We start from the raw sequence: 115,343 nt of genomic DNA, 5'->3' as shown, positions 1-115,343 counted from the left end.
CAGAAACGCCGGGGGCGAGCGTTTTATGCAGAAATATCACCAGCTTGGAGAGCTGGCCCCGAGAGATGTTGTATCCAGGGCTATATTCCAGGAGATGTCCCTTTCAGGGTCAAAAAACGTTTTTCTGGATATTACTTTTAAAGAGAGGGAGTATCTGGAAAATAGATTTCCCAACATATTCAAAACCTGCATGGATTATGGCATCGATATATCCAGAGATTACATTCCGGTTGCTCCGGCAGAGCATTATTGCATGGGGGGCATCAGAACAGATGTGGACGGGCAGACTAACATAGCAGGGTTATACGCCTGCGGTGAAGTAGCCTGTACGGGTATTCACGGGGCAAACAGGCTGGCCAGCAATTCCCTGCTTGAAGGGCTGGTATTTGGCCGGAAGATCGCCGTAAAAATTTCTGAAGGAGTTAACGCTTCAATTCAGGAGGAGGCAGAGGTTCAGATGGAGTTCCCTCTTAATACCCAAAACGATAAAGTATTAAAGGCTATGAAGGAAGAGATTCAGCATACCATGACTAAGTATGTCGGCATCATCAGGAATGAACGGGGGCTTGAAACCGCAAAAAACACAATTAATGGAATATATACCCGGTTTAGTGATTTAACAGGCTTCAGCCTTGTTAAACTTGAGGTAGCGAATATGTTAACTGTCGCAAATCTTGTAATTGAAGCGGCGCTTGAAAGAAAAGAGAGCAGGGGAGCTCATTTCAGATCGGATTTCGACAGGACGGATGATCTCAACTGGAAGATAAATATAGTAAGGGTTTTGCCGGATAAATCAATTTGTGAGCTATAATGAACTTTTATCACAGAATACATTACGGAGGTTGTTATGAAGCTTGATAAATATTATTTGCACGACACTGTTATGAATGCCTTAAAAGAGGACATGCCATTAGGAGATATCACTACCGATAATATAATCAGCGAGGGTGATGTATCAAACGCAGAATTTCTTGCAAAACAGGATGCGGTCATAGCAGGGCTTGAGGTTGCCCGGCATGTTTTTGAAGTCCTTGACAGCAGGGTCAGCTTTACTGCATTGATCAAGGACGGTGACAGCGTCAAAAAGGGAGATATCATCGCAAGAATAAGCGGGCCTGCAAGGGCTTTGCTTAAGGGTGAAAGGACAGCACTGAACTTTTTGCAGCGCCTTTCAGCTATTGCAACAATGACCAGCAGGTATGCCATGAAGGTCAAGGATTTACCTGTTAAAATAACTGATACCAGAAAAACAACTCCAGGGCTGAGGCTCCTGGAGAAATACGCCGTAAATGCCGGCGGAGGGTCAAATCACAGGTTTTCACTGTCGGATGGTGTATTGATCAAGGATAATCACATAGCTGCGGCAGGCGGAATAACCAATGCAATTAACCGGGTAAGAGCCAGCATACCACACACCGTTAAAATAGAGGTCGAGGTGGAATCGCTGGAAGAAGTACAGGAAGCTCTTGACTGCAAAGCAGACATTATCATGCTTGACAACATGTCAAATGAAAAAATGGCGGAGGCTGTTGCACTAATTAACAAGAGAGCGCTGGTGGAGGCATCTGGCAATATGACTGAGGAAACAATATATGATGTTGCCAGGACAGGGGTTGATATTATTTCGGTGGGGAAACTTACCCACTCTGCCAACTCAGTTGATATTAGCATGAATATAGAATAAAAACGGCTTTTTTTGTTGTAAATGAAAACTGTGGATAATTATTTAATTATCCACAGTTTTTTTAAGTTATTCACATATGAGTTTTGTTGAATCAGTGAAAGCCGGGAATACCAATGGTTTGACTGCTGTTGAATAAAAAAGGGTTATCCACACATTGCTCAAAAAATGTGAATAAATAGCTTTCGTTTTTGGATTTAATTGGTAAATGTATGCATTCTACAAAATATTGTTGCATAAAAGATTCAATACCTGCATATATAGTGGTTTGTAAAAATTATGGCAAAAAAAACATGTGTATAATGTGGATAGCGTGAAAACAATTACCTTCTATATTTTTTATGTAAGGTGACAAAATATCAATGTACGCTAAAATAAATCAAAGGCATAAAAGCGTATTATTTTGAGGGAGAAGCAAGGTTTCTTTTGATGAAATTTAATACGCAGTAAAAATGCCTTAAAAAGGAGGCACTAACTATGAGTAGACATAAGAGTATCATGTCAGAAGCCCTTAAAGAGGAAATTGCCAAGGAACTTGGAGTCTACAGCAAAGTTTCAGCTGAGGGCTGGGGATCAGTTTCTTCAAGAGATTGCGGAAGTATGGTTAAGAAGGCAATTGAAATGGCTGAAAGAAGTGTCAACCATTAATGGGTTAGTTTAGCGTCATTTAGGGGCTGGCAGCGGATTATGTCTGACTGCCTCCCCATTACATAGTCTTTCCTGTAACTCAATCAGTTGATTTTCAAGGTAAATTCATTTATTATTAAATGAAGAGATGATTACGGGAGGGAAAGCTTTGAAAAACGCATTGTTTGTATACAATCCTATATCGGGCGGCCGCAAGGTTCCAAACGAGCTGGATTACATACTGAGTACTTTTCAAAAGAAGGGTATTCTTGTTCAGCCGTACAGACTTATAGATGCCAACAATGAATATCTCGTAAGTGCCCTGAAGTCAGGAATTTATGATTTTGTAATTGCCTCGGGCGGGGATGGCACTATAAATTTTGTTGCAAACATCCTTCTGGACAACGATATCAAAATGCCTATCGGTGTAATTCCTTCAGGAACCTGTAATGATTTTGCCAAGTGTCTGGGGATCAACTCCCTGCATGAAAGCCTGAACATTATCCTGCAGGGCAGGACTCTTATGTGCGATGTGGGACATATCAACAATTCACATTATTTTTTGAGTACTTTTGCAGGCGGAAATTTTGTAGATGTATCTTTCAGTACAAACAGTGAACTTAAGAAAAACTTCGGACCCTTTGCATATTATCTCAAGGGTTTGTCCGAAGTTGCAAATATAAAGAGCTTTGATTTGAAAGTTACGGCTGATGAGCATATTATAGAAGGTAAATTCATATTGTTTTTAATTGTTAACGGCAAACAGGCGGCGGGCTTTCCAAACCTGTTGAATGATGCCGATTTTACCGACGGCTATATGGATATCATACTTGTAAAGAAATGTTCGAATATAAACCTGGCCAGTATTTTCTTCAAGGTTCTCAGCAAGGAATCGGTAAATGACAAAAATGTTATCATACTCAAGGCAAAAAAGTGTGAGCTGACAAGCAGGTCGCCCATTGCCCTTACCGTTGATGGAGAAAAATCAGAGCTTTTTCCGGCGGCTATAGAATTTAAACATAAGCTTCTGGAGGTTTTTGTACCGCAGAATATATATGACCTTAATCAATAAAAATAAGATTTGCCATACAAAAATATTGGAAATTCTCTTTGTGTATATATAATAAAACCGGTATCCTGGTATAAAATCCAGGATACCGGTTTTAAAGTCAATACATCTGATGCTTATTGTCCTCATAGGCAACAAGCAGTTGGTTCCGGCCGTTTACAAGAGTTTTCTTTACATAATAGCCATTTTTTGATAATACATCATAGATTTCGTCGGCCTGATGAAAGTAGTTGTTGCCCACGTCCAGAATGAGAGTTTCTCCTGGCTTAAGTCTGTTCCGCACCACTTCAAGTGTATTTTTGTCATTCAGGCTTTCGAAATTTATTATGTTATTTTGAAGCTCCATATCACTGCACCTCTTCATAAGTAATTATTTTAAAATACCAAATTTAATATGCTTTGCAGCAATTGTAAGTTTTACTGTTTGAAGCTTATTATTTGCACAAGTCTCTAAAATTATTTGATAGTAAAAATTTTAATAATGTATTGTATAATTTTTTCATTTAATGGCTAATATAATATTGACCTCACAAAATACATTTTGACCCCCTTTACATGGTTAGTCGATGGCGACTAACCTATTTTTTTATGTTAAAGCCGGGAACCATAATTAAAGCAGTTTTGACCGCGGTATCTTGAAATTTCCTTAATAATTGGTGATAATAAGAAGAGTAAAAGGTTTTTATTTATATAAGTAAGGGATAAATTTTTTAAGTCAGCAGATTATTTAAAATTCAAAAAGCAGGGAATAATGATATGTTCCGTGCGGAAATGGGGATTTGTCATGAATATTGCAGGTTTGATAGATCATACGGCTCTTAAGCCTGAAACTACAAAAGCACAGATTGAAAAGCTTTGCAGTGAAGCGGTGGAGTACGGTTTTGCGTCGGTATGTGTTAATCCTTGTTATGTAGGTTTGTGCAGCCGGCTTTTAAAGGACAGCAAAGTAAAGGTGTGTACCGTAATTGGTTTCCCTTTGGGTGCAACCACTTCTGCCGCAAAAGCTGCTGAGGCCGCAGAAGCTATTCAGAATGGTGCCGCCGAAGTTGATATGGTAATTAATGTGGGTGCCATAAAGTCGGGTGATCTTGATTATGTTAAAAAGGATATAGAAGCCGTAGTGCAGGCAGCAAGGGACAAAGCCCTTGTAAAGGTTATTCTTGAAACCTGTTTGCTGACCGATGAGGAGAAAAGGACCAGCTGCCGGATATGCAAAGAAGCGGGAGCCGACTTTGTAAAGTCATCGACGGGTTTTAGTACAGGCGGAGCAACAGTTGAAGATATAAAGCTCATGAGGGATATGGTAAAGCCTAACCTCGGGGTTAAAGCCTCGGGAGGCATACGGGATTATGAAACGGCTAAGGCCATGATAGAGGCCGGTGCCAGCAGAATAGGAGCAAGCGCCTCGGTGGCAATAGCAAATAAGGAAAAGAGCAACGGCAGCGGATATTAAAAAATTAACACCCTTCAGAATATGCTTTTCCGCACATTTTGAAGGGTGTTTTTCGCTTGAAGTTACTATTTTACTTCACCTTTCCATAAACCATGGATGTTGCAATATGCATAAACTTCAGCATTCTTCTTATCACTTAGAATAGCTTTTGGGTCATCTCCCGGGAACAGGTTTATTATTTCCAGGCCTTCATCGCCAACAACGGCTACCCATTCAATATAGTGAACATCAATCATCGGATGTGCGACCGAGCCTACCTCAACATTGATACTGCCGTTGCTTCTGAGTGAAACAGGGATGTGTTTTTCAACGGCTGCTTCGGTTGTGTTGGCAACAAGTTTCTCCATGGGCTCTCCGCAACAGACAAGAGTTCCGCCGCCGCTTTTTATTAATGCAACCATATTTCCACAATGCTTACAACGGAAAAAAGATACCTCATTCTTCATAATCAAAATCTCCCCTCGTGACTTTATTGGAATCCGTATTGGCTGCGCACAATAAATGCAGCATGCCAAAAAAGATTCATTCTATACTTTTATCCAAACCTGTTATATTTTATACCCTGATTTCCATACCCAAAACACATTAATATTTAATCTCTTGTTAAACCATAGGAAGCGGGGGTATAATTTTCATGTCATTGATTTCATTAACAGCGGAGGCAAGGGTGATTTATAATAATATAAAGACTGCAAGGTTTATTTGCAGGCCAAACAGGTTTATTGCACATATTGAGCTTGATGGAAGGGAAGAGGTATGTCACGTAAAAAATACCGGCAGATGCAGAGAACTGCTGAAACCAGGGGTTACGGTATTTGTACAGGAGTTTGATAAAACCTCCAGAAAAACCAGGTATGATCTTATCGGTGTTATGAAGGGTGACAGGATGATCAATATGGACAGTCAGGTTCCCAACAAGGTTTTCCATGAATGGCTGCTGAAAGGGGGACTTTTGGAGGATATTACCCTGATTAAGCCTGAAGCAAGGTACAAAAATTCCAGATTTGATTTTTATATAGAGACAGAAAAGGAAAAAATATTTATTGAGGTCAAGGGAGTTACTCTGGAGGACAATAACGTTGTCTTATTTCCCGATGCGCCCACCGAAAGAGGGGTCAAGCACATCAAAGAGTTAATGGAGTGCATGGAGGAAGGTTATAAGGCTTACATAGTGTTTGTTATTCAGATGAAAGGGGTGAGCTACTTTACACCCAATTACAGAACACATGAGAAGTTTGCTGAAATTATAAAAATTGCTGAGGCCAGGGGCGTTAACGTTGTGGCCTGTGACTGCAAGGTAGGAGAAAATTGCATTGAAATAGCGGAAAGGGTTGAGGTGAGGCTTTAATGCTTTATGAGTACGGTTTAAAAACTGAAAGACAGAATTTCTACAACATAACCGGCAGGGTAGCGGACGCACTTGCAGAAAGCGGAATAAGGGACGGTGCGGTCCTGGTGTTCTGTCCGCATACTACTGCCGGAATAACCATTAATGAAAATGCTGATCCTGACGTGGTGAGGGATATGCTGCTGGGACTGGACAAAGCGTATCCCGACAGGGCAGAGTTCAGGCATATGGAAGGTAACAGTCATGCACACTTAAAAGCAAGTGCGGTTGGAAGCAGCCAGTATGTTATTGTCGCAAACGGAAAACTCGTCCTGGGGACATGGCAGGGAATATACTTCTGTGAGTTTGATGGACCCAGAAACCGGAAGTTTTATGTAAAGGTATTATAAGTATGAATTTTCACATGCGTTCTTTATCTGCAGCTCCTAAATTTTTCAGACTGAAAATTTTAGGAGCCTCAGTCTTATAGTTAATAGGACGAATTACCCACAAGAAACTGTGCATAACAGGGAGAAACTGTGGATATTATGTTAAAATCATGCGAAGTTATCCACAAATATACTACATTATGTTGATAAAACTGTTGATAAGCCAATAAATATGGGGATTTCTTGTAGATAATCCAATGAGAAAATCCACAGCTTATTTATAAACAAATAAAAGTGAATAATGTGAAAACTCTGTGGATTAAATAATAAGAAATCAATACTTTTTCCACAGAAAGACTATATTTTGTTAATAAAGTTGTGGATATATCTATATGTATGGGGATAGTATGTTGAAATATTTAAGATTTAATCCACAGAACTAATATATCCCCTCTTTAATTATTTTCTGCTGCTATATCCCTTGTTAACCGGATATTTATTAGTGTTTTGGCTCTGGTTCTGGTTCTGATTCTGTATAGCCTGGGCTACAAGATTGGTCAGAGGCTGGCCTATAGCTTCCTTATAATTGAATCCAAGCAGTTTTAATATTTTAAAGGTTTCAGCCGACAATATCTTTTGTATTGTAGAAACAAATTCACTGTCACCGCCGCTAAAAGGCAGAAAAGTTGTTATAATGGGAAGCAATTCCTTGGTTATATACTCAATGTCCTCATCGGATATGTCCTGTGACAGGAACTCCTGTTCGTAACACTTGGTTATTTGAATCAGCTCGTTTTTATCGGTTGTCAGGTCGTTAATTATCTCTTCCAGTACGTTTATGGTCTGTTTGTCATTCTGTATCTGTTTTACAAGGTTAATTTTATTATATATGGCCTCTGCGGTATTTTTAATACTGACTTCCTTTAGTCTGACAGCTAATTCGGTTACCGGACTGTTGGCTGGTTCCATAATATTCACTCCTCGATAATAAACAAAATCATCAATAATTAAATAGTGGTATACATAATTATATGCACATAATGAGAAGGAGGTTAATATAAGGCTGCAATATTTTGTATTTATTCATTATACAACTATTGCCGGCTTTTTTATTTTGATTTTACAGGATATAATATTATATAATTAAGAATAAAATTCAGCTGCAATGTTGCACAATTTGAATATTAATGTATAATATAGATGTACGTACAAGTTGTTTTTCAGGAGAATATGATGCAAAAAAGTGACAACCAGACTAAATACTATAAGCTAATGGAGTATTTAAAGGGAGAAATACTGTTGGGAAGAATCCGGCCCGGAGAGCAGATACCCTCTGAAAACATGCTGGCCGAAAAGCTGTCTTTGAGCAGACACACGGTGAGGAAAGCCATTTCCATGCTTGTTAATGAAGGTTACCTTTATACCGAACACGGCAGGGGAACCTACTGCATGGACAGGAGCAAAAAAAGAAACGATTCCCGGAATATCGGCGTAATTACTACCTATATTTCGGAATACATTTTTCCAAAGGTCATTCAGGGGATTGACAGTGTGCTCTCAGGTAACGGCTACAGCATTATGCTGAAGAACACCAACAACAATACCGAAAAGGAAGCACTTTGTCTGGAGGATGTGCTGCAGAAAAATATTGAAGGACTTATTATAGAACCCACCAAAAGTGCGTTGTTTTCCAACAACCTGCAGTATTATGAGGCTTTGGACAAACATCAGATACCCTATATTTTTATCCACGGTTACTATCAGAAGCTGGAAAGCAAATCCCATGTGCTGCTGGACGATGCAAAGGGAATGTATTCCGCGGTAGAATATCTGACAGGGCTGGGACATAAAAAGATAGTAGGTATATTTAAGGCTGATGATATACAGGGGCTGGAAAGGCACAAGGGGTACGCAAGAGCCATCAGTGAAGCCGGTCTGCCATATAATCCCGATCAGGTAATATGGTTTCACACTGAGGACAGGGAGGTAAAACCCTATAATGTCATCAGACAGATGATAGAGAATAAGAGCGGAGTTGACGCTATAGCCTGCTATAATGACGAAATTGCATTCAGGGTATACGAACTGCTGAACAGCCTGGGTGTCAAAGTACCTGAAGATATTTCAATTACAGGTTTTGATGACTCCTACTTTTCTGCAAACTGTCCGGTCAGGATCACCAGTGTCAGCCACCCTAAAGAGAAGCTGGGAGAGGCGGCAGCCGAACTGCTCCTGGAAATGCTCAAAGATAATGATTATTTGGATAACCCGGTACAGAAGATTATTGTACCCGAGCTCATAATCAAGGAATCCTGCATAAAGAGGTAGGTTGAATATTCAATTTCTGATTTGGCAATAAAAATTAGATCATTTAGATATATAGATAATCATTTATTCAGTTTAAATTTTTTAGAATGACTTGTACGCATGAGCATACTAATATAATACCGCTTTATATTAAATGCCCGCAGCTTAAAATTGATATGTTGATTAAATTGATTACGTTTGAAGTGAAACATAAATAATTTATTAAAAAATTAGGGGGGCTAATTAAATGAATAATATTCCAAAAGTAAAGCTTGGGATTGTTTCGGTAAGCAGAGACTGTTTTCCGGTGGAATTGAGCGTGGAAAGGCGTAAAGCAGTTGTTAAAGTCTGTACTGAAAAAAGCATTGAAATTTTTGAAGCAAACACGGCGGTTGAAAATGAAAAGGATGTACTGAAGGCTTTACAGGAACTGAAGGCTTCAGGAACAAACGCTCTGGTGGTATACCTCGGAAATTTCGGACCTGAAGGACCTGAGACCATACTTGCTCAAAAATTCGGCGGTCCTGTAATGTTTGTGGCTGCGGCTGAAGAAACCGAAAGCAATCTGATCAATGGACGCGGAGATGCGTACTGCGGTATGCTTAATGCCTCATATAACCTGGCTCTCAGAAAATTGAATCCGTATATTCCCGAATATCCGGTTGGAACTCCCGAAGAAATAGCAGATATGGTTGCTGATTTTGAAACTATTGCAAGAATTTTACTGGGGCTTTCCAAATTGAAAATATTTACCTTTGGCCCAAGACCGCACGATTTCCTGGCATGTAATGCACCTATCAAGCCTTTGTTCGACCTGGGGGTTGAGGTGATGGAAAACTCGGAGCTTGACCTTTTTGAGGCTTTTAACAACCACAAGGATGATCCGAGGATTCCTGCAGTAATAAAAGAAATGGAACAAGAACTGGGGGACGGAAACGGTTATCCCGGAATTCTTCCAAAGCTGGCACAATATGAGCTTACATTGAAGGATTGGGCTGAGGACCATAAAGGTGCTTCCGAATATGTAGTTTTTGCAAATAAATGCTGGCCGGCTTTCCAGACACAGTTTGGATTTGTTCCCTGCTACGTGAATTCCAGACTTGCTTCAATAGGGATACCTGTTGCGTGCGAAACAGACATTTACGGCGCATTAAGCGAGTATATAATCACATGTGCCACGCAGCTGCCGGCAACGTTGCTCGATATAAACAATACGGTGCCTAAGGACATGTATGCAAATAATCAGAACAAGTTCGCAGGTTATTCACTTACCGATTTGTTCATGGGTTTCCACTGCGGAAATACACCTTCATGTCATATGAAGGACTGTTCAATGAAGTACCAGCTCATAATGCGCAGGTTGCTTGAACCTGACAAGGAGCCCGATATTTCAAGAGGTACCCTGGAAGGAGCCATCAGACCCGGGGATATCACTTTCTTCAGACTTCAGGGAACAGCGGACAGCCAGCTGAGAAGTTATGTTGCCGAAGGTGAAATAATCGATGTGGATCCTAAATCCTTCGGAGGTATAGGAATATTTGCAATAAAAGAGATGGGCAGATTCTACAGGCACGTACTTATAGCCGGGAGATATCCTCACCACGGGGGAGTAGCCTTCAAACATGTGGGCAAGCTTCTGTTTGCTGCCATGAAGCTTCTGGGTGTAAGTGATGTTGCATTTAATCAGCCTGCAGCCATGCTTTACAAAGATGAGAATCCATTTAAATAAATAAAGCAGGTAAATAAAATAGGGCAGGTAATATTAATCCGGTCAACGGCGAATAAATATAGTAGTTAGCATTGAATAGCATCCTGTTTGTATCAATAAGCAAACTTTGGGGAGGAAAAAAATGAGTTTAGAATTGAAGGATATTAAAAATGCCATTGTCAACGGGCAGACTGCAATCGGGATTGAACTGGGCTCCACACGAATCAAAACGGTTCTTGTGGCTGAGGGTAACAAATCAATTGCTTCGGGCAGTCATGACTGGGAAAACAGTTATCTCAATAATGTCTGGACATACAGTCTGGAGGATATCTGGAAGGGTGTACAGAGCAGCTACAATAAGCTGGCTGAGAGTGTAAAGGAAAAGTACGATGTAACCATTCAAACTACCGGCTCAATCGGTATCAGTGCCATGATGCACGGATATATGGTCTTTGATAAGGAAGAAAAGCTTTTAACGCCATTCCGCACATGGCGCAATACCATAACCGGTCAGGCTTCGGAAGCTCTGACCGGGCTGTTTGGCTATCCGATTCCCCAAAGGTGGAGCATCGCCCATCTTTACCAGGCCATTTTGAATAAGGAAGAGCATGTTTCCAATATAGACTACATCACAACGCTAGCCGGCTATATACATTGGAAACTGACGGGACAGAAGGTTTTGGGAGTCGGCGATGCCTCGGGTATGTTTCCTATTGATGTGGATACCAGGGATTTCAATATGCGAATGATCAAACAGTTTAATCAACTTGTCAGTGCGGACAATATCCCATGGCAGCTGGAAAATATCTTTCCAAAGGTTCTGGTTGCGGGAACCAAAGCAGGAGAACTCACAGCAGATGGAGTAAAGCTGCTGGATGTTACAGGTCAGCTGCAGCCGGGAATTCCGCTTTGTCCGCCAGAGGGTGATGCGGGAACCGGTATGGTGGCTACCAACAGTGTATCGTCCCGTACAGGAAATGTGTCGGCAGGTACATCGGTTTTTGCAATGGTCGTACTTGAGAAGGAACTGTCCAGGGCATATTCGGAGATTGATCTGGTAACAACACCCGATGGCAAGCTGGTGGCCATGGTGCACTCAAATAATTGTACCTCGGATTATGACGCATGGATGGGTTTGTTTGCAGAGGCTGTGAAAGCACTGGGACTGAATGTAGACAAACCCAGGCTCTATGATATCCTGCTTGGCGCGGCGCTCCAGGGTGACCCGGACTGCGGAGGCTTACTGGCCTATGGATACATTTCCGGAGAGCATATTACACATTTTGAAGAGGGTCGTCCCATGTTTGTGCGTTCGGCAAACAGTAACTTCAACCTTGCCAATTTTATGCGTGTAAATTTATACACGGCACTGGGTGCGCTTAAAACAGGTATGAATATCCTTCTGGAAAAAGAAGCGGTTAAGCTGGACGAATTGATGGGACACGGCGGGTTCTTCAAGACAAAGCTGGTGGGACAGAAGATCATGGCAGCAGCTGTTAATGTTCCTGTATCTGTCATGGAAACTGCGGGAGAGGGCGGAGCATGGGGCATTGCCCTGCTTGGTTCATATATGGTCAACCGGAATGAAAATGAATCGCTGGAGGACTTTCTTAAACGTGAGGTTTTTGACGGGGAACAGGGAAATTCCATTGCGCCTGATCCGGCTGAGGTTGCCGGCTTTAATGAATTTTTGAAACGCTATACAAAGGGTCTGGATATTGAAAGAGCTGCCGTTAACAATCTGAGATAAGATTTTATAAACTGGTAATGAATGATTTTGAGGTGAATATATATGTTGGAACAACTGAAACAGGCAGTACTGGAAGCAAACCTGGAGCTCCCCGTACGCGGGCTTGTGACCTATACCTGGGGAAATGCAAGCGGTATTGACAGGGAAAAGGGTCTTATTGCTATCAAGCCCAGCGGCGTTGATTATGATGTAATGAAGGCAGAAGATATGGTGTTGATTGACCTGACAGGCAAGGTTGTAGAGGGGGATTTGAAACCCTCCTCCGATGCTCCCACACATGTGGCGCTGTACAATGCCTTCCCCGATATTGGGGGAGTATGCCATACACATTCAAGATGGGCAACTTCTTTTGCGCAGGCGGGTATGGGAATCCCGGCATATGGAACGACCCATGCAGACTACTTCTATGGTGAAATTCCATGTACGCGTGAAATGACCAGGGCCGAAATAGAGTCTGCGTATGAGGCAAATACAGGAGTAGTAATAATTGAAACCTTTAAAGAGCTGAATCCGAATTATATACCTGCTGTGCTTGTAAAAAACCATGCTCCGTTCACCTGGGGGAAAAATGCTGCCGAAGCAGTACACAATTCTGTTGTGCTGGAAGAGGTGGCTATGATGGCAATCCAGTGTAAACAGCTGAATCCAGCTGTAACTGCCATGCCGCAGGTGCTGCTTGACAAGCATTTTCTGCGCAAGCACGGGGCGGGAGCTTATTATGGACAGAAGAAGTAGCAAGGAAGAGCCGGTTTGGATATAGAGTTTGCTGCTCCGCGATGCATAGAGGCTTTCGGGATACTGATCAGGTTCCCGGAGGCCTCTATTTATGCATTAATAAAAATATATTAGTTAAAATATATTATTGTGTTATAATAACCGATATCGGTATATACATAAGAAAATTCGGATCATATGAGGCACAGGTTATGAAAAGTATCTTCAATACACGTCAGGGAAACAAAAGAGCAGCTATAGGGCTATCCGTATTATTGATAATAATGGTTTTATTTAAAATTACTCTGATTATTCTGTCAAGGAATTATATATATCTGATAACTGCCGATTTTTGCCGGCATATACTCAATCCCGCAATAAATGTCCTTATTCTTCTATTACTGATCATGCTTGAATTGATCTTAATACCGAAGGTATGGCTGATCGTGCTGACTACCATTGTCGGTATATTGGCTTTACTTTTGATCAGCTCCTTTGGTTTAATTGACAGAATAGATTCAAAATATTTTTATTTTAATTCTCCGGATAATTCCAATACCCTTATTGTTGAAGAAAATACCTGGCTTTTGGCAGGCTGGAGTGATTTTTATATTAAAGACAACATGTTTTTTGTAAGAAAAATAAATGCAAAGATACTTACCGACAATGGGTACAGACCCTTCACAAACAAAGATTATATTTTGACATGGATAAATAACAATACGGTGGAGCTTACCTATGGGTTCGGCGGCAACGGTACGGTTGAAAAAGAGATAATCAGACTCCCATAAGCTATATAGCTATAGATAATAAAGTAGCATTCTAATCAAAGCTTCTCAGTACTCCAAGAGGCTCAAAATATATAATGTATTTACCCAAGACCTTATATATTCCATACTTTCCTTTATAATTGCAGATACACTCCTCCAGAAATTCTTCGGTGACATCAAGAAACTGGGATAATTCATAACTGTTCCGGATTCCAATATTGTAAGCTTCAATGAACTTTTCCAGCGGAATAAGCTTTTCATAAGCCCACCTTCGTGCTCTGCTTTCCTGCTGGAGTACTACAATCCTGTCGGTATCCCCGGACAGCAGATTTCCGCATGAGGTGTGATAATGCCCGAGTTCTTCGGCAATTACACAGCAGAGTTCGGATTGGGTATCAATACTTGGATTAAGGGTGATTACCGGTTCTGTTTCACTGTCAGAATAGTATAGACCCTTTACGTTGTCCGGGAGGGTATTGGAAACCACATTTATCCCAAGTTCCTTACATTCATTAAGCAGGGCTTCTTTCTTATCAAGGGTTTTTATCATTTATTGTCCTTCTTCTTATATTTTACCTTAAGATAGTCAATGTAATTTTTTAATTCTTCCTGTGCCTCAGGCGGCAGACCGTCGCCATACCCGTCGGTGCGGTGGGCGGCAACGGTGGCTGAAATATCCCGTCCCAGCAGGTAATCCGTAGTGACATTAAAATAATCGGCAACCTTGGCCAGCCTGTCGCCGGAAGGAATAGCATTAGACCACTTTCTAATACTTCCGTTTGCCAGGCCTGTTTCCTGCTCAAGCCGCGATATTGAAACATCTTTTTCTTCACATAGTATTTTGATCCTATCAAACAAATTCATACATAGACTCCAATCTAAGATATATGGAAATTCTATTGACTTATTAGCTCATAGTCTATATAATGTTTCTATAGCTAAATAAATCGACAAAATTGTATTATAAAAAATAATTAAAATACAGTACCCTTGCAACAAAATTATTGCTGCAAATGGAAAAGGGCATACATCCATCATAGACTATGGTCTAATGATTGTCAATGTTTTTAGCTCTAAAATTAAAATAATGATACCGACCATAAAAATTGGTGTACCGGGGATATATTGCAAACAATATTAGGAGGAAGCTATGACTAAAGAACGGCTCAATGAAATTATAAAATTGAAAAGAGAAGTGGAACAGCTTAGAGAAAAACTCAGGGAATTAAACTACGGAGATAATGAGACAATCGTCACTGACAGGGTCAGGGGAAGTATGGCACAATTTCCATATTTGCCACGATCATTTACCCTTGTCGGCTGTGAACAAATGTCTGAAGAATGTATCAGGAAGAGAGATGCAGTAGGAAAGAAGATCAGTGATAAGTATCATGAACTTTACGGCAGGATCGATGAGGCTATAGATTTCATACAAGGTATCGATGACAGTGATGTAAGACAGATACTTACATACAAATATATAGACGGGCTTATCTGGGAGCAGATAGGGCAGTGTATGAACTATGGAACATCCTCGGTAAGATTGAAGCATGATAAATTTATAAAAAGTATAAATGATTAGCACCCATTAGCACATTAAAAGCTATATAATTGTATTACCAAAAATATATTTTCACACGAAAGCAGCGTATAAATAACATGTTCAGGAGAGTTGAAACATACTCTCCTTTTTGCTGCTCAAAAATTCGAACAATGAATATAACTGTTGAGCCGCAGTGAATAAATGGCAAACCTGCAGAGTTAAATAAACAATTGCAAATGCATCCCCGGCTGAGGATAATAATTCAGCTTTTTAAATATAGAACTGATCAGAAAAGCTTGAGCTCAAAAAATAAAAAGGAGGAGAAAGAAAATCAAAAAAGCCCTGAAAATTAATTAATAATTGAAAGCCGCATAGACCGGGAACGCCATTAAAAGAATTATGTTCTGTTACCGGGGATGAACAATAAGGGAACAAAGAACTAAGCCGCTGGGAGGTGATAAACATGGAATTAGCCAGCAATGCATTAACAACTGCTGCAGCAGTAAAAAATAATCTTAACGGGTGCCTGATTGACATAAACGATGACCTTATAAACCAAAAAATCAACGAGGTTTCACAATTCATTGAAACCTATACGGGAAGAAAGTTCAATAATGAGATCAGGGAAGAAAAGCTTGAGGGAACAGGAAGCGACACTTTGCCGCTCAGGCATTATCCGGCGGGAGAGGTGCATGCATTGGCCTGACAACAATGAATTATCTGAACGGGGATGGCAGAGCGCAGGTCGGGGGACAAACTATACATGGATAGCTTATGAATAAGGAGAGTGATAATTTTAATGGGTAATTATTTAGTGATTTACGATAGTACTGGGAACTGAAAGATATACGCTTTTGGTGAAACTTCCAGTATAAACGCCATAGAAGTGTATGATTCTGAAACAGAAAAATAGGCCCTAAAAGCATCAACTACTCTTATGAATGGTTTTAGTGCGGTGGCTATAAATAATAAAATATATATTAAAGATCTTAACTAAATAAATTATTTTTTAAACCAAAGGACTACTCAGAAGTGGGTAGTCCTTTTATGTATTGCGAAAACATGAAAGGGTGAGACAAATGAAACAAGAAGGCAAATTCATTTTAATGAACCGGGATGAACTCAGGATTTACATTGAAGGGCTAAAGGGAGCCAAGACCTTTAAAACAATTCAGCAGCATCATACGGCCAGCCCGGCATATAAAGACGTTAAAAACAACCATTTTCAGCTAATGAAGGGCATGGAAAACTATCATATTAACACGCTCAAAATGAGTGAAATAGCCCAACACTTCAGTACATTCCCCGATGGAGGCATATGTTTAGGCCGGCCGCTTACAAAAGATGGCGGAGGCTTCCTGAGTCCTCTTAATAAGGATTCAATAACTATTGAGAACGTCGGGAACTTTGATTCGGACATTATGACTGAGGAGCAAAAGCAAAGCATAATATTGCTCAATGCACTTCTCTGTAAAAAGTTTAATATAGTTCCTTACACTTCAACACTTATATATCATTGCTGGGTACAAAACACATCGTGTCCGGGATTAAAATGGTTCGGAGGCAATACCAGGACAGCAGCAGAGAAAAAATTTATACCCCTGATAAAAGCGGCAATGGAAGAACCTTTGACATTTGAGCAAGCATTGGAGATTGTTTCAAAGAAGGTAAATACGGTATACCAATACTGGCTGAAAAGAAAGGACATAGATCCGGCATTTTCCGCACTGATTATAAAAATTGCAAAGTCGTTTGGAGGTGAATGATATGGAAAAGATTAATTCTTTTAAGGCTTCTATTATTGCGCTGTTAACAAGTGTCTCAGCACTGTTGGGTTGGTTCGGCTGGTTGGTCATAACTTTTGTTGTGTGCATGTCTGTGGACTGGATAACAGGATCTATGGCAGCCTGGAAAAGGGGAGAGTGGGAAAGCAAGATTGCACGTGAGGGCATATGGCATAAAACAGGCAGTATCATAGCTGTTTTAGTAACGTTAATACTTGATGCCGTAATTGGCAATATGATAAATAATATACCAAGTGTCTCACTGCCGTTCACTTACACGGTTCTTTTAAGTCCAATAGTTATAGTATGGTACATACTTACCGAACTTGGAAGTATAATTGAAAATGCCGGCAGAATGGGAGCTCCTGTACCGGTTTTTTTACAAAGAGCTATTGCACTTTTAAAAGAGAGTGTCGATGCAGCAGGAGAGAAAACCACAGAAAATAAATAATGGCAAACCTATAGGAAGCAGGCCTAACACAACTTTTTTCCGATAAAGCACCAAAGGCAGTCACCTTGAAAAGATAAAAGAAAAATTAATTATTTGATACAAAATATTAACTTAAGATATCAAATGACTGGTATCCAAACATCTAATTCAAGATTAGTATATTGGATGAATAAAAATGCATTAAATATTAAATTTTATTTAAACTATATATGATTTTTAATACAAATTTGCAAGTTATTTAATTAATTCGGAGGTTTTAACATTGAAAGAGGATAAAACGCTTATATTAGGAATGATCGGGGTATTTTCCACAATCATATCAGAAATAATAACATGGATAGGAAAACTGAGCGGATTGGCAAATTACAGCGATTACGAACTAACCAGCCTTATTATAACATTAAATAGACCAACAGTGCTTTTAGGGTTTGTTATAGAAGGTTCAATTGGTGTGATAATATCAATTGTGCTTTTTAAATTGGTTAAAGAAACCGGAGAGAAGTACATTTTATTGAAATCTGTAATCACCGGTATTGTAGCTTGGATTATAATTGAGATATTAATTACTATGATAGTAGAAGGGAAAACAATACCCTTAAGGGAGTTGGCGGCTTACTATACTCACTTGATAGGGGCTATTGGATTTGGTATAACACAAGGATTGCTATTTAAAAGGTATATATTGAGTAAGTTCCATTCAAAAGAACAGATAGATTGATTATAGGTCTCTAGTATCAATTTATAAAAATTATATAGAAAAATGTTGTAATTTTATGGTGGCGATGTTAGATTGTAGGTATAAATATTAAGGGGGTCAAACTATATGATATGTCCAAATTGCAATATTGATAATCCTGAAGGAGCTGTAAGGTGTAATTGCGGATATGATTTCGGAACATCAACAGTAGTGGATTCTTATTCTGCAGTGGTAGCCGAAAAACCTTCAACGCCATTACTGGTAATAGGCTGGATATGTTCTATCCTCGGGGGATGGTTAGGTATAGTCATTGCATGTATTATTACCTTCAGCAAAAATAAACAAGATAAATCGCAATACAAGTATGATGAATCGTCAAGGAAGCAGGGAAAAATAATGCTGGGCATTGCTATAGCCATGACAGTAATATCTATTATACGTATACTCTAATAAAAATTTTAAAATATTAAGAAAATAAATAATATGAACATAGTAACAGCGCTCCTCTGGGATTGAAAACCAGGGGAGTTTATTTTATAATCATTGCAAAAATTATGTAACCCAAAAAAAGTTGGTGCCATAATTACCCAAAGAATTCTGATTCAAGATACTGCTTACTGCATCTGTACAGACAAGCGGCTTATGGTACACACGACACAACACGATTCAAACGTGCAACCTGTAGTTTAGGAAAGAGATTTACTGCTTTTTGCAACTTCCCACATCATAGCATAATCCCTGAATATTGTCTGTTATATAATTACACCCATTTGTAACTTATTCTTAATTTTGACTATTATTTATAACTTTAGTAGTCAAATAAAATTATAAAAAAACAATCAGTTTGTATTTTTATAACTATCACATAGTGAGTCTTTCTATACTTGTAAATTGTATCATACAGGACATTAATAAGTCACACAGTTCTCTCCGGTTATGCAATCGATAATGTCTAGAGCAATTAAAATCTGCAGTTTTAGCAAAATTAGAAATACTAGGACTGGACGGGGACGGTAAGCCACTTACTCAGGGATAAAAGAGAACTGTAAAAGGTTCTCTTTTATTGTATAACCTTCTAATTATACTATTAGTCTACATAAAATATCAGTCTTATACTTATATGGATATTGAGGTATAATTTAGCAAAATATTATTTTGGAGGTCGATTTGATGAAGAGATTTAATAAGTTATTATGTTTTATGGTAGTTTTTGTTGCAGTTATGGCAGCGCTTTGTACGGTTAGTTTTGCAGCAACAATTGGGCAGCCATTGCTAAGCCCAGAGGCAGGATGGCAGCGGATTGATGATTCTAATAGGTTAATCAAATTTGAAGGAACAAACTGGTTAGAAATTACAAATTCAAATTGGCACGAAAGTACTGTTCATTATATAAATTCAGGAACAGAGGCAAATTATATTACATTCAGTTTCAAGGGGACAAAATTAAGAATTATTGATAATATATATCAAATAGGTCATTCCGAGAAGATAGAGATAACAATAGATGGGCAAACTGAATACTATAGTGAACATCATAACAATGCCTATACTACCATAAGAGGAATTGTTTATGAGAAGTTAGAGCTAGAAAATAAAATACATAAAGTTAAAATAAAAGTCAGCGCAGATGCAAAAGAAAAATACATGTGCTTTGATGCAATTGATATAGATGATACTGGTTACTTAGTTGATATTAATAATCCAGTTGCTCCAACAAGTCTTGTAGCAACTGGTGGTAATTTAAATGTTGATTTATTTTGGGATGCTGTTGAAGGTGCAACAAATTACATGGTAAAACGTTCTATAACTCCAGGTGACTCATATGAAATAATAGCAACAACCTCTGCAATTACATATAATGACACAAATGTTATAAACGGAACTACATATTATTATGTTGTAAGTGCAGTTAATGCTGGCGGTGAAAGTCCAAATTCAAATGAAGCTTCGGCAACTCCAACAGCTCCACAGCCAACCAATCAATTAAAACTGGTTCTTGAGGTAAATCAGCAAAAGCAGTTAAGCGTAAGTGAAGAATTAAGTGATAATACTGAAATGGATTGGGTATCTTCTGAACCTTCAATAGCCACAGTCGATGCAAATGGCAATCTTAAAGCGTTAAAGCCGGGCAATACGGTAATTACCTGCACAAGCAAAGACAAGGCATATACCGAATCAATAAATGTCCTGGTGGTAGATTTGGAATATCAGCTGGCAGTTGATTTAAATATAGGAGGTACCTGCAGATTAACCATTGATGATTTAAAAAATACCACCTTTGTTACATGGACTTCATATGATCCTACGATTGCAACTGTATCCGCCAAGGGTAAAGTTACAGCTGTAAGTGAAGGATTAACATACATAACCGCGACAGATAAAGACGGTAAGGAAATAGGACGGATTTATATAAGAGTAAGGCAGTAAGTAATATAGACTTAATTTAATAAATTTGTTTGAAACAAAGGATTACTCAGAAATGGGTGGTCCTTTTTGTAATGCACAGAATATGCAAGGACCATAAAAAGTTATTGAAAGCTATTTGAAAAGTAAAGTATTAATGGTTATTGGCAGTATTACGCTGTGTTTAAGTGTAGATACGTGGTAATTAGTATAGTTAGCAGTATAGTATGGATTCTATATTTTTTGAAATCTGAAAGAGTTAAAGGAACATTCATTAAGTAGCTAAAGATAAAGGGCCTTCGGGCTCCTTTTTGATTTTATTAGTAACTTTAGTAGTCAAATAGTAATCATAAATAATTTACGTTAACCGATTAAAATATACAACAAAACCGCTGAGTCATATGACTCAGCGGCATATTATGGTACGCCCGACACGATTCGAACGTGCGACCTGCGGTTTAGGAAACCGACGCTCTATCCTACTGAGCTACGGGCGCGTATAATAAACTTTCCGACGTTTTAACATTATATCACGAATGGTGAAAAAGTCAACGGGTTAAGGGATAATTCCTACTTAACAGCAAAGCTTAGAGTCAAATTAACCAGTACAATGCTTTAATTATACCTATCTGCCGGTGTACATACTTATCAGATAATAGCCTAAAACAGTCAAAGCAATAATACCTGCAGTCAGAAAGGCTACTTTCCACGGGGACAACGGAGACTTTCCGTCAACCCTGCCGGTTTGGCCATTGATCATATAGCCATAGTTCTTATCTTTGTATTTAAAGGAGGAGAACCACAGCGGCAGCAGGATATGTTTGTATTTCTTATTGTCATAGGCTGTTTTAAACCGTATATCTCTTACTTCATCAGCATTGATCTGCGCCTCTATTCCTCGAGCAATAAAGCCGGAGAGCCGTTCTTTCGCCGTTTCCCAGCCAGTTTTAAGATCTACAGAATAGCGCTCAGCTTTAAACCCGGAAAGGTATTCGGGCTTGTACGGGGTCAGTTCCTCCATATTATAGGGCAAGATTCGGGCGTACATGGCATCATCAATATGGACTGAGGAGTCCACTACATAATTTCTGAAGTCCTCCACATACTGGCCCGATACGGGATACCAGCGGGTCCGCATTTCCTGGTGCGCCACCTGTTCTGTCTTGCCGTCCCGGACCTCTGTCCTGTACACGGTGACCCAGTAATGTTCTCCGGCCATAGCCGTATAAAAGGAGCTTGTGTCGGCATCAAAGGACCAGCAGGGAACATACATGCCGGTAAGCTGGACATTCTGGCTGTTGACACCCTTCCTGAGTTTTGACGGCGCCAGCCATTTTCCCTTCAGCCACTTTCTGTATAGACCGACGGCAGCTTCATATTTAATTTTGAATGGAATGATACCTTCGGGCATTATGCCTGTGGTAATCACTTCTTCCTGGATGTTGCTGTTGCCGCAGAAAGGGCACCTGTCAGCCACGATGAAGGCATCAAACACCGTTTCGGCACCACAGTTTTTACACTTCACGGCATGGCTTTTTTCACCCCACACCTGCGGCTCCAGTTCACGGTCGTTGTCAAACCCGTAAGCAGTGGGGTGCTGACGGGTATCCTCCATGCTGATTACATGTTTGCAGTATTCACATTTCAGGTTCTGGGACTCCGGGTCAAAGACCATTATCCCTCCGCAGGAGGGGCATTTGAAAGAGGTGGCCGATGTTTGGGGCACACCCTCCTCATTGATTCGTGAGCCGGACTTGCCGGTATTTAGTTCGCTCATATATGTGACCTCGTATTTGTAAGGGCCGGATGCGGTTATTTCTGAAGTCAATTATGTTTGGAAGCTTTCGGCTTTCAAACATAATTGACTTTGGTAACGGATATCATGGATCCGGGAGTATCTGTATTCTACTGCTGCTTCTGACCGCATTCAGGACAGAACTTGCTGCCGCCCGGCAGCTCATTTCCGCAGCCTGCGCATTTAATTACAGAGGGTGGTACCTTGGTTCCGCACTCCAGGCAGAATTTTGCCTGTGCCGTAAGCTGAGCACCGCAGGCAGAGCATTTTACGGTGCCGGGCTCCTGGGTGTGTGCGGCAGCTTTTGGTTCAGCAGGCTTTTGCTGTCCTGCCGAAAAGGCTTCTGCAAACATATTGCCCAGACCCATTCCTGCTCCAAGCCCAACACCTGCACCGGCAGCTCCGCCGGAATTTTGGGCGGCATCCCTTATGGATTCAGCTGCCTGATATTTAGTGTATTGATTCAGACTGTCGCCTATGATCCCCATTGAAGTACGCTTATCAAGTACTTTTTCCACTTCCTCGGGAAGTGAAATGTTTTCAATAACAAGTGACGACAGAGTCAGGCCCAGCTCTGTAAAGCCACTATCCAGCTTATTCCTGGACATTGCAGCTATTTCATCATATTTTGAAGCCAGATCCAGGGCCGGAACAGCCGCCTCGGCCAGCAGATCGGAGATACCTGAAACAATCTTGCTTTTAAGCTGTCCGGTGATCCCTTCGACGGTAAACAAACTTGCAGTTCCAAAAACTTCTCTGAGGAAGACCGATGGGTCAACCACCTTGAAGGAATAAGTGCCGAACATTCTCATACGCAGCATTCCGAATTCCGCATCCCTCATCATTACAGGATTTGTAGTTCCCCATTTGCAATTTGTAAACTGCCTGGTATTAACAAAATATACCTCTGATTTAAAAGGAGAATTGAAACCGTACTTCCAGGACTTAAGCTTGGTCAGTAGGGGCAGGTTCCGGGTATCGAGAGTATAGCTTCCAGGAGTAAAAACATCTGTAAGCTGGCCTTCGTCAACAAAAACTGCCATTTGTGACTCTCTGACAGTGAGCTGAGCCCCCATTTTAATTTCCTTATTTTCAACAGGAAACCGATATACCATAACATTTGAGCTGTTATCAGTCCATTCTATTACTTCTATAAATTGAGACTTTATGAAATCAAATAAACCCATATTAACCTCCATGAGCCGCTTATCGGCCGTAAATTCACAGGTTAGTTTTGGAAGACGAACGCAAGTGAAGTCTTTCAAGCTAACCTCCGGATATTTAATTAATTCAAATTCGTTGTTGGTGTCCAAAGTTAAAAGAACATTTACTCTTATACTTTAACATAAATTCTTTAATTTGTGATATTTAACAGATAAATTAACGCTTTTGTCGCATTTTAATTTATGGCTGTTCCGATAATAAATGGCAATTGTAATAAAGGGAACCTGCTTGGAAAGACTTATTTGAAAGTTATAGGGCATTGAAAGCAGAATTAGCCGGTATAACGCGTTATTTTTAAGGAAATCCGTGGAAAATAATTTACCGTTGTTCTATAATTAAATATAAATGATTTCTCAAACACGTATATGCAAGTTTTTTCAGAAAAAATGAGAAACTAGTATTTGAGTTTATTTGAAAGGGATTTAAATTTTTGCGTGTGTAAAACGCAGTAAATTAATAAGACGGAGGTAGTAAATATGGCTTCAAACAAAGCATTACCAAAGAGGCAGGATATCGACTCCAAGTTCAAATGGAAGCTGGAGGATATTTATAGCGATAACTCCTTATGGGAGCAGGACTTCAAAAAGGTAAAGGAACTGGCAGAGCAGATAAAGGACCTGCAGGGCAAGCTGGCAGAGAGTGCTCAGAGACTGCTGGAATGCTTCAAAAAAAGTGATGAACTGTTATCCTTGAATGATAAGGTTTTTGTCTATGCCAGAATGAAGAGGGATGAAAATAACGGTGATGCCACCTATCAGGCTCTGACCGACAGAGCATCCTCCCTGGCAACGGAAGTTTTTGCGGCTATTTCCTATATAGTGCCCGAAATGCTCAGTATTCCCGAGGAGACTTTGCTTTCATATGTAAACTCTGATAAGGAGCTGTCTGTCTACATGTTCTCAATTAAAGAGAATTTAAGGCAGAAGGAGCACATCTTATCTGAAAAGGAAGAACAGATACTGGCTATGTCGGCTGAAATATCGGATATTGGCGGAGATGTATTTACGATGTTCAATAACGCCGACATCAAATTCCCCTACATAAAGGATGAAGAGGGGGAAGAGATCGAGGTAACCAAGGGAAGATACATCGCATTTCTGGAGAGTAAGGACAGAAGGGTTAGAAAAGACGCCTTTGAAGCTGTTTACAGTTCCTATAAAAAGATGAAAAACACATTGGCGGCCTCTCTTACAGGCAATGTCAAGAAAAACAGGTTCTATTCGCTTGTACGCAAATATCCCTCTGCGTTGGAGGCCTCGCTGGACAATGACAATATTTCGGTGGATGTTTATACAACGCTCATAGATACAGTCAATAAAAACCTGCCCTTGCTGGACAGGTACCTGAAACTGCGTAAAAAAGTCCTGAAGCTGGATGAACTTCACATGTATGATCTATATGTTCCCATGGTTGAGGAATTTGACAAGAAGATACCCTATGAAGAGGCCAGGACAATAGTAGCCGAGGCATTGAAGCCTTTGGGTGAGGAATATATAGGATATCTGCAAAAGGGAATGAACTCGGCATGGATAGACGTGTATGAAAATGAAGGCAAGACCAGCGGTGCATATGCGTGGGGTGCTTACAAGACACATCCCTATGTTCTGCTCAACTACCAGAATAAAATAAATGATGTATTCACGCTGGCACATGAGATGGGCCATGCGCTTCACTCCTACTATACCAATATGACCCAGCCCTATGTATATTCGGAGTACAAAATATTTGTTGCTGAAGTGGCTTCAACGGTAAATGAATCACTTCTTATGAGATACCTGCTGCCCAGAGCTTCAAGCAAACAGGAGAAGGCGTATTTATTGAACCACTACCTGGAGGAATTCAGAGGAACTGTATTCAGACAGGTGATGTTTGCCGAGTTTGAAAAAATCATACATGAAAAGGTTGAACAGGGAGAGGCTCTGAATGCCCAGGAGCTCAGCGACATTTATTACGGCCTCAACAAAAAATACTTCGGTGAAGCTGTAACCGTTGACGAGGACATAGCAATGGAATGGTCCAGGATACCTCATTTCTACAGCAGCTTCTATGTATATAAATATGCTACGGGTTTCTCCTCGGCAACAGCCATAGCAGAAAAGATCCTTACCGAAGGAAAGCCGGCAGTTGATAAATACCTGGAATTCCTGAAGAGCGGCGGATCAAATTATCCTCTGGAGCTGTTAAAAATTGCCGGTGTGGATCTTTCAACTCCACAGCCTATCCAGGATGCCCTGAATGTGTTTGAAAAGACACTGGATGAGCTGGAAGAGCTCTTAAAATAGCAGACCAGCAGACCGTAGATATTAGCGGCAAAGTAGACTGATTTAGATTAATGAAATTGCGTTAATAGAAATGGATTAATAAAAATAGACTGATATAAATTAATATTTATAGATTTATTAAATTTATATTCAGTGTATTTAGTGAACAAATTTATTATTAATTTGGAGGAAACAACATGAAGGATCCGCGTATAGAAAAACTTGCAGAGAATCTTATAAATTACTCCTGTGAATTAAAACCCGGAGAAAAGATTCTCATTGAAAATATAGGTAATGAGGTACCCCTGTCAAGAGCTCTGATTCGTGAGGCTTACAAGGTTGGAGGGATACCATACCTCACTGTCAAAAACCCTGAGCTGGAGAGAGTGCTCCTGGAACAGTGCACCGAGGAACAGATGAAGGATATGGCCCGATACGAGCTGGCACGCATGAAGGACATGGATGCATATATCGGAATCAGATCGGGTGATAATGTCAGTGAGAAAGGGACTGTTCCATCTGAGAAGATGAAGATTTACATGTCACTCTTTAATAAGCCGGTCCATTCGGAACAGAGGGTAAACCACACCAGATGGGTTGTTATGAGATATCCCAGCCATTCAATGGCACAGCTGGCCAATATGCCCACGGAATACTTCGAGGATTTCTATTTCAATGTCTGCAACCTGGATTACAGGAAGATGTCTGCCGCAATGGACCCGTTGGTAAAAATGATGGAAGCCACAGACCGGGTGAGAATCACAGGCAAGGGTACCAATTTGACCTTCTCAATCAAAGGTATCCCCGCAATCAAATGCGACGGAAAACTGAATATTCCTGACGGGGAAGTATACACGGCTCCGGTGAGGGATTCGGTCAATGGAGTTATAACCTACAACTGTCCAGCTGTTTACCAGGGAGTAACCTTTGAGAATATATGCTTTGAGTTTAAGAACGGCAAAATAATCAAGGCAACGGCCAATAATACCGAACGTGTAAATGAGATACTTGATACTGACGAATCGGCCAGATATATCGGAGAGTTTGCAATAGGGGTAAATCCGTTTATTGATACGCCAATGAAGGACACTCTCTTTGATGAAAAGATAAGGGGCAGTATCCACTTTACCCCCGGAAGCTGCTATGAAGATGCTCCAAACGGAAACAAATCCTCTATCCATTGGGATCTGGTATTTATTCAGAGACAGGAATACGGCGGAGGAGAGATCTGGTTTGACGACAAGCTCATCAGAAAAGACGGACTCTTTGTGCCCGGGGAATTGCAGGGACTGAACCCGGAGAATTTGAAGTAAGCAGTCGCTGAGCTGAAAGGTTTTGATCTGATGGAAATAGCAATGGTTTGTCTCAAAGGTACGACACAATAGGGAAATATGTGTACAGCACACGGCATAGTCAGTTTTGGCTATGCCGTTTTGCTGTTCTTATCTAATTTTGAACTCTCATAAACAGTTGATCAATGATAGATTATCATAAATACATTAAATTCTATTGACAAAGCAAAAATATTCTAATATGATATGTGTATCGATAAACATTGGACTGGAGGTCACTATGTCTAGCTTATATGATGTTGCAGAATTGGCCGGTGTTTCCAAGACATTAGTATCACGTGTGATTAATGGTCAAAAAGGTGTCAGTGACAAATCCAAAGAAAAAATACTGTCTGCAATGAAAGAATTAAACTACACACCTAATGCAATTGCGCGTTCTCTGGTGTTACAGAAAACGCATATCATTGGAGTTGTTCTTGATAATTTGTGCGAACCTTATTTCTTTGATTTAATTAAGGGAATAGAACATTCGATTACAAAATCAGATTATGATGTTATATTCTGCAGCGGCAGGAATAGTATGGAACTGAAAAGTAAGTACATAAAATTCTTATCTCAAGGACGGGCGGATGGAGTTATAATTTACGGCAGCAGTCTGAGTGATGAAAAATTGATTAAAGAGCTTTCTGTATCTAATTTTCCATTTATAGTGGTGGAAAATGAAGTGGAAGGTGTTAATATAAACAACGTTGTGGTAGACAATGCTTTTGGTTCCAAGCTGGCGATTGAGCATTTGGTTGAAATTGGTTGCCGAAATATATACCATGTTACAGGAGATATGACTATAAAAGCTTCTGTAGACAGGCGGGATGGTTACATAAAAGCCATGCAGAACAATGGGTTTACTGTAAATAGTAATATGATATTGATGGCAGATTTTTCTGTAGAATCAGGATATGAGGCTGTAAAAGCGTTTATAGAAAAAAATGGAACAGACCAGCTGCCGGATGCATTTTATTTTGGTGCTGATACCACTGCTTTTGGTGGTATGATGGCCCTTGAGGATTACTCAATCAGAATTCCTGAAGACATTAAAATTGTTGGCTTTGACAATGATAAGCCTCATGATATTGATAGAAAGTTAAAGAAATTAACTACTCTAAGCCAGCCGCTGTATAAAATGGGCGAATCAGCGGTAAACATGCTGATTTCAGATATTAATCATATAACACCGGAAAAACAAAAACTGTTGTATTACCCCGAACTGATTATCCGAGAGACTACAAGAGAATAAAGAGAGATATATAAAGGGTCAAATCAGCATTTAATCTTTTTCATAATGAGATTCCTATTGGTTTTAACTGATAGGAATTAACTTAAAAGAAAATGTGTATCGTTACACAAAATTATTATTTCATATTGGAGGCAAAGCAAAGCTATGAGTGACATCAAATTTACAATTGTAGGAGCTGGAAGTTCCTACACACCGGAACTATTGGAAGAACTGTCCCAAAGGAGAGAGGAATTGCCGGTTAGAGAGATTATGCTTTATGACATCAATGAGGAACGCCTAGATATAATGGCGGGATTCTGCAAAAGATTTGCAAAGCATTTAGGGATGGAGGTTGATATTAAATCAACATTGGATTTAGACAAAGCGTTGTATGGCGCAGACTTTGTAGATACGCAAATTAGGGTTGGGGGTAACCGGCAAAGGGTTCTTGATGAAAAGATACCGTTAAAATACCATCTTGTGGGACAGGAGACTACCGGTGCAGGCGGAATGATGAAGGCAATGCGGACAATACCCGTCATGCTGGATGTGGCAAGGAAAATGGAAGAATTGTCTCCGACCGGCTGGCTGATCAATTATACTAATCCGACGGGATTGGTTACAGAGGCGGTTACCCGCTACACAAAAGCTAATATTGCCGGTTTCTGTTCGGGAGGCATTTTCCCTAAAATGTGGGCGAAAAGATCTCTTGGTATTTCTTATGACAGAGTTCAGTATGATTATGCCGGACTCAATCACATGAATTTTATAAGCAATATTACAATTGATGGACGTCCGGTTACAGAAGATGAATTTCTCAAAATAGCAGGTGAAAATACTGACGTAGATTTGGAACTGGTAAAATTACTGGGCGTAATTCCAAGTCCTTATCTTCAATATTATTATCATACTACCGAAAAGGTAAATAAGATACTAAGTCGTCCTCGTACCCGCGGTGAAGAAGTGATGTTGCTTGAAAAGGAGGTCTATGATGCCTACGCTGACCAGAATAACTTCTTAAAACCGGCAGCACTTTCAAAAAGAGGCGGCGGCGGATATTCAGAGGTTGCTATCGGATTTGTAAATGCAATTTACAACAATATTGATACAGCTATGGTGGTTAATGTCCCTAATAATGGTGCAATAAAATTTTTGCCTGATACTGCAGTTGTGGAAATAGGCTGTCTCGTCAATAAAAGGGGCATCTCGCCTTTAAATGTAGCTAATATACCCGAAATGTGCTGGGGACTAATTTCAGCGGTAAAAAATTACGAGCAGCTTGCAGTGGAGTCAGCAGTTGAAGGTAATGTAAGGAAAGCAAAGCTGGCTCTATTGGCTCATCCTCTTGTCAGAGAATATGACTTGGTGGAAAAGCTGATTCCGGAGCTATTGGAAGCAAATAAAATGTATCTGCCGCAATTTAAGTTTTAGGGGGAGCCAGAAAGATACATTTACGGCATACATTGTATGATTCAAGCAGCAAACGCCGCAAGCGTCTTTTTATTACTGTTTAATGTCGCCGGCGGTCGCGGCGAAATGGAGGATAGCGTGAAATATGTAATTGGAATAGATCAGGGTGCGAGCAAAACGCACGCTATTGTAAGTGACGAATATGGGATTGTTTTAGGCATGGGTAAAAGTTATGGGGCCTGCCACTCTTCAGATGGCATGACGCATGCAATTACAGCTGTAAAAGAAGCAGTTGATCAGGCTCTCGAGCAAAGCGGAATTTCCATTCAGGAGATAGAGCTAATAGCTGCGGGTATGACTGGAGTTGACTGGGATTTTGAAGAGGCTTTGCTGACAAAAGTACTCAGGGAGGCTTTTCCTACCGAAAAGGTTATAGTTGTGAATGACTGCATTATTGCAATGCGTGCAGGCACAAGAAGAAGCTACGGATGTGTTTTATGTGCCGGTTCAGGGTTAAACTGTGCAGTCAGGAATGAGAATGGAGACCAAATCATATATGGGTTTTACATAGATGATGAATTTCAGGGAGGATATTCGCTGGGGAAGAAAACAATAAGGGCGGTCATTGATTCACATATCGGACTGAAAGGTGAAACAAAGCTTACCCGGATGATTCTGGATTATTTTAATGTTGATACCGTAGATGAATTGTTGTACAGGAAAATGACTAACGCAGTCACTTCAAAAGATTATCTGTACCTTCCGATTATTTTGGAAGAAGCGGCTGCACAGAACGATTCTGTAGCGTTGAATGTGCTTGCCGACTACGGGAAAAATATAGCTATGTATGCAGTTCGTGGAATGGAGAAGCTTTCAATGTTAAATATGGGTGTGGATATCATATTGTCAGGCAGTATTTTTAAGTGCAAGCTGCCTATCCTAAGAGAAGCGGTTTCTCTTGAAGTGCACAAATATGCTATAAATGCAAAAATTGTTGATGCTGTTTATGAGCCGATTGTGGGGGCAGCTTTATTGGGACTGGATAGTTTGAATAAGGTGATTCCGGAAGAGGTCTATGATAATTTGGAGAAATCGGCTGATAAATTCAAGATTAAACGAATGAGTGATGAAGAAGAGGGATAACATGCTTTTGGTTTATGGGCCAAGACCGAAATAATATTTGAACATTCGAGCAGCGAATGATTATAAATTTAAACAAAGGGGATTGAATCTTATGAAAAAGTTAGGTAGAAAAATTTTATGCTTGCTGATGGCAGGTATAACAACAGTTTCTCTGGCAGCCTGTACGGGAAGTTCCAACTCCAACTCGGATAGCACTACGGGAAAAGGTGATCCGGTAGAACTAACTCTTTGGCATACTTGGCCTACCGGAAGTATAACTACTATTATTGATACGTTTGTTAAGCAGTATGAAAAAGAAAACAATGTCAAAATTCAGGTAGATGCAACCCAACAGGATGAATATCAACAGAGAAAATTAAAGGTTGCGGCTGCTAACGGTTCTCAGGGTGATGTATTTATGACATATGGTGCAGGATATTCTAAACCTTTTATTGCTGCGGGAGCCGTTTTACCACTGGATTCTTATTTAGAAGCCGATAAGACAAAAGACAGATTGATGAATGGTGTATTGGATTATTTCACATACGATGGTAAAGTATACGGATTGCCATTGAAAAAATGGGCAGGTATTTTATTCTGTAATACAGAATTATTTGAAAAAAACAATGTTGCTTATCCTGAAACCTGGGATCAAATGATGACCGCTGTAAACACCTTCCGTTCCAAAAATATAACACCAATGGTATTGGGAGCGAAAGATGCCTGGCATATTGGTATGATTCAAAATGCACTCGCTGTGAGAACAGCAGGTGTGGAGGCAAGTAATATGGCATTAAGCGGTGAAGGTTCTTTTGATACACCTGAAATCATAAAATCAGCACAGTTATTGGTAGATTTAAATAAGGCAGGCGCTTTTGTGGAGGGTACACTGGGTGTCAGTGCTGATGAGGCACAGATGGAATTCTTTGCAGGAGAAGTTCCAATGTATTTTAGTGGAAGCTGGACGGCAGCCGATTGCGAGTCGGATGAAAATGCCATAAAAGGAAAAATAAAAGTAATGCCTATGCCCACTGTTGATGGCGGCAAGGGTGATGCTGACACTTATTTGGGCGGTGCAATAGATGGTTACATGGTAAATAATAATACAAAGCATCCCGAGGAAGCTGTAAAATTTGCTATTGCTTTAACCGAATATCAGTGTAAAGAAAGCTATAAAATAGGCGACAGCATTCCTACCTGGAAGGGAGATGTGGATGAATCTCAAATTAATCCGGTTTTGATACAAATCAACAAACTGACACAAAATGCTACAGGATATGTTTTGGCATGGGACACTTTTCTCACAGGGGCTGCAATAGATAACCATTATAATCTATTACAGGCGCTGATTGGTGGAAAGGCTACACCTGAAGAGTTTGCAAAAAAAATGCAGGAAGCTAATAAATAAAAAATATATATGGAAAAAGGAGCTTGGACCGTTAAACACGGTCCGGCAATCTTCCTTACAAAGACATCGGCGCAGTATTTAGATTAAGAAAGAAGGTATGATAATGGAAAGATCATTAAGGGACAAGAAGGCGATCTGCTTTTTTGTTATTCCCGCCTTACTTTGGTTTGCCGCTATCGCATTGGTTCCAATTTTTCAATCAACGTATTATAGCTTCCTTAAATGGGATGGTATCACAGCATCAAAGTTTATCGGCTTGGAAAATTATATAAATTTGTTTCAGGATCAGTTATTTCTGAAGTCAATTGTAAATTCACTTATACTTGCTGCAAGTTCGGTGTTTATTCAGCTGCCGGTTTCTATGGTTCTTGCATTGGTGCTTGCATCCGGCATCAAAGGTGAGAATGCATACAGAACAATTTATTTTATACCGGTAATAATTTCGTCCACAATTATTGCTCAACTCTGGATGAAAGTATATCACCCGACTTATGGTTTGCTGAATAGTGTTCTAGGTATGTTTGGATTGGATCAGTTTAAGAGTGCATGGCTTGCCAATTCATCAACTGCACTTGCTGCGGTATTTATACCAATGATATGGCAGTATGTCGGTTATCATATGCTATTATTTTATTCTGCTGCAAAATCAATTGTACCGGAAATATTTGAAGCAGCAAGGGTTGACGGTGCAAATGACAGGCAGATTGCACTGAAAATAATTATTCCGCAAATTGTACCAATGATTAAAGCCTGCGTGATATTTGCTGTAATTGGTTCATTAAAGTCTTTTGATCTAATTTATGTACTGACAAGAGGCGGACCGCTTCATTCTACAGAAGTTCCAACTATGCTCATGTATACTGAAATTTTCTCAAAAAATCAATATGGATATGCAAGCGGTATTGCTATTTTCATTATTATTGAATGCCTGGTTCTAACGCTGATTATACAACAAATATTCAAAAAAAGACAAGAGGCATAGGAGGGAATTATGAAGCTAAAAACATACAAAAAGAAACCACGAATAGTGAGATCTGTAATATTAATTATAGTAGCTGTCATACAGCTGTTCCCTCTTTATTGGATGCTGACTTTTTCTCTGAAGGGAAATAATGAAATTTTCGGTGGTAATATTCTAGGCCTTCCTAAAGATTGGCGATGGGACAATTATGCCAATGTATTTAATCAAACGAATATACCCAAGTATCTGATGAACAGTATAATTGTAACAGCTATTACAATTGTTTTTACATTATTGCTTTCTGCAATGGTTACCTATGCAATTGTCCGATTAAAGTGGTTCTTGAGTAAAACCGTATATATACTATTCCTGGTAGGAATGATGCTGCCCATTCATGCGGTGTTACTGCCGCTGTTTGTAAATTTGAAGCCGGTTATGAATACCTATGCTGCGCTGATTTTGCCATATGTTGCATTTGCCATGCCACTGTCTATTCTGATTATGGTCGGCTCTCTGGAAGGAATTCCAAGGGAACTGGAAGAAGCGGCATTTATTGACGGGGCCAATATCTATAAAATATTCTTTAATATAATTATGCCGCTGCTTTCACCCACAATGGCCACGGTTGCCATACTTACATTTCTTTCTTCCTGGAATGAAATGATGCTGGCTGTAACATTTATAAGCAATGAAAGTTTTAAAACGATTACTACAGGTGTTTTGGATATGGTGGGTAAATATTCCACTAAATGGGGGTTGATAGGAGCCGGCCTTGTAGTTGCTACAATTCCTACAATTATTATGTATATTTTATTAAGTGACAATGTGCAAAAAAGTCTTGCTGCCGGTGCAGTAAAAGGTTAAGTACGACATCAGGTCGTACAAATATCGAAACTGATATGGAGGAACAAATTATGAGTTTAAAATTCTGTAAGTGCCCATATATCCCATGTAAGGTGCGCGGAAATTGCGAAGCATGTGTGGTAAAAAGTATAGATGAAGGGACTTTGTGCAATTGTATGGAAGACATTTCTATAAAGCTGGGAGCAAAAATTGAGGGAAAACCAATAAAAACAATAATCTGTGATGACTTTGAGGCAATGTCTCAATGTTCGGCAGATCTCATATGTGAGTCATTAAAGGCCAAACCGGATTCACTTCTGTGTTTGCCTGCCGGAAGCAGCGCGACCAGAACCTTTCAGATATTAAAAGAACGGGCAGATTCAGGTGAAGTTGATTTCAGCGAGGCATACTTTGTGTCCTTGGACGAGTGGCTGGACCTGAAAGATGAATCTGAAAATTGTACTGCATTCATGTTGCAAAATTTTTACAATCCACTTAATATTGATAAAAACAAAATACGTTTATTTGATATTCATGCCGAAAATCTGGAAGAGGAATGTAAAAGCGTTGACAAATACATTTTTGACCACGGCGGAATCGACTTGATGCTTTTAGGCTTGGGTATGAACGGACATCTTGGATTAAATGAACCGGGTGAATCTTTTGACAGTTATGCAAAAGTAGTTACGCTGGACACTGTTACGCAGCAGGTTGGGCAAAAATACTTTTCTAAATCAACCGATTTGACAAGAGGGATAACCCTGGGGGTACGTCATATATTTGACTCAAAGAAGGTAATTCTGCAGGTGGGAGGGATGGCAAAGGCTGATATAGTAAAAAAAGTTTATGAAAGCAAACCATCCTTTGAAATACCAGGCACCGTCATGCAGCTTTTAGATAATGGCGTTGTGGTTTTGGATAGAGATGCGGCCTCAAGCCTTGAGAATGTGAGTTGCGAATAGATAGGGTTTTTAAACCTCATCAAGGATGCTTTATCATCATTTCAAACCATCAAGAATTACTTTTGCATATACAAGAATTACTCTTGTATATGTCCGTAAATTCGTGTAAGTATTCATATCAATACAATTCGAACAGCTCTGTCAGTTCCTGCTGTGTCATTTTGGTAAGAAGGGTTTCACCGGATTGGATAACAGCGTCCACCAGCTGTTTCTTCCTTTCCTTGAGATTCAGGATCTTTTCCTCAATGGTGCCGTGGGTCACCAGCTTCATGACATGGACCGTCTTGGTCTGGCCTATCCTGTAGGCGCGGTCGGTTGCCTGGTCCTCCACTGCGGGATTCCACCAGGGATCGTAATGAATAACTGTATCGGCGCCGGTGAGGTTCAGCCCTGTTCCGCCGGACTTGAGTGAAAGCAGGAATATGTTGCCTTCCCCGCTGTTGAAGCTGCGCACAAGCTGCATTCTTTCGTCAGCAGGAGTTGCTCCGTCAAGGTAAAGGTAGTTGATCTCTGTTTCTTCAAGCCAGCGTCTGATTATAGCCAGCATTGATGTAAACTGGGAGAAAAGCAGTATTCTGTGACCGGCAGTAAGGGAATCCTCAACTACCTCCATAAGCAGCTGAAGCTTCCCGCTGTCACCCTCATAGTCTTCTACGAACAAGGACGGGTGACAGCACAGCTGACGCAATCTTGTGAGGACCGAAAGAATTTTGATCTGGCTTTTTTCAAAGCCTTTTTCTTTGATCTCACTGAACAATTCACCCCTTGCCTGTTCCAGGTATGCGACATAAAGTTTTTTCTGCTCCTGGGTAAGCTCTGCTTCTATGACATGCTCTATCTTCTCAGGCAATTCCTTTAAAACATCCTGCTTCAGCCTTCTCAGTATAAAAGGCCGGATCTGTCTTCCAAGGCTGGAGAGTGAAGAGGTGTCCCCTTTTGATATGGGTGTCTCGTATTTTTCTGAAAACTTTGAGTGTGAGCCCAGATAGCCGGGAAGTATAAAATCAAAAACCGACCACAGTTCGGTGAGATTATTCTCCATGGGGGTTCCTGTCAGGGCCAGTCTGTGTTCCGATACTATCTGCCTGACAGCTTTTGATGCCTGTGAAAGGGGATTCTTTATGTGCTGGGCCTCATCCAGTATACAATACCGGAAATTAAAGGCCGTATAATCATCAATGTCTCTCCTTATCAGAGCATAGGAGGTTACTATAAGATCTGTTCCCATCCCTTTCCGGATCAGCTCCTGACGTTCGGTTTTATTGCCGACAACGGCGGTTACCGACATATCAGGAGCAAATTTGTGAACTTCGGCACACCAGTTGTATATTAACGAGGTGGGAACCACAACAAGGGATGGACGGCTGTCTGACGACTGCCTGTCGAATTCCAGGAGAGTAATAACCTGAAGTGTTTTGCCAAGTCCCATATCATCGGCCAGAATACCGCCCAGACCGTAATGGGAGAGAGTTTTCATCCACTTGAAGCCGAGTTTCTGGTAATCCCTTAGTGTACCTTTTATACTTTTAGGTATTTTGTATTCTGTTTCAGCCGGGTCCTGAATATCATGAATCAGGTCCTTCAAGGCCGTATTGCGCTCAAAGAACTTCATCCCGCTCTCTTTAAGCATATTATCTATGTATAGTGCCCTGTATTTGGGCAGCTTTATAAATTCCCCCTCAATGTCGGAGGAACTCAGATCCAGTTGTTCCAAAATCTCAGCCATATTCAGCAGGTTTTCCGCTTCAAGGGGCAGAAAAGCGCCGTCCTTCAGCCGGAAATACTTTTTCTTATGCCTGATACTGTCAAAAATACTTGCCATTTCCTCGCGTTCAACGCCCTCAATATTGAAATTAAATTCCAGAAAACCGTTCAGATTGTTTAATCTCAGAAAGCCCGAAAAGGAAAGCTGCTTCTTAAAGCTCATGGCTTTAAAGCTTTCGGAATAATACACCTGAGCGTGCTCCTGAAGTTTAGGTATGACATAATTTACGAAGTCAAATATTTTTTCCTCTTCATCAAGGTATATTTTGTTGCTGTTGACTTTACAATCGGTTTCGGCAAGAATGTCCAGTATCTTGCCTTCGTCCTCAAGATTTCTTATAAGTATCTTATCAAAAGACGGCTTGGCTCTATCGGCCGAAAAGGGGTTTATTATCCGGTCTCCGTATTTAAATTTCACGTCGGCCGTGATAATATATTCAAACCTGTCAAGATAAATCTCTGGCTCAAATTCCGGCCTTTCGACAAGAGCCTGGAGGTCTTCGTCAATAAATACCTTTCCGGCTTTGCCGATAAAAGGCAGAATCTCTGTAAACAAACGCTCTTTATCATTGTCCAGAAAGCTGATTTTATTACTATTTTCCTTTTGCACATATTGAATAAACGGCTTCAAATATTCCTTCTGATGCTGCGAAACCTTGAAGATACTGTTCTTGTATAAAAAATATTCACAATCTGCAGTGACCATGTGAAGAGGGAACTTTGTGTCAATACCCAGATCCACCGTACTGGCATTTTTAGTTAATGTAAAATCAACGGGTATGTCGTCGACCTTGATCATAACCTTTTCCAGGGTTTGACCGTCTGCAATGACATTGAAGGAAAGAGGAGACAGCAGTTCCAATAAGCGTTTAAGCGCTCCTTCGGATAAAAAGATTTCTTTGTCTTTAAAAATACTTTGTTTTTTTATATCACCGGTCAGATAATCTATGAGATTTTCATTCTGCCACATTTCCGACAGATAAGAAATAATGGCTTCATCTTTCTCGGCAAAATTATGAATAGCAGGGTCAAATGAAAAACCTTTTCCATAGACCAGCTCTTTATCATTTCTGAGGCATTCCAGCAGCTCGCCGACATTTCTGACAATATACAATCTATCGGTGCCTATCCGCAGGGTAAGTGCCGCCGCAGGCCCCCTTCTTATATTTGAGACCCTTGTTTTAAGCAGCTCCAGGTTATATTCAACCTTTATGGATGTTTTCATATTTCCTGATTTGTTGTTGAAGTATTCGAAGATTTCTTTGGCAGCCTTTTTTTGAGAGGCAGAATTAAAGAAGCCTTGCTCATCCTTTGACTTAATAAGAAGCAAAACAGCAGTGATGTGCTTACAACAGCTTTCAGTCCGAAGGTTATCATTACAGGTACAGGAATAATCCTTTATCCGGCCCCCTTTTCCAAATTGAATCTGTACATTATATGGACGGGTGCCTATAACAGTTGCATCAAAAAGCATAAGCTCTTCATTAAAGGAGACGGATTTTACTCTGTTTGAACTATAATATTCCATACCCTTTTTAAATTTCATAGGGGTAGAAAGATAGTATATACTGTCTTTTGAAATTTGAAACATTCATTTACTCCATGGTCATTTTTTATAGCTTATCATTTTATTATAACCAAATTTCATGTCAATTACCATTATTTGAATAAGCATTGGTTTGAAAATCATCTAAGCGCAGAAACTGAAAAGCTTGCCGTTGACTATGGAATAAACCGACCCCGAACCGGTCAGACAGCGGGCTGTTGGCCTTTTGCCGTACAAGAGATAAGAAACTCTGTTAATTCCTCAGTACTATTTATTTTTATGTCACCGTTACAGCGGGTAAGTTCATTTTGCACTATGCTGAGTCCAAAGCCTCTGGTTTTGGAGGGGTTATCCTTTGTGGAATATCCTGCATTGAATATTTTATTTCTATCGGCTTCCGGGATCATGGGTCCATTATTTGAAATGGAGATAAAATACCGGTCTTCCTTTACATAGGTCTGAAGATGGACAAACTTGTTTTCACTGTCAACATTATTCATGGCATCAAAGGCGTTGTCTATTATGTTTGAAATGACGGTAACAGCCATATCCTCCGCAATGCCGGCTGAAGACAAGGGCTCCTCAAAATCGGCCCTTAATTCGATACCTCTCCTGAAGGCACTGTTATACTTTACGTTGATGATTGCATCCACAAAATCATTGCCGGAGTCTGTGGATATATTCTTTGTAGAGCTGTTGTTTGCAAAATTATTTATATAGTGCTTGATCCTTTCGGTGGAATCGGGCTTGTTAAGTGTGCAGAGACCAAAGATGGTATTCAGATGATTTTTGTATTCGTGGCGTTCCTTCGCCACCATTTCATTAAAATCAATCAGCTACCGGACACTGTCCTTTTGCATTTCGTTTGCATATTGGAGCAGCTCCAGCTTGGAGCCTTCCCGAAAGGCTGAAAACATTGCAACCATCAGAACTAAATAGATAACAAAAGAAAACAGGTTAAAAAGGTATGCTTTTTGGGGTTGGCCTGATAGAAAAATATTAACGTATACGAAGAATATTAATACTGTTGATATTATAATCAGTATTTGTTTATATTTTGACTGATAAGGGTTACTGTCATTCAACCATGCCAGATTGACAGGCTTTTTATAAAAGATGAATAATCCAAGAAATTCAACTGTCTTGCTGATAATACTGCATATTAATACATAAAGGCTGTTTTTAAGCAGTTCGCTCATGGGAATATTGGTGGCCAACAGGGCAAACATTGCTACAACTGTCTCAATGATAGTTACATATGATGTAATTAAAAAAACCTTAATCAAGCTTTTATATATTTTTCCATTAAACATATAGTTTAACACGGCAACGGTAAGAATTAATATGATTAAGGTATGAAAACCTGCCGGAACAAAAAGTGATATCCAATAAGTATATACTGTATAGATGGTAACAAAACATATGTATTTAAACTTCTCTTTGATTACATTTTCCCTAAAACCGGATAACAGGGCAAAGGTGTATATTATGATAAAACCCTCTAAAATAGTAAATAACACTTCACTGACAGTAAACAATTCGGATTACCCTCCTTAAGCAGATATAGATATGAAAAAAGCCATAAATACATACAAGGCGTACATATGTTTATGGCTTTTCCCGGTACTTGATTTCAATTAATTAGTGAGACTATTCCTTAGGCTCGTAGAAATATATCAACTTAAGTACGCCAACGCCTAAACCTGCTACAAACGAAGAAAGTAAACCGATTGATCTCAATAAATGTTTTTTCAATAGAATCACTCCATTTTCGACATTTTATATATAAATAATCCCTCTAATCTACATAAAAGTCAATGGTTTTTTAAAAAATATACTAAATATTATTAAAAAGTTTATTTTTCAGCAGTTGGTATACTGATAATAAATAGGTTGTAACAACAGAAACCTGTAATATTTGTGCAGGTATGTAGAAATAATCAAGCAGTAATATTGCAGGTGTTAAAGTAGCTGCCAGAATTTTGTATATTCCTGTTCTTTCCTCCACCTTCCTTGTTCTCACAGGAGCAATTGTTGCACCGGTTATTGTCAGAACGATTACAAGAATAATCTGAATAAAGCCGGGGATTATATCCAGCTTACCGGCAAAGACACTTATTGCCATTGTAATGAAGGATACGGCAAGGCAGACAAGTTCGTTTTTTGCATGATAGCCTCCCAAAATAGGGCGGAGCAAAAGTATAACTGCAAAGGCCAGCAAATATTCCAGTGTGGCCGAGAACAGGGTGAAAACTATCAGCAGCAGGATAAATTTATACAGATCGGAAAAAATACAAACAAGACCATACCGTATTCTCCTGGCTTCGGCCTCCGAGTATTCGGCATTGGATATGACTGCATCAGCAACCTTGTTTGCAAGTTTTCTGTAGAAGGTAATTTCCATAGGACCTCCGGCAACATATATTATAATCAAATGCTACCATATCATAAAACATAAGGGAAGATAGATTTGAATGCGTAAGGAATTACTTTAACAAGTTGTACCAATTGATCTTAATTAAACTCATCTGTAAAGTAAAATAAAACTTCAATTAGCACCACGAGTTAATTGAATATCCTGATCGGCATTTTAATTTTTTTGCTTCTATTGCAAAGCCCGCTCATATCCTTTCAGGGGATACATGCGGGCTCTTTTTTTAACTTTAAGTTAAGTTTTACTTTGCTACAATATTCACCAGTCTGCCTTTAACAACAATAACCTTTTTGACTTCCCTGCCTTCAAGGAACTGTTTGATTTTTTCGTCTGCCAGTGCGGCCGCTTCGGCTTCACTGTTGTCAGCATTGGCAGGTATCTCTATTTTACCTCTGACCGTGCCGTTGATTTGCACAGCTACTTCTATGGTATCTTTAACAAGAGCTTTTTCATCGAATACAGGCCATTTCTGATTGAAAACGGAGTACCCGTATCCAAGCTGTTCCCACATTTCTTCCGCAAAGTGAGGTGCAAATGGTGCCACCAGTTTTATCAGGTCGGCTATAGTCTCTTCAAACAGCCTGATATTTTTAGTCTTTACTTCTGCATCATACTTGTACAATGCGTTTACAAGCTCCATGCAGCGGGAGATTGCGGTATTGAACTGGAACCTGTCGGTATCCTGTGTCGCACCCTTTATGGCATTGTGGCGGACGAAATTCAATTCCTTATCATCCTTGTCAATATCTGTTCTGGCCTGGTTGGACTTCTGCTCGGCAAGGCTCTCCACAAGACGTTCAATTCTTGAGGTAAAACGCGATATGGCTTTTATGCCGTCATCGCTCCACGGGCCGCCGTCAACATAGTTGAAGCCGAAACCAAGATACATTCTGAAAATATCCGAACCATATTTCCTTACGTAATCATCAGGGGAAATGGTGTTTCCCTTTGATTTGCTCATTCTGTTCCCGTCCGGCCCAAGGATGGTACCCTGGTGCACCAGGGAGAGGAAGGGTTCGTCGAAGTTCAGGTGACCAAGATCTCTCAGAGCTTTGGTTATAAATCTTGCGTAGAGCAGATGCATTGCCGCATGCTCGGCTCCGCCCACATATTTGTCAACCGGCAGGAGTTTGTTTATCCATTCGGTGTCAAAAGCCTTTTCACTGTTTTTATTGTCGGCATATCTCAAGTAATAGAAGGAGGAGCAGACAAAGGTGTCCAGGGTGTCAGGGTCTCTTTTGGCAGGACCTCCGCACTTTGGACAGGTTGTGCTCATAAACTCTTCACTCTTTTTGAGCGGTGATTCTCCATCGGGAGCAAACTCAACGTCGTAAGGCAGCAATACAGGGAGATTTTCCTCAGGGACCGCCACTTCACCGCAGTGTTCACAATAAACCACAGGTATGGGGGAGCCCCAGTACCTCTGTCTGGAAACCAGCCAGTCTCTGAGTCTGTAGTTTATTTTCAGACTGCCTTTGTTATCTGCCTCCAGCTTTTTAACAATTGCAAGCTTTCCTTCTCCGGAAGGCATCCCGTCAAATTCAGCGCTGTTTACCAAAACGCCGTATTCACAGTAAGGCAGTTCGTCGTTTGAACCATCTGCACTCTTAATAACCCTCCTTATAGGAAGATTATATTTTTTTGCAAAGTCATAATCACGTTCATCATGCGAAGGAACCGCCATAACACAGCCTGTACCATAGCTTGCAAGTACATAATCCGCAATCCACACGGGTACCTGTTCACCTGTTATGGGATGAACGGCATAGGCGCCGGTGAAGACACCTGTTTTTTCCTTAACGGTTGAAAGTCTTTCGATTTCAGTCTGCTTCTTTGTTTCTCTGATATAATTTTCCACTGCTTCCCTGTTATCGGCAGCAGTGATTTTGTCCACTATGGGATTTTCCGGCGCCAGCACGACATAAGTCACACCGTAAAGTGTATCCGCCCTTGTTGTGAACACCTTGAAATCTATATCCTGGCCGGCCACCTTGAAGCATATCTCGGCTCCCTCGGAACGTCCGATCCAGTTGGTCTGTATTTTCTTTGTCTTCTCAGGCCAGTCTATGGTATCCAGTTTGTCCAGCAGTTCCTGGGCATAGGCGGTTATTTTGAAAAACCACTGCGTCAGGTCGCGCTTTGTTACTTCGGTGTCGCATCTTTCACAGGCGCCGTCGATAACCTGCTCGTTGGCAAGAACTGTGTTACATTTCGGGCACCAGTTTACAGGAGCATTTTTTCTGTAGGCCAGACCCGACTTGTAAAGCTGCAGGAACAGCCACTGTGTCCATTTATAGTAGTCAGGCATACAGGTCTTGACCTCATAATTCCAGTCAAAGGTCGCTCCCATTTCCTTGAGCTGGCCTTCCATGGTTTCTATGTTTTTGAGTGTGGAATCCTGCGGGTGTATACCTGTTTTGATAGCATAGTTTTCTGCAGGCAGACCGAAAGCGTCAAAGCCCATCGGATGAAATACTTCATAGCCCTGCATTCTCTTCATTCTGGCCCAGGAATCGGTCAGGCCGTAGTTATACCAATGCCCGACATGCAAATTGGAACCTGACGGATATGAAAACATTTCGAGACAGTAGAGCTTTTTGTCTATGTTTTGGGGATTGAACCTGTAAATATCGGTATCTGCCCACTTCTTCTGCCACTTTCTATCTATATCTGCTGAGTATGGCATTTAATCATCTCCTTTAAAATAATTGTAGCCTTAAATATTAAATATTAAATTTAAAAAATAATAAAATTTATAAAACCCGTCTCTGAAAAAGAGACGGGTTAATCCGCGGTACCACTCTTGTTAGTTTTGGGTCACGGTATATCAGCCGGTATTTGTACCAAACCGGGATGGTGTCCGTACTCAAAAGCTCACTTGATATCTTGTAACGTAGATATACGGCTGTTATTAGCAGCAGCTCCACGGCGAGTTCAAAGTATGCAGCCTGCCGCACTTCCACCATCGCATATGCGTTGTACGGCTCTCTGTAGGTTCATTGCCTTTTACTATTCCGCTTCATAACCTGTTATTTATAACTTGTAAAATCTTTATTAGCGTATCATATATGAGGAATTTTTTCAACTGCCTTTATTCATGTTGTTTCTTCACTTCATTGATGTTGTTTCACACTTTTGCAAAGAAAACAACCCCTGTCAGAATGAAAACAGTACCTATTATTTTATAGGGTGTGATGGTTTCATGAAAAATATAGTATCCGGCGAAGAGGCTGAAGGCATAAGCTGTACTTGTAAAAGCGTATGCTGTTGAAAGTGGTATTTTTGACAAGATATAAAGCCAGAGTGCCGTGGACAGGCCGTATGCCATAATCCCTGAAATAATATAAGGATTTATAAGCAGCTTGTAGGTATAGCCGGCAGTTTTTATAACGGCCATCTTCCATAAAATCTGTCCGGAGATGGTTATTGCAGAGTTCAAAATTGTCAGCACTATATATTTAATAGGCATATTTGCTTCCTCAAATAATTTATTGTGACGGTATATGCAAATCGGTCGGCTATAATCGCCTGAATGTACGGATTTAGATGTTACAGACTACTAATATGCCCAAAAACAAAAAAATCATAATCCATCCGCAGCTTAATGAATTATGTACGGGAGCAATACAAAGATGAGATATGAATCCATGTTTGCAATACTCCCCGTGAAGGCGAAAAATATCTAAGTTTCCAGCCAGAACTGGTTTTTTTTATACCATAAAACTGTTTCAAGGAGGCCTTCCTTTAATTTATAACTGCAGGAGAAGCCAAGTTCATTTTTAGCCCTGGTGCTGTCCAACGCATAGCGGTTATCATGTCCCAATCTGTCACTGACATATATAAAGGAGTCCTGTGGTTTGCCAAGAATAGTAAGAATCATCCGTGCCATTTCGATATTGTTAACTTCTTCACCGCTGCCGATATTGTAAATTTCTCCGGGTTTACCGGAAAACAAAGCTTTGACAATTGCTTCGGAATGATCGGTTACGTGTATCCACTCCCTTATATTTGAGCCATTTCCGTATATGGGTATGGGCTCATTTTTAAGGGCCTTTGAAATACATGTGGGGATAAACTTCTCCCTGTACTGGTTGGGACCGTAGTTATTACAGCAGCGTGTTATGATTACCGGCAATCCGTAAGTTTTATAAAAAGACCGCACCAGCAAATCGGCACCAGCTTTTGATGCTGAATATGGGCTGTTGGGCAGTAAATCCGAAGCCTCTGTGAAAAATCCGTCGGCGTTCTCAAGGCTGCCATAAACTTCATCGGTGGAAATCTGAAGAAGCCGCTTTTGTGCATACTCGTCTCTGCTCCAGAAATTATGGGTACATTCCAGTATATTCAATGTTCCAATTAAGTTTGTCTGGCCAAAAATCAACGGATCACTGATACTTCTGTCAACATGGGATTCGGCCGCAAAATTCACGATATAGTCCGGATCATATTCGCGCAATGCTTTATTAAATTGTATACTATCACATATATCACCTTTAACAAAGTGATAGTTCGGCAGTTCTGCCACGTCCTTTAAATTTTCCAAATTTCCTGCATAAGTCAGTTTGTCGTAATTTACAACAACGAAATCTCTGTACGAGTTCATAAAATACTTTATGAAGTTACTACCGATAAAACCTGCTCCGCCTGTAACCAGTAAAACTTTCATAATAAAACCACCTCCTTGATTATTGTATATTGATTCTATAGATACAGTTCACTGCAGTCACCTAAAAGAAATGAATTGGAATAGGGTCTTTTGCCGGCCGACCTGATGGATACATTTTTTCCGATCAGGCTGCCGCTGATCCTTTTATCTATGCCCTCCAGCCGGGCATTTTCCAGTATTATGCAGTTGTCCACCTCGCAGTTGTTGATTACAACTCCTTTCCCTATTGAAGAATAAGGGCCTACATAACTGTCGAGGATAACTGCGTCCTCATCGATTGCAGCAGGACCTGCAATGATGCTGTTTTTAATACAGGCACTTTTACTGATCAATAGTTTCCCCATATAAACTGCATTATCTTTTGATAAAACCTGGTTATACGTGTCAATTTCATCGAGAATCATCCGGTTGGCATCCAGAATATCCTGCAATTTTCCCGTATCCTTCCACCAACCCTGCAGGATCTCAAAAGTAACATTTCCTCCAGTAGACAGCAGTTCCTGGATGGCATCGGTAATTTCCAGCTCACCCCTTGACGAAGGGGAGGTGTTGTCAATTGCTTTAAAAATATTTTTATTAAAAATATATACTCCGGTTATTATTAAGTCGCTGATAAAGTTTTTAGGTTTTTCAACCAGTTTAGTGATATGATTTTTCTCTACTACAGCAACTCCATAATGTGACGGATCTTCCACCTGGTACAGCATAATGGTAGAATCGGCATTATTGGTACGAAAATTCCTAATTAAAGAGTCCAGAGAGACATTAAATGCATTGTCTCCCAAAAGCATTATAAAGTCTTCATCCTCAATAAAATCCCGGGCAGTTTTAACTGCATGGGCGAGTCCCAAGGGCAAAGGCTGATGAATATAGCTGATATCGACATTCCATCTGTCACCATTGCCAACTGTCCTCATAACTTCTTCACTTGTATCTCCAACGATAATACCAATTTTATTTATACCTGTTTTGGCTACCTTTTCAATTATATGAAAAAGTATGGGTTTATTGGCCAGAGGCAGCAGTTGCTTGGCATTCGTAAAGGTCACTGGCCTTAAACGGGTCCCGGTACCGCCACTTAATATTAATGCTTTCACAGTATCACTCCTTGGTTTTTATATTTACATAATATTTAAACGGTAATTAATATGTGCTAAGAACTATCCATAGGTAACATATTTTAACCGGTATCATATTATGTAAATAAGTTTATTAACTAAAAGAGAAAGGGATAATTATTATGATACCTCCTGCTATAAGTTATGTTACCTTTAACCGATTAGGCTTAACGGTAAGAAATCTGGCCGCAATATTTGAATCAACGGATGATTTTGAAATGCACATGGTAGATAACGGCTCAATTGACGGCACATGGGAATACATCCAGAGTCTGAAGGATAAAAGAATAAAATCGAAAACAAATGTCGGAGTAAATGCAGGTCAGGTTTACGGAATAAATCTAAATCTCATGAGAAGAAAACCTGAGCAATATTTCATCACAATAGACAACGACGTATATATTGAAACAAAAGACTGGATTTCAAAATTTATAAGAGTATTTAACGAATTTCCGGAAGTGGGACTTCTGGGCGTTGTCAAAGGGGAGCCGTACCCGGTATTTTATCCTCCGGTTATACTGAAGTTAAGGAATGGAGTATCATACCTTGAACTGATGCATTCTGTTCCGGAACTGGAAGGTGATTTTGTCCCCGGATGTTGTCAATGCCTGAGACCGGAACTCATTGAGCAATTGGGCTATTGGAGCGAGGAAAATTATGCCGGTGAAGCGGAAATTTCCCTGAGAGTGAACAACTATTCATCCTATCAGGCTGGCTTTGTTCCCGAAATAAGCATAAAAATGCCCCAGTCGCTGGATTGCAGCCAATGTCAGAATAATAGCCGCTGCACTTTGAATAAGCCCAGTGAGACATGCTTTTCGATTTACAAGAAGAGGTATTTAAATGATGTATTTAAAAATAAATTCAAGTGGAAATTCGAAGAGACAATAAATGACATGAGGAGCGGCAAACGGCCGGTCTATTGCGCATCCTCCCTTGATGCTGCTTCAGTTGAAGAGCATGCATTTATATTGGAGTGGGCTCTGGATAACTTCAAATTTTATATCGACAATACAAAATAATGGATATATGCAAAAATTACTGAGAACTCAAGGTGGTGCAGAAATAACTATGTTAGAGCCATTTAAAGAGCCTGTTTTTATTACGAAGCCTTTACTTCCGGAAATTGAAGAACTTTCGGCAATGCTGGAAGCCATATGGGCCAGTAACCAGCTGAGCAACAACGGCACTATGGTAAAGCAGCTTGAAAGGGAGCTTGCCGGTTATCTTGGCTCGGAGCAGCTTTCTGTTTTTTCAAACGGAACCGTTGCACTGCAGATAGCCTGCAGAGCATTAAGATTGTCGGGAGAAGTAATAACCACTCCCTTTACGTTTGCAGCCACAGTCCATTCGCTGATGTGGAGCAATATAAAACCTGTTTTTTGCGACATTGAAGAAGATACGTTCAATATAAATCCTGACTGCATTGAAGCCCTGATTACACAGGATACGACAGCCATTTTGCCGGTGCATGTTTTCGGGAGACCCTGCAATGTTGAAAAAATTCAAAAAATTGCCGATAAATACGGCCTGAAGGTGCTGTATGATGCAGCCCATACTTTTGGAGTAAAAATTGACGGAAAGCCCGTTTCAGCTTTTGGAGATGTGTCCATGTTCAGCTTTCATGCCACCAAGGTATATCATACCATTGAGGGCGGCGCGTTAACCTTTAATACTCCATATTTAAAAGAACGTGCCGATTTGCTGAGAAACTTCGGAATACTGGATACCGGCACGGTTATGGAACCGGGGACCAATGGAAAGTTAAATGAGGTTCAGGCGGCTGTTGGAATTCTATTGCTCAAAAAAGTTGAGGCCGAAATAGAGGGTAGAAAAAAGGTCACGGAGTTATACCGGAAATATCTTGATAATATCCCCGGCATTACTGTGAGCAGCGATGTAGAAGGTGTAACACACAATTACCCGTACTTCGTTATCAAAATTGACAGGGATGAATATGGTTTATCCTGTGATGAAGTTTTTTCGAAATTGAAAGAGTATAATGTTATTTCACGCAGATATTTCTATCCGCTTTGCAGCAATTTCCAATGCTACAGGGATATCCCCTCTGCGGCAGCCTCCAGGCTTCCCATAGCCAACAAGGTTGCCGATTCGGTACTTTCCCTTCCTCTGCACGGAAGATTGCCTGCTGATCATGTGGAAAAAATCTGCGATATTATCAAAGGGATAAGGCCATGAAAGATATAGTTATTATAGGAGCAGGCAACTTTGGAAGAGAAGTGGCACAGCTCATAGATGACATTAATATGGACAAAAAAACCTGGAACCTTCTGGGTTATGTGGATGAGACAGTCGAGAAACATGGGACGATAATAAATTCAAACCAGGTATTGGGAGGCTTTGAGTGGCTTGAGAAAAACGGGTCAAACAAAGTTGCTGCAATATGTGCCATAGGAAATCCCAGGGCAAAATATTCAGTTGTTGGAAAAATATCCGGATATGGCTTGAATTATATTAATTTAATACACCCGGATGCTAAAATTGGCAAATTTGTTGAGATGGGGCATGGAAATGTCATTTGCTGTAATTCTTTTATATCTGTAAATATAAAAATCGGAAATCATGTATCTATCAATCCCGGCTGCGGGATTGGGCATGATGTGGTTATAGGTGATTTCTCTTCGTTGTACTGGAATGTTACTCTATCAGGAAATGTAAGTATAGGCGATGGTTGTGAAATAGGCTCAAAAGCCGACATTATTCCTCAAAGGAGCGTCGGAAGCTGGAGCATCATAGGGGCGGGGGCGGTAGTAACCAAAGATATTCCTGATAATTGTACTGCTGTTGGAGTACCTGCAAAACCCGTAAAATTTCATCAACCTGTAACAGTAGTCTGTAACACCTAAAAGTCACAGACCACTGGATTAGATTAACGCAAAATATGTAGAAGGGAATTGAAAATATGAAACAATCAATAGTAAACGAAAATGTCACTAGCTTTACCGACACAGTAAAGGAGTTTACACGAAACCTGCTCAACAAAAGTAATGAAGAAAGTGAAACCCACAGAAAAGCAGAGAATAATCCACCCTTATTTATAAACTATGTCACCATGAACCGTTTGGGTCTTACAAAAAGGAATCTATCAAGGATTCTTGAATGTGACGACGACTTTGAGCTGCATATTATTGACAGCAATTCCAAAGATAATACCTGGGATTATATCCAGAGTCTCAATGACAAGCGTATAAAATCCAAAACCAGGTTCGAGTTGAACCAGGGCCCCATTTATCCTTTAAATCTCAGTCTTACCAAAAGAAAGCCCAATCAGTATTTTATGACTATTGACAGTGATGTTTATATTAAGACCGACAACTGGATATCAAGATTTATGGAGGTGTTTAAGGCATTTCCCAAAGTCGGTGTGCTGGGAGTAATGAGGGACGATCCCTATCCCAGATATATGCCCCCTGTCATACCCCGGGTTAAGGGAGATATAAACTACCTTGAACTGAAAAATGCGGCAGTAGGTGTTGATCTGGATTTCGTACCTGGACAGCTCCAGTGCTTGAGACCTGAACTCATTAATGAAATTGGATACTGGTCGGAGGAAAATGGATATGGCGATGCTGAACTGTCTCCCAGAGTGCACCATTACACTTCCTTTAAGGTTGGGTACCTGACTACCGTCGAAATCGATATGAAACAGTTTATCGGGTGTGATGAATGTCAGGCCAGGGAATACTGCAAACTTAGCAGGAGCGTAAATACCTGTTTTCTGCTGAGTAAAAGAGCAAATATGAATGAATCCTTTGTAAAAAGAAATGGATGGAAGTATACTGAGACATTCAAGGAGATAGAGGAAGGAAAGAGAACGGCCTATTGCGCCTCCATGCATGACCCGGAATCGGTTAAAAATCATGTATACAATCAGGAATGGGCCAAAGAAAACTTTAATTACTATGTCAAAAATTCCAACAACTATGGTGAGATAAAATAATAATACCAATACCAATACCATGACCATGACCATGACCATGATAATTTAGACTATACAGGGCGGCAGCCTTGACAGAAGCAGCTCAACAGGCCTTTTTGACCGGTTGGGCTGCTGTTAGATTAACGGTTCTTATAATAAAAAACCGCCAGCTGGGTCCTGTCCCTCAGATGGAGTTTTTCCAACAGAACACTGATATAATTACGTACCGTTCCTTCACTCAAATGCATGCTTTCAGAGATTTCCCTGTTGTTAAGGCCCTCTGATATCTGAACGAGAAGTTCGATTTCCCTGTCGGTGAGGTCATAATTTGAGAAAACAGCCGAAGCAGTGCCATGTAACAGCTCGGGCAGCTTTGTGCTGATTTCGTCTCCAAAAACGCTTTGGCCCATATATACTGCCTTGAGAGCCGGCACAATACTTTCAAAATTCTGCTTCAGGAGGTACCCTTTGGCACCGATTTTAAGAGCCTTGATTATATAGGCGTCATCCAAAAAAGTTGTAAGATAGAGTATGCGGGCATTTGGATACTGCTTTAAAAGTACCTCTCCGGCTTCAAGCCCTGTCATTGTGTCCATTCTGATGTCTATCAGCAAAATATCCGGTTCCAGACGGCGGTACAGCTCGATTGCCTGTTTCCCGTTGTTTCCGGTGCCTATAACACTGATTTCGGGGTCTGCCTCCAATATGGTCTTTAAAGAAACGCAAACAAGTTTATCATCATCAACCACCAAAACTTTCATTAAAATACCGTTGGCCTTTCCGGCTCACAACATAAAGAAATTATTACACGTTCTTACCGTGAGCCGGGTAAGATGTGAGAATCAGTTCCATTTGGGTATTGATATAAATATTTTAAAGCCGTTGTCCGTATTTATGTCAATATTGGCGTTAAAGGCTTTAACCCTCTCGGAAATATTACTTAAACCTATACCGTTCTCAAGGTTATAGCCGGTTACGCTTCCATTATCCTGGATAATAAGCTGGTAAAGGGCGGGGTGTTCCCTCAAGGTCACTGTTGCCTCTGTGGCATTTGAATGCTTGATAATATTTGACAGGGCTTCCTTGACAATGGCTATCAGGCAATACTTCAACCTTTTATCAACTGTTCCGGTAATATCATAATCCAGGGATATGGGGCAGAATTTAAAATTATCTACCAGTCCGGTGATCTGTGTGCGGAGATCTATGGACTCATCATGGAGATTGTGTACACTGCGCCTGATGCTGTCCATCGCCTGGGAAAGTGTATTTTTGATTGAAGATAGGTTTTCCTTCAGGCTATCCTCTTTATTTACGGCCATTAGAGCTCCCAGCTGAAGAAGACATCTTGAAAGCAGGTGTCCCACATTATCGTGGATCTCCATAGCGATTCTGTTTCTTTCATTAAGAGTGGCCATGTTGATTTCATAATCCTGTTTTTCCATCAATTCATTATTTTTCTTTTCCAGAAGAAGTGAGCGTTCCTTTGAAGTGTCTCTCAGGATCATATACTGCTTTCTGATATTTTTAAAGTTAAACGTGCGGAATTTCAGCAGGTATGAAAAAGCAGAAAGGACTACCACTGCAGGAAACAAGGTATTCGAGTGTATATAATTATGTGTGATGAAGGGGATGAATGCCGCCAGGGCAAGCAATTGCTCCCTTGCAGCAAAAATATCATAAAAGAGTACCGGAACAAATACCAAAAACTCCGGTGCAAACTGACATAGTAATATATAGCCTGAAAAAGCTATAATCCTGAACTGCCTTTTATCAAAGTAACTGTTCAGGGCTGAAAGGGTCAGGCTTACAATTACGGGAATGACGCTTGCGGCATCGCCTGCATCAATTATATACAATATCACACAAGCTATAAAAATAACTGCCTTATCAACTAATTCAATCATATGAACCGCCATATCTCCAGGTAAAGTCGACTGGATATCATACAAATATTTTACCAAGCATCTGTATTTTTCACAACAAGGTAATATGCAGTCTTATTATATGTTAAAAAGGGCCATTTCAAAGTGATTTCAAGTATTAGGGGCCATGCTGGTTTACATAAAAATTAAAATAATAAGAACCTCAATATAGGACGCTACATAAGATAGACTAAAACGATATTATTTTGGAGAATGATTTAAATGGAAAGATTCGTTGTTATAATGTCGGGAGGTTCAGGCACCAGATTATGGCCCATTTCAAGAGAGGTGAGGCCAAAACAGTTTATAAGCGTCGATGACGGCAGCTGTATGCTGGTACAAACTATTGAGCGCTTATGTGAGACTGTTCCTGCCGACCATTGTTTTATAGTAACAGATAAACGCCTAAAAAATATAACCCTCAGTACCGTAAAAAAATTAATACCCCGTAAAAATATTATACTTGAGCCTCAAAAGAAAAATACCGCAGCATGTATCGAGTATGCCGCCGTCACCTTAAAAAAGAGATTTGGAGAGGGCCTGGTCTGTTTTGTTCCTGCCGATGGCTATGTTACTGACCGGAAAGGATACAAGGAGGCAATAGAAATGGCATATGATACGGCAGATAAAACAAAATCCCTTGTAGTTGTGGGTATAACTCCTACCTATCCTGCAACCGGCTACGGGTATATCCAGATTGATACCGAAAGAGGTGACGACGAAAGGGTTATGACAGTTCAAAGGTTTATTGAAAAGCCTGATATTGAAACTGCAAAAAAATTTTTTGAATCGGGAGAATTCCTTTGGAACGGGGGCATATTGGTAGGCAGTCTGGATGCGATTATTGGCAGTATAAGGCGGTTTTTACCCGAGCATGACAGGAATATCAGCTGGGCAGTGGATAATTCAAGCCGCTCTAACGGTAACAGATATCTTGACGAAGCATATAATAAAATACCAAATATATCTTTTGATAATGGCGTCCTTGAAAAGATCGACTGTATTTATGTAATAAAAGGACTATTTGACTGGGATGATATCGGTAGTCTTGATTCATTATCCAAAACCTTTAAGACAGATGGGAACGGAAATAAAACAAAGGGAAAGCATCTGGGAGTCGATACCGGCAATTCGATAATATTCAGTGACGGTGCACTTGTAACAACTGTAGGAGTTGACAATCTTATTGTGGCGAATACAAAAGATGCTATTATTGTTTGTCCCCGTGAAAGGGCCCAGGATGTGAAAGGCCTTGTGGAATTATTAAAGCAGAATGGGTATGAGAACCTTTTATAGCAAATAACAGTCTGGCTTGAAATTACATCGTAGTGGAGGATGGTATGCAGTTGCGCAAATTTATGTTAATTAAGTCCACGGGTAATGGGTTCTGGTTTGATATGCACCATGTGCTGACTCAATTGTATTTTGCTGAAATATCGGGAAGGATACCGGTTGTCTACTGGGGGAAAAACTGTATGTACAGCCTTGATGACAGTGCGGATGCCTTCGGGCAGTTTTTCCGGCCGGTGTCGCCCTATAGTATAAATGATCTTGAAAACCAGAAGTTTACCTACTTCCCAAAGGTGTGGAGGAGTGACAATCTCCGGGAAGAGGGCTTATTTTATAATACGGAAATTACTCTTGAGGATATTATGGATTGTGATGCGGATGTGGTTGTTCAAAACTGCTTCATTGAACCTGAAAATATGATGTACTGGATTGAGAAGCACCCTATGTACGGATTTATTTCCAGATATTTATACGGTGCCATGCTGAAAAAATATATCAGGCTTCAGCAGCCGGTTTCTGATGAAATAGATGAGTTCTACGAGTCCCATATGAGAGGGAATACGCTTATAGCAGTACATATCCGCGGAAGTGACAAGGTTGTGGAGGTTGAATATCTGTTTGAACTCAATAAACAGTACCCCTATGAGATTAACAAACAATTGAGAATTAATCCGGATGCAAAACTGTTTCTTTTGACAGATTGCAGTGACATTCTGGAACAGTACTCGGAGATGTATCCGGGAAATATTATTAACACAGATTGCAGAAGGGTTCTGCAGCGGGGGCCGGGTTCCCACTTTCAGGAATATGAAGACAGGGCGAGGAAAGGACTGGAAATCATTAAGGATACATGGCTGGCGGCCAGATGCGATTGCCTTATAGGCAACGGCTATTCAAACGTTTCACTGGCTATAAGTGAACTCAAGGATTGGGATAAGAGTGCCGTAAAGCTGTTATATTAGGCTGGAAACCAGAGACATATAGTTTATTTGGCAAATGTGAAAGGAGTATTTTGATGCTGGAGAAAGAAAAACTTCTTGAATTATATAGAATTATGCTGACAATCAGAAAAGTGGAATTCAAGATTGACAGCGAGTATAAAAATGATGAAATGAAAACGCCTATTCACTTGTCAATCGGTCAGGAGGCCATATCGGCAGGAGTGTGTGCAAACCTCCGCAGGGAGGATTATGTTTTCGGAACACACAGAAGTCACGCTCAATATATAGCCAAGGGCGGTGATATAAATAAAATGTTTGCTGAATTATACCTGAGAAGGACCGGGTGCTCCTCAGGAAGAGGGGGATCGATGCATCTGATGGCTCCCGAGGTGGGAATACTTGGGTCAACAGCCATTGTTGGCGGAAGTATCCCGCTGGGAACAGGAACTGCTCTTGCTTCCAAAATTTCAGGGGATGGAAAGGTAAGTGCGGTTTTTTTCGGGGACGGTGCCGTCGATGAAGGTACTTTTCACGAGAGCCTGAATTTTGCTTCTTTAAAGAAGCTGCCCGCTGTTTATATATGCGAGAATAATGCGTATGCAATAAATTCCCACCAGTCTGCCAGACATCCCGGGGACAATATATACAGGTGGGCCGAAAGCTATGGTATTCCCGGTTATCAGATAGACGGGAATGATGTTGTAAAAGTGTCCGAATATGCCGCCGATGCCATTGAAAGGTGCAGAAAAGGGGAGGGGCCCACACTGCTGGAATGTGTGACCTATAGATGGAAAGGACATATCGGGACGGTCAATGATGTGGGAGAGGGTCAAAGATCACAAAGTGAGTATGACTACTGGCTGTCAAAATGCCCCATCAGATGGTATACAAACTATCTCTATGATACAGGTCTCCTTAATAAAGCATTTGAAGATAATATTAACAGCGAGATTGAAAGGCTGGTAAATGAAGCCTTTGAGTTTGCAGTCAATTCACCCAAACCTGAGCCCAAAGAGCTTCTGGATTTTGTTTATGCAGGATGATGTGACACAGGCAGCCGGCTGGCAAAGGACGAGGCAGCCCCATAGTTACGACCTGACCATATGTAAATAAAATATGGAATGCATCAGCCGGTTAGATATCATAGTTAGGAGGTCTTATAATGCCCTGGACGACAATTGAGGTTGAAAAGCAGGATAAATTTATTATAGACGATGAATCACAGTCCGGAAGGATCATATCATATAAGGATGCGCTTTACGAGGCTCTGGATCAATCCATGGACAGGGATTCCCGGGTTTTCATCATGGGAGAAGGCATTGATGATGTCTCAGGGGTCTTTGGTACAACAAAGGGCTTGCATGAAAAGTACGGAAGACACCGGGTATTTGATACACCCATTGCCGAGAACTCTCTGACCGGCATTGCCTCCGGTGCTGCCATGGCCGGTCTGAGGCCTGTCCTGGTGCATGCCCGCATGGATTTCCTCCTGCTGTCTTTTGATCAGCTGGTAAATCATGCGGCAAAGTGGAGTTATATGACGGGAGGAGCGGTCAGCGTGCCGCTGGTGGTCCGCACTATCAGCGCCAGAGGTTGGGGGTCGGGTGCACAGCATTCCCAGTGTATCCAGGGTATGCTTATGAATGTGCCCGGACTAAAAATAGCTGTGCCCGCAACGCCATATGATGCCAAGGGACTAATGATCTCAAGCATAATTGATAACAACCCGGTCCTTTTTGTAGAACACAGGTGGTTGTATAAAACCATGGGTAAGGTTCCCGATACCCTTTATTCCATACCTTTCGGAAAGGGTGCGGTAAGAAAAAAGGGCAGCAGCGTAACCATAGTGGCCATATCCTATATGGTTATCGAAGCACTGAAGGCTGCCAGGAAGCTTGAGGCTGAAAATATATCGGCCGAGGTCATTGACCTTAGAACCATCAAGCCTATCGATGAGGAAGTCATTTTTGAATCCCTGGCAAAGACCGGCAGGCTAATAATAACCGACACCGGCCCAAGAACCGGAGGGGCAGCCTCAGAGATAGCCGCAATAGTATCTGAAAAGGCATTGAACTATTTGAAGGAGCCTATTGTCAGAGTTTGCTGTCCGGATTGTCCGACGCCCACCAGCGATGTACTGGAAAAGGCATACTATCCGGATTCCGAGACCATATGCGACGCAGTCAGGGGGATTCTGAAATAAAGGGGGAACATGCTTTGGATAAATATATGGAACAGGACTGCAGGGAATATATTGAACGAATTGATTTAACACCTCTCAAGGGAAAAACAGTGCTCATAACAGGGGCTAACGGCCTCATAGGCACCTATCTCATATATATGCTTCATATTTCCAATGTGGTAAACGATACAGGCATAAATATTGAGGCCGTCAGCAGAAGCACTCCCAATAAGGCCTTAAGCGAAGTGTTTGATAGCAATTACAGATTTCATCCGCTGGATCTGAATTTGCCCGACTCGCTGGATATGCTGCAGAAAGCCGACTATATCATCCATGGGGCCACATATGCACAGCCGGGCAAATTTCTAAGAAATTATCTGGATACAATACATTTGAATACGGTGGTCGCAGAAAAGCTGCTTCAGAAGGCCAGGGTAAACAATGCAGATTTTCTGTATATGAGTTCATCGGAAGTGTACGGGGAGCCTGATGCGGATAACATACCCACCCGTGAGGAGTTCCCAGGACTGTGTTCACCCGTGAACATCAGATCCATATACTCGGAGGCCAAGCGGATCGGGGAAACTCTTTGCTTTGCATACAAGAACTATGAAAATGTCAATGCGAAGATAGCCAGGATATCAATGACCTATGGCCCCGGGGTCAGTGCCAATGATGAACGTGTTTTAACCCAGTTTATAAGGCAGGCTCTCAACAAAAAGGAAATCATTATGATGGACAGCGGCAGCAAGGTCAGAACATTCTGCTATATTGCCGATTGCGTACTAATGCTGCTCAATGTTATGCTGTACGGCACTCAGCTGGTTTACAACGTAGGCGGAAAGGAAAGCATCACCATTCGAAAGCTTGCGGAAGAGATATGCGCCATCACCGGGAGCAAGCTTTCTGTGGAGAACTCCGAATACAACTTTGCCGAAAAGGTAAAGGTTTCTCCTCAGCATGTGGAGCTGAGTATAGAGAGGATATGTTCGGAGTTCGGATTGGATAACTTCAAGCCGATGAGTGAAGGGCTAAGGAGGACAATCGAATGGAACCGCAGAAACTACAATTTTTGATAAAAAGAGCCCTTAACCGCTGGAAGAACAGGTTTCGGGCTTTTATTAATTTCGTGGTATCAGTTTACAAATTTAATAGAAATTGTATAATTAATATAATATATTATTGAATAAAGCTCAACGAAAAACATATTGTTTACATAAAATTTTAATTGAATCATTAATATTGGAGCGACTACTAAATGTAAATAAGGAAAAGGATACAGTTTGGATATGTATAAACCACATATAGCAATTATTGATGACGGTGTAAATGAAAAGCTGTATAAAATAGGAAAACTTAAACATAACATCCAGGTGACACCTGAATTAAAAATGTGTGAAAGGGTTGATTATGACCCTTTTATACCGTCCCACGGAACCACCTGTGCTGCTATAATTAATAAATATGCGCCTGAGACGGTTCTGTCCAGTATAAAGATTTTAGATGGTGAATCACATACTGGAATGAAGGCTCAATTGATCAAAGCTTTGAAATGGTGCGCAGACAATGGTATAAGGCTGGTAAATCTCAGCCTTGGAACTATAGATTACAGGGATTTCAATGAAATAAGAGAGTCTGTGAGCTATGCTCGTGAAAAAGGTGTTGTAATAGTTGCCGCTTGTAATAACAGAAATATTTTTACCTGTCCGGCTTCACTGGGAGATGTTATAGGAGTCAGGTGCGACTGTCAGGATAAGCTTGGGGAAAAAGAATATATTTACAATCAGAAAGCACCTGACGGAATAGAGATAACTGCTAATGGAGGTCACAAACTGGAGAAATTCAATGGTGAAAGCAAAACCACTTCCGTGTGTAACAGCTATGCCGCACCTCTCATTACTGCTTTGGTGTACGAAATTATTAGAAATAATCCCGATATTTTATTGCCTGATATTAGAGAAAAATTAAAGAAAGCATCAATACTTACTGACAGGATTGAAAGGGAGAAACCCCTGCCCTGCAATCATACCTCTTACAGCATGGTGGACAGAAATATGGATGCTCCGGTTATTGCATTGTATAATTATTGCGGAAAGGAACCCGAGTATTTGGGCAGAAAGCTTACCGATGCATTCAGGAAGGACGGGTACAATGCAATAAATATTTCTGAAGGAAAGACAGGGCAGGATTATTGCGCCGGGTACATAAACATCAGCAGTTTTATTGAAAATAAAGGTGATTTTATAACCGGGGCACTACAGATGATATTTAATGTTTTTGATCCGGATATTATGCTTGTATCGGTTGATATGGCAAATCAGCGTAAACAGAATTGCATAAATGATATGGAAAGCAATTTTGATACTGATATTAATATAAATGTTTATGAAGACTTAAGAATTGAAATTAAAAGCTCTAATGAGGCCAGGACATTTGCTCTGCGAGATGATTTGGAAATAGACGGATTATATTCTTATATTACAGGTTTATTTGCCAAATTCGGGAATGATTATGAAACTGCCGTCAACAAAGATTAATCAGAATTAAAGGTTGAATACAGGCTATATGTAGGAAATGGGATAATATAAATCACATTCACTATACTGCTTGCTGCATTTTGCGTAATTTATCCGTTCAAAACGGAACTTCTGTTTAAGATTAAAATCCACATTGGGTATCCATGTGGTAAAAATATATTCCCATATTCCTGATAAAGTCTTTGAAGAGATTTCTTCCGGCCTGTGGGGGCCCATGTATGTGAAAACTCCGTATTTGTGCGGTTGGATATTCCTTATTTTCATATCGGGAAGAACAATGCTGCTCTGATCAATCCCCACGGAGGGCTGATAAAAGGTATACCCTTCCGCATGGGGCGGAACAGTTGTAAGGCCGATATATACATCCTTGTCCACCGGATTAAAGACTCTGAGCCTGTGATTGTAAAAGAAATCCACACCCAGCTTGTTTGCTGTCTGATTGACCGCATTATCCTCCACTTCAACCCTGTATTCCAGACCTGCAATTGAAAAGGCGGGCAGCACGGTTATTGAACGGAGAAAGACAAGCCCTTCTCCGGCACAATTCATAAAATTCGCATTAAACCTGTCCAGAATTTCCAGGGGACAGGGATTTTTGCGCCATTTTGCCGGAGTTATGCCGAACTCTTCCTTAAACACCCTGTTGTAGGTACGTTCGCTGCCGAAGGAGTATTTTGATGAAATGAATTCTATGCTGTTTCTTTCATGGATCAAGTCACTCAGGGACTGGGCGATCCTTCTCCTGCGGACATATTCCATTAAACCTGTGAAGGTGGCACCCTTCCATATTCTTAGAAGATGGAACTTGGAGACATTGACGTTTTCTGATATATTATCCAGGTTTAACGGTTCCAGAAGATTACTTTCTATGAATCCGGTGGTTTCTTTTATTAACTCCAGCAAGTGATTATCCAAATCAGCCTCCATTTCCCCAATGAGACAAAGGAATCGTCCCATTAACCTCCGCAATTTTTGTCCTGTTTTTGCAAATGGGATTAAGTATAATCATACAATAACCTTTTTTTAACAACAACCATTTATTTATAAAAGCCTGATAGTCCGTAACATATAAATATGAATATGGATGTTACGGACTACCAGGGAAGGGAGACCGAATATGGATGAGAAACGTCAGGCCGGACTAAAGGAAAGATATAACGGAGCTGTTGACAGCTTTGTTGAGAAAATCAAGGGTGATCCCAATGTCATCGCAGTGATTGTCAGCGGAAGTTTGGCTTACGATATGATATGGGAAAAAAGTGATATCGACATGACTCTGGTAGTCCGTGACCAAAATCTGAAAAACGACAGCTATTCCATCATTGAGGACGGAATTACAATTAATGTTTACATTACTGTCAGAAGCTCCTTTAGAAGATACATGGAACGAAATATCGGAGGGTCTTTTATGCAGGCATATTTTTCAAAAGGGAAAATTGTCTACACTACAGATGAAAGTTTATATGATTTTTTTGAAGATATTAAGATCATTGGAAGTGACGATATTGCACTGTCGGTATTTTATATGGCAGGTGAACTCATAGGCATTTATGACAAGTGTCAAAAGTGGCTTACAGCCAGGGAAGACCCTATTTATACCCAGTATTATATCCTGAAGGCGGCAGAAGTTATTGCAAACATGGAGCTGTGCCTGGCCGGCATCCCGGCTTCCCGCGAATCCATACAGAAAGCGGTCGCACTTAATCCCGGCCTGCTTAAGACATTTTATCAGGAGGCTATGTCCCGCTACTACAGCATTGAAGAACTAAAAGCGGCCATCGATAAAATTGACGGATATCTTATGAGCAAGCTGGACATCATACAAAAACCCGTTATTGAATTTATGGGTGATAATGAAATAAAAACCAGCACTCTCATTGCAAAGCATTTTCGTGTAGATAGTCATTATATAATCGATGTATTTGACTATCTTGCCGATAAGGGCGTAATTGAAAGGGTATCCCAGACTATACGGATAACCCCTAAAAGCAAGCTGGCAGTGGAGGAACAGGGATTTTTGCTGGTGCCGTAGCGCGGCTATCATGGGTTGATAACTATTTTTTGGAGGATGAAAGGAGATAAAGAATGCCTATCAGAACACATATTGAAATATCGGGGGCAAAGCAGAATAACCTGAAAAATATATCTGTTGAAATCCCCAGGGACAAGCTGACCGTCATAACAGGAGTATCCGGATCGGGTAAGTCCTCTCTGGCTTTTGATGTTATATACGGTGAAGGTCAGAGAAGGTTTCTGGATTCCATATCCAATTTTGCAAAGAGCCGTATAAGCCAATTAAAAAAGGCAAAGGTGGATTATGTGAGGGGACTGTCTCCGGTTATCGCCATTGAACAAAAAAAGAGCAATAACAATCCACGGTCGACAGTGGGTACTGTTACAGACATCAATGACTATATGAGGCTTCTGTTTTCAGCTGCCGGGGTTGGAAAGTGTCCTGAATGCGGGCATCAGCTCAAACAATTGTCTGCCGCCCAGATAGCGGAGCATATTTCAACTTTGCCTGCGGGTACGGTTGTTGAACTGAGAGCACCGGTATATAAGATTTATGGAGAGGACTATGATTATACTTTCCACCAGCTCAGAGAGAAAGGCTTTAAGAATTTGCTGGTCGACGGAGAGCCTTTTTCATTGGCCGATAAAAGAGAACTTGATGAAAATGTGGAATATAAGATCGAACTGGTAATAGACAGGTTCACTTTGAAAAACGATACATATATCCAATTGACAAAATCCATTGAGGCGGCCATGCTTGCCCTTGATGAGGACATTATGCTGAAAGTGGAGGTGGCGGGAAATGCCGGCAGGGAATTCTATACCGGTTTCGGCTGCCCCGAGCACCACCACATACTGTGTGAAATGCAGCCCTTCCATTTTTCCTTCAATACGCCTGCAAGTGCATGCCACACCTGTCTTGGGGTGGGAATGTCCTATGTGGTTGAACCGAGGTTTTTGATTGTTTCTCCTGAAAAAAGCTTGAACAGGGGGGCTCTCAGAAATACTGTGTACAGTTTCGGCAACAAGGACAGTTATCGCTCGGTAGTAATGTACAGCCTGTCCCAAAAATATAATTTCAGTCTGGATATTCCCTTCAGAGATCTTCCCAAGGAAATTCATGAACTTCTTTTTTACGGTTCAAAGGGAGAGCCTGTTGAAATGCTGCAGCCTCCGTACTCTCAGAAGAGAAACTGGATAACCGGGAGAGCCAGGCCTTTTGCAGGTTTCGTCCATGAATTGGAGAGCTGGTACAGGCACTATATAAGGAAAACTTCGACAAGTGAAGCCTTTGAACCCACCTTTATAAAGGAATGCATGATAGAAAAAATCTGTCCGGAATGTAACGGGGCCAGGCTCAAAAGGCAAAGACTCCACATAACCGTAGGGGGTAGGAATATTGACCAGCTGAGCAGGATGCAGCTGCCGGAACTTCTGGATTTTCTCAAGTCACTGACCTTTGAAGAGGATATACGGGAAATTGCGGAATCCGTTATCAGGGAGATCAGCTCCAGACTTGAACTGCTGATAGATATCGGCCTGCACTATATAAGTCTTGCCAGGAGAAGTGACAGTGTTTCGGGCGGAGAAATGCAGAGAATCAAAATGTCCACACAGATCAGCAGTGAACTGATGGGCATGCTGTATGTAATGGATGAACCCAGCATAGGGCTTCACCCCAGGGATTCCCAGAGAGTAATAGACACCATGAAGAAGCTGAGGGATATCGGAAACACCGTAATTGTGGTCGAGCATGATATGGACACCATAAAGAGTGCTGACCATATAATTGAAATCGGACCCGGTCCGGGTGTTCACGGAGGCAATATAGTAGCTTCGGGTACGGTTGAGGATATTGTGAAGGTACCGGATTCGGTGACAGGAAAGTATTTGTCGGGGGAGGCTTCCATACCTGTACCCGGGCAGAGGAGAAATCTTGGTGACAATTTCCTGTCCATCCAAGGAGCCCGGGAAAATAATCTGAAAAATGTAGACATAGATATACCGCTGGGGGTTTTTATCTGTATTACAGGAGTTTCGGGCTCGGGCAAGAGTTCATTAATAAACGAAATATTGTATAAGCAGCTGAAAGTCAATAAAACCGGTGCCCGTATAGTTGCCGGAGAGCATGATTTTTTGTTTGGAACGGAACTGTTGAACAATGTCATCAACATTGACCAGTCTCCCATAGGCAAAAACAGCAAATCAAATCCCGCAACTTACATAGGTATTTATGACAAGATACGTGAGATCTTCGCAAAGCAGCCCGAGGCAATAAACAGGGGCTACAGCGAAATTGACTTCAGCCTGACCCATGCCAACGGCACCAGATGCGAACACTGTGCTGGGGACGGGATCATTGTGACAAACCTTCAGTTTATGGCAGATATTGAGACTATATGTCCTGTTTGCAAAGGGAGACGTTTTTCCGATGAAGGTCTGGAGATAAAATACAAGCATAAAAGTATTGCGGATGTACTGGATATGACAGCCGAAGAGGGATTGGAATTTTTCAGGGATGAAAAATACCTGAAGCATAAATTGAAAATCATAAACGAACTGGGCCTGGGGTATATGACACTTGGGCAAAGCTCCACAACTCTGTCCGGCGGGGAGGCTCAAAGAGTAAAGCTGGCATACGAACTGTCAAAAATAAAGAGGGGAGCACACAATCTGTATATTCTGGACGAGCCCACGACGGGGCTTCATCTGTCAGATATCCGGAAATTAATAGACTGCCTTGTAAAACTTGTTGACAACGGCCATACCGTACTGGTCATTGAACACCATCTGGATGTTATAAAATCTGCCGACTACATAATTGATATAGGGCCCGAAGGCGGCAGCGGCGGCGGTATGATTGTAGCCGAAGGGACTCCTGAACAGGTGGCTAATGTGAAAAACTCATATACGGGCAGATATTTGAAGGAAGTTTTGTAGCTGAATTTTAAAAATACTATAGTACATAATTAGACACTACTAATTTACTCTCCGTGCCGGTTTGCTGAGCAACTTTACCAGGCACAGCGAAATATTTATAGTGTATACTAATTCAGAAGAATACTGTAAGATATTAGTATATCCCGATGTCCTGCCGGGTTACCAACCACGGCAGGACATCGCATCGATACTGTAACCTGACTGCTGAATATGGTGGTAAAATGAATATATATCTGTGGGGGGGACATATGGGAAAGTTGATTCTATTATTGTTTGCGTTGCTCATGCTGATGTGTTTCTGCATCTATAACTGGTGGGAACGCAGAGAGAAGAGCAAAAGGATGTTTGAGGAAGAAAAGAAGAAAATAAATCCTTTAAATACCCATACCGCATGGGGCTTGTATGCTTTTGCCGCACTGCTGGCCATTCTGGGGATTGCGGCTTATGAGATATATGTGCTGATGGATAAGATATATAAGATGAATTAAGTCAGGATAAATATGAATATAATTTCTACCTTAGGGCTGTAAATGTGTTTGTAAATTTTCCCCATTCTATTCACCCAAGTATAAATTTACTTTATTATTGATAGCCTTTGCTGCCTGGGAAGAGGTTTGCTTTCCTTGAAAAAATAAATCGACCTCTTCGCTTATCATTATTAAAATATTGTCATCTATATAGTAACAGTTATCAATATTATCAATATAGTTATCCAGTTGACGTATAAGTTTGTCAGACAAAGGAATGGATGTGTACTGAGGGCCATTTCCCGGTGTATAGTTAAAAATAGTCCTATCTGTTCCATTTTCTCCACAGTATTTTTCTAAAATTGTGGTATATGCTTTTTATTAACGGGCAGCCAAAGATTGCCATTCAGTGCCTGGAACTTTTCCGACAAAAGCAGCTTTATAAAATTGTAAGCTTCAGCTTTGTACTTACATGAGTTGTTTACCGCGACGAATTCTTCTACCAACCCGGCAGGTTGATTATCCCCATCTATACCGGGATATAGAAATAATTGAACCTCTGAATTTAAAATTTTATTAACAGCGGTACTATCAACCCATACACTTTCAGGGAAAATATCTCCAAAGGCCAGAAGCAGTGAATCTTTTTTCATGTATTCAAAGAATAATTCCGGAACTTTAAGTGTGTGATAATTTAAGATCGAAGGAGATAGAGTTTTGTAGTCTTCTAAAAGCTGGATAAAGTTTTTATTATCAAAATTGGCTTTTTCTTGAGATATATTGATAAAATCATTCCAGCTAGTTTCCATTATTGAATTGAAATCAGTTACTATTAAGTATTTTTCTGCAGTCTGAAAATGTTCAGATTGTATTTTAATTAAATCTTTGAAAGTCCACTTGCTTTCATCAATTATAATGTTATTTTTGTCAGTTAAACTTTTGCTTGACCATAATATGGGTATGCGAAAGTTAAGTGGAATATAATACCGTTGTCCATTTGTGATTCCACAATCTAAAACTTTATTGTAATAGTCAGATAAATTAAAGTGTGCATCTTTATTAACATATTGATCAAGGTCACAGAATACTTTGTTTTCAACAATTTTGTTAAGAGATGGGAAAGAGCTGACCAGATCAAGTATTATATCCGGTCCTTCACCTGCTAAAATAGAAGTTGTAAGTTTATTTTTATATTCACTGGTTGATATTTCATCTGTATTAATAACAGAAGTATGTATTTGTACCTTACTTGCAGAGTTAAACTCTTTTATTGCAGATAATGTACGGGTATCATAATATCTCACGTACATGTTAATTATTTTTGGAGTAATGGTTTCTGGATCGGGTATATCATTATTGGAAGTACACCCGGGAAATATTATTAATATTAGTAGACTTATGATAATGAGTATTTTAATTATGCTATTATATATTTTCATAACGCCTCCTTAAAACGCTGATATTTCATAACTATCAAATTAATATCAGCTTCGTTTTGGGATGATTACTTAATCCAAATATGTTGTAATCCTTAAATAAAGTGAAAGTAACTCAAGTAAATTATTGTAAATATGTTTTGACTATTAATTCAAATACGTGTAAAATCCAAACCATTGAGAATACATCCATAAAATCACATATATTACAAATTATAATTTATTTTTAATCATATTAAAACAAGTAATTAGGGACATTTGACACATTTATACAGAGGGGTGAAAATGTGAAAGGAAAGCATGGTTGTTATATAAAACAGCTCATATTATTATTAATATATTTAATGAGTTTTAATGTTGGCTGCTTACAAAATAGTACTTCAGTAAACGAAAGCCCAAATCAAGAGAATCTTCGAATTAATATTTTTAACGATGATTATGTTGCAATTAGTGCAATAAGTGAATTTAATAAATCGAGTAAGATTAAAATCACTCCTACTATGATAGATATAAAATCACAAAATGATATTGGAAATTATAAAACTCAAATGACTACTGAGATTTTAGCAGGTCAGGGACCTGATATTATATATGATTTCCCTGAAAGTTTTCCTTCACTATGGAAAATAATGAATAGTGGTGCCTTTTATGATTTAAATAAAATAATCGATAATGATAAAGAATTTAATTTCTCAGAATATAATAAGGAAGTACTTGAATGTGGTGTTATTAATGGAAAGAGATATTTTATTCCAATATATTTTAAAATACCGGTTATATGGTCAGCCAATTCAATATTAAAAAAGAATAAGTTAATGATTAATGATAATGGTTGGAGTTGGGACGATTTCAAAGAATTATGTATAAAGTATGCAAATAAACAAAATGGTTATGGAAATAAATATTTGATTGGAAATTCATTTGATTTTGAAGCTATAATAAAAAACTGTTGGACTGATTATATAAATTACCCTGAAAAAAAAGTAAATTTTGAATCAGAGGAATTTGTAAAATTACTAAATAATTATAAGAGTATTTATCAATACATATTACCGGATAGTAAATTAAAAGCACCTGATATATTTTTTGAATTTCTTAAAAATGATTCACTCGCGCTTGTTAATGGAGATAATTCCATAGCCTACCTTTGGATATGTTCCTCTTGGGTCAATAGGGTTCTAAATGCTGATATGAGTTGTTTTTTATATCCTGGTAAAGGAAATATTAATGAGATTAACGCTCAAGTAACTAAGTTTGCAGTAATTAATAATAATTGTAAAAATAAAAAAGAAGCATTTGGTTTTATAAAACTTCTCCTATCTGAAAAATACCAAAATAATGAAACAGGTACAAAGTGGGCTCCTGTGAATATTAAAGCATACACCAGTATACAAAATCAGTATTCGGGTGATTCTGCAAATAATAAGCAAACTGCAAATTTTTTAGTAAATGAAAATACACCATATTTATCGGTTGCCTTATCAGACAATACAATCAATAAATTAAATTTATATTATAAAAATATTGGTCAGTGTTCATACGTTGATACTAATATACTCAATATAATTAATCAAGAAGTGGAAGCATTTCTTGTTGGAAAACATAATGCACCACAGACCGCTAAAATAATTAATGATAAAGTACAATTATATATGAATGAATAAATTTATATAGCGGTTTGCTGATAGAAGCATAAATTGTTGAGATTTTTAAAAATGTTTATAATTATCACCAGTCAAAATAGAAGAAGGCAGTAAAACTATATAGTTGATAAATCATAATAAGATGTAATATCATAAAATTCCACTAAATAAAATAAAAGGAAAAAAATGGTTGACATTAAATATTTTTTTAATTAGAATTGTATTAAACGCGAGTTAAAGATATTGCTCTCTTATAATTCGAATAAAGGAAAAGTTAAATTGATGGAATTAATATAAAAAGCATTGTTTACAAAACCGGTTATTTTTTAATGTGATCCACATGCATCTCCAAAGGATAACAAAATTTTTTACTATTTAACAGATAGGTTACCCAATTTTATAATTATTTGGTATTAATATCATAGCAGAATAATTTAGATAGATCAAAAAGTGCATGATTTTACGTATTTGATTTCTTGAAAGGATATCCGCGGAAACCCAGATAGAAATTCAAATAGACAATGTTCAAAAGAAGTCCGCGAGCTTTTGAACCATAAAAATAAGAAGGTGTGGTGAAAATATGAAAAGTCTAGGTAAAAAGTTAGAATTCCAGATGGAGACTGTGGAAGCCTATTGTACTTCATGTTCCTATTGTGGATGTTCTTGTGATTGTTCTGGTTCATGTGATGCTTATGGATCCGTTCAAAGCTGGTATTATGGCAGTTTATCAACGTCTAGAACCGATAACCACTCAGATTCATCAACTTATAGTGGGAGTGTGGCCTCTGTAGGCTAGATGTAACAAATAATATTACATATGTAGAGAAAAAAATTGAATCAACTAAAACACTAGGTTGATTCAATTTTTTCTTTTATTATTAGCAAAAGGTGGGGACAGTCATGCATAACCATAAACCATTTATTCATACGTTTAAAGTTGGTGGAAAAGATTATATATATGATGTAAATAGAAATGTTATTTTAAAAGGACAAAATGAACTTATAAAAATGTTGATGAAAGACCAAGCCGAATCAGAAAATGTAGAGGACAAAGATATATTTGAACTTATGGTAAAAATGAAAAATGATGGATTTTTTTCCTCAAATCGAATAAAAGAAATTTTACATCCTGCAGATGAACTTATAGAATACTATTTAAATAGTAAAATTCAAAAGATAACATTACAGCTAACACAAAACTGTAATCTTAATTGTAGTTATTGTGCATATTCAGGAGGCTACTATAATAGAACACATACAAAAAGTAGAATGGATTTTGAAATTGCTAAAAGAAGTATAGACTTTTTACTTGGCCATTCTGAAGATAATAAAGAAATAAATATTGGTTTTTATGGTGGAGAACCATTATTAGAAAAAGGATTAATTAGAAAATGTATCAACTATGCTAAGGAAAATTGCTTTGGCAAAAAGTTATCTTTTACAATTACTACAAACGGTACACTCCTTAATGAAAATATTGTACAGCTTTTTGTAGAGAACGATGTATATTTGGTAATAAGTTTAGATGGACCAAAAGAGGTGCAGGATAAAAATAGAAAGTTCGCTTGTACAAGTAAGAGTACTTTTGAAATTGTAATGAGAAATGTAAGTTTTATTAAAGAGAAATATCCTAATTACTATAAAAATATATGCTTTAACGCAGTACTTGATCAGGAAAATGAGTTTTGCTGTATTGATAACTTCTTTAGAGATTTTGATTTAGTTAAAGAAGCAATGGTTTTAGCATCAGAAATTAATCCTAACTCAAAAAAAGAGCATGTGAAAAATGACCAGACATTTATAAATAATTATAAATATGAAATTTTTAAACTTTTTTTATCTAGACTTGGAAGATTGGATCAAAGTTATGTTTCCAAACTTGTAAAGACATATTTTATTTCTTTAGAAAAGACTTTTGCCCAACTTAAATTAACCGAAAAATTGCCTGAAAAAGCTCATCATGGAGGACCTTGTATTCCTGGATCACAAAGATTATTTATTGATACGCTTGGAAACTTTTATCCTTGTGAAAGAGTAAGTGAGACATCAGAAATAATGAAAATTGGCAATATATTTGATGGTTTTAATTATGATAATATTCGCGAAATATTAAACATTGGTAAATTAAGCGAAAGTAAATGTAAAAACTGCTGGGCATTTCGGTTTTGTGGATTATGTGTTGCGATGGCCGATTCAGTAAATGGACTTTCAAGATATGAAAAAGTGAGTAAGTGTAATAGGACAATAAAATTTGCTGAAGATAGATTAAAAGATATATGTATGTTAAAGAATTTGAAATATGAGTTTAATAAATTTATAGGAGGACGAAATGAAAGAAAAACTATTGATATTTCCTTATAGTTTTGAAATTGTTCCGGTTTTAAACCATTTATATTTGGAGAATTATGACATTATAGGTGGAATTACATTTGGGAATAAGGACAATAACTATAACTTTAACAAAAGAAAAATAGATATTCACCAAATAAATAAATTTAATCAATTATTAGAATGCTGTGATACTGTATTGATTTGTGATAGTTTGTCAAACGTTGACTACGATGCATTTTTATTTCCTAAAATTACTGAGTCAATAAGACATAAGAAAAATATTTTATCAATAATGGATATCGATTACAAAAGAAATGACATTATATCTGAATTATGTAAAAAATATTGTGTTAATTATCAAAGTTTAATAAATCAAGAAGAAAAAAGTTATTTGATTTTGAAGGAAAATTTGTATAGAATAGATACTCCGGTGGTGTTTGTAATGGGAATGTGTGAGAGAACATGTAAGTTTGAAATACAGTTAAATATCAGAGAAGAAATTAAACGTTTAGGATATAAAGTATCTCAGGTCGGATCACGAAAATATTGTGAGTTAATGAAGTTTCACTCATTTCCCAATTTTATGTTTGATAAGGCTATTAGTGAAACAACTAAAATTATTAGTTTTAACAGATTTATAAAAGAAATAGAAATAGAGGAGTCGCCGGATTTAATTATTATTGGGATCCCAGGGGGTGCAATGAAATTAAATAATGAATATACTCACAATTTTGGTATTTTTGCTTATGAAGTTTCTCAAGCATTAACACCAGACTTTGTATTAGTAAGCTCTTTGTATGAGAATTTCAAACCTGAATATTTTCAAAAAATTTCAACTGCCTTTAAATATAAATTTGGATATGAAGTTGATTGCTTTAATTTATCAAATGTGCAGTGTCATTGGCCAAATGCGGGAGATTTTACTGAATTAGAATACTTAACAATAGATCCCAATTTTATTGATAAAAAAATAAAAATTATAAAGACCTAAAAATTCCTATATTTAACATATTCAATAGCATTGATGCCAAGAAAATCGCTACTGCTATAATAGATAAACTTAGTTATTATGGAGAGTATTCCTTGTTTACAAATTAACTTTAAAAATCAGAGTTAAATTTAAGGTTAAATTGAAAAAATGATAAGGTGTGGGATATTAATTGGAATCTAGTTCCTCTCGTGGCTATAAAATCCAATTGCAACATAGCAAGTTGGATTAATTAGGTAGTCAGTGCAAGTTCTCTCTTTTTAGGGATTTTGGTCGTTTGAAGTTAAAAACTTTTTTTACTCGTGTATTTTTAAGTGAATTTGCGGCCTCAAATAAGTAATATTTTACGAAATTGTTAATGGAGCATATAAGTCTGTACTGTCAGATTAAAAAGTATTCGGATTGATGTTCCATCTAGGCTAAACCTATATGTTGAGCTAAAATAGCCTGATTTTTCAATCGGTAATATCACAGTCTTCAGCTATTACTATCATTAAGTGAGTAAAACCTGATTATTATATTTAGCTAGGGTTTATATAATTCCAGTAATTTGAAGTCACAAGTAAGGTTCGTAACTGGAATTTATTAAGAAAAACTTTTTAAAATTATTATGTGAGGATTTATAATATGAATTTAGTGATTTACTCAATTTTAAGCCGTATTTTTGAAGAAAGGTTTGGACTAGATATCTCCCTAATAAATTTTAATATTGATATTCTAGATGGACAATTTGGTATTGAGCCAAGGGATCTTGTTTACCTCCTTTTTGATATTGAGCGTGAATTTAATATCACTGTAGCTGAAAAGGACATAGTCAGCGGGGATTTTAAAACATTAAATGGGATAATTAATGTTATTAATAGACAGTTGAAGAAAAATGGAGAATAAATAAATTCAGATAGTAGTCCTAGAATAAAACAAAAGTTAATACTAAAAAGGTAATATTAGCTATGGGTAAAAATAATTGATAAAGTGGAGGATTATACTAATGCATGCTAATGCAGGTATAAATAAATTAAAATTATGAGAAAAAATTATATACTTCTTTTAATTATCTCTATGATTATATTCAGTAGTTGTGAGAGTAATGAAGTTGTGGGTAATAAGGGACAAAAAGAAAAAATTGAGCTCGAAGTAAGTGCTCGTGTAAATGATCAGTTTACACACAATGCAATAGCTAAGTTTAACGCTAAAAATAAATATATAAGACTTGTGGTAGATGATATTCCCCAAAATGTAAATAAGGAATACTCTGATAAATTAGCAGCTGATTTAATGGCAGGTACCGGCCCTGATTTATTTTGCAATAATACAGACATATTCCCTTCCATTTATAAAGCAATCCAGAATAAGACGTTCTATGACTTAAATAAACTTATTAAAAAAGATAATGAATTTAAGTTGGAAGACTATTACGAAGAAATAATAAACTGCGGTGAAATAGATGGCAATAGATATATTTTACCGACAAATTTTGATGTGCATATTTTTTATGGATTCGATAAGGTTTTAAAGAGTAATAATATAAATATTGATAATAAGAATTTATCTTGGGAAATATTATCAAATGTTTCACTAAAATATACGAAAAGTAAAGGTAAGTACTTTTTTGTTCCTATGGATTTTCAATCTATTTTTGAAAGCTATGGAAAAAGTTTTGTCGATTACAAATCTAAAAAAGCTAATTTTGATTCAAATGAATTTATTAATTTAATTAAAAGCTATAAAAGTATAATATCCGCGATTTGTCCCCCTGAATATGCTATGAAGTACCAAGGATTATATTGGGGAATGGTAAAGGATAATGCACTCATCTTGCTACAGACATATTCTACTAATCCGGAATTTTTTTGGTCAGAATACAATTTTGGAAAAAAAGTTCTTAATTCAGATATAAAATTATATCCGTATCCATCATCACAATCTAATGGTAATTATTCTGCATATGTTACAAAATTTGCTGCAATAAGTAACAAATGCGAGTATCCGGAAGAAGCATTTGAGTTTATAAAATATGTATTGTCTAAAGAGATTCAAAATGATGCTGTAATTTCAAGTGCTCCTGTAAATAAAGAAGCATATAATGAAATTATAAATTATTTTTCAAGTAATGAAAAACGTGGCAAAGAAATAAAAAATCCTGCAGATGATAAAACTTATAAAAGTGAAGCGATATCTGCGGATCTGGCAAAGATTTTGGCAGATATACCTGAAAAGGTTAATACTTGTGATTTCATAGATAAAAGTGTTTTAAGAATTATCAATGATGAAATGGCAGCCTTTTTAAATGAAAGCAAAACAGCTGAACAGACTGCAAAAGTAATAAATGAAAAAGTATCATTATTTTTAAATGAATAAGCCTTAACAAAAAGCTTTTTGCATTTAATATAATTACTACTTGCGGCCTATCCGAACGAAACGTTCGATTTATAACCGTTATTCACTAAAAGTTTACAAAAATTTGAATAAAAGCGTAGATATACCTGTTGTAGTATTATATAATAATTATGGTAAAAATATTTGTTTGGATAAAAAGCTTACATATAAATTCGGACTGGATTGGTTCTGCAGCAGGCTTAAAACATTGAAGACTTTATTGAAGCTGATAATAGAATTAATATATTTTCAGGATCTGGACCTGCAGCTAGTAGCTTTTATGAACCCGGGCCCATAAGTTTGACCTGTGCCCATCGGATAGACCCTTTATATACCTGCATAATAAGCTTGTTTGCCAAAGATGAGGTAGGAAATGACAGTGTTACAAACAAAACTTAAAACAAGACAATCCATGGCAGGTTTTATTTTTGCACTTCCCAGCCTGGCGGGTTTTGCTCTGTTCTTTGCAATACCCTTTGCAATCAGCATATACTATTGTTTCACACAGGGAATAGGCGGGGTTGAATTTGTAGGATTTCAGAATTTTATTGATCTGTTTCACAGCAATTCTTTTTTACTGGCATCCAAAAATACAATCATATTTAACGCCATAAGTGTTCCGGCTATAATCATCCTTTCTTTTCTGCTGTCCTTGCTCTTAAACAGCCGTATAAAGGGGCTTCCGGTATTCAGAAGTTTTTTTATACTGCCGCTGGTTATCCCTGTGGCATCGGTAATTCTTGTCTGGAACATTCTTTTCAATGAATTTGGAGTTATTAATAATATCCTGATAAAATTCGGTTTTGCCGGAAATATAGACTGGATAAAAAGTGATCAGTCCATGTGGGTGCTGGTGCTTCTGTATCTGTGGAAAAATTGCGGCTACAACGTAATATTATTTCTGGCGGGTCTCAGCAATATACCAAAGGAATATTATGAGTCGGCACGTATGGACGGGGCCGGCCCCTTGGCCTGTATAAAAAACATTACAATACCTTTTCTCATACCAACGGGTTTTTTCGTATTAATGATGTCAATCGTAAACTCCTTCAAGGTGTTCAGAGAGGCCTATCTGCTCGCAGGGAGCTATCCAAGTCTTAAAATTTACATGCTCCAGCATTTTATGAATAACAACTTTATGAACCTTTCCTATCAAAGACTTACAACAGCGGCCCTCATTATGGCAGTCGTCATAGCATTACTGGTATTTGTTCTTTTCAGAATAGAAGCCAGATTTGGAAGGAGCATTTAGTTTGAAAGACTCTGCTGACGTTCGTCTTCCAAACTAACCTATGAATTTATGGCCGTGCGAAATATTCAAAGTATTATAAGATTTTTGTGGCCACAAATGTGGCTCATGGAGGTTAGCTTGAAAACAAAATATATGGATTTAGGCATACAAATAAGAGCCAAACCATTGTTGAAAAAATTGGCTCAGTAAGCTAAAACTGAATACTTTATTAAATTTACGGTGATGCTACGACATTTAGTCCTTAGTCACCACAAATCCCTGTGACTGAAGAAGCTGTATTGCATATCAATGCTTGACTGAGTACCGGAAGTATTTTGTATTTTACTGTTTTGCAGGTATCCTTCATATAAAGAAGAATCAAAGGCTTCATTCTTCTTGAGCATGTTGTAAACACAGGTAAGCAGCATTCTTGCTATGGCAATAATGGCTCTTTTGTGCCCACGACGTTTTTTGATAGCTTGATACCTATGATTAAAGTATGTACAGTTTTTGTCCTTTATTGCAGCATTTGCACACTGTACCAGCAATGGTTTGATGTATACTCCGGCATGGCTTATGCGTACACTTTTCTTCTTCCCGGCACTTTCATTATTCTGAGGTGTAACACCTGCCCATGAACAAAGGTTTTTTGAGTCTTCAAAGGCAGACATATCTACACCGATTTCAGAGATAAGGGAAGTTGCTGATTTGGTTGTAAAGCCGGGTAGTGTGGATACGAGCTTGATTTGTGGTTCAAAGTTATTGGCAAGTAAATCGATTGTAGTATCAAGCTGGTCAATACAATTTTCAATGTAGTTAAAATGCTCAAGGCAGACTGACATTTTTGAGTTTTGCTCCTGGGAGATGGAACCCTTCATAGAAGAATTGATTACATCAGCTTTAGGAAGCAAACTTCTGTGAAGAAGCGAAGAGAAATCAACGTTCTTTTTGTGGGGGTTCTCCATTGCGTATTTAATGATTGCAGAAGCAGATTTTCCAAAAGTGTCTGAGACTACATTTGAAATCATAATATTGGATACGGTCAGTGAGTTCTGGAAACGGTTTTTCTCACTTGAACGTACATTGACAAGCTTGAAACGATACCTCAACAGGTCTCTGAGCTCTCTGACGGATTTGGGAGGAATAAAGCTTCCCCTGACCAAGCCGTGCTTGTGGAGATCGGCAATCCAGAGAGAATCGCGTTTATCGGTTTTCTTTCCGGGGATGTTCTTTATATACTTGGGATTTGCCAGTGTAATTGAGCATGTGTCCTCAAGAATATTAAAGACCGGAATCCAATACTTGCCTGTACTTTCCATGCAGATGGAAGAGCAACTGTTAGAAGAAAGCCATTGCTTGAAAAGCAAAAGATCATCAGAAAAAGTACTAAACTTTTTCGCCATATAGGTCGTGATGTTATTTTTTGTGGTTGCAATAGTAGCAACAATAAACTTTTTGTGAACATCAACACCACAACAAACAGGATAAACAATTTTAAGCATAAGCATCACCCAGGTAAAAAAATAGAGCATACAGACATTGACTGAATACTCACGTTTTTAAACGGTCTTTGTTTAAACAAAGATTAGCTTACGTGCTCTATGGCACACTTATTTGTACTTGAAAAAAGTATTCGGCACATGTTAATATGCGGACTACAGAAAGAATAGTCACACTACCTCCGCCGTGCTCTGTAGTATATCTGCAGCTCAAGAACTATTTTACATTAAAACAGCGGAGAAGAAAAGTTTTTCATCACTTTTTGTGCCTTGAGCACAGCGAAAGGAATGATAGTTAATATGAAAGCAGCGGAGAATTTTTTAGCCGGATCGGGAACCAAACTGAAGAGTCTGGTAAAGTACATAATAATGCTTTGTATTTCTGCAGCACTGCTGTTTCCGGTAGTGTACATGCTTGCAAATTCCTTCATGTCAAGCAGCGAGGTAATGGAGAACTACAGCGCAGTCAGCGGGGCGGCCGTGGAGGAAGGGAGGACTCCCGGGATAACCTTCAGCCTGATACCTGAAAAAGTAAGCTTCATGCAATATTACAACGTGCTGCTGCGGAAACCCAGGTTCCTCTTTATGTTCTGGAATTCAGTCATCGTCACACTGCCCATAATGCTGGGACAGATTGCGGTAGCAACCATGGCGGCATACGCTTTTGCCAAGCTGAAGTTCCCCTTCAGTGACAAGATTTTTTACATATATATTATTGTTATGATGATGCCTTACCAGGTGACACTTGTACCCAACTATATCATCCTGGACAGGACCAGCCTGATAGGTTCCTATTGGTCCATAATCCTGCCGGGAATTTTTTCCACCTTCGGGGTATTCCTGCTGAGACAGTTTATGATAAATATACCCGACGATTATTGCGAGGCCGCTAAAATTGACGGTGCGGGGTATTGGAAATCCCTTACCTCAATTCTGCTGCCGCAATGCAAGGGCGCAATAGCCTCACTGGCCATACTTGTCTTCATTGACAACTGGAATATGGTTGAGCAGCCGCTGGTATTTCTTAAGGATGAAACCATGCATCCGCTGTCAATATTCCTGTCCAGAATAAACAGCGAAGATGTCGGTATTGCCTTTGCCTGCGGAATATTGTATATGTTCCCCACCCTGCTGATCTTTTTATATGGGGAGAATTATTTTATTGAGGGGATCGAACTGTCCGGTATCAAATGACAACTTTTTTGGAGGTTATAATGGATAATATTCAGACAGAGAGTCAATTATTAAAAAGAAAAAAAATAATCAGAAGGACTGCGGTTACCTTCATATGCGTCATAATCCTGCTAACCTTTTTTTCAAGCACGATAAATAATTTTCTGCTGCCAACCGTAGAATGTGATACTGCTTCCTCGGGGACCCTCACTAATGAAATAACCGCCGAAGGAGAGATTTTCCCTGTGGGCACCGAAGCCGTTTATGCTTATGGAACCTGGAAGGTCAGGGATATAAAGGTGGAGGAAGAACAGGAGGTAGCGCCGGGGGAGGAGCTTGCCGTAATTGACAGCAAGGACCTGCAGCTTGACATAAAGAAAGCTGAGCTGAATGTGCAGAAGCTGGAAAATGAACTCAAGAGATATAAAAACGGCTTTCAGGAAGTGGATATGGAGCAGTACAGGAATGACTGTGAGGCTGCACTGAAGGCTGTGCAAAAGGCCCGGAAAAACCTGGATGACCAAAAGGAACTCTATGCTGTTGATGCCGTTTCGCTGCAGGAGGTAAATGACGCCCAGGATAAGCTTGATGCGGCAAACCGCGAATATAATGAAAAGCAAAGGATTTTATCCCAGAAAGAAACCGAGATCAAAAAAGCAGGAGAAAGCTATGGCATCAATATAACGGAAAAAGAATCCGAACTCGAGGTTGGAAAGCTTGAGCTTCAGAAGATGAAGAATAACATTCCCATGGATGGAATTATAAAGGCACCTGTCGGAGGCACCATAAAAAGCATATCCATCGAAAAAGGCTCTGTTACAGGCAGCGGGCAGGTATTATTCGAGATAGTAAAAAAAGAATCGGGCCTGGCTGTGAGGTGGACGCTGGAGACCAAACCTGCCGGTGAGGTTGAGATAAACGATACTGTTGAGATTTCGGGAGAAGCTGATGAAAATTTTAATTTCAACGGAAAAGTAAAGGACAAAAAATATCTGACCGAACAAGGCAAGTATCAATTTACCTCTTACCTTGAGAATTCCAAAGAAGACCTCAAAATAGGCCAGAAGGTTGATGTCAAAGTCAGAAGGGAAAGCCGGCAGTACAAAACCCTTGTTCCAAACAGCAGTATAGTGGACGAAGGCGGAAGAAAATACGTATTCCTTTTAAAGGAAAGAAAAGGCGTATTGGGGACCGAAACATATGTTCAAAAAGTGGAAATCACAGTGCAGGAGGAGGCCGACTTATATAGTGCCGTATCACAGAATGGTCTTACGGGTGACGAAAAAATAGTCGTATTCAGCTCTAAAGCACTCTCCGACGGACTTCAGGTTAAGTTGAGGTGAATGGATTGGATGAGATTAAATTACAGAGTTACTCGGTAAAAAAATTATTAGTCCTTTTATCAGCCCTGTACTGCCTGGTATTTGTCATAAACAGTATGGCTTCGGGGTATGAGTATAAATTTGACGGGGATTATGGGAAAAGAGTTGAGGTCAATATAAAAAATAAACTGACTCCCGATGGTAGAACATTGAAGCTGCGAAATCTGGAGTCAGTAATAAATAGCTCCGGCTTGAATTATTCCTATCAATGTGAAGCAGAGGCCTATATAAAAGCCGGCAGTAAGGGGTATTCCGTTAAGAGGGTGCTATCCGGCGAAAACCTGTCCGGCTTTTTAGGGCTTCACATGCTAAAGGGTTCCTTCTTCAATGAAAGTCAGCATGAGTATGGAAAAAAAGTTGCAGTCATAAGTGAAACTTTGGCTGAAAAACTGTTTATGACAGATAATGTTCTGGGAAATGAAGTTGAAATTTCAGGGATCAAATATAAGGTGACGGGTGTTTATCAGAACAGGAATACACCCTTTTCAATATTATCCTCCGACGGAATTGAAAGAATCTATGTTCCGTTTGAGAGCTTCACAGGATATAAAGACCTGATCATAGAAACAGTATTTTTGAAAGGTCAAAGCCTTCAGGAGGAAATCTTCAGGACTGACAAGGTTAACAACCTGCTTAAACAAGCAGGTGTAAATACTGATTATTATAGACTGAAAGATTTTTACGACAGTCCTGTTTTTATTTCACAGCCTCTTTCAGCTTTCATATTCTTTGTAGGAATGCTGATAATCATCATATTGGCAAAAGCCACTGTCAGGTATATCAAAGACGGTATTTCAAATTTTGAGCAGCGCATGAAAGCAAGGTATTTATTTGAGGTTATTAAAAGTTCAAAACTGGGAATATTGATCTTTTTAACGGGAGCGGCATTTCTGCTTTGCGGTATTGCTGCCGTATTTTTTATGGTCAGATTTAAGGGGAGCATACCCTATCAGTGCATACCTCCGGATAATATTTTTGATTTTCAGTTTTATGGCAGTTTGATAAGCGAAGCTCTTCACAACGCCAATGAGTTTTATGGGTACAGACCTACACAATATGAATTGCAGGTTCACTATGGACTTGTTGCCGTTTACTGCCTGACAGTCCTGCTTGTCATCAATTTTATTGCAGTGGGATCTGCCATCAAATTAAACCGGTTTTTAATGTATTCATCCTTAAACAGCTTAACCGTGCTGGGCGGGGCAATAGTTCTGGGCACGGTATCAGGCTTTATCCTCTGTCTGATATTTGGCATTCAATCCGCTTCTCCGGTCAGGTTTTTCACTGTTTTAAGCATTTATTTCTGTGCCAGGCTGATCAAAATACCTGAAGGTATCAGTCTTGCGAACTTTGGTTTACAAAAATAGAAAAATGTTTCACAAATCATTTATGGATTACATAAAATATCATGAATACCATAAATTGAGGTGAAAAGAAACATGGCAAAAGATAGATTCCTGCTTATAAAGGCTTGGAGTTATGTACTGTGGGGTGATATAGACCATGTACTGGGTCATCTTCTCATAGCTGAAATTACAGACAGGATCCCTGTGGTATACTGGCCTACACACTGTCTTAACAACGGCTTTGTACAGACAAACGGCTTTGAGCTGTATTTCGAGCCAATAAACAGCTATTCCATATTTGATCTGACCCATCCCCAATATACCTATTATCCCCCCATATGGGATTCCGACAATCTTTTGGTCGACGATAATACAAAGGATACCTGGACCTTCCGCAATGTAGGGGATATACTGGGGAGCAAAGCCAATGTGGTGGTGGGCGATGTTTATTACAATGTTTACGAACTTATTCCCTTTATAAAGAAAAATCACGCTGCTTATGGAATGTCTGTTGAACAGGTATATCATTATCTTTTCAATAAATATATAAGAATAAAGCCTGATATTAATATGGAGATACAGGGCTTTTACAATTCCTGGCTGAAGGACGGCCATCCCGCCCTTGCCGTGCATGTCAGAAGAGTCAATGAAGAGCTGGTTTTTGATACAAGAGATGCCGACAAATTTGACAACCAGTACTGGAATAAAGTATACACAAAGGTAAAAAAAGAATCGGACAGAATTGACGAAAAAGTGGTTAAGTATTTGAAAAAAGGCAAACACAAGGAGCCTAACAAAGCTTATCACAGAGATATCCAAAAGCTGATCGAAAAGTATAATATAAAAAGGATATTTCTTCTTACCGACTGCCAGGAGACCCTGAAGGAATATATAAGAATATATGGTTCCAGAATAGTTTATACCGATTGCAAACGTTTATCCGCCGATCAGGAGCTCACCTACATGGAAAACCCCATGGTTAAGAGAAGACGGGGTATAGAGGTGGTAAAGGATGCATGTATTGCGGCAAAATGCGATTTTTTTATCGGCAATGATTTCTCGCACCTTTCACATGCTGTTACCCGTATGAAGGATTGGCCTTCAAGAAATATGAAGCTGCTTTACTGGGTGTACAGAAAGAGAAAATATCCCATTAATGCAAGGCTTGTTGTCAGGAAGGAAAATGTATTCCTGAGCTTTCTCAAGAGACTTTTCGGCAAAAGGGTTTCTCAAGAAGGAGGTTACTTCAATGCCAGGTGAAAAATTTTTACTTATAAAATCCTGGGGCTGCGGTTTTTGGTCCGACGTGGACCACGTAGCGGGGCAGCTTCTGGTTGCGGAAATTACCAATCGTATTCCGGTGGTGTATTGGGGTACAAACAGTCTATATGGGGAATCCTTCAAAACCAATGCGTTTGAGCTATACTTCGAACCTTTATCGGACTATACTCTGAATGATGTTGCAAAACCGGAATACTCCTATTATCCACCGGTATGGAGCTTTGATAATATTATTGTCGAGGACCTGGATAAGGTGGCCTGGACTTACAGAAATCTGGGAGAAATGATCAATAGCGATGCAGATGTTGTTGTAAGCGATATTCATTATTTTGTGCGTCCCATAATTAATTTTATTCCCAAAGATCATTGGGCATATGGTATGACGGCACATGAAATATACAGATATCTATTTGATAAATATTTCAGGCTGAAACCCGATATAGAGGATGAAATAGAGGAGTTTTACAATAACAAAATGAAGGACAGCAGTCCTTTGCTGGCTATCCATATAAGGGGCGGCGACAAGGTTCGCGAGGTGGAGAACCTCTCACATCTCAATAAACAGTATCACAAAAAAATACAGGAATATATAAACAGGTACAAAATTGAAAAGCTGCTCCTGCTTACCGATTGTAAGGAGATCGTCGACAATTTCGAGGACCGCTATGGTTCAATGGTAGTATATACAGACTGCAGAAGGGGACTTATCAATGCTACGGGAGACGCACCCCACCTGCAGGATTACAGTGTAAAGCGGCGTAAGGGCATAGAAATAATAAAGGATACTTATCTTGCGGCCAGGTGTGATTTCTTTATCGGAAACGGTTATTCAAATGTATCATATACCATAAAACGTCTGAAAGATTGGCCCGAGGAAAATATAGTCCTCTTTTACAGAGATCTGAAAGGGGAAATGAAATTGGCCAAAAAGCGTGTGAAGGCCGAAGGGAACAGGAGAGCCAGGGAAGCAGCGGGCCATAGATTGGGGTATCCGGAATTTTACGGGGGTGTTAATACTTATGTCGACTAATAGATTTCTTCTTATAAAAGCTTTGGGTAACAGCCTGTGGGGTGAGGTTGACCATGTCATGTGCCAGATCCTGGCGGCAGAATTGACAAACAGGATACCTGTGGTTTATTGGGGCATGGAGAGTCTCTACAGCGGGTCCCTGACTACAAATGGATATGAATTATTCTTTGAACCTGTTTCGGAATACACCTTCCACGATATGGCACGCAGAGAGTATACCTATTATCCTCCTGTGTGGAAGGTTGAAAATGTACTGGCGGAGGATACCGACCGGCTGAGGATGGAAAACCGCGATCTGAAAAGTATAATGAAAAGTGATGCAAATGTAGTTGTAAGCGATATATATTATCCCATCAGGGCTTTGCTGCCATGGATAAAAAGTGACCATTGGGCATATGGGAAAACTCCCCATCAGATATACCGCAGGCTTTTCGATACCTATTTGAAACTCAAGCCCGAAATAACAAAGGAAATTAAGAAATTTACAAATACCAATCCCAGTTTCAGGGATGAAAAGCCCATCATCGGCGTACATGTCAAGGGAAGTGCCATAGTAAATGAAGTGGCCCAGCTGTATGACCTGAATGAATTTTACAAGCCAAACATATGGCAGTTTATCGTCAGGTATAATGCGAGACATTTATTCGTAATAACCGATTCGAACAAAATATTCAATCAATATAAAAAATTGTACGGGAAAAATGATATGCTCATATACACCGACAGCAAGAAGGTTCCCCTCAGGGAAAGAATTGCAACCTGCCTGCTGGACTATCCCAACAAAAGGCATAAGGGAGTTGAGCTGGTGAAGGACACCATAGAAATAATCAAGGACACCTATCTGGCCGCACAGTGTGATTTCTTCATTGGAAATGGTTATTCCAACCTGTCAAACACTGTGATGAGACTCAGGGACTGGCCCGATACAAACATCAAGCTGTTGTATTAGCGGATGTATTTCAGCTGCTGCAGACCGCGAGGCGCGAGGATAGATTTAATTAAAATCAACCGATAACGCGAGGACAACTTCATGAGATAGGATGCACGGTTAAAAACAATTTATCGCAATTGTTTTGGGTGCGTCCTATTTCATGAAGCTAGTATGGAAGTAACCAGCGTTAAAAAAGTTTACAGGTAAAGCAAATATAGAATAAATGGAAATATTACTTTTTTACGGTCAAACTGTCTAATAGTTTTATGTCTGCATTGATTTTAGACTTTACATTATTAAGTCTGCCGTTAAGTTCATTATATCTGGCAATATTGGTGCTGTCTGTTTTAATGTGTTTTAAGCTCTTTTCAATTGCATTGACTCTTTTTGATAACGCATTCAATTTACCTTTGGTACCATTTACAAAGCCGGTAAGGCTCACTCCTTTACAGGTTTTAACAGCAGCTCCTGTTGTTGTCCCGGTCACGGCAGCAGTGCTTCCCGCGGTATTGGCATTTATGTATGCATTAATTTGTCTGGAAAGTTTATCAACTTTTGTTTCAACTTTTATAACTCTTTTATCTGCAGAATCCAGCTTTCCGTTTTTCTTTGCAATTTTTGCTGACTCTTTTTCACTGCCTTTTTCATTACTTTTTCCATTATTTTTTGTAGTGTCCTTATTCACTGGCTTTTTTTCGGAGAGCATCTCCACCTTTTTACAATTGCCGTTGCCTGTGCTTTGAGAATTTGCGGACACTGTAAAGGTTACCGACCATAGGACAGTTACAGCAGTGAATACTGCCAGGTATTTGCATAGTTTTTGTTTCATGAATTACCTCCCTGAGTTTAGTGTTAATATATATTTCGGCGGGAGGGGCCAAAAAACGGGGGTGGTTCTTTAGGGTTCGCATCAAAGATAAATATGCGGCATGGTTCCACTTTATACGGCTCCTTCGTATTATATATTATCCGGCTAAAACATTATTTTGGAGGAGTATGAAATGGATACAAAGGAGAGCAAATATGTCAGTTATATAAAGGAACGATATCCCCAGATGGATATTTCAAAGGTGGAATGCAATTTTACCGATGGTATGCATGGAGATATTGTTATAGTCAATGAAAAGGATGTCTTTAAATTCGCCAGGTATGATTGGAGTGCCGGGTACATAGAAAACGAGGTCAATATTATTAAATTAATAGGCAGGGATTTCAGCATATATGTGCCAAAAGCCGAGCCTGTGGAGAAAGGGATTGCCAGATTCAATTACATAAAAGGTGAACCTCTGTATAGAAACACTTTATTTCAATTGGGAAACAGGATGCAGGAAATGGTTGCCGAGCAGCTTGCAATGTTCCTGAAACAACTGCATTCTATTCCGCTCAAGGCCGAAAGAATTAAAAACCTGTCCGAATGTCAGGCCACCATGTCACAGGAGGAGTGGCTTACAAAATTTGAAGAGATAGAGAGGAAGGTTTTCCCATACTGTGACAGCTATTCAAAAGAATATTACAGGCAAATTTTCAGGCCCCTTCTGCAGGATGAGAAATTCATGGATTATCAGCCGGTACTTATTCATGGAGACCTGATGCCATATCACATTATATTCAATAAAAATACAAACCGGATAAGCGGGATCATAGATTTTGGTTTGTCGGGGCTGGGGGATCCGGCCTACGATGTGGGAATTCTTCTGGACAATTACGGCGAGACCTTCGTAAAAAGGATGAGCAGGTATTATAAAAGTATTATTTCCTACCTTGACAGGGCAAGGTTTTATGCCTTTGTAAATAACCTGTTATGGGCGGAGTCAGTCTCCGATATGCTTGTCACAAGGGATTTCACCAACTTCAGAATTCCTGCAAAGGACAGGGACATCATGCCCATCGGTACCAGATGGTTTGATATCAAGGGGTAATAAAATCATATTATTTTACAATTGGGAATATATATTTAGTATGAAAGAAGATTAGGAGTGGGATGTATGAACTATACCCCTGAGGAATTAAGAAGTATTTGTCTCAAAAGATCGATTTTCGATGGTTATAACAAAAAACAGGTTAATAATTTACTTTCCTTGATTGATGAAGATTACTCCAGAGTAATAAAAGAAAATGAAGAAATGAAAAGCAAAATAAACAGTCTAAATGAAGCAATACAGCATTACAAAATGCTTGAAGAATCACTCCAGCATTCAATTCTGGTGGCGCAGCATACAAGTGAACAAATTAAGGTAAACGCATGTGAAAAGGCGAGGCTTATTACCAGCGAAGCTGAAATAAATGCAACTAAACTGCTGGAAGCCGCAAACCTGGAAGTAGTAAAGTCAAAAGGAAAGCTGGAGGAGATCAAGTCTGAAATATTTTCTTTTAAATCCAAGACTGAGGCACTGCTCCAGGCACAGATGGAAATTCTGAAGCAAATATCCATCGAATAGTGAGCAGCTTATTCAAGGTGTTTGCGGAAAAACAAACAACACAAAGGTCAATGTTACAGATTGAAACGGTTTTGAGGCAGTGTCGGCATTGCCTCTGTTTTTTATTTGCCGGGTATTAATTCAATGCGGCATTTAATTTTCTCCTTTTGAAAGCACATGCTTCAAATAATATTCATATTCCAGTCGCAAGCCTTCTTCCATATCAATTTGAGGCCTCCAGCCTGTCTGTTGTATCCTGGAATTATCAATAACCCGCCTTGGGGTACCGTCCGGTTTTGTAGCGTCAAAAATAATATCGCCCTTGTAGCCGATAACTTTTTTAATGGTTTCGGCCAGGTCCCTTATGCTTATCTCTTCTCCCGAGCCTATATTTATGAACTCGTTTCCGGCATAGGTCAGCATTAACTTCAGGCAGGCCCGGGCCATATCATCCACATACAGGAATTCCCTCAAGGGAGTACCAGTACCCCAAAGGACGACCGAGGGCCTTTCTTCAAGCATTGCCCCGTGCAGTTTGATAATCATGGAGGGAATTACATGGGCATTATAAATATCAAACCTGTCGTTTACCCCATATAGACTTGCAGGCATTGCACAGATATATTTTGTACCATATTGCCGGTTATAGGACTGACACATCTTTATTCCTGAAATTTTAGCCAGTGCATAGGCTTCATTCGTGGGTTCCAGCGGACCGGTGAGAAGATATTCCTCCTTTATAGGCTGCGGGCAGGTTTTGGGGTAAATGCAGGAACTCCCCAGAAACATCAGTTTTTCAACGTTATACTTGAAAGAGCTTTTTATAATGTTGCATTCTATAAGCATATTTTCCATAATAAAATCTGCCGGATATGTATTGTTGGCATGTATTCCGCCTACTTTTGCAGCAGCTGTAAATACATAGTCCGGTTTTTCTGTCCTGAAAAAATCATCTGTAGCTGCCTGATCGGTCAGATCCAGCTCACTGTGTGATCTGTAAATGATATTTTTATATCCGTTGTGCTCAAGGCATCTTACAATAGCGGATCCCACCATACCGGTATGCCCCGCAACATAAATCCTACTTTCACTATTCATATAGATCTCCATCCCCATAAAAAGTATTGTCAACCTTTTAGATCACTTTCAACCATCAATTTGACCAGTTCTTCAAACGACACCTTCTGAGTCCAGTTTAACTTGCTGTTCGCTTTTGAAGGATCCCCCAGCAGCAGGTCCACTTCGGTAGGCCTGAAAAGCTTACTGCTGACATTGATCAGTTCCCTGCCGGTATCGCCGTCCATGCCTTTTTCCGTAATGCCATGCCCCTCCCATCTCAGATTTATTCCCACATGTTTAAAGGCCAGTTCGCAGAATTCTCTTACAGTGTGAGTTTCACCTGTTGCAATGACAAAATCCTCGGGAACGGGCTGCTGCATTATGAGCCACATTGCTTCCACATAATCCCCGGCAAAGCCCCAATCCCTTTTGGCATCAAGATTGCCCAGCACCAGCCTGTCAAGTTTACCCTTCAAAATGTCTGCAATGCCAAGAGTAATTTTTCTTGTTACAAAGGTTTCACCTCTTCTGGGGGATTCATGGTTGAAAAGTATCCCGTTGCAGGCAAAAAGGTCATAAGCTTCGCGGTAATTGACCGTTACCCAGTAAGCATAAAGCTTTGCAGCTGCGTATGGACTTCTGGGACAAAATGGCGTATTCTCATTTTGGGGAATTTCCATTACCTTTCCGAACAATTCACTGGAAGAGGCCTGGTAAAACTTGATATCAGGCTTTATTTCCTTTATGCATTCCAACAGCCTTAAAGCTCCAAGTCCATTGGCGTCGGAAGTATATTCGGGTACATCAAATGAAACTTTAACGTGACTTTGGGCACCAAGATTATAAATCTCATCAGGTTGAATCTGGTATATCAATTTGCTCAGGTTTCCTGAATCGGTCAAATCACCATAGTGTATAAACAGGTTGGGATTTGCACCGGAATCCTGGAGCAAATGATCTATCCGCCCGGTATTCAAGGAACTGCTTCGGCGTACAATACCATGTACTTCATAGCTTTTATCTAACAAAAACTCAGATAGATATGAACCATCCTGTCCGGTTATACCCGTTATTAAAGCTTTCTTCATGCATACAACTCCTTGTCGATTTAATAATGACAGCCGAACTGCTAAAAAAAGTTATTGTTAATTATGACATTCCCGGCTAGTAACATAATATGTGCCCCCTAATGATTATGGAACTGCGCGGAAGGTGAAAATATCGGTATCATTTATGATTAACTTTGTTCAGCATTTTTCCCACATTGTTCGCAAGATTTTTTACCGTTTCAAGGCCCCAGGCATCTTTTTCGGCATCACCCATTATTGTGCCTCCTGAATGGCAGTATGGAATACCGTCACTAACGGTCAGCATATTCATTTGCAGTAAAAAAGTCTGAATGTTCTGGAGGGTTGTCTCCTGACCTCCATTTCTGGAATTGGCACAGGCAATTGCTCCTCCGATTTTTCCGGCCATGAGCAGATCGGTTTCATAATTGGCACGAAGGCAGGCGCAGCGGTCCATCATGGTTTTTATCTGTCCGTTCACCATACCGAAATATACGGGAGAGGCCAGTATAAGCCCGTCACACCAGTCCATTGCCTTTAAAATTTCTTCCATATCATCGTTATGTATACACTTGCCTGTTTCGGCGCATTTCCAGCATCCTATGCAGGGATGGAGATTTTTGCCGGAAAGTGATATGTATCTGGTTTCAAAACCGGAACCTTTTAGAACATCCAATGCGTAATTAACTGCAAATGCCGTATTGCCCGCTTTTCTGGGGCTTCCTGAAATTCCAAGTATTTTTGCCATAATAGTATTCCTTCCTTTATTAATTATTCTTGAAAATATAGTTGAATAAATTATATAGTATAACGTAAAAAACTACATTAAGCATTTTAATTAAGCAAGTGACATTTGTCATATTAACTTCTGATTTCAGGCACTTAAGTATGACATCAGAATTAAGTACAATATTAATAAAGAGATGGCTGTCAAAAAATATGGAGGTTTAACTATGATAGTTAGTGTGAAGAATTTGGTAAAAAGATACGGGGAGCTTGTGGCGCTGGATCATTTATCCTTTGATGTAAAAGAAGGTGAGATATTCGGGCTTTTGGGACCTAACGGCTCAGGCAAGACAACGGCTATAAACTGCATCCTTTCTCTGCTGTATTATGACAAGGGAGAGATAAATCTGTTTGACAAGCCCATGGCCCCCGACGCATATGATATAAAACGCGATATAGGGATTATAATGCAGGATGTTGCAGTTTTTGAAGAACTTACGGTCTATGAAAATATTGATTATTTTTGCAGCCTGTATGTAAGGGACAGGGAAACGCGCAGGAAACTTGTCGAAGAGGCCATAGATTTTGTAGGATTGAATGACTATAGGAAGTTTCACCCAAAGAAACTGAGCGGAGGCCTGCTGCGCCGCCTGAATATTGCCTGTGGCATAGCACATAAGCCCAGGCTGATAATATTGGATGAACCTACGGTTGCAGTTGACCCTCAAAGCAGAAATAACATTCTGGACGGAATAAAAAAGCTTAATGAAGACGGTGCAACAGTTATATATACCTCACACTATATGGAAGAGGTTGAACAGCTTTGCAGCCGGATCATGATAATGGATAAGGGCAGGGTTATTGCAAAGGGAAGCAAGGAAGAACTCAAGGGGATGATCAAGCTGGGAGAAAAAATCACAGTTGAGGTATTCGGGCTTGGCAGCAGCAGTCTCAGCGAATTAAAAAAGCTGCCAAACATAAGCAGTGTTGAATACAAGGACAAAACCCTTTCCTTGAAATACAACAGGGGAAAGCACAATCTGACGACCCTGCTGGACTTTTTCAGAGAAAATGATATTTCCTTTGGGCGGGTATATTCCGAACTGCCCACATTGAATGATGTTTTCCTGGAAATTACCGGAAAGGAACTCAGAGACTGAGGAAAGGGGCAGGAATATGTTTTTGAATATATTTATTAATAGATTGAAATGCACTGTCAGAGATAAAGAGCTGGTATTCTGGACGCTGATATTTCCTCTGGTACTGGCAACCTTTTTCAACCTTGCCTTCTCGGGCATTTCAAAAGCGGAAGTTTTCAATGCGGTGGATATAGCTGTAATTGATAACGAACAGTATCAAAGGAATAATGACTTTAAGAATTTTATAGAGCAGCATTCCAAAGACGGCCCGGCTGGTGAGAATGACGTAAAGCTTTTCAATGTCAAGGTGGTATCTCAGAAGGAAGCCGACAAAATGCTGGATAACAATGATATTGTGGGATATGTGACTTACGGGGAGCCGCTTAGGCTGACTGTAAAGGACTCTGGCTTTGATCAAACCATAGTCAAGGAGATTTTTGATCAATACAGTCAAACTGTAAGCTCGGTAGTAAGCATTGTCAGACAGAATCCTTCCGCCCTTCAGAACGGTTTGGCAGAGGATATCGGTAAAAGCCAGGAGTTTACAAGAGAAGTACAGATCGGTACAAAAGGCAAGCCTGATACCACCGTAAACTACTTTTATACATTGATTGCAATGTCCTGCTTCTACGGTGCCTTCTTTGGATTGAAGGAAGTAACCGACATACAGGCTAATCTGACAAAAAGGGCTGCAAGATTAAACGTTGCTCCGATTCATAAATTAAAGGCTCTGTCAGCCGGGCTGCTTGCCGATATAATGGTCTCATTTGCTGAAATCCTGCTTCTGTTGTGTTATCTGATATTCGGTTTGAAAATAGACTTTGGAAATCAGACCGGGTTTATTATTTTGACAAGTTTTGCAGGCTGCGCAGCCGGTATAAGCTTTGGAGCTTTAATAGGTTCGGCCAACAAAAAAGGAGAAGGCGTTAAAGTTGCAATTCTCATTGTCTCCACCATGTCAGCTTCATTTCTGGCAGGTATGATGTTTGATAAAATGAAATACATTGTCCAGCAGAATGTGCCGGTATTGTCATATATTAACCCTATAGCACTTATAACAGACGCCTTCTATTCTTTGTATTATTATGATACCCATACAAGATTTTTTGTTAACATAGGTTTGCTGGGCGGCTTTACCGTATTGTTCTGCCTGGCGACCTATCTGAGAATAAGGAGGCAGAAGTATGACAGTATTTAAAACCTATTTTAGAATCATAAAAAAAGCAGAGCACTCAATTATCGATATATATTGTAATATTTTTAGCTCTGGCAATATTGTTTTCATTTATCGGCAATGGCACAAGCGCTGAAACCTTCACACAGTCCAAAGCCAAGGTGGCATTTATTAACCAGGGCCAGGATACGGTTCTGCTGCAGGGCTTAAAGGATTATTTGGGAGAGCATTCCATCTTCGTAGAACTTGGTGACAATACAGTTGAATTACAGGATGCTTTGTTCTTTAGGGAAGTTGAGTATATAGCCAGAATACCTGCTGATTTCACAAAGGATTTCATGTCGGGGAAGGTTGTGGGAATTGATAAAACAACTGTTTCAGGCTCCATAAGCGGTATTTATACCGACATATTGGTGAATAAATACCTGAATACGGCCAGGCTATATATTAATAATTATAAGGGCATTACACAGGAAGAACTGGTTAAACAGGTCGGCAAGGATCTGGCTGTTGAGACAGATGTGGAGATGAAGGTGTTTGAGGGCAAGGCAGAAGATTCCAGTGCTACCAGATCCTTTTACAACTTTATGCCCTATGTTTTGATCAATATTATTATACTGGGTGTAAGCTCTATAATGATGGTATTTAATGATGTAAAGCTCAAGAGGAGAAACCTGTGTTCACCTTTAAGCAATACTTCGGTGAATATGCAAATTCTTCTGGGCAACATTGTTTTCTCAGTTTCGTGCTGGGCATTACTGGTTGTAATAAGCGTTATATTATACAGACAGGATATGTTTAAAATGAATGCGTTATTTTTTTGTATAAACTCTCTGGTGCTGACATTTACGATATTAAGTATGAGTTTTCTTGTAGGTATCCTGATTAAGAGCAGAAATGCCCAATCAGGTGTTTCCAACATTTTATCCCTTGGAATGTGCTTTTTGACCGGAGTGTTTGTGCCGCAGGAGTTTCTGGGGGAAAATGTACTTTCCATAGCAAAATTTATACCTACGTATTGGTATATCAAGGCTAATAAGGCAGCAAGCAATTTGACCAACTTCAATTTTGACAATATGGGCCCTATAATCTCATACATGTTGATAGAGCTTGGCTTTGCGGTAGCCATAACCTCGGTGGCGCTTGTGATGAGCAAAAGGAAACAGCTGAAGGGAGTTTAAAAAGCTTTTAGGGCTTGCTATAATTTTGCACCGGTGATAAACTGGTATAAAATTATACGATGATATGTTTTTAATGAGGATTTTATGATATTGATTGATTTTTTAAAAATAAATAGCTGCCCGTGCCCAGGTTAGCATTTGCATCTTGAATTTCATAAGGTGCAAGTGCTTTATCTGCGATATCAATTTCTTAAGTCACAAGAGAATTTGAAACCGGGCAGTGCGGGGTGCTTGATCAGTAAAATAACCATCGCTGTACAGCTTATGTACAGCGATTTTTGTTTTTTAAATTACTTTTAGGAAAGGATTGTTTCTATGTTATTAAGCAGACTTTTGGGAGAAAGGCTGAAGGAAAAACCGGGAGAGGCAAGTATTATAAGTCATGTATTCCTGCTGAGGGGCGGGTATGTGCGCCAGGTTGCAAACGGGATATATTCGATGCTTATGCCTGCCAGAAGAATTTCAAGGAAAATTGAGAATATAATCAGGGAAGAGATGGATAGGATCGATGGTCAGGAGGTGCTCTTTCCGGTTGTATTGCCGGCTGAACTATGGCAGGAGTCCGGAAGGTTTGAAAGCATCGGCAGTGAGCTGATGCGTATGAAGGACAGATCGGGCCGGGATATGCTGCTGGGGATGACCCATGAGGAAGCGGCGGTTCATCTGGCAAGAAGTGAGGCAATGACCTATGCAAAATACCCGTTTATGATATATCAGATTCAGACCAAGTTCCGTGATGAACCCAGATCCAGAGGCGGACTTATACGCGTCAGGGAATTTACCATGAAGGATGCCTATTCCTTTCACACTTCCCAGGAAGATCTGGAGCTTTACTATAACAAGGTATTTGACTCCTATCATAAAATATTTGAGAGAGCCGGCCTTCCGCAGGTGGTTTCCGTTGCATCCGACACGGGAATGATGGGAGGAAATGTGGCGCATGAATACATGCTGCTGGCTGAGTCGGGAGAAGACTCCATCATAGTCTGTGACAGCTGTGACTATAGAGCAAATATGGAGGTGGCAGCTTCAAAAACAGTTTGCAGGAGCGGTGAAGACAGCCAAACAGCCGGGGATGACGGAATGAATCAGCAAATAGAAGAAGTTTATACTCCTGACATGAAAAGTATAGATGATATATGCCGGTTTCTGAAAGTAGAAGCTGCAAAGCTTATAAAAGCCACAGTATTTTCAGTTGAAAACAGTAAAAAGCCTCTGATTGTGTTCATACGTGGAGATTTACAGGTGAATGAGGCAAAGCTTAAAAGGGTGGTAAAGGCAAATGTATTTCCATATGATGAACGTGTGGACGGCAACAGCGGAATCTGCTTTGGTTTTATAGGAACCAGGGGAATTGACGCAAAGAATAATACAATTCTCTTCGATGAATCCCTTAAGGGCCAATTCAATATGGTAACAGGTGCAAACAAACCTGATTATCATTTAACAGGCATTAATGTAGAAAGGGATATAAGACCTGAGAGTTATGTGGAGGTGGCAAAGGTCAACGAGGGGGATACCTGTATTAAGTGCGGAGGCAGGCTCTCGGTGAAGCGCGGTATCGAGGTGGGCAACATATTCCAGCTGGGTATCAAATACACAGAAAGCATGAACATGGCCTATACCGACAATGACGGCAGACAGAGACACCCGGTCATGGGCTGCTATGGCATTGGAATAGGAAGACTTTTGGCCTGTATAATTGAGGCACACCACGACGACTGCGGCCCTATCTGGCCGAAGAGTATAGCTCCCTGGCAGATACACATATGCATGATAAATAAGAAAAATGATGATGTCAGGAAAACTGGTTTTGAAATGTATGACAAACTCTCCCGCAGGTATGAAGTTATCATGGATGACAGGGACGTGCAGGCGGGCATTCAATTTGCAGATGCAGATCTTCTTGGAATACCGCTGAGATTGATAGTCAGCAGCAGAAATCTGGAGCAGGGAGAGGTAGAAGTTGTATCAAGAGATAAAACACTCAGGGAAAAGGTCCGGCTGGAGGAGCTGGAGAGCTTTTTGGAAAAAGTGGTATAGAAAAGAAACTTCGTATAAAAGCGGCAAAGTAGCCGACGTGAGGCGTGTTATAAATTGTCAACAGAGGGTAATATATCAACAAACAACATAGAAAGGTTCCAGTATGTATACCAGAAACGAACAATTCATGCTTAAGGCATTAAGACAGGCCGAATTGGCTTTTTCAAAAGGGGAGGCTGCCGTTGGAGCGGTCATAGTCAAGGACGGAGTGATAATATCAAGAGGGCATAATAAAAAGGAAGCCCGGCTTGATGTAACTTCACATGCCGAAATAGAAGCCATAAAAAAAGCGGCAAAAAAACTTGGCACATGGAGGCTGGACGGCTGTGATATGTATGTAACACTGGAGCCCTGCCCAATGTGTGCAGGAGCTGTCATTCAGTCCAGAATCAGAACTCTATATATAGGTGCCATGGACAACAGGGCAGGGGCGGCAGGTTCTGTGGTGGATCTTTTCAGAATTCCCCAGTTCAATCACAGAGTCGATGTGGTTATAGGACTGCTTCACGAGCAGTGTACAGAATTACTCAAAAAGTTTTTTGTGGAATTGAGACAAAAGTAAAGATAAAGTATATTGCATGTATAAAGAGGGTATAAATACATTACCAATAAAGAAATATAAAATAAAAACCGCATGGACAGGATGGTATACTTATGATAAACAGGAAGCTTATTACAAGGGAACAGGCCGTGAGGGCAATTGAAACCGGAGAATTCGGAAATGATATACTTACTTCAAAGCCCAGGGTTGTTATTATTCTTACCCAGGACTGGTGCCCCCAGTGGCACGATATGAGAGGCTGGCTTTATGGGCATGACACCAAGGAAGATATTGATATTTATGAACTGGAATACAATAAAACGGACTTCTTTGATGAGTTCAGAAATTTCAAGGAAAACCGGCTGGGGAATGATACCATCCCGTACGTGAGATTCTACAAAGAGGGAGTTCTTTACAGGGAATCAAACTATATCAGTGAAGGACAGTTTTTTGAAATACTGAGTATGTAGACAAATAATAAAACAAAAGCGTTTCAAACCGCCAAAGGGTTTGAAACGCTTTTTGTGTTAAAATAAACTCCGGTCTTACTCAGCCAGATAATCAGCTTTGGTTCTGTTGCTTTCAGCCTTTCCTGCGCTGGTAATACTTATATACACACTGCCTGAGGCTGTCCCCAGCTGGGAGATTACAACGGTTCCCGTTGTGCTGCCCGAGGCTACGGTGGCTGAACCGAGAAGGCTTCCGCCTGCAGCAGCAGAGTAAACATTGATAATATCTCCGCCGTTAAGGTTTGTTACGGTTACGGTATCCGAAGTACCGGTTGGATTATTGCTTACGCTTATGTAACCTGCGTAGGGTTCATTGGTTGTCTGCTCCGAAACGTATTCGGCTTCGGTTCTCTTACTCTCTGTCTTACCCTTTGAAGTTACTGAAACATATACACTGCCTGCCGACTCACCCAGCTGCTTAACTGTGATTTTTACCTGATCACTTCCGGAAGAGGCTGTTGCCGATCCCAGAAGCTCTCCGCCGGATTCAGAATCATAAACCTTGACCTTGTCACCGGCTGTCAGACCGGATACCTGGATTATATCCGACAAAGTCACATTATTTGTTATATAGATATTGCCTGCATACGGTGCGGTTGACCTGCTCTCAGCAACATAACCCGCCTCTGTTCTGACGCTTTCAGTCTTACCTTTTGTAATAACTGAGACATATACAGTCCCGGCAGCCGAGCCGAGGTCCTCAACAGATACCGTTGCTTCGGTCTTATTATTGGCAACCGACGCATTACCCAGCAGGTTTCCGCCGACAGCACTGTCATAAACCTTTACAACATCACCTGATAACAGGTTATATACGGTAATAGTATCATTAATGTCTACATTATTAACTATGTAAATATCTCCGATATATGGTGCCATAGTGCTTGTTTCGGATATATATTCGGCTTTTGTCAGACTGCTTTCTGCCCTGCCGTAATTTGTCACTGATACATAAACTTTTCCTGCTGCTGAGGTAAGCTGTGTCACCGACATGGTTGCCATACTGCTTCCGGGAGGAACCGTGGCGGCGCCTATGAGGTTTCCGTTGGAAGCGGCATCATATACCTTGACAACATCGTTATCATTTAATCCCTTCACAGTTATTGTATCGGCTATACCCGCATTATTCACAATGAATATGTTGGAGGCCAGAGGTGCCGTCGATTCGGCCTCGTATTCCACGGCGGTTCTGGCACTTTCACTCCTGCCGTAGTTGGTAACGGTAATATAAATCTTACCTGCACCGGTACCCAGCTGTGATATATTGGCCGTAGCCGCCAGAGTATTCTCATCTGCAACTGCTGTTGCAAGTCTCGTACCGTCGGTTTCGGAATTGTAAATCTTAATGGTATCATATGCCAGAAGCCCGGTAACGACTATTGTGTCCGACATGCCGGAATTATTTGTTATTTTGACATTGCCGGCAGCAAGAGGCTCCGAAGCGCTCTCCTTTGTATAGGAGATGGCGGCTCTGCCGCTCTCGGTTTTTCCTTTGGTCGTTACCGAAATATAAACAACTCCGTCGTTTACGCCCAGCTGAGTTATTGAAATAGTAGCCTCGGTACTGTCGGCCGGGACTGTGGCAGTGCCGATGGGATTACCGCCTGTAGCCTGGGTGTACACTTTGATTACGGCATTGGGTTCCATTCCGAATACGGTTATGGTATCGGCAAAGCCAACATTATTGTATATTTCCACATTGGATGCATCAGGAGGAGTTGATGTCGCCTTCGCCTCATAGGTGACCTTGGCTCTATTACTTTCCAGCTTTCCGGGAGTGGTTACCGTGATATAAACATCTCCTCCGGTATCGCTCAATTGTGAAACCGATATGGTAACCTCTGAATTGTAGGTGGCTACAGTCCCTTTACCCAGCAGGATTCCACCTGATTCAGCACTGTATATGCTTACAACATCATTATCCTTTAATCCGCCTACTGTTATTGTACTGGCTATACCGTAATTGTTGGCAACCGACACTTTTGCCGGATCGGGCGGAGCAGAGGCTTCCTCAGCCTTGTATGCTGCGTCTGTTCTCTCTCCTTCAGCTTTATTCACACTTGTTACTGTCACAAATACTTTACCTTCGGCAGTGCCCAACTGTGCTATCTCAACAGTTGCTTCGGTACTTGAAGACGATACTGTGGCTGAACCCAACAGGTTGCCGCCTGAAGACAGGGAATACACTTTAACAATGTCGCCCGGTGTCAGACCTGTAACCCTTACGGTATCGGACGAACCTGCATTGTTGGTAACTGTAATGCGGGCACTGTCCAGTTTGCCTGAAACAGGCTCGGCATCGTAGTCAGCGGTAATTCTCTTACTCTCAGCCTTGTTTGTGCCTGCAACCGTAACATATACTTTACCGGCTGCGGTACCCAGCTGTGTTATTGTCACTGTGGCTTCAGAGCTATAGGTTGTCACGGTTGCCGAACCGAGCAGGTTTCCTCCTGTTTCGGCGGAATAAACCCTGACCACATCTCCTGCTGTCAGGCCGGTGACTCTGACAGTATCCGCAGCACCCGAATTATTATTTATGGTAATGTTATTACTATCAGGCTCAGTAGATTTACCCTCGTCGGAATAATCCGCTTTGGTCCTGTTGCTTTCGAGCTTGCCTGAGCTTGTTACAGTTATATAAACAGAGCCGTTGGCAGTTCCAAGCTGTGTTACGGTTATAGTGGCATCTGTACCTGCTGCAGGAACTGTCGCACTTCCCAGGAGGATTCCCTGATTCTGGGCACTGTAGGCCTTGACAACATCTTCGGGGCTTAAGCCTGAGACATAGATGGTATCAGGTGTACCCGATATATTATTTGTAACAACTATTTGAGATTCACTCAGATCAACAGATGAAGCTTCTCCGGTGTAAGTCACTTCTTTTCTGGCACTTTCCGATTTATCGGTGCTGGATACGGTTACAAATACGCTTCCGGCACCCTTGCCCAACTGCGGAATGCTGACAGTAGTATCGGTTGATCCGGCTGCTACCGTTGCTGATCCCAGGAGTGTACCTCCCTGCAGGGAATCATATACTTTTACCACATCTCCTGCGGATAATCTTGTAAAGTAAACAGTGTCGGCTTTCCCTGCATTATTTGTCACAGTGATGTTGGAGGAATCCACATCGACATAGACACTTTCTGCCTTGTAGTCTGCTTTGGTTCTCTTGCTTTCAGCTTTTCCGGTGCTGGATACGGTTACATATACACTGCCGGCTGCGGTGCCAAGCTGCGCTATGCTTACCGTAACATCTGCCGCTGAGCTTGCTACAGTGGCAGTTCCGATGATGTTGCCCTGCGAAGGTGCGTTATATATTCTTACAATATCTCCCGAAGTAAGGTTGCTTACATATATAGTATCTGCTTTTCCAACATTGTTTGATATTGAAATATTGTTAATATTTGGATCTGTCGAAGTTCCTTCGGCACTGTAATCGATTTTCGTCCTGCCGCTTTCCTGGGCACCGGGCTGGGTAATAGTTAAATAAACCGAGCCTCCGGCAATACCAAGCTGTGAAATAGTCACTGTCGCATCGGTTTTTGAGGTTGCAACCGTTGCAGAACCCAACAGAGATCCTGAGGCTGGCGCATTGTAAACCTTGATCAAGGTACCCTCTGTTAAACCGGTGACATATATTGTGTCAGCCGCTCCGGAATTATTGGTTACAGTTACCGAGTTTGAATCCAGCGAATTGGATTTTGACTCTGCAAGGTACTCTGCCGGGACTCTGGAGCTTTCCAGTTTCCCCGAGGTTGTAATGGATACGTAAACTGAACCACTATCAGTTCCAAGCTGTGAAATTGATATGGTGACGTCGGTAGCTGATTTGGCAACCGTTGCACTTCCCAGCAGATTTCCTGTGTATTCTGCATCATACACCTTGACCACATCGCCGCTTACAAGGCCGGATACATACACGGTGTCGGCTTTGCCCACATTGTTGGTGACAGTTATATTGGACGGAGCTATATCTGTGGAAGAGCCTTCCTGCGAGTAACTGATTTTGACTCTTTGGCTCTCATTCCTTCCGGCATTGGTAACAGTTACATAAACGACACCTGAGGAAGAACCCAACTGAGGTATTGATACTGTGGCTTCATTTCCTGAGGAAGTTACTGTTGACTGGCCAAGCAAACTACCTTTGGTTTCTTTATTGTATACCTTTACAACATCACTTGGGGACAGTCCGGTAACATATACCGTGTCAGCTTTTCCAGAGTTGTTGGTAACGGTGATAAATCCTGAATTCGGTTTTTCGGAAGCCAGCTCACCTTCAAATTCTACTGGTACCGACGAACTTTCAGCAAGCTCCTTGCTTGTGACGGTAATGTATACAATTCCTGCGTCAACACCAAGCTGAGGCACGGATATTGTTGCATCGTAGGCTGAGGAACCCACAGTTTTAGTTGCCAGAACCTTGCCGCTGTCGTTATATATTTTTACGACATCGCCGGCGCTGAGGCCGGGGATGTAAACGGTGTCGGCGCTTTTAGCGTTATTGTTTATTACTATGTTGTCAGGATCAAGAGGTGCTGAGGCCGGCTCGGCCTTAAAGGGGACTTCTGTTCTTTTACTTTCCAGATAGCCTTTGCTTGTTACAGTTACATATACAGAGCCTTCTGCACTGCCAACCTGAGGTACTGTTATTGTTACATCGGAACCTGATGTGGAAACAGTTTTACTGCCCAACAGCTTTCCTCCGGTCTCTGCACTGTAGACTTTAATTACATCTCTTGGGGTAAGTCCTGAGACGTAAATAACATCTGATTTTTGAGCGTTATTTGTTATTGTCACGGCTTTAGGATCGATAGCACCGGACCTTGGCTCGGCAGGGTAGTCAGCTTTTGTCCTGCCGCTTTCGGTATTACCCTTTTCAATTACCGATATATAAAGACTTCCCTCGTCAGTACCGATTTGAGGAACTGATAAGGTAATCTCGGACTTGCTCTTAGAGACCGTTCCATAGGTCAGGATCTTATTTCCGGTTGAGGCCGTATATACTTTGACCAAAGTACCGGGATCAAGTCCGAATATGTAAATAATATCCGATTTTCCTGTGAGATTGTTGGTTATGATTATATTGCCTGCCGCAGGAGCGGGGGATGCAGCAAATACCTTCTGAACGTTCAGAGATAGGTTTGCAAGCACCAGTGCTATAACCATAATGATTGATAGAATTCGTTTCATTAGATATTGGTCTCCTTTTCAGAAATTACGCTTTTGTAGATAAAAAAGTCGTGGTTAATGACATTTTCCTTAGTTATATCGGCAAAACATGGCTGATATATTAGTGTAAAATTGCAAACGAAATATATATTATAATGTAAGAGAGTGTAAGAAAAGAAAAACTTCAAAATAATTTATAGCAATATGATATAAAACATGAAAAAGGTACTTGAAACTGGTCAGAAAACATTAAGGGTGTGTTGTTGACGGTAAAAAAAATAGATGCTATAATTATTTCAAATATAGGATTTACAGCTTTTTCAAGTTTTTTATGGACTGAAAAGAGACAATTAAATTAATTGATCGATGAAGGAAGTAAGATGTATTGAATTCGGGTCAGAGAGTCAGCGGATGGTGCGAGCTGATACGACAGGTACATGTATAACTCATTCCGGAGGACTGGGGCCAAAATGATATTTTATCACGGTAGGCGGCAGCGGCGGCTACGATATAGCCCGGACACAGGCGCGCGCCGGAGATGTCCACTGAGAGTGCAGTCTTTGTATAGATTGCATTAAATCAGGGTGGTACCACGGAGGAATTATCCCTCGTCCCTGCATATTGCAGAGCCGAGGGTATTTTTATATCTAAATCTCATTTTAAAATCGCCATAACATCATTCCGGGGTTGGCCGGGATCAAATATTGATACCGGGTGGTGTGTTGGGAGTAACTTTGGGTAATAATGAAAGAAGTATGAATAGAAGGAGGACCGGGAATGAAGCTGACAGGTGCACAGGCTATGGTAAAGGCATTGGAACTTGAAGGAATAAATATAATATTTGGTTATCCGGGAGCAGCAATCTGTCCATTTTATGATGCTCTGCTGGATTCGGAAATAACACATGTGCTGACCAGAAATGAACAGGGTGCTGCTCATTCTGCCAGCGGGTTTGCAAGGGTTACAGGCAAGCCCGGTGTCTGTGTGGCAACCTCAGGGCCCGGGGCCACGAATCTGATAACGGGAATAGCCACCGCATATTCCGACTCCATACCCATGGTTGCTATTACAGGGCAGGTATCCCTGGAGCTGATCGGAAGGGATGTTTTCCAGGAGGTTGATACAACGGGAGCAACAGCACCCTTCTGCAAGCACAACTATCTCGTAAAGGATGTGCGGGAGCTGCCGAGGATTATTAAAGAAGCCTTTCATATAGCTTCAACAGGAAGGCCCGGACCGGTGGTAATCGATGTTCCGGTGGATATACAGACACAAAAGCTGGATTTTAACTATCCGGAAACAGTGGAAATAAAAGGCTATAAACCAAATTACAAGGGACATCCCCAGCAGATAAAAAGAATTGCCGAAGCAATCTCAAAAGCCAAAACACCGGTCATTTGTGCCGGCGGCGGTGTTGTGACTGCAGAAGCCACCGATATAATGACCTCTTTTGCTGAAAAGTGCGGTATACCGGTGGTAACAACACTTATGGGGATAGGGTCTATAAGGGGAGATCATCCGCTGAACCTGGGAATGCTGGGGTCCCACGGGGTGTTTGCCGCAAATTACGCAGTAAACAGAACAGATCTGCTTATATTGATAGGTGCCAGAGTGGGGGACCGTGCTTTGGGTACAGCTGAAAAAATTGCCGAGAAGGCTAAAATAATTCATATAGACATTGATCCTGCCGAGATTGGAAAAAATGTAAGTACTGCCATTCCGGTGGTAGGAGATGCAAAACTCATCCTGGAAGCTCTCAGCAGTGTGATACAACCCGGAGATACCTCCGATTGGGTGAAGGAAGTGAAGAGAGTCAAGGCGGAAAAGCTTGAGAAGCCCAAAGCCGGTGACAAGGATACTGTCAATCCGAGGCTGGTAATAAGCCTGCTCTCAGAAAGGCTAGATACCTCAGCCATCCTTGCGACAGAGGTGGGACAGAACCAGATATGGGCTGCAAATAATTTCACCGCTAAAAGGCCCGGAGCATTTATAACCTCCGGCGGTCTGGGAACAATGGGGTACGGTTTGCCGGCTGCAATAGGTGCAAAACTGGGCAGCCCGGACAGTACAGTGGTTATCGTCGGCGGTGACGGCAGTTTCCAGATGTCAATGCCTGAACTGGGGACCATAAAGCAAAGTAAAATAGGCATCAAAATACTGATTTTGAATAACTCGAGGCTTGGGATGGTGCGCGAGATACAGAAAAACAAATACAACAGGAGATACTCCCAGGTGTTCATGAATGACAATCCTGATTTTGTAAAACTGGCCGAAGCCTATGGCTTCCAGGCCGAAAAGATCATGGCTGATTCCCAGATAAATGCGGCATTGGACAGATTTCTGGCAGATGACAGTACTTATTTGCTGGAGTGTATTGTTGATCCTGAAGAGCCGACTATTTAGCGTATAGAATTTTCTTGGAGTATAGGAATTTATAAGTTCTGGAACAGTGATGAGGCACTTACAATACTGGGTTTGAATGTGTACACCAGAAAATTCCGAATGGTAAATTTCTATACTCGGGGTTTGGAAAGGGGAATCCCCTTCCCGGTTTGGAGGGGGTGCTCAGGAGCGTAAGCTCCGTCGAAGGGGGGAGTAGTCCCCCATAGCGAACAAGATAATTTGCGTAGCATAGGCAGGGTTCCTAAGTGAGCGCGAAGCGGATTTGCGTATAGAATTTCTTAATGAGGGAGGAATGAAGATGGCAAAGCACACACTATCGGTACTGGTTGAAAACCGTTCGGGAGTTTTGTCCAGAGTAGCCGGCCTGTTCAGCAGGAGGGGTTTCAATATTGACAGTCTTGCGGTTGGAGTGACTGAAAACCCGGAGGTTTCAAGAATGACAATAGTTGTAAACGGTGATGAATACACTGTTGAACAGGTAAGCAAGCAATTGAACAAACTGATTGATGTCATAAAAATCAGAGAGTTGGAGAACTCTGATTCGGTCAGCCGTGAACTTGCCCTGATAAAAGTTAATGCCACAGCGGCGACAAGATCGGAAATTATACAGATAGTCGAGATATTCCGTGCAAAGATCGTTGATGTATCAAAAAATACGTTAACAGTGGAGATTTCGGGCTCTACCGACAAGGTGGAAGCTCTGGAGGATATGCTCAAGCAGTTCGGAGTAAAGGAAATAGTCCGTACGGGGACAATTGCCATAGAAAGAGGAAACAAATATATAAAAGCCGGAAACACCGAAGAATAGCCAAAATCCTCACATACCGGGCGGAATGCTTTAAGTGCCTGAATACTTCGCCGGTATAATGGGTTTAAAAATATAAATACTTGCAGTGTTTAAATTGTAATATAAAAACTAGGAGGTAAGTTAAAATGGCAAGAATGTACTACGATAGCGACTGTAATTTGAAGTTACTGGAAGGTAAAACCGTGGCAGTAATAGGATATGGAAGTCAGGGACACGCACATGCGCAGAACCTTAAGGATAGCGGAGTTAATGTTATAGTGGGCCTGACTCCGGATTCGGCAAGAAGAAAGCAGGTAGAGGCCGACGGCTTAAAGGTTTATGATACTGCTGCCGCCGCTAAAATGGCTGATGTCATAATGATATTAATACCTGATGAAAAGCAGAAGGCAATGTACTATGAAAGCATTGCTCCAAACCTGGAAGAAGGCAATATACTTATGTTTGCCCACGGCTTCAACATCAATTTCAACCAGATCATACCGCCGGCTGATGTCGATGTTATAATGGCCGCTCCGAAGGGCCCTGGACATACGGTAAGGAGCCAGTACAGGGAAGGAAAAGGCGTTCCTGCATTGATAGCAATAGCTCAGGATGCATCAGGCAAGGCAAAGGATTACGCGCTCGCTTATGCGGCAGGTATAGGAGCAGGAAGGGCAGGAATACTTGAAACTACCTTCAGAGAAGAGACAGAAACAGATTTGTTCGGTGAACAGGCTGTACTTTGCGGAGGAGTTACCGAGTTGATGAAAGCGGGCTTCGAAACACTTGTAAATGCCGGTTATCAGCCTGAAATCGCCTACTTCGAATGTGTGCATGAAATGAAGCTCATAGTAGATCTCATAAATCAGGGCGGTTTTGCTGAAATGAGATACTCAATCAGTGACACAGCCGAGTATGGAGATTATGTTACAGGTAAGAGAATAATCACTGAGGAAACCAGAAAAGAAATGAAGAAAGTACTTAAGGAAATCCAGGATGGAAAGTTCGCTACAAACTGGGTCACTGAAAATAATGCAGGCGGAAGGGCAAACTTCCTTGCCATGAGAAGGAATGAAGCAGAACATCAGGTGGAAAAAGTAGGCGCAGAACTCAGAAAGATGATGAGCTGGCTGAAGAAATAAACATATAGAGATGGAAAAATTCCATTAAAATTTTATTAATTTTTGTTGTTGAAAAAATCTAATAATACAGCAAGTACGCGAGTGCAGCATATATAAATGGGAAGCTTAATTAAAATAGGTGCATGGATTAGTAGGCGAAGAACAGCAAAGTAGCCGGAAAACCTGCACGACGCTGGTTTTAGCTTTACTATGAGCCAGGATGGCGAATGTAAGCGACGGCTAATTTGCCTGTTATAAGCCTTTACTAATACGAGCATCTATTTTGTAAGCAATCCATTTATATATGTCTGTACGGAAGTACTTGTTGTATAAAGGGTTTTAATAGTACCAACAACAAGCTGATAAAAATTTACTGATTTTAGACGTTTATGAATGTTAGAATGAAGGGAACGGAGTGTTCCCTGGAAGGAGGGTATTTCTATGGCAAGAAGGATCAGAATATTTGATACCACACTGAGAGACGGAGAGCAAACTCCGGGTGTTAATTTGAATCTCCAGGAGAAAATGGAAATTGCCAAGCAATTGGCCAGACTGGGAGTGGATGTTATCGAGGGAGGCTTTGCCATAGCTTCACCGGGAGATTTTGAATCCATTATGACGCTCTCAAAAAATATAAAGGGAGTTTCGATAGCCAGCCTGTGCCGTGCAACGGAAAAAGATATAGACAGGGCATGGGAAGCCGTACAGTACGCAGAAAATCCAAGAATCCACACTTTCATAGCAACTTCGGACATACACATGAAATACAAGCTGAAGATGACGGAGGAAGAGGTCTTTGAACGTGCCGTAGCCATGGTGAGGCGTGCAAAAAGCTATTGCTCCGATGTGGAGTTTTCAGCTGAAGATGCCAGCAGAACCCGTGAGGATTTTCTCATAAGGATAGTTGAGGCTGTTATTGCCGCCGGTGCAACTGTAGTAAATATTCCCGATACTGTGGGGTATACCACACCTGTGGAGTTCGGCAGATTGATCAGAAACCTGCGGAACAATGTACCAAACATAGATAAGGCCGATATCAGTGTTCACTGCCATAACGACCTTGGCCTGGCTGTGGCCAATTCACTGGCTGCCGTGGAAAATGGCGCCGTACAGGTAGAATGTACTGTTAACGGTCTTGGTGAAAGAGCCGGCAATGCCGCTGTTGAAGAAATAGTAATGGGCATTGACACAAGAAAAGATTACTATGACATAACTCATAAAATAGATACTACACAAATTTACAGAACCAGCAGGCTTGTTTCAAGCCTTACAGGTGTGGGTGTACAGCCAAACAAAGCCATAGTGGGGGCAAATGCTTTTGCCCATGAATCAGGAATACACCAGCATGGAGTTCTTTCAGAAAAATCCACTTATGAGATAATGACTCCCGAGTCAGTGGGTGTGGGTAAAAACAGGATGGTTCTGGGAAAGCTTTCAGGTCATCATGCCTTTGAAGACAGATTGAAGGAAATGGGCTATGTATTGTCCGCCGAGGAAGTCAAGGCTGCCTTTGAGAAATTCAAGGATCTTGCCGACAGAAAGAAAATAGTCACCGACAAGGATATTGAAGCACTGGTGGATGAAAATATTGCTGTGCCTGAAATATTTGTAATCGACAGCTTCCAGATAAACAGCGGGAATAAGATGATATCCACCTCAACTGTCAGCATCAGGAGAGAGAATGAAGTAATAACCGAGGCCGCCACCGGGGATGGTCCTGTGGATGCTGCTTTCAATGCCATAGAACGTGCGACGGATGTTAAGGCCGAACTGGTGCATTACAGCATCAAAGCTGTAACCGAGGGTAAGGATGCTCTGGGAGAGGTGACTGTCAAAATATCCTCTAACAACTCGGTATACATGGGTAAAGGTGTCAGCACGGATATAATTGAAGCAAGTGTTAAAGCCTATCTCAGTGCAATAAACAGATCTATAAGCGAGATCGGTAAGATAAGTGAAGAGGCAATAATTAGCCGGTAGGGGCGCTTGAAGCTGAAGCAGCCCCTAAAAGGGCTGCTTTTTTTAGAATATGGGAATTTATAACTTTTGGAACAGTGACGAGGCACTTATAATACTGAGTTTGAATGTGTACACCGGAAAATTGATCTGCTGCAGCTTTGAATTATGATGCATGGATTAATGCAAAATGTGAAATGATGCATCCATATATGCAATAATAAATTTGATGCACCTGATAATGCATCAAATTTGTTGAATTTACTGTTTGAATGTGATACTGTATAGCTGAATATATACTCGAAATAAGTCCGGGAGGTAGAATATGTATTTTGCTGTTATCGGGGATATAAAAAATTCCCGTAAAATAAAGGATCGCTTTCAGGTGCAGGAACAGCTTGAACAGGTATTGGAAGAAATAAATTCAGAATTTGACAATTATATAGCTGCTAAATTCATCGTGACTCTGGGGGATGAGTTTCAGGGACTCTTGAATTCAACACAGCCCATAATCAGGATAATTGAAAGAATAATGCTTAAAATGTATCCTGTAAAAATCCGGTTCGGGATCGGATTTGGTGACATATCGACTAAAATAAACCGGGAAATGGCAATAGGAGCCGACGGGACCGCTTATCACCATGCAAGGCGCATGATAAATGAGATCAAAAAAAGCCATAAAAGCAGGAGGAGCGACCAGACTTCGGTTAAAATTGCCGCTGATGACAATATAAGTATAGTTGCGCTGGCAAACAGCACTTTCAGCCTCTGGTCCCTTATTCAGGGAAAGTGGACTCAGAAGCAGGTAAGACTTATTCTCGAAACTGTCATATGCGAAGACAACCAGAGAGAGGTTGCCCGCAGGCTTGGAATAGTCCAGTCCACTGTCCAGAGGGGCTTGAAGAGTTCGGGGTATTACAGCTATCTGCATACCAAACAAGTTTTGGAAGAGGTGCTTTTAAGAGAATGGGGATAGACCTGCAAAGGGGCACCGGATAAATTTTTTAGGAGGGTTGAGTATGGATACAGGTAAGGGCTTTTTACTGATATGGGTGTTGGTAACGCTGCATGTTTTAGGTGACTTTTATCTGCAAACAGAGAAAATAGCACGAAATAAGAAAACAAGTTACCGGGGGGTTGTTGTACATTCCGTACAATATGGCATACCGTTTATACTTGCCCTGATATTTATCAGGTTTGGTGCTTTGCTGCTGTTGTGTCTGCTGCTTTCGGTGCTGGCTCACTTTATGGTTGACTCTCTGAAGTATTGGACCGCTGAAAACAATTTTTTTAAAGGATACCATAAGAAGCCGGCAGTTGTATTTATGGCAGACCAGCTGTTACATATATTTTTATTGTTGTTGATAGCATTACTGTATGTAAAAGTGAGCTGGCAGAGTCCTTTGCTGCACCTGAATAAAATTTGGTCGGATTTGCTGGGAATGGTTAACATTAATCCGGTTAATGCGATTAAATGGCTGCTGGTGGGCCTGCTGATAATAAAGCCCGCAAATATAACCTTCAATCTGTTCTTTTCGGCCTTTAAACCGGAAGAGGAGGCGGAAAGAAACGTAAAACAGCAGCGTACCGGAGCAATAATAGGTACTCTTGAACGTATACTTATTGTATTTTTCATCAGTATAAATCAATTTTCTGCTCTTGGTTTCATATTAACGGCAAAATCCATTGCCAGATATGATGCCATAGCAAAGGACAGGGCCTTTGCGGAATATTATTTGATCGGGACCCTGGTAAGCGTTGTGTTTTCAGTAGCAGCATATATATTGGTCTTTACGGGACTATAAAGAAAGGAGAAAAGTATGACTAACAAACTGATAATATATGATTCGACCCTGAGGGACGGAGCTCAGGCCCTGGGGATTTCCTTCACAGTGGAGGATAAACTCAAGATAGTAAATAAATTGGATAACCTGGGAGTTGACTATATTGAGGCCGGTAATCCGGGGTCAAATCCAAAGGACCTTGAATTTTTCGAAAGAGTGCTGAAGCTTAAATTGGCCAGTTCTAAAATCATAGCCTTTGGTGCTACCAGGAGAGCCAACGTCAGTGTCGAAGAGGATGCAAACATACAGTCCCTGCTGAAGGCCGGCACCGAAGCGATAGCTGTGTTCGGCAAGTCATGGGATTTTCAGGTCACTGATATTATAAAAACTACGCTGGAAGAAAATTTGAGAATGATATACGATACCATCAAATATTTTAAAAATCACGGAAAGATTGTAGTTTATGACGCCGAACACTTTTTTGACGGGTACAATGCAAATCCCGAATATGCCATGGAAACCTTAAAAGTTGCCAACAGAGCAGGAGCAGATACCATTTGCCTGTGTGATACAAAAGGGGCCGGCCTTCCTTCCCACATAGCCAGAATAACCGGTCTGGTACGCGATGAAGTGGATTGTGCCATAGGGATACATTGCCACAATGACAACGGGATGGCAGTGGCCGGATCGATTGCAGCTGTTGAGGCAGGCGCCGTACAGATACAGGGAACCATCAACGGCTTTGGAGAAAGATGCGGAAATGCGAATTTGTGTACAATCATTCCAAACCTCCAGCTGATGATGAATTATGAGTGCATTCCTGCAGCAAACATGGAAAAGCTCACACCTACCGCAAGATATGTAAGTGAGGTTGCCAATATAATTCATGATGAAAGAGCGCCTTTCGTCGGGAACTGCGCATTTGCGCATAAAGCCGGCATGCACGCAGATGCTGTCAACAAAAACACCTCAGCGTACGAAATGATCCATCCGGAGGTGGTTGGAAACCAGCGCAATATCCTCATGTCGGAGGTGGCGGGAAGAAGTGCTGTAATGAGCATTATAAACATGGTGGACAATACGCTGACCAAAGACTCTCCGGAAACAAAAAAAATCATTGAACGGCTTAAAGAGCTTGAGTATGAAGGCTATCAGTATGAGGGCGCCGAAAGCTCCTTTGAGCTGGTGATCCGCAAAATGCTGGGAAAATACAAGACTTTCTTTGAGCTGAAGGAGTTTAAGGTTATTGTAAATGAACCTACCGTGAACAGTGTAAACTCTTCCGCAATGATAAAAATACTTGTGGATGGGCAAACTGAAATAACCGCAGCTGAAGGCGACGGACCGGTAAATGCTCTTGACAAGGCACTTAGAAAGGCTTTAGAGCGTTTTTATCCCAGGATAGCAGAAATGAAACTGACCGACTACAAGGTTAGAGTATTGGACTCCAATTTTGCAACTGCATCCAAGGTCCGTGTTTTGATCGAGACGACTGACGGACAGGATGCCTGGACAACAGTCGGAGTATCCACCGACATAATTGAAGCCAGCTGGCGGGCACTGGTGGATTCAGTGGAGCATAAGCTGATGAAGGAAAATTAGAATCAGCCATATGCGGCCGGTTGATTTCCTGACTTCTATTATTATTAATTTTGGTATATAATGAGGCTTATGAAGCACTTAAGGTAATCCAAAGAGTACTATGATCATCATATGGCCTCATTGAAACGCAGTTTAGGTAAAAATTTTCTATTGAACCTATGCGTAATAATAAAGATGTCTTTATATAATAAGTATTAATAAATAAGTTTAAGGGGATCAAAGATTTGAAACTATACGGCAGATTAGTCAAGCGGGGAAAATTACTGAAGGAAGCCTGGGTTGTTCCTCAGAACGGGGACGTGGACTTCCATGATCAGCTGGAGGAATGCCTCATAGCGGTTTGCAAGGAACTGGATGTGGAGGTGCCCATCTGGCTGAAGAAAAATACCAGGGAATTCGGGCTCTACAGGAAAACCAGCTTTAACAGCGACCATTTCGGTGAAACAATAGGCTTTGACAGGCTTGAGATTGTACTGTATTAAATTTTAACTTTTATCCCATAAATTCAGATACCGGGTAATGAAAGGCTGTAAAATTCTTTCAAATGCAAGCTATAAAATGTATTATTAGCAGTTAAAATGCAAATTCTAAACACGCATGGTTTTGAAGCCTATGCGTGTTTTTGCTGTTATGTGGGATATTGTTGATAAAGTTAAAATAAAAACCTGTGCTTTTTCATAAAATCATTTTGACATAACAGCAAATAATTGATATACTTTATAATATAATATTATAAAGTAAACTTTGGAAAGGGGGACTATACATTGTCTTTTCTAATTGGTATCGATCTTGGAACCTCAGGTGTTAAGACTGTATTGTTTGATGAAAGCGGCAAACCTGTGGCAAGTTCCACCGTGGAGTACCCACTTTATCAGCCGAATCTTGGATGGGCAGAACAAGATCCTGAGGAATGGTGGAGGGGTACATGCGAAAGCATAAACAACGTTATGTTAAAAAGCGGCGTTGATAAGCGGGAAGTAAAGGGTGTGGGCTTATCAGGCCAAATGCATGGAGCCGTTCTGCTTGACAAAGATGACAAGGTTCTCAGAAAAGCAATCATCTGGTGCGATCAGAGAAGTGCTGCCGAGTGTGACCAGATCACAGAGCTTATCGGCAAGGAAAGATTGATTGAAATAACAGCTAATCCGGCACTTACAGGGTTTACAGCTTCAAAGATCATGTGGGTCAAAAACAACGAGCCGCAGATTTTTGAAAAGATAGCAAAGATATTACTGCCAAAGGACTATATCAGATTGAGGCTTACCGGTGAATATGCAACAGAGGTTTCAGACGCCAGCGGTATGCAGCTGATGAATATAGCCGAAAGAAAATGGAGTGACGAAGTAGTCGGAAAACTGGGAATATCCACTTCAATGCTGGGTAAGATGTATGAATCACAAGAGGTTACGGGTAAGGTTACAGCTTCCGCAGCTGCCATAACAGGTTTGAATGAAGGAACGATAGTTGTGGGAGGAGCCGGAGACCAGGCTGCCGGTGCGGTTGGAAACGGTATAGTAAAACCGGGAGTAGTCTCATCCACAATAGGAACCTCGGGTGTTGTTTTTGCATATACGGACAAACTGACAATTGATCCCCTGGGAAGAGTGCATACTTTCTGTCATGCGGTTCCCAACACATATCATATAATGGGCGTTACACAGGGAGCCGGTTTGTCCTTGAAGTGGTTCAGGGATACTTTCTGCATGGAGGAGCTCATGACTGCGGAATTATCCGATATTGATGTCTACAAGCTTCTGGATGCGGAGGCCGAAACAATCAAGCCATGCAGTGACGGACTTATATATTTACCGTACCTGATGGGAGAAAGAACTCCGCACCTTGATCCAAATGCAAAAGGAGTTTTCTTCGGATTGACCGCCAAGCACACAAAACCTCATTTTGTACGTGCCATCATGGAAGGAGTAACATACAGTCTGAAGGACTGTCTGGAAATTATCAGAGACATGGGAGTCAGAGTATCCGAAGTAAGGGCATCGGGCGGCGGCGGAAAGAGCGGTATCTGGAGACAGATGCAGGCTGATGTATTTGGTACAGGCATCAACAGGATAAAATCAGACGAAGGTCCGGCACTTGGAGTTGCAATACTTGCCGGTGTGGGCGCCGGGGTGTACAGCAGTGTGCCCGAGGCATGCGAAGCGGTTATCCAGGTTAAGGATACACTTGCTCCCATCGAGGCAAATATTAACAGGTACAATGATTTCTACAAGTTATATACAAAGCTGTACAAATCCATGAAGGAAGACTTTACCCAGCTTAATAACATTCTTAAATAAACTTTGAAGCAGCAGCTGCAGGAATTGCATGATTTTTACATTATAAACTGAGTTTACAAAGTCTAAAAATAAGTTGATCATTTAAATTTTATTAATACAGTGGGAGGGGGTAGGAATATGAAGTTGGGTAAAACAGGCAACAATAAGTTTTTGAAGCAATTTAATGAAACTTCCCTGCTGGAATTGATAAGGCTCAACAAACAGATATCAAAAGCTGATTTGGCTCAACTTACAGGTCTATCTCCCACCGCATGCGGAGTTATTGTTTCAAATCTGCTGGAAAAAGGCTATATCCGTGAAGCCGGTATCGGAATATCCAAAGGCGGGAGAAGGCCCAACTTATATGAACTCAATCCAAAAAGCTATTATTCCATAGGAGTTGATATAGATGTTGATTACATCAGATTTATCCTCATGGATATAACCGGAAATGTTGAGTACAGGGACATGATCTCCAGTAGATTCGACCAGTCGGTATCGGAGTCAATAGCGTTTATTGAGAAAAAAGTACGGCAGATTATAGAACGGAATGCTATCAGGGAAGACAGATTACTGGGTGTTGGCGTGTCGGTGCCGGGTATGGTTGACAATGTAACCCACGAAGTCATTTTCGCACCTAATCTGGGGTGGGAGAGAGTTGATCTGGAGAGCATGATGTCGGGCATGGGTAATTTCCCCATATATGTGGACAATGAGGCCATATGCTCGGCCATAAGTGAAAATTGGATAGGCTGCTGTACCGAACAGAGAGATTTTGTATGTATAAACATGAAATCCGGTATTGGCTCCAGCATATTCGCAGACGGCAACCTCTACAGGGGCTGCAGCGGAAGTGCCGGAGAAATCGGTCACATAATGGTGGATCACAACGGACCCAAATGTGCCTGTGGAAACTATGGCTGCCTGGAAACCCTGGTTTCCTCAAGATCGATGGTTGAGAAAGCGCAAAAGCTTGTGAGACAGGGACTTATAGCCGATTTCTCGGATGAGTTGGATATAAACTCCATAAATTCAATTGATTTTATCATTGACGCCGTAAAGGCAGGTAACGAATCCGCAAGAGTCATTCTGGTGGAAGCTGCCGGATACCTGGGTCTTGCGGTAGCAAATTTAATAAATACCATCAACCCTTCCAGGATAGTGCTTGGGAAGGAATTGGTGAAATTTTCAGAGGATATTTTGGAGCATATGCGAAACATTGCACTGGCAAAGGCACTGAAATATCCGGCATCAAGGGTTGAGATACTCGCGTCGGAATTGGGTGAGGATTCCTCGGCACTTGGAGCTGCAATCGTACCATTGAAAAAGCTCTTTGGCCACAGGCTGTAGGAGCATAAATATAAACATAATTAATTTACTATTTAGCAGCGTGCAAAGCACGCAGATGGAGGGTATTATGTCGGAAATTTTCAGCGGAATTTCAAAAATCAAGTATGAAGGCGGTGGATCGGATAATCCATTGGCATTCAAGTACTATAATCCCGATGCGGTTATAGGCGGAAAGACAATGAAGGAGCATTTAAGATTTGCAGTAGCTTACTGGCATACTTTTGCAGCTGCCGGAGCAGATATGTTCGGTGCAGGTTCTTACGAAAGACCATGGAACACAATGTCAGCCATGGACGGCGCAAAATTCAAGGTTGAAGCAAACTTCGAGTTTGCCGAAAAAATAGGAGTTCCATTCTTCTGCTTCCACGACAGGGATATTGCACCCGAAGGAGATACTCTTGCCGAAACAAACAAGAACCTGGACGTGATCGTTTCTGCCATAAAGGACAGAATGAAATCCAGTGATGTAAAACTTCTCTGGGGAACAACAAATGCATTTGGAAATCCAAGATTCATGCATGGTGCATCAACTTCACCAAATGCCGATATCTTTGCATTTGCTGCAGCCCAGGTTAAGAAGGCCATGGAAATCACAAAGGAATTGGGCGGAGAAAACTATGTATTCTGGGGTGGCAGAGAAGGTTATGAGACACTTTTGAATACAGATATGAAGCTTGAGCTGGATAACCTGGCAAGATTTCTGAAGATGGCTGTTGATTATGCCAGGGAAATAGGCTTCAACGGACAGTTCCTTATCGAACCCAAGCCGAAGGAACCGACAAAACACCAGTATGACTTTGATGCAGGTACTGTTATAGGCTTCCTGAAGACATACGGTTTGGATCCATACTTCAAGCTCAACATTGAAGCAAACCATGCAACTTTGGCAGGACATACCTTCCAGCATGAGCTGGCAGTCTGCAGAATCAACAATATGCTGGGAAGCATTGACGCTAACCAGGGTGATGTATTGCTGGGCTGGGATACTGACCAATTCCCGACCAACCTTTATGATGCTGCTCTCGCAATGTATGAAGTATTGAAGGCAGGCGGTCTGGGCAAGGGCGGTTTGAACTTCGACTCAAAAGTCAGAAGAGGATCATTTGAACCGGCTGACCTGTTCTATGGACATATTGCAGGTATGGATACCTTTGCAAAGGGTCTTATCATAGCTGACAAGATGGTAACTGATGGCAAGTTCGATGCATTTGTTGCCGACAGATATTCAAGCTACACAACCGGAATCGGTAAAGATATAGTTGACGGAAAAGTAGGCTTCAAAGAATTGGAAAAGCACGCACTTGGCGTTAAGATCAAAAACAAGTCGGGCCGTCAGGAAATGCTGGAATCCTTGTTGAACCAGTATATCTGTGAAACAAAATAATTGCTACTGATACAAAAAACCCTG

The 115,343-nt window shown here is 40.5% G+C and carries 99 protein-coding genes and 1 tRNA gene (1 of these 100 running past the window's edge); 74 read left to right on the top strand and 26 right to left on the bottom strand.

Annotation, left to right across the window (positions count from 1 at the left end):
- The 4 genes from nadB to CTER_RS21945 all read left to right on the top strand — a co-directional run.
- A protein-coding gene (gene nadB, locus CTER_RS21960; protein ID WP_004629462.1) for an L-aspartate oxidase crosses the window boundary here: on the top strand, nt 1-811 show its 3' portion. The gene continues 791 nt to the left of window position 1, outside the view; the window shows 811 of its 1,602 coding nt (coding positions 792-1,602); its start codon lies beyond the left edge, outside the window; the stop codon is at nt 809-811.
- Nucleotides 812-847: 36 nt separating this feature from the next.
- Nucleotides 848-1,684: a carboxylating nicotinate-nucleotide diphosphorylase gene (gene nadC / locus CTER_RS21955; RefSeq protein WP_004629408.1), complete on the top strand. Its 837-nt coding sequence runs from the start codon at nt 848-850 to the stop codon at nt 1,682-1,684.
- A gap of 474 nt (nt 1,685-2,158) precedes the next feature.
- Nucleotides 2,159-2,329 (top strand): small, acid-soluble spore protein, alpha/beta type, encoded by a 171-nt coding sequence (locus tag CTER_RS21950; protein WP_004629451.1) that lies wholly within the window; start codon nt 2,159-2,161, stop codon nt 2,327-2,329.
- A gap of 148 nt (nt 2,330-2,477) precedes the next feature.
- Complete coding sequence (locus CTER_RS21945) at nt 2,478-3,380, top strand: YegS/Rv2252/BmrU family lipid kinase (protein ID WP_004629349.1); 903 nt, start codon at nt 2,478-2,480, stop codon at nt 3,378-3,380.
- A 97-nt stretch (nt 3,381-3,477) separates the two neighbouring features.
- Here the strand turns inward: CTER_RS21945 and CTER_RS21940 are convergent, their stop codons facing one another.
- Nucleotides 3,478-3,723: a hypothetical protein gene (locus CTER_RS21940; protein WP_004629354.1), complete on the bottom strand. Its 246-nt coding sequence runs from the start codon at nt 3,721-3,723 to the stop codon at nt 3,478-3,480.
- A 438-nt stretch (nt 3,724-4,161) separates the two neighbouring features.
- Here CTER_RS21940 and deoC point away from each other — a divergent pair, with 438 nt between their 5' ends.
- On the top strand, nt 4,162-4,830 hold the full coding sequence (deoC, locus tag CTER_RS21935) for a deoxyribose-phosphate aldolase (RefSeq protein ID WP_004629360.1): 669 nt from the start codon (nt 4,162-4,164) through the stop codon (nt 4,828-4,830).
- 65 nt (nt 4,831-4,895) lie between these two features.
- Here the strand turns inward: deoC and CTER_RS21930 are convergent, their stop codons facing one another.
- Nucleotides 4,896-5,276 (bottom strand): desulfoferrodoxin family protein, encoded by a 381-nt coding sequence (locus tag CTER_RS21930; RefSeq protein WP_004629391.1) that lies wholly within the window; start codon nt 5,274-5,276, stop codon nt 4,896-4,898.
- A 221-nt stretch (nt 5,277-5,497) separates the two neighbouring features.
- Here CTER_RS21930 and sfsA point away from each other — a divergent pair, with 221 nt between their 5' ends.
- Both sfsA and CTER_RS21920 read left to right on the top strand, forming a co-directional pair.
- Nucleotides 5,498-6,178 carry a DNA/RNA nuclease SfsA gene (gene sfsA / locus CTER_RS21925; protein ID WP_040761867.1) on the top strand — a complete coding sequence of 227 codons (681 nt, stop codon included), beginning with the start codon at nt 5,498-5,500 and terminating at the stop codon, nt 6,176-6,178.
- Nucleotides 6,178-6,567: a secondary thiamine-phosphate synthase enzyme YjbQ gene (locus tag CTER_RS21920; protein ID WP_004629454.1), complete on the top strand. Its 390-nt coding sequence runs from the start codon at nt 6,178-6,180 to the stop codon at nt 6,565-6,567. The genes sfsA and CTER_RS21920 overlap by 1 nt, the downstream gene beginning before the upstream one ends.
- Before the next feature lie 438 nt (nt 6,568-7,005).
- Here the strand turns inward: CTER_RS21920 and CTER_RS21915 are convergent, their stop codons facing one another.
- Nucleotides 7,006-7,515 (bottom strand): hypothetical protein, encoded by a 510-nt coding sequence (locus CTER_RS21915; RefSeq protein WP_004629426.1) that lies wholly within the window; start codon nt 7,513-7,515, stop codon nt 7,006-7,008.
- Nucleotides 7,516-7,779: 264 nt separating this feature from the next.
- Between CTER_RS21915 and CTER_RS21910 the strand changes: the two genes are divergently transcribed.
- The 5 genes from CTER_RS21910 to CTER_RS21890 all read left to right on the top strand — a co-directional run bounded on the left by CTER_RS21910 (nt 7,780) and on the right by CTER_RS21890 (nt 13,816).
- Complete coding sequence (locus CTER_RS21910; RefSeq protein ID WP_004629411.1) at nt 7,780-8,874, top strand: GntR family transcriptional regulator; 1,095 nt, start codon at nt 7,780-7,782, stop codon at nt 8,872-8,874.
- Between the two features lie 226 nt (nt 8,875-9,100).
- Nucleotides 9,101-10,582, top strand: a complete 1,482-nt coding sequence (locus tag CTER_RS21905; protein ID WP_004629374.1) for an L-fucose/L-arabinose isomerase family protein — start codon at nt 9,101-9,103, stop codon at nt 10,580-10,582.
- A gap of 121 nt (nt 10,583-10,703) precedes the next feature.
- The gene (locus tag CTER_RS21900) at nt 10,704-12,311 is read left to right on the top strand and encodes a xylulokinase (RefSeq protein WP_004629335.1); all 1,608 of its coding nucleotides are present in this window, start codon (nt 10,704-10,706) and stop codon (nt 12,309-12,311) included.
- Between the two features lie 42 nt (nt 12,312-12,353).
- Nucleotides 12,354-13,046 (top strand): L-ribulose-5-phosphate 4-epimerase, encoded by a 693-nt coding sequence (gene araD / locus CTER_RS21895; protein ID WP_004629434.1) that lies wholly within the window; start codon nt 12,354-12,356, stop codon nt 13,044-13,046.
- 191 nt (nt 13,047-13,237) lie between these two features.
- Nucleotides 13,238-13,816 carry a hypothetical protein gene (locus tag CTER_RS21890; RefSeq protein ID WP_131469473.1) on the top strand — a complete coding sequence of 193 codons (579 nt, stop codon included), beginning with the start codon at nt 13,238-13,240 and terminating at the stop codon, nt 13,814-13,816.
- Between the two features lie 31 nt (nt 13,817-13,847).
- On the opposite strand, the gene CTER_RS21885 is transcribed toward CTER_RS21890, so the two are convergent.
- Both CTER_RS21885 and CTER_RS21880 read right to left on the bottom strand, forming a co-directional pair.
- Nucleotides 13,848-14,345: an ImmA/IrrE family metallo-endopeptidase gene (locus CTER_RS21885; protein WP_004629447.1), complete on the bottom strand. Its 498-nt coding sequence runs from the start codon at nt 14,343-14,345 to the stop codon at nt 13,848-13,850.
- Complete coding sequence (locus CTER_RS21880; RefSeq protein ID WP_004629420.1) at nt 14,342-14,659, bottom strand: helix-turn-helix domain-containing protein; 318 nt, start codon at nt 14,657-14,659, stop codon at nt 14,342-14,344. The genes CTER_RS21885 and CTER_RS21880 overlap by 4 nt, the downstream gene beginning before the upstream one ends.
- 286 nt (nt 14,660-14,945) lie before the next feature.
- Between CTER_RS21880 and CTER_RS21875 the strand changes: the two genes are divergently transcribed.
- From CTER_RS21875 to CTER_RS29320, 8 genes are all read left to right on the top strand, one after another.
- Nucleotides 14,946-15,377, top strand: a complete 432-nt coding sequence (locus CTER_RS21875) for a hypothetical protein (protein ID WP_004629341.1) — start codon at nt 14,946-14,948, stop codon at nt 15,375-15,377.
- Between the two features lie 424 nt (nt 15,378-15,801).
- Entirely contained in the window at nt 15,802-16,044 is a 243-nt protein-coding gene (locus CTER_RS21870; protein ID WP_004629401.1) for a hypothetical protein, read from the top strand.
- Nucleotides 16,045-16,417: 373 nt separating this feature from the next.
- Nucleotides 16,418-17,104: a peptidoglycan recognition protein family protein gene (locus CTER_RS21865; RefSeq protein ID WP_004629326.1), complete on the top strand. Its 687-nt coding sequence runs from the start codon at nt 16,418-16,420 to the stop codon at nt 17,102-17,104.
- A 1-nt stretch (nt 17,105) separates the two neighbouring features.
- Entirely contained in the window at nt 17,106-17,573 is a 468-nt protein-coding gene (locus CTER_RS21860) for a phage holin family protein (RefSeq protein WP_004629366.1), read from the top strand.
- Nucleotides 17,574-17,835: 262 nt separating this feature from the next.
- On the top strand, nt 17,836-18,291 hold the full coding sequence (locus CTER_RS21855; RefSeq protein ID WP_004629362.1) for a hypothetical protein: 456 nt from the start codon (nt 17,836-17,838) through the stop codon (nt 18,289-18,291).
- Between the two features lie 105 nt (nt 18,292-18,396).
- Nucleotides 18,397-18,720, top strand: a complete 324-nt coding sequence (locus tag CTER_RS21850) for a hypothetical protein (protein WP_004629414.1) — start codon at nt 18,397-18,399, stop codon at nt 18,718-18,720.
- Between the two features lie 720 nt (nt 18,721-19,440).
- Nucleotides 19,441-20,697: an Ig-like domain-containing protein gene (locus CTER_RS28955; protein ID WP_004629405.1), complete on the top strand. Its 1,257-nt coding sequence runs from the start codon at nt 19,441-19,443 to the stop codon at nt 20,695-20,697.
- 156 nt (nt 20,698-20,853) lie between these two features.
- Nucleotides 20,854-20,955 carry a DUF2569 family protein gene (locus tag CTER_RS29320; RefSeq protein WP_165585977.1) on the top strand — a complete coding sequence of 34 codons (102 nt, stop codon included), beginning with the start codon at nt 20,854-20,856 and terminating at the stop codon, nt 20,953-20,955.
- Nucleotides 20,956-21,093: 138 nt separating this feature from the next.
- Here the strand turns inward: CTER_RS29320 and CTER_RS21840 are convergent.
- The 3 genes from CTER_RS21840 to CTER_RS21830 form a co-directional block, all read right to left on the bottom strand.
- A tRNA-Arg gene (locus tag CTER_RS21840) sits at nt 21,094-21,170 on the bottom strand.
- Between the two features lie 128 nt (nt 21,171-21,298).
- A complete protein-coding gene (locus CTER_RS21835) occupies nt 21,299-22,450 on the bottom strand; it encodes a TFIIB-type zinc ribbon-containing protein (RefSeq protein WP_004629457.1) in 1,152 nt (383 codons plus the stop codon).
- Between the two features lie 128 nt (nt 22,451-22,578).
- On the bottom strand, nt 22,579-23,655 hold the full coding sequence (locus tag CTER_RS21830) for an SPFH domain-containing protein (protein ID WP_004629385.1): 1,077 nt from the start codon (nt 23,653-23,655) through the stop codon (nt 22,579-22,581).
- 513 nt (nt 23,656-24,168) lie between these two features.
- Between CTER_RS21830 and pepF the strand changes: the two genes are divergently transcribed.
- The 9 genes from pepF (at nt 24,169) to CTER_RS21785 (ending at nt 35,224) form a co-directional block, all read left to right on the top strand.
- On the top strand, nt 24,169-25,974 hold the full coding sequence (gene pepF / locus CTER_RS21825; protein ID WP_004629412.1) for an oligoendopeptidase F: 1,806 nt from the start codon (nt 24,169-24,171) through the stop codon (nt 25,972-25,974).
- Nucleotides 25,975-26,150: 176 nt separating this feature from the next.
- On the top strand, nt 26,151-27,266 hold the full coding sequence (locus CTER_RS21820; RefSeq protein WP_004629297.1) for an aminopeptidase: 1,116 nt from the start codon (nt 26,151-26,153) through the stop codon (nt 27,264-27,266).
- 259 nt (nt 27,267-27,525) lie between these two features.
- Complete coding sequence (locus CTER_RS21815; RefSeq protein ID WP_004629416.1) at nt 27,526-28,539, top strand: LacI family DNA-binding transcriptional regulator; 1,014 nt, start codon at nt 27,526-27,528, stop codon at nt 28,537-28,539.
- 144 nt (nt 28,540-28,683) lie between these two features.
- Nucleotides 28,684-29,949: a 6-phospho-beta-glucosidase gene (locus CTER_RS21810; protein ID WP_004629396.1), complete on the top strand. Its 1,266-nt coding sequence runs from the start codon at nt 28,684-28,686 to the stop codon at nt 29,947-29,949.
- 117 nt (nt 29,950-30,066) lie between these two features.
- On the top strand, nt 30,067-31,071 hold the full coding sequence (locus tag CTER_RS21805) for an N-acetylglucosamine kinase (RefSeq protein ID WP_165585976.1): 1,005 nt from the start codon (nt 30,067-30,069) through the stop codon (nt 31,069-31,071).
- 91 nt (nt 31,072-31,162) lie between these two features.
- On the top strand, nt 31,163-32,458 hold the full coding sequence (locus CTER_RS21800; RefSeq protein ID WP_004629277.1) for an extracellular solute-binding protein: 1,296 nt from the start codon (nt 31,163-31,165) through the stop codon (nt 32,456-32,458).
- Between the two features lie 103 nt (nt 32,459-32,561).
- Nucleotides 32,562-33,440 carry a carbohydrate ABC transporter permease gene (locus CTER_RS21795; protein WP_004629334.1) on the top strand — a complete coding sequence of 293 codons (879 nt, stop codon included), beginning with the start codon at nt 32,562-32,564 and terminating at the stop codon, nt 33,438-33,440.
- Nucleotides 33,441-33,449: 9 nt separating this feature from the next.
- Nucleotides 33,450-34,283 (top strand): carbohydrate ABC transporter permease, encoded by an 834-nt coding sequence (locus CTER_RS21790; protein WP_004629409.1) that lies wholly within the window; start codon nt 33,450-33,452, stop codon nt 34,281-34,283.
- 50 nt (nt 34,284-34,333) lie between these two features.
- Nucleotides 34,334-35,224, top strand: a complete 891-nt coding sequence (locus CTER_RS21785) for a glucosamine-6-phosphate deaminase (protein WP_051066665.1) — start codon at nt 34,334-34,336, stop codon at nt 35,222-35,224.
- 118 nt (nt 35,225-35,342) lie between these two features.
- Here the strand turns inward: CTER_RS21785 and CTER_RS21780 are convergent, their stop codons facing one another.
- The 8 genes from CTER_RS21780 to CTER_RS21750 form a co-directional block, all read right to left on the bottom strand.
- Nucleotides 35,343-38,579, bottom strand: a complete 3,237-nt coding sequence (locus CTER_RS21780) for a DEAD/DEAH box helicase (protein WP_004629346.1) — start codon at nt 38,577-38,579, stop codon at nt 35,343-35,345.
- A gap of 158 nt (nt 38,580-38,737) precedes the next feature.
- The gene (locus tag CTER_RS28950; protein WP_242835049.1) at nt 38,738-39,352 is read right to left on the bottom strand and encodes a sensor histidine kinase; all 615 of its coding nucleotides are present in this window, start codon (nt 39,350-39,352) and stop codon (nt 38,738-38,740) included.
- An 18-nt stretch (nt 39,353-39,370) separates the two neighbouring features.
- Nucleotides 39,371-40,072: a hypothetical protein gene (locus CTER_RS28945; protein ID WP_242835047.1), complete on the bottom strand. Its 702-nt coding sequence runs from the start codon at nt 40,070-40,072 to the stop codon at nt 39,371-39,373.
- Nucleotides 40,073-40,371: 299 nt separating this feature from the next.
- Entirely contained in the window at nt 40,372-40,938 is a 567-nt protein-coding gene (locus CTER_RS21770) for an accessory gene regulator B family protein (RefSeq protein WP_004629404.1), read from the bottom strand.
- A 271-nt stretch (nt 40,939-41,209) separates the two neighbouring features.
- Nucleotides 41,210-43,654: a leucine--tRNA ligase gene (gene leuS, locus CTER_RS21765; RefSeq protein ID WP_004629432.1), complete on the bottom strand. Its 2,445-nt coding sequence runs from the start codon at nt 43,652-43,654 to the stop codon at nt 41,210-41,212.
- A 441-nt stretch (nt 43,655-44,095) separates the two neighbouring features.
- Entirely contained in the window at nt 44,096-44,437 is a 342-nt protein-coding gene (locus CTER_RS21760) for an EamA family transporter (RefSeq protein ID WP_004629423.1), read from the bottom strand.
- A gap of 213 nt (nt 44,438-44,650) precedes the next feature.
- Nucleotides 44,651-45,634, bottom strand: coding sequence for a dTDP-glucose 4,6-dehydratase (rfbB, locus tag CTER_RS21755; protein ID WP_004629299.1), 984 nt, complete (start codon nt 45,632-45,634; stop codon nt 44,651-44,653).
- Between the two features lie 35 nt (nt 45,635-45,669).
- Nucleotides 45,670-46,731 carry a glucose-1-phosphate thymidylyltransferase gene (locus CTER_RS21750; protein ID WP_004629338.1) on the bottom strand — a complete coding sequence of 354 codons (1,062 nt, stop codon included), beginning with the start codon at nt 46,729-46,731 and terminating at the stop codon, nt 45,670-45,672.
- A gap of 143 nt (nt 46,732-46,874) precedes the next feature.
- Here CTER_RS21750 and CTER_RS21745 point away from each other — a divergent pair, with 143 nt between their 5' ends.
- From CTER_RS21745 to CTER_RS21730, 4 genes are read left to right on the top strand one after another with little or no spacing between them, the layout of a single operon-like run.
- Nucleotides 46,875-47,774, top strand: a complete 900-nt coding sequence (locus CTER_RS21745) for a glycosyltransferase family 2 protein (protein ID WP_004629309.1) — start codon at nt 46,875-46,877, stop codon at nt 47,772-47,774.
- A gap of 49 nt (nt 47,775-47,823) precedes the next feature.
- Nucleotides 47,824-48,951, top strand: coding sequence for a DegT/DnrJ/EryC1/StrS family aminotransferase (locus tag CTER_RS21740; RefSeq protein ID WP_004629369.1), 1,128 nt, complete (start codon nt 47,824-47,826; stop codon nt 48,949-48,951).
- Nucleotides 48,948-49,619, top strand: coding sequence for an acetyltransferase (locus CTER_RS21735; RefSeq protein WP_004629380.1), 672 nt, complete (start codon nt 48,948-48,950; stop codon nt 49,617-49,619). The genes CTER_RS21740 and CTER_RS21735 overlap by 4 nt, the downstream gene beginning before the upstream one ends.
- 56 nt (nt 49,620-49,675) lie before the next feature.
- Nucleotides 49,676-50,713, top strand: a complete 1,038-nt coding sequence (locus tag CTER_RS21730; RefSeq protein WP_004629307.1) for a glycosyltransferase family A protein — start codon at nt 49,676-49,678, stop codon at nt 50,711-50,713.
- A 119-nt stretch (nt 50,714-50,832) separates the two neighbouring features.
- On the opposite strand, the gene CTER_RS21725 is transcribed toward CTER_RS21730, so the two are convergent.
- Complete coding sequence (locus CTER_RS21725; protein ID WP_004629395.1) at nt 50,833-51,453, bottom strand: response regulator; 621 nt, start codon at nt 51,451-51,453, stop codon at nt 50,833-50,835.
- A gap of 81 nt (nt 51,454-51,534) precedes the next feature.
- The gene (locus CTER_RS21720; RefSeq protein ID WP_004629378.1) at nt 51,535-52,599 is read right to left on the bottom strand and encodes a sensor histidine kinase; all 1,065 of its coding nucleotides are present in this window, start codon (nt 52,597-52,599) and stop codon (nt 51,535-51,537) included.
- 240 nt (nt 52,600-52,839) lie between these two features.
- Between CTER_RS21720 and CTER_RS21715 the strand changes: the two genes are divergently transcribed.
- The 6 genes from CTER_RS21715 to CTER_RS27195 all read left to right on the top strand — a co-directional run bounded on the left by CTER_RS21715 (nt 52,840) and on the right by CTER_RS27195 (nt 59,567).
- On the top strand, nt 52,840-53,913 hold the full coding sequence (locus tag CTER_RS21715) for a mannose-1-phosphate guanylyltransferase (RefSeq protein WP_004629382.1): 1,074 nt from the start codon (nt 52,840-52,842) through the stop codon (nt 53,911-53,913).
- Nucleotides 53,914-53,957: 44 nt separating this feature from the next.
- Nucleotides 53,958-54,869: a nodulation protein NodZ gene (locus CTER_RS21710; protein ID WP_004629319.1), complete on the top strand. Its 912-nt coding sequence runs from the start codon at nt 53,958-53,960 to the stop codon at nt 54,867-54,869.
- A 53-nt stretch (nt 54,870-54,922) separates the two neighbouring features.
- Nucleotides 54,923-55,891: a thiamine pyrophosphate-dependent dehydrogenase E1 component subunit alpha gene (locus CTER_RS21705; protein WP_004629311.1), complete on the top strand. Its 969-nt coding sequence runs from the start codon at nt 54,923-54,925 to the stop codon at nt 55,889-55,891.
- A gap of 119 nt (nt 55,892-56,010) precedes the next feature.
- Nucleotides 56,011-57,051 carry an alpha-ketoacid dehydrogenase subunit beta gene (locus CTER_RS21700; RefSeq protein ID WP_004629332.1) on the top strand — a complete coding sequence of 347 codons (1,041 nt, stop codon included), beginning with the start codon at nt 56,011-56,013 and terminating at the stop codon, nt 57,049-57,051.
- Nucleotides 57,052-57,065: 14 nt separating this feature from the next.
- Complete coding sequence (locus CTER_RS21695) at nt 57,066-58,106, top strand: NAD-dependent epimerase/dehydratase family protein (protein WP_040761844.1); 1,041 nt, start codon at nt 57,066-57,068, stop codon at nt 58,104-58,106.
- Nucleotides 58,107-58,319: 213 nt separating this feature from the next.
- Nucleotides 58,320-59,567, top strand: a complete 1,248-nt coding sequence (locus CTER_RS27195; protein WP_004629445.1) for a S8 family peptidase — start codon at nt 58,320-58,322, stop codon at nt 59,565-59,567.
- A 24-nt stretch (nt 59,568-59,591) separates the two neighbouring features.
- On the opposite strand, the gene CTER_RS21685 is transcribed toward CTER_RS27195, so the two are convergent.
- Nucleotides 59,592-60,482 (bottom strand): AraC family transcriptional regulator, encoded by an 891-nt coding sequence (locus CTER_RS21685; protein WP_040761860.1) that lies wholly within the window; start codon nt 60,480-60,482, stop codon nt 59,592-59,594.
- A gap of 202 nt (nt 60,483-60,684) precedes the next feature.
- Here CTER_RS21685 and CTER_RS21680 point away from each other — a divergent pair, with 202 nt between their 5' ends.
- From CTER_RS21680 to CTER_RS21670, 3 genes are all read left to right on the top strand, one after another.
- Nucleotides 60,685-61,599: a hypothetical protein gene (locus tag CTER_RS21680; protein WP_004629276.1), complete on the top strand. Its 915-nt coding sequence runs from the start codon at nt 60,685-60,687 to the stop codon at nt 61,597-61,599.
- 53 nt (nt 61,600-61,652) lie between these two features.
- A complete protein-coding gene (gene uvrA / locus CTER_RS21675; RefSeq protein WP_004629290.1) occupies nt 61,653-64,520 on the top strand; it encodes an excinuclease ABC subunit UvrA in 2,868 nt (955 codons plus the stop codon).
- 248 nt (nt 64,521-64,768) lie between these two features.
- A complete protein-coding gene (locus CTER_RS21670; RefSeq protein WP_004629283.1) occupies nt 64,769-65,008 on the top strand; it encodes a hypothetical protein in 240 nt (79 codons plus the stop codon).
- A gap of 335 nt (nt 65,009-65,343) precedes the next feature.
- On the opposite strand, the gene CTER_RS21660 is transcribed toward CTER_RS21670, so the two are convergent.
- On the bottom strand, nt 65,344-66,426 hold the full coding sequence (locus tag CTER_RS21660) for an ABC transporter substrate-binding protein (RefSeq protein WP_004629344.1): 1,083 nt from the start codon (nt 66,424-66,426) through the stop codon (nt 65,344-65,346).
- Between the two features lie 284 nt (nt 66,427-66,710).
- On the opposite strand from CTER_RS21660, the gene CTER_RS21655 reads away from it, so the two are divergent.
- The 7 genes from CTER_RS21655 (at nt 66,711) to CTER_RS21625 (ending at nt 75,013) form a co-directional block, all read left to right on the top strand.
- Nucleotides 66,711-68,087 carry an ABC transporter substrate-binding protein gene (locus CTER_RS21655; protein WP_004629387.1) on the top strand — a complete coding sequence of 459 codons (1,377 nt, stop codon included), beginning with the start codon at nt 66,711-66,713 and terminating at the stop codon, nt 68,085-68,087.
- A 559-nt stretch (nt 68,088-68,646) separates the two neighbouring features.
- Nucleotides 68,647-68,862, top strand: coding sequence for a CLI_3235 family bacteriocin precursor (locus CTER_RS29315; RefSeq protein ID WP_083909070.1), 216 nt, complete (start codon nt 68,647-68,649; stop codon nt 68,860-68,862).
- Between the two features lie 104 nt (nt 68,863-68,966).
- Nucleotides 68,967-70,427, top strand: coding sequence for a Cys-rich peptide radical SAM maturase CcpM (gene ccpM / locus CTER_RS21650; protein WP_004629376.1), 1,461 nt, complete (start codon nt 68,967-68,969; stop codon nt 70,425-70,427).
- Nucleotides 70,396-71,388 carry a TIGR04066 family peptide maturation system protein gene (locus CTER_RS21645; RefSeq protein ID WP_004629470.1) on the top strand — a complete coding sequence of 331 codons (993 nt, stop codon included), beginning with the start codon at nt 70,396-70,398 and terminating at the stop codon, nt 71,386-71,388. Before ccpM ends, CTER_RS21645 begins: the two co-directional genes overlap by 32 nt.
- A gap of 624 nt (nt 71,389-72,012) precedes the next feature.
- A complete protein-coding gene (locus tag CTER_RS21640; protein ID WP_004629293.1) occupies nt 72,013-72,273 on the top strand; it encodes a hypothetical protein in 261 nt (86 codons plus the stop codon).
- A gap of 207 nt (nt 72,274-72,480) precedes the next feature.
- On the top strand, nt 72,481-73,743 hold the full coding sequence (locus CTER_RS21635; RefSeq protein WP_165585975.1) for an ABC transporter substrate-binding protein: 1,263 nt from the start codon (nt 72,481-72,483) through the stop codon (nt 73,741-73,743).
- Between the two features lie 391 nt (nt 73,744-74,134).
- Nucleotides 74,135-75,013 (top strand): carbohydrate ABC transporter permease, encoded by an 879-nt coding sequence (locus CTER_RS21625; protein WP_004629460.1) that lies wholly within the window; start codon nt 74,135-74,137, stop codon nt 75,011-75,013.
- Nucleotides 75,014-75,258: 245 nt separating this feature from the next.
- Here the strand turns inward: CTER_RS21625 and CTER_RS21620 are convergent, their stop codons facing one another.
- Nucleotides 75,259-76,494 carry an IS110 family RNA-guided transposase gene (locus tag CTER_RS21620; RefSeq protein WP_004629439.1) on the bottom strand — a complete coding sequence of 412 codons (1,236 nt, stop codon included), beginning with the start codon at nt 76,492-76,494 and terminating at the stop codon, nt 75,259-75,261.
- Nucleotides 76,495-76,791: 297 nt separating this feature from the next.
- On the opposite strand from CTER_RS21620, the gene CTER_RS21615 reads away from it, so the two are divergent.
- The 6 genes from CTER_RS21615 to CTER_RS21590 all read left to right on the top strand — a co-directional run bounded on the left by CTER_RS21615 (nt 76,792) and on the right by CTER_RS21590 (nt 83,652).
- Nucleotides 76,792-77,685, top strand: a complete 894-nt coding sequence (locus tag CTER_RS21615) for a carbohydrate ABC transporter permease (RefSeq protein ID WP_004629417.1) — start codon at nt 76,792-76,794, stop codon at nt 77,683-77,685.
- A gap of 20 nt (nt 77,686-77,705) precedes the next feature.
- Nucleotides 77,706-79,007 (top strand): efflux RND transporter periplasmic adaptor subunit, encoded by a 1,302-nt coding sequence (locus CTER_RS21610; RefSeq protein WP_004629286.1) that lies wholly within the window; start codon nt 77,706-77,708, stop codon nt 79,005-79,007.
- A 5-nt stretch (nt 79,008-79,012) separates the two neighbouring features.
- A complete protein-coding gene (locus CTER_RS21605) occupies nt 79,013-80,413 on the top strand; it encodes an ABC transporter permease (RefSeq protein WP_004629304.1) in 1,401 nt (466 codons plus the stop codon).
- A 72-nt stretch (nt 80,414-80,485) separates the two neighbouring features.
- Nucleotides 80,486-81,652 (top strand): O-fucosyltransferase family protein, encoded by a 1,167-nt coding sequence (locus CTER_RS21600; RefSeq protein WP_004629393.1) that lies wholly within the window; start codon nt 80,486-80,488, stop codon nt 81,650-81,652.
- Complete coding sequence (locus tag CTER_RS21595) at nt 81,642-82,703, top strand: O-fucosyltransferase family protein (protein WP_004629437.1); 1,062 nt, start codon at nt 81,642-81,644, stop codon at nt 82,701-82,703. Before CTER_RS21600 ends, CTER_RS21595 begins: the two co-directional genes overlap by 11 nt.
- Entirely contained in the window at nt 82,693-83,652 is a 960-nt protein-coding gene (locus CTER_RS21590) for an O-fucosyltransferase family protein (RefSeq protein ID WP_004629351.1), read from the top strand. The genes CTER_RS21595 and CTER_RS21590 overlap by 11 nt, the downstream gene beginning before the upstream one ends.
- Nucleotides 83,653-83,866: 214 nt before the next feature.
- Here CTER_RS21590 and CTER_RS21585 read toward each other — a convergent pair whose 3' ends face one another.
- Nucleotides 83,867-84,463 (bottom strand): hypothetical protein, encoded by a 597-nt coding sequence (locus CTER_RS21585; protein ID WP_004629313.1) that lies wholly within the window; start codon nt 84,461-84,463, stop codon nt 83,867-83,869.
- Between the two features lie 172 nt (nt 84,464-84,635).
- Between CTER_RS21585 and CTER_RS21580 the strand changes: the two genes are divergently transcribed.
- Nucleotides 84,636-85,553 carry an aminoglycoside phosphotransferase family protein gene (locus CTER_RS21580; RefSeq protein WP_004629421.1) on the top strand — a complete coding sequence of 306 codons (918 nt, stop codon included), beginning with the start codon at nt 84,636-84,638 and terminating at the stop codon, nt 85,551-85,553.
- A gap of 66 nt (nt 85,554-85,619) precedes the next feature.
- On the top strand, nt 85,620-86,072 hold the full coding sequence (locus CTER_RS21575; RefSeq protein ID WP_004629371.1) for a DivIVA domain-containing protein: 453 nt from the start codon (nt 85,620-85,622) through the stop codon (nt 86,070-86,072).
- A gap of 132 nt (nt 86,073-86,204) precedes the next feature.
- Here the strand turns inward: CTER_RS21575 and CTER_RS21570 are convergent, their stop codons facing one another.
- From CTER_RS21570 to CTER_RS21560, 3 genes are all read right to left on the bottom strand, one after another.
- Complete coding sequence (locus tag CTER_RS21570) at nt 86,205-87,149, bottom strand: GDP-L-fucose synthase family protein (protein ID WP_004629315.1); 945 nt, start codon at nt 87,147-87,149, stop codon at nt 86,205-86,207.
- A gap of 29 nt (nt 87,150-87,178) precedes the next feature.
- Complete coding sequence (gmd, locus tag CTER_RS21565; RefSeq protein ID WP_004629279.1) at nt 87,179-88,198, bottom strand: GDP-mannose 4,6-dehydratase; 1,020 nt, start codon at nt 88,196-88,198, stop codon at nt 87,179-87,181.
- A 139-nt stretch (nt 88,199-88,337) separates the two neighbouring features.
- Nucleotides 88,338-88,925 carry a flavodoxin family protein gene (locus tag CTER_RS21560; protein ID WP_004629459.1) on the bottom strand — a complete coding sequence of 196 codons (588 nt, stop codon included), beginning with the start codon at nt 88,923-88,925 and terminating at the stop codon, nt 88,338-88,340.
- Nucleotides 88,926-89,130: 205 nt separating this feature from the next.
- Here CTER_RS21560 and CTER_RS21555 point away from each other — a divergent pair, with 205 nt between their 5' ends.
- The 6 genes from CTER_RS21555 (at nt 89,131) to CTER_RS21530 (ending at nt 95,451) form a co-directional block, all read left to right on the top strand.
- Entirely contained in the window at nt 89,131-90,063 is a 933-nt protein-coding gene (locus tag CTER_RS21555) for an ABC transporter ATP-binding protein (RefSeq protein ID WP_004629358.1), read from the top strand.
- Between the two features lie 16 nt (nt 90,064-90,079).
- Complete coding sequence (locus CTER_RS21550) at nt 90,080-91,240, top strand: ABC transporter permease (protein WP_004629321.1); 1,161 nt, start codon at nt 90,080-90,082, stop codon at nt 91,238-91,240.
- A 44-nt stretch (nt 91,241-91,284) separates the two neighbouring features.
- Complete coding sequence (locus CTER_RS21545; RefSeq protein ID WP_004629364.1) at nt 91,285-92,397, top strand: ABC transporter permease; 1,113 nt, start codon at nt 91,285-91,287, stop codon at nt 92,395-92,397.
- A 315-nt stretch (nt 92,398-92,712) separates the two neighbouring features.
- Complete coding sequence (locus CTER_RS21540) at nt 92,713-94,440, top strand: proline--tRNA ligase (RefSeq protein WP_004629464.1); 1,728 nt, start codon at nt 92,713-92,715, stop codon at nt 94,438-94,440.
- A 103-nt stretch (nt 94,441-94,543) separates the two neighbouring features.
- Nucleotides 94,544-95,002 carry a tRNA adenosine(34) deaminase TadA gene (tadA, locus tag CTER_RS21535; protein WP_004629429.1) on the top strand — a complete coding sequence of 153 codons (459 nt, stop codon included), beginning with the start codon at nt 94,544-94,546 and terminating at the stop codon, nt 95,000-95,002.
- 92 nt (nt 95,003-95,094) lie between these two features.
- Nucleotides 95,095-95,451, top strand: a complete 357-nt coding sequence (locus tag CTER_RS21530) for a hypothetical protein (protein ID WP_004629295.1) — start codon at nt 95,095-95,097, stop codon at nt 95,449-95,451.
- A gap of 75 nt (nt 95,452-95,526) precedes the next feature.
- Here CTER_RS21530 and CTER_RS21525 read toward each other — a convergent pair whose 3' ends face one another.
- Nucleotides 95,527-100,680: a beta strand repeat-containing protein gene (locus CTER_RS21525; RefSeq protein ID WP_004629389.1), complete on the bottom strand. Its 5,154-nt coding sequence runs from the start codon at nt 100,678-100,680 to the stop codon at nt 95,527-95,529.
- Between the two features lie 756 nt (nt 100,681-101,436).
- Here CTER_RS21525 and ilvB point away from each other — a divergent pair.
- The 11 genes from ilvB to xylA all read left to right on the top strand — a co-directional run bounded on the left by ilvB (nt 101,437) and on the right by xylA (nt 115,319).
- The gene (ilvB, locus tag CTER_RS21520) at nt 101,437-103,062 is read left to right on the top strand and encodes a biosynthetic-type acetolactate synthase large subunit (RefSeq protein ID WP_004629271.1); all 1,626 of its coding nucleotides are present in this window, start codon (nt 101,437-101,439) and stop codon (nt 103,060-103,062) included.
- 298 nt (nt 103,063-103,360) lie between these two features.
- Nucleotides 103,361-103,870, top strand: a complete 510-nt coding sequence (ilvN, locus tag CTER_RS21515) for an acetolactate synthase small subunit (protein ID WP_004629443.1) — start codon at nt 103,361-103,363, stop codon at nt 103,868-103,870.
- A 125-nt stretch (nt 103,871-103,995) separates the two neighbouring features.
- A complete protein-coding gene (gene ilvC / locus CTER_RS21510) occupies nt 103,996-104,991 on the top strand; it encodes a ketol-acid reductoisomerase (protein WP_004629472.1) in 996 nt (331 codons plus the stop codon).
- A 420-nt stretch (nt 104,992-105,411) separates the two neighbouring features.
- Nucleotides 105,412-106,950, top strand: coding sequence for a 2-isopropylmalate synthase (locus CTER_RS21505; protein ID WP_004629399.1), 1,539 nt, complete (start codon nt 105,412-105,414; stop codon nt 106,948-106,950).
- A 301-nt stretch (nt 106,951-107,251) separates the two neighbouring features.
- A complete protein-coding gene (locus CTER_RS21500; RefSeq protein ID WP_004629347.1) occupies nt 107,252-107,902 on the top strand; it encodes a SatD family protein in 651 nt (216 codons plus the stop codon).
- A 43-nt stretch (nt 107,903-107,945) separates the two neighbouring features.
- Nucleotides 107,946-108,731 (top strand): DUF3307 domain-containing protein, encoded by a 786-nt coding sequence (locus CTER_RS21495; protein WP_004629323.1) that lies wholly within the window; start codon nt 107,946-107,948, stop codon nt 108,729-108,731.
- Nucleotides 108,732-108,746: 15 nt separating this feature from the next.
- Entirely contained in the window at nt 108,747-110,312 is a 1,566-nt protein-coding gene (cimA, locus tag CTER_RS21490) for a citramalate synthase (RefSeq protein WP_004629441.1), read from the top strand.
- A gap of 224 nt (nt 110,313-110,536) precedes the next feature.
- Nucleotides 110,537-110,794, top strand: a complete 258-nt coding sequence (locus tag CTER_RS21485) for a hypothetical protein (protein ID WP_004629288.1) — start codon at nt 110,537-110,539, stop codon at nt 110,792-110,794.
- Nucleotides 110,795-111,076: 282 nt separating this feature from the next.
- Nucleotides 111,077-112,606, top strand: coding sequence for a xylulokinase (gene xylB / locus CTER_RS21480; RefSeq protein WP_004629368.1), 1,530 nt, complete (start codon nt 111,077-111,079; stop codon nt 112,604-112,606).
- A 117-nt stretch (nt 112,607-112,723) separates the two neighbouring features.
- Nucleotides 112,724-113,935 (top strand): ROK family transcriptional regulator, encoded by a 1,212-nt coding sequence (locus tag CTER_RS21475; protein WP_004629325.1) that lies wholly within the window; start codon nt 112,724-112,726, stop codon nt 113,933-113,935.
- 67 nt (nt 113,936-114,002) lie between these two features.
- On the top strand, nt 114,003-115,319 hold the full coding sequence (xylA, locus tag CTER_RS21470; RefSeq protein WP_004629274.1) for a xylose isomerase: 1,317 nt from the start codon (nt 114,003-114,005) through the stop codon (nt 115,317-115,319).
- The last annotated feature ends 24 nt before the right edge of the window (nt 115,320-115,343 follow it).

Origin of the sequence: Ruminiclostridium cellobioparum subsp. termitidis CT1112, from assembly GCF_000350485.1 — a bacterium.
Taxonomy (GTDB): domain Bacteria; phylum Bacillota; class Clostridia; order Acetivibrionales; family DSM-1351; genus Ruminiclostridium; species Ruminiclostridium termitidis.
The sequence above is the reverse complement of the archived record's forward strand: the minus strand, read 5'-3'. Positions and strand labels throughout refer to the sequence as shown.

Bases quoted from the DNA above. Each gene is read 5' to 3' on its own strand.
- CTER_RS21495 (WP_004629323.1), top strand. From the start codon at position 107,946: ATGGATACAGGTAAGGGCTTTTTACTGATATGGGTGTTGGTAACGCTG.
- CTER_RS21745 (WP_004629309.1), top strand. From the start codon at position 46,875: ATGATACCTCCTGCTATAAGTTATGTTACCTTTAACCGATTAGGCTTA.
- CTER_RS21785 (WP_051066665.1), top strand. From the start codon at position 34,334: ATGAGTTTAAAATTCTGTAAGTGCCCATATATCCCATGTAAGGTGCGC.
- CTER_RS21530 (WP_004629295.1), top strand. From the start codon at position 95,095: ATGATAAACAGGAAGCTTATTACAAGGGAACAGGCCGTGAGGGCAATT.
- CTER_RS21790 (WP_004629409.1), top strand. From the start codon at position 33,450: ATGAAGCTAAAAACATACAAAAAGAAACCACGAATAGTGAGATCTGTA.
- CTER_RS21600 (WP_004629393.1), top strand. From the start codon at position 80,486: ATGGCAAAAGATAGATTCCTGCTTATAAAGGCTTGGAGTTATGTACTG.
- rfbB (WP_004629299.1), bottom strand. From the start codon at position 45,634: ATGAAAGTTTTACTGGTTACAGGCGGAGCAGGTTTTATCGGTAGTAAC.
- CTER_RS21570 (WP_004629315.1), bottom strand. From the start codon at position 87,149: ATGAATAGTGAAAGTAGGATTTATGTTGCGGGGCATACCGGTATGGTG.
- tadA (WP_004629429.1), top strand. From the start codon at position 94,544: ATGTATACCAGAAACGAACAATTCATGCTTAAGGCATTAAGACAGGCC.
- CTER_RS21700 (WP_004629332.1), top strand. From the start codon at position 56,011: ATGCCCTGGACGACAATTGAGGTTGAAAAGCAGGATAAATTTATTATA.
- CTER_RS21660 (WP_004629344.1), bottom strand. From the start codon at position 66,426: ATGAAAATATATAATAGCATAATTAAAATACTCATTATCATAAGTCTA.
- CTER_RS21730 (WP_004629307.1), top strand. From the start codon at position 49,676: ATGAAACAATCAATAGTAAACGAAAATGTCACTAGCTTTACCGACACA.
- CTER_RS21795 (WP_004629334.1), top strand. From the start codon at position 32,562: ATGGAAAGATCATTAAGGGACAAGAAGGCGATCTGCTTTTTTGTTATT.
- CTER_RS21720 (WP_004629378.1), bottom strand. From the start codon at position 52,599: ATGATTGAATTAGTTGATAAGGCAGTTATTTTTATAGCTTGTGTGATA.
- CTER_RS21820 (WP_004629297.1), top strand. From the start codon at position 26,151: ATGAAGGATCCGCGTATAGAAAAACTTGCAGAGAATCTTATAAATTAC.
- CTER_RS21880 (WP_004629420.1), bottom strand. From the start codon at position 14,659: ATGAATTTGTTTGATAGGATCAAAATACTATGTGAAGAAAAAGATGTT.
- gmd (WP_004629279.1), bottom strand. From the start codon at position 88,198: ATGAAGAAAGCTTTAATAACGGGTATAACCGGACAGGATGGTTCATAT.
- CTER_RS21625 (WP_004629460.1), top strand. From the start codon at position 74,135: ATGACAGTGTTACAAACAAAACTTAAAACAAGACAATCCATGGCAGGT.
- CTER_RS21940 (WP_004629354.1), bottom strand. From the start codon at position 3,723: ATGGAGCTTCAAAATAACATAATAAATTTCGAAAGCCTGAATGACAAA.
- CTER_RS21620 (WP_004629439.1), bottom strand. From the start codon at position 76,494: ATGCTTAAAATTGTTTATCCTGTTTGTTGTGGTGTTGATGTTCACAAA.
- CTER_RS27195 (WP_004629445.1), top strand. From the start codon at position 58,320: ATGTATAAACCACATATAGCAATTATTGATGACGGTGTAAATGAAAAG.
- CTER_RS21705 (WP_004629311.1), top strand. From the start codon at position 54,923: ATGCTGGAGAAAGAAAAACTTCTTGAATTATATAGAATTATGCTGACA.
- CTER_RS21680 (WP_004629276.1), top strand. From the start codon at position 60,685: ATGGATGAGAAACGTCAGGCCGGACTAAAGGAAAGATATAACGGAGCT.
- CTER_RS21735 (WP_004629380.1), top strand. From the start codon at position 48,948: ATGAAAGATATAGTTATTATAGGAGCAGGCAACTTTGGAAGAGAAGTG.
- CTER_RS21800 (WP_004629277.1), top strand. From the start codon at position 31,163: ATGAAAAAGTTAGGTAGAAAAATTTTATGCTTGCTGATGGCAGGTATA.
- CTER_RS21900 (WP_004629335.1), top strand. From the start codon at position 10,704: ATGAGTTTAGAATTGAAGGATATTAAAAATGCCATTGTCAACGGGCAG.
- ilvN (WP_004629443.1), top strand. From the start codon at position 103,361: ATGGCAAAGCACACACTATCGGTACTGGTTGAAAACCGTTCGGGAGTT.
- CTER_RS21505 (WP_004629399.1), top strand. From the start codon at position 105,412: ATGGCAAGAAGGATCAGAATATTTGATACCACACTGAGAGACGGAGAG.
- CTER_RS21575 (WP_004629371.1), top strand. From the start codon at position 85,620: ATGAACTATACCCCTGAGGAATTAAGAAGTATTTGTCTCAAAAGATCG.
- CTER_RS21875 (WP_004629341.1), top strand. From the start codon at position 14,946: ATGACTAAAGAACGGCTCAATGAAATTATAAAATTGAAAAGAGAAGTG.
- CTER_RS21555 (WP_004629358.1), top strand. From the start codon at position 89,131: ATGATAGTTAGTGTGAAGAATTTGGTAAAAAGATACGGGGAGCTTGTG.
- CTER_RS21760 (WP_004629423.1), bottom strand. From the start codon at position 44,437: ATGCCTATTAAATATATAGTGCTGACAATTTTGAACTCTGCAATAACC.
- CTER_RS21930 (WP_004629391.1), bottom strand. From the start codon at position 5,276: ATGAAGAATGAGGTATCTTTTTTCCGTTGTAAGCATTGTGGAAATATG.
- CTER_RS21715 (WP_004629382.1), top strand. From the start codon at position 52,840: ATGGAAAGATTCGTTGTTATAATGTCGGGAGGTTCAGGCACCAGATTA.
- xylA (WP_004629274.1), top strand. From the start codon at position 114,003: ATGTCGGAAATTTTCAGCGGAATTTCAAAAATCAAGTATGAAGGCGGT.
- CTER_RS21920 (WP_004629454.1), top strand. From the start codon at position 6,178: ATGCTTTATGAGTACGGTTTAAAAACTGAAAGACAGAATTTCTACAAC.
- CTER_RS21590 (WP_004629351.1), top strand. From the start codon at position 82,693: ATGTCGACTAATAGATTTCTTCTTATAAAAGCTTTGGGTAACAGCCTG.
- CTER_RS21670 (WP_004629283.1), top strand. From the start codon at position 64,769: ATGGGAAAGTTGATTCTATTATTGTTTGCGTTGCTCATGCTGATGTGT.
- CTER_RS21770 (WP_004629404.1), bottom strand. From the start codon at position 40,938: ATGGAAATTACCTTCTACAGAAAACTTGCAAACAAGGTTGCTGATGCA.
- CTER_RS21915 (WP_004629426.1), bottom strand. From the start codon at position 7,515: ATGGAACCAGCCAACAGTCCGGTAACCGAATTAGCTGTCAGACTAAAG.
- cimA (WP_004629441.1), top strand. From the start codon at position 108,747: ATGACTAACAAACTGATAATATATGATTCGACCCTGAGGGACGGAGCT.
- CTER_RS21865 (WP_004629326.1), top strand. From the start codon at position 16,418: ATGAAACAAGAAGGCAAATTCATTTTAATGAACCGGGATGAACTCAGG.
- CTER_RS21585 (WP_004629313.1), bottom strand. From the start codon at position 84,463: ATGAAACAAAAACTATGCAAATACCTGGCAGTATTCACTGCTGTAACT.
- uvrA (WP_004629290.1), top strand. From the start codon at position 61,653: ATGCCTATCAGAACACATATTGAAATATCGGGGGCAAAGCAGAATAAC.
- CTER_RS21780 (WP_004629346.1), bottom strand. From the start codon at position 38,579: ATGTTTCAAATTTCAAAAGACAGTATATACTATCTTTCTACCCCTATG.
- CTER_RS21475 (WP_004629325.1), top strand. From the start codon at position 112,724: ATGAAGTTGGGTAAAACAGGCAACAATAAGTTTTTGAAGCAATTTAAT.
- CTER_RS21710 (WP_004629319.1), top strand. From the start codon at position 53,958: ATGCAGTTGCGCAAATTTATGTTAATTAAGTCCACGGGTAATGGGTTC.
- CTER_RS21615 (WP_004629417.1), top strand. From the start codon at position 76,792: ATGAAAGCAGCGGAGAATTTTTTAGCCGGATCGGGAACCAAACTGAAG.
- CTER_RS21525 (WP_004629389.1), bottom strand. From the start codon at position 100,680: ATGAAACGAATTCTATCAATCATTATGGTTATAGCACTGGTGCTTGCA.
- ilvB (WP_004629271.1), top strand. From the start codon at position 101,437: ATGAAGCTGACAGGTGCACAGGCTATGGTAAAGGCATTGGAACTTGAA.
- CTER_RS21850 (WP_004629414.1), top strand. From the start codon at position 18,397: ATGATATGTCCAAATTGCAATATTGATAATCCTGAAGGAGCTGTAAGG.
- CTER_RS21835 (WP_004629457.1), bottom strand. From the start codon at position 22,450: ATGAGCGAACTAAATACCGGCAAGTCCGGCTCACGAATCAATGAGGAG.
- CTER_RS21645 (WP_004629470.1), top strand. From the start codon at position 70,396: ATGAAAGAAAAACTATTGATATTTCCTTATAGTTTTGAAATTGTTCCG.
- deoC (WP_004629360.1), top strand. From the start codon at position 4,162: ATGAATATTGCAGGTTTGATAGATCATACGGCTCTTAAGCCTGAAACT.
- CTER_RS21740 (WP_004629369.1), top strand. From the start codon at position 47,824: ATGTTAGAGCCATTTAAAGAGCCTGTTTTTATTACGAAGCCTTTACTT.
- CTER_RS21950 (WP_004629451.1), top strand. From the start codon at position 2,159: ATGAGTAGACATAAGAGTATCATGTCAGAAGCCCTTAAAGAGGAAATT.
- CTER_RS21810 (WP_004629396.1), top strand. From the start codon at position 28,684: ATGAGTGACATCAAATTTACAATTGTAGGAGCTGGAAGTTCCTACACA.
- CTER_RS21815 (WP_004629416.1), top strand. From the start codon at position 27,526: ATGTCTAGCTTATATGATGTTGCAGAATTGGCCGGTGTTTCCAAGACA.
- CTER_RS21910 (WP_004629411.1), top strand. From the start codon at position 7,780: ATGCAAAAAAGTGACAACCAGACTAAATACTATAAGCTAATGGAGTAT.
- ccpM (WP_004629376.1), top strand. From the start codon at position 68,967: ATGCATAACCATAAACCATTTATTCATACGTTTAAAGTTGGTGGAAAA.
- CTER_RS21905 (WP_004629374.1), top strand. From the start codon at position 9,101: ATGAATAATATTCCAAAAGTAAAGCTTGGGATTGTTTCGGTAAGCAGA.
- CTER_RS21830 (WP_004629385.1), bottom strand. From the start codon at position 23,655: ATGGGTTTATTTGATTTCATAAAGTCTCAATTTATAGAAGTAATAGAA.
- CTER_RS28950 (WP_242835049.1), bottom strand. From the start codon at position 39,352: ATGGTGGCGAAGGAACGCCACGAATACAAAAATCATCTGAATACCATC.
- CTER_RS21500 (WP_004629347.1), top strand. From the start codon at position 107,252: ATGTATTTTGCTGTTATCGGGGATATAAAAAATTCCCGTAAAATAAAG.
- CTER_RS21560 (WP_004629459.1), bottom strand. From the start codon at position 88,925: ATGGCAAAAATACTTGGAATTTCAGGAAGCCCCAGAAAAGCGGGCAAT.
- CTER_RS29315 (WP_083909070.1), top strand. From the start codon at position 68,647: ATGAAAAGTCTAGGTAAAAAGTTAGAATTCCAGATGGAGACTGTGGAA.
- CTER_RS21540 (WP_004629464.1), top strand. From the start codon at position 92,713: ATGTTATTAAGCAGACTTTTGGGAGAAAGGCTGAAGGAAAAACCGGGA.
- CTER_RS21890 (WP_131469473.1), top strand. From the start codon at position 13,238: ATGAAAAGTATCTTCAATACACGTCAGGGAAACAAAAGAGCAGCTATA.
- CTER_RS21610 (WP_004629286.1), top strand. From the start codon at position 77,706: ATGGATAATATTCAGACAGAGAGTCAATTATTAAAAAGAAAAAAAATA.
- CTER_RS21640 (WP_004629293.1), top strand. From the start codon at position 72,013: ATGAATTTAGTGATTTACTCAATTTTAAGCCGTATTTTTGAAGAAAGG.
- CTER_RS28955 (WP_004629405.1), top strand. From the start codon at position 19,441: ATGAAGAGATTTAATAAGTTATTATGTTTTATGGTAGTTTTTGTTGCA.
- ilvC (WP_004629472.1), top strand. From the start codon at position 103,996: ATGGCAAGAATGTACTACGATAGCGACTGTAATTTGAAGTTACTGGAA.
- CTER_RS21885 (WP_004629447.1), bottom strand. From the start codon at position 14,345: ATGATAAAAACCCTTGATAAGAAAGAAGCCCTGCTTAATGAATGTAAG.
- CTER_RS21860 (WP_004629366.1), top strand. From the start codon at position 17,106: ATGGAAAAGATTAATTCTTTTAAGGCTTCTATTATTGCGCTGTTAACA.
- pepF (WP_004629412.1), top strand. From the start codon at position 24,169: ATGGCTTCAAACAAAGCATTACCAAAGAGGCAGGATATCGACTCCAAG.
- CTER_RS21595 (WP_004629437.1), top strand. From the start codon at position 81,642: ATGCCAGGTGAAAAATTTTTACTTATAAAATCCTGGGGCTGCGGTTTT.
- araD (WP_004629434.1), top strand. From the start codon at position 12,354: ATGTTGGAACAACTGAAACAGGCAGTACTGGAAGCAAACCTGGAGCTC.
- CTER_RS21550 (WP_004629321.1), top strand. From the start codon at position 90,080: ATGTTTTTGAATATATTTATTAATAGATTGAAATGCACTGTCAGAGAT.
- CTER_RS21725 (WP_004629395.1), bottom strand. From the start codon at position 51,453: ATGAAAGTTTTGGTGGTTGATGATGATAAACTTGTTTGCGTTTCTTTA.
- CTER_RS21870 (WP_004629401.1), top strand. From the start codon at position 15,802: ATGGAATTAGCCAGCAATGCATTAACAACTGCTGCAGCAGTAAAAAAT.
- CTER_RS21580 (WP_004629421.1), top strand. From the start codon at position 84,636: ATGGATACAAAGGAGAGCAAATATGTCAGTTATATAAAGGAACGATAT.
- nadC (WP_004629408.1), top strand. From the start codon at position 848: ATGAAGCTTGATAAATATTATTTGCACGACACTGTTATGAATGCCTTA.
- leuS (WP_004629432.1), bottom strand. From the start codon at position 43,654: ATGCCATACTCAGCAGATATAGATAGAAAGTGGCAGAAGAAGTGGGCA.